We start from the raw sequence: 115,343 nt of genomic DNA on the forward strand, positions 1-115,343 counted from the left end.
TACTCTGGAATTATTGGCGTGGTTATTTATTTCTTAATTTTGTTTTTTGCCTCTTATTTTGCCATCAATAATTCCAATAATTTTCTTTGTAAAATGCTTGGCCTATTAATTGCAGGAAGATGGCTACTGTTTTTCATAGAAGAATTTACAAGCTTTGATCTGAATACACTTTTTACATGGTTGGTAATAGGTTTAGTATGTACAAGAGAATTTAGAATGATGAACGAAAGAGATATGAAATTATTTTTTAATGTTTTGTAACAAACAAAAGCAAAATGATCTTTATCGTAATACCTGTTTTTAATAGAAAAGAATATACACGTGAATGTATTTACTCTTTACTTAAACAGCGTACAACGGCCTTTAAAATTATTGTTGTTGACCATGGTTCTGTAGATGGAACATCTGAAATGATTATAAACGAATTTCCATCAGTTGTATTATTGTCAGGCGATAATAGTCTATGGTGGACAGGAGCAACTAATATTGGGGTTACTGAAGCGCTTAAACTATCAACATCAGGCAGTGATCTTGTGCTTACTCTTAATAATGATTTAGTGGTTAATCCCGATTATTTGGAGCAACTTTTGTTAGTATATGAGCAAAATAAACCCTGTTTAGTAGGTTCTACATCCGTTTATTTTGATGATAACGAAAGAATCCAGTTTGCAGGCATATCCTGGAATTCTTATTTGGCAAAGTTTAAAAGTAACCCTGTAAATAATCGTCAGTATTCATCAATTGTAAATCAAGTAAGTTACTTGCCAACGGATTTATTAACAGGAAGAGGAACATTAATACCAATTAGTGCATTTAAAGAAGTAGGGTTATATGATGAAGAAAAATTCCCTCATTATGCTGCTGACGAGGATTTCTCTTTAAGTTGCAAAAGGAAAGGGTATAAATTATTGGTTTCGGTTAGCGCATGCGTTAAAAGTCATGTTAGAGATACTGGTATTAACTTTAAACATAATAAATTAAGTTTCCGCCAGTTTTTTAAAACATTATATTCTATTAAATCAGCCAATAATCTCTCCATTAGATATAAGTGGGCAAAAAAAAACTCTCCTATTCCTTACTTTTATTTTCTTATGGATGTTTTACGGATATTTGGCTCCTATTCCAGAAGTTTATTGGATAGCAGGTTTGGTAAAAGTTATAACTAATAAAAGCAATGTTAAATGACTACTAAATTAGCACCAATTGTAATATTTACATATAAGCGGCTTGACACGTTAAAAAGTTCAATAAATTCATTGAGAAAATGCAAATTATCTTTGGATAGTGAGTTGTTTATATTTTCAGACGGGCCTAAAAATGAATCGGATATTTTTTTAATTAACGATGTTCGTGATTACGTGAAAAGTATAACGGGATTTAAAAGTGTAGAATTGTTTTTTTCTGAAAAAAATAAAGGTCTGGCTACTTCTATTATAGGTGGAGTATCAGCCATATTTGAAAAACATGATACCGTTATTGTGCTGGAGGATGATTTGGTGTTTTCACCTGGATTTCTGGTGTTTATGAATGAAGCCCTAAATAAATATGCTAATACTCAAAATGCATTTTCCGTTTCGGGTTATTCATTTAATTTAAAAAATAAAGGGCAAACTAAAGAAGATGCTTACTTTTTAAGTAGAGGATGGTCTTGGGGATGGGCAACATGGAAAGACCGGTGGTTGAGCGTAGATTGGGATGTGAAATCTTACGAAGATTTTAAAGCAAACAAAATACTGCAGAAATCTTTTAATAGGGGCGGTAGTGATCTCTCATCTATGCTACAAAAACAAATGAATAAAAAAATTGATTCATGGGCAATACGCTGGTTTTATCATCAATTTCGGGTTCAGGGACTTACCTTATATCCAGTCTACTCGCAAGTACTGAATATAGGTTTTGACGACATGGCTACGCATACAACTGGTTCAGCTTCGCGATACTTACCCAAAATGGATAAGGATTTAAAAGAGGAATTTATTTTGCCGGGAAAAGTGGAAGTTAATAAACAGTTCCAAAAATATTTTCAACGCAAAATGGGTATTGGTTCACGACTGAAATCGAAGATTGCTACTTTTTTAATTTACATTTTGAGGTACTTGAAACTTAAAAAATGATTATGGGTAGTTTATTCAGAAAAATCAGGGATATTTATTTAGTTAAAGTCAAGTGGAGAACATATTCTATTGGGAAGAATTTTCATGCTGGGAGGAATGTCTTTTTATGGGGGAAAAACGGAATAATTATTGGCGACAATTGTTACATTGGCAAATATTCTGTGATTGAAAGCAGCGTAAAAATAGGCGATGATGTATTGATGGCAAATTTTGTTGCTATTGTTGGAAGATATGATCATCATTATCAACAGATAGGATGTTCAACAAGGATGGCATCGGCAATAAGAGATAATGACTATAATTGGTTAGGAAAGGATACTTTTACCACTATTGAGAATGACGTTTGGATTGGTTTTGGAGCAATAATTTTAGGCGGTATTAACATTGGTACGGGTAGCATTATAGCTGCAGGCTCGGTAGTTACAAAAGATGTAGCCCCTTATTCAATATATGCTGGTAACCCGGCAAAAAAAATAAAAAACCGTTTTGAAAATCAGGAAGACTTGAAACGGCATATAGAAATTTATAAAAAAAATAAAATATAGAGTTATTAGTTTTTAACAGGTAGCTTAATACAGCCATAATTAATGGGTTCACAGACTAAAATAACTAATAACTATAAGGAAATAACCTGTTTAGGTTACAATATTTTTGTTGATGACCTAAGCGTAATTCCGCTTGATAAAAAAATAGTATTAAATACGATTAATCAATACTCGTATTGCATTGCTGAAAAAGATGGAGAATTTAGGGATGCCCTTGCCCAATCAGACATCTTACTCCCTGATGGCGTTGGCATTGTATTAGCCGTAAAATTATTTACAGGTATTAAAATAAAGAAAATAGCTGGGGCCACAGCACACAAACATTTATTATCAGAATTAAATAAAAAAAGTGGAAGATGTTTCTATCTGGGGTCTTCATTGAATACACTAAATAAAATAGAAGAAAGACTAGCAACAGAGCATCCAAATATAACGGCGAAATTTTACTCGCCACCATATAAACCAAAGTTTAACGAAAAGGATAACGAACTTATACTAGATATTATAAACTCTTTTAAACCAGATGTGCTGTTTGTAGGCATGACAGCACCTAAACAAGAGAAATGGGCATATGAGTTTAAAAATAAATTGGATGTTAATGTAATTTGCTCAATAGGTGCTGTATTTGATTTTTATGCCGGTACGGTAAAAAGACCGAGGAAATTCTGGATCAGGTTAGGGTTGGAGTGGTTTATTCGGTTATTAAAAGAGCCTAAAAGAATGAGCAAAAGGTATTTACGTTATGGTCCATTTTTTATTTATATGATTTTGAAAAAATATTACCAGATAAAGTCCTCATAATATACTTAAATGGCGATGCAATATTGAGACAGAAACAACACTATAGATATTTTCAGATTTATAGCAGCTTTTTTATCATATTACTGCATGTTCAATGTGGCCATGCTAATGAAAATATTGTAAGCATAGTTCGTTTGCTTGGCAGGTGGGGCGTACCATTTTTTATGACTAGTGTTACCTTTATGAAAAAAGTTTAAGACGGTCTGAATTTAGCGCGTGTAAAGACAGGAAAATGCATTAAACTGGGGCCGGAGTAGACTACATAAATGCCGTTCTGTTTTTAGAATGGCATTTATGCAGTTAGTTTATTTTTATTATTGACGAGGTAGTGTGACTAAGGTAGCACTGCCCGCAGGAATATTTATATTAAATGAGCCATGCTGAGGAAGGATCGTCTCTTCCGATTTTGCTTTCCATACCCCCAGACGGTTAATAGATGAACCACCCATGGTTATAGAATCTTTACTTGATACAGAAGGAGCCAGTAATTGTATTACCTTTCCAGTTCCATAACTTGATTTGGTAGCAATGTTGATAGTAGCACTGTTGTAAGGGTCTTTGTTAAGCAGCGTTAAAAATATTGTTTGATTTTTACCCAGCACAGCATAAGCTTTTATTGCTGTATTGGATGAGTTCGATTTAATAGGAAGCAATTGCCCCTGACTTGCAAGGTGAAAGAATAGCATACCATAGTAAAGCGGTTGAGGCTCTATAACTTTACCTTTGTTAACAGAAATAGGGGTAAAGCCTCTTCCTCCACCATGAAAATTTATCCCCTGGGCATTATTTTGTGCTACTGTGAACATAAAATCGATGCCCCATAAGGCTGAAGCAAACCTGTCCGCAACTCCGGAGCCCTCATCAGCATAATTATTACATTCAGATATTCTGTACTTCACATTTTTAATTCTTGATAAAGAATCTACAAAATGTGATTTGTTGTATGCTGTAATAACGGCATTATTACCTAACAGTTGACCTACATTATTCTTAACATTATTTTCCCCAACCGGATAATCATGATAAGTAATAAAACTAACTCTATTATAAAATTTATTAATAAATGGGGCTATAAATAAGTCCGGATGAACCGAGGCCGGTCCGCATATTGGAACGTTTGGTGGTAGTTTGTTTTTTATTATTGAAATATGCGGTGATAAATCATTATAATAATTTGCAAAATTACTTTTATACAAGCCTTCAGGTTCATTGCCAATTTCAAATGCTTTGATAACATCACTGCCTTTTCGCCACGCATAACTTACCTCATCATGAGTCCTCTCAGGAGTAGAATGAGGCAATTGTATCCCCAGGATAACTTTCCATCCAATTGGCCTGACAAAAGCAAATACAGAGTCCAAATCAGAAGTTGCTATAGAATCTGTAAGATAATAGTTGCTGCCTTTTGACATTATAGCATTACGCTCATGATTACCCCATGGAACGAAATTTCCATAATATCCATTTAATCTTAAAACACCATTTCCCAAACCGGCCATCAAGTTTTTAAATTTTACATGATTTGATCGGAAATAAACACTATCTGTTAAAGAAGTAATCTCATAACTCAAACCTAAAAAATCATTTGGTATCTGAATTCCCGGATGCAAATCATCAATTTTGATATTAATATTTAATGATTGGTTTTTATTAACCCCTTCATCATAGTGTTTTTTTACTGGTTTTTTAGAAAGATAGATGGTAAAAGAACACAATCCAATGAGTATTAATGCCAATAATGATTTTACTGTAAGTGATTTCATAAGAAATTAGATTATTAAAGTATGAACGTAACAAATAACCTGTTGTTATTGTAAACAATAATATAATGAGAGTAATAATTGCAATTAAACTGTTATATAAGTTCTAAATTCGTTATTTGTTTTTAATAATGTGTGCACATTAGAAAGAATTAATATCGAGCATTTTTTATTAAATTAATAATTAATAGAGCCATTTGATAAAAAGTAAATGGTATACATTATGATTTTTGAATAATGCTTATATTTGACATCTTACATCATTTATAAGTCAAAAAAAGCTATCTATGAAAAAAATTGCTCTTTTAACAGGAATTACAGGCCAGGACGGCGCCTATTTAACTGAATTATTATTATCAAAAGGATATGAAGTACACGGCATTAAACGCCGTAGTTCTTTATTCAACACCGACAGAATAGATCATTTATATCAGGATCCGCATGATGAGAATAAAAATTTAATTTTGCATTATGGTGATTTAAGTGACTCAACTAACCTTATAAGAATAATTCAACAAGTTCAGCCAGATGAAATTTATAATCTGGGAGCAATGTCTCACGTTAAGGTGAGTTTTGATACCCCTGAGTATACTGCCAATGCCGATGGTATTGGTACGTTAAGAATTCTGGAAGCAGTTAGACTATTAGGACTTGCTAAGAAAACAAAAATATATCAGGCTTCAACTTCTGAATTATATGGATTGGTTCAAGCTGTACCCCAATCTGAAACTACTCCATTCTATCCGCGCTCTCCTTATGCAGTGGCTAAGCTCTATGCTTATTGGATAACCGTTAACTATCGCGAAGCATATGGAATATATGCTTGCAATGGGATTTTATTTAATCACGAAAGTCCGTTACGTGGTGAAACGTTTGTAACAAGGAAAATTACCAGGGCAACCGCTAAAATAGCAATGAACTTGCAAGAGAAATTGTATCTGGGCAACCTGGATGCTCAGCGTGATTGGGGACATGCTAAAGATTATGTAGAAGCTATGTACCTGATTTTGCAACAAGAGGTAGCAGAAGATTACGTTATTGCTACTGGGGTAACTACCCGGGTTCGTGAATTTGTAAGGCTCGCTTTCGCTGAACTTGGAATTGAAGTTGGATTTAAAGGAGAGGGCATTAATGAAAAAGGATATGTAGTGAGTTGCTCTAATCCGGATTTTCAGGTAGAAATAGGAAAAGAAGTAGTGGCTGTAGATGAAAAATACTTTAGACCTACTGAAGTTGAATTACTAATTGGAGATCCTACTAAATCAAAAACAAAACTAGGCTGGGAACCAAAATATGATTTACAGGGTTTGGTAAAAGAAATGGTTGCTGCTGATGTTGATTTATTTAGAAGAGAAAAACTTTTGAAAGACTCAGGTTATGCTATTAAAAACCAGTTTGAATAATAGCTGATGGAAAAAGAATCAAAAATCTACATTGCCGGTCATCGTGGGATGGTTGGGTCTGCCATACACCGCAAACTGATAAAAGAAGGATATTCTAATTTTATTCTCCGTACTTCGGATACACTCGATTTGCGTGATCAACAACAGGTAGCTGAGTTTTTTAAACTCGAAAAGCCCGATTATGTATTTTTGGCAGCAGCTAAAGTAGGAGGTATTGTAGCTAATAATACCTACCGTGCTGAGTTTTTGTATGACAATTTGCAGATTCAAAATAATGTTATCCATAACTCCTATCTAAATGGTGTTAAAAAATTAATGTTTTTAGGGTCTAGCTGTATTTATCCTAAGATGGCTCCACAACCATTAAAAGAAGATTATTTGCTTACCGGTTTGCTTGAATCAACAAATGAGCCTTATGCCATTGCTAAAATCGCAGGTATAAAAATGTGTGATGCTTATAGGGCACAGTACGGCTGTAATTATATTTCAGTTATGCCTACTAATCTTTACGGCTATAATGACAATTATCATCCCCAAAATTCACACGTATTACCTGCGCTTATTCGCCGTTTTCATGAGGCAAAAGAACAACAGCTACCAGAAGTAGTAATCTGGGGAACCGGCTCGCCTAAGAGGGAGTTTTTATTTGCTGATGACCTGGCCGAAGCATGCTATTATTTGATGCAAAATTATAACGAAGAAGGGCTGGTTAATGTAGGTACTGGCGAAGATTTATCAATAAAAGATTTGGCTTTATTAATAAAACGAATTGTTGGCTATCATGGAGAAATTAAATTTGATACTTCCAAACCTGATGGCACTCCAAGAAAGTTAATGGATGTAACCAAAATTCATGAAAAAGGCTGGAAACATAAAATTGAATTAGAAGAAGGCATAAAATTGGCCTATAATGATTTTTTATCCAAAGAAAGCATTACTGCCAGATAAAACATTTATACATAAAAGAGAGTTGTTGAGTAAGTGATTTTACCATTTACTCAACAACTCTTTTCATTACAAGGAAATTAATAAATAAAGATATTTACATGGTATGTTTGCCATTATCAAACAAACCTCACATCTATGAATAATATTATTGTTTTTGGCGCTTCTGGTCAGTTGGGTCAATGTCTAAAAAATATTGCGTCAAAAAAAGTAATTACTAATATATATTTTCTCTCGTCAAGTGAAGCTAATATATTAGATACAGAGACTTTGAAAAAAGTTTTTGAAGCTTATAATCCCGAGTATGTTATAAATTGTGCAGCTTATACTGCTGTTGATAAAGCAGAAGATGATCAGGAAATGGCTTTGAAAATTAATAAAACAGGAGTTGAAAACTTAAGCCATGCTTGCGTAGAACATAGTTCAACACTTATTCATATATCTACTGATTTTGTTTTTAAGGGCGATAAGGCCAAACCGCTTACAGAAGTTGACGAAACAAAACCTGTAAGCGTATACGGAAAAACAAAATTGGATGGAGAAAAAGTTATTGAGTCTCTCTTAAAAAAAATCTTTATTATTCGTACAGGTTGGCTGTACTCCGAATATGGGAATAATTTTGCCAAAACCATGTTGCGCCTTGGATCCGAAAAAGACGAATTGAAAATTATCGCCGATCAGGTTGGAACCCCAACTTACGCTATTGATCTGGCATCAACTATACTACAAATAATTAAAAGTGGAAACACAGCTTACGGAATTTATCATTACAGTAATGAAGGGGTAACTTCATGGTATGATTTTGCCAAAGCCATATTTGATATAGCTGATATTGAAATAAAAGCAATTCCGGTAAAAACGGAGGAGTATCTTACTAAAGCAACACGTCCGCCTTATTCTGTATTGGATAAAAGTAAAATTAAAAAGGAATTTAACTTAGAAATTCCTTATTGGCGGGATAGTTTAATAACTTGCATCAACAAGCTAAAACAATAATATTAAGGTTACATGAAAGGAATAATTTTAGCAGGCGGATCAGGCACCAGGCTTTATCCCATAACAAAGGCCATAAGCAAGCAATTGATGCCGATTTATGATAAGCCGATGATATACTATCCGTTGTCTGTTTTAATGCTGGCTGATATCAGGGAGATTTTAATTATTACTACCCCTGAAGATAATGAAAGCTTTAAACGTCTACTAGGGGACGGTAATGAGTTAGGATGTCATTTTGAGTTTGCTATACAAGAAAAGCCTAATGGACTTGCCCAGGCATTTGTGATAGGTGAAAAGTTTATCGGGGATGATAAAGCCGCACTGATTTTGGGCGATAACATATTTTACGGAGCTGGTTTTAGTAAACTTGTTCAAAGTTTTAATAACGTTGAAGGAGCAGCCATATTTGCTTATCCGGTTGCCGACCCTGAAAGATATGGTGTCGTAGAGTTTGATGAAGATTTTAAAGCAGTATCTATTGAAGAAAAGCCGGTTCACCCAAAATCAAATTTTGCAGTACCTGGGCTTTATTTTTATGATAACAATGTTATAAAAATTGCAAAAAATTTAGAGCCATCGCCACGCGGAGAATATGAGATTACCGACGTAAATAAATATTATCTGCAACAAGGTGATTTAAATGTAGGCGTAATGGATAGAGGCACAGCATGGCTGGATACAGGTACATTTGATTCATTAAGTGACGCTTCAGAATTTGTTAGGGTAATTGAAAAACGGCAGGCTACAAAAATTGGCTGTATTGAAGAGGTTGCCTACCGTATGGGATTTATTGGCGATGAACAGTTGAAACTGTTGGTTGCAAAATATATAAAAAGCGGTTACGGAGCCTATTTGCAAACCTTACTACCTCAAAGAACTTAGGTGCTTCATTTATTTGATTGCTGATACCATTTCAGCAATCAAATCTTTATTGTCCGGTCTCATCCAGATTATTTCCTTGTCTCTTCCAAACCAGGTAATTTGCCTTTTAGCAAACCTGCGTGTGTTTTGTTTAATTAGTTCGATTGCCCTATCCAAATCAATTTGTTCATCAAAATAATTAAACAGTTCGCTATAGCCTACAGTGTTTAAAGCATTTAAATGTCTATAAGCTAAAAGAGATTTTACTTCCTCAATTAGGCCATTTTTTACCATTTCGTCAACTCTATAGTTAATTTGCTGATAAAGTTTTTCCCTTGGCAGGTTCAGGCCTAGCTTTACAACCCTAAATGGGCGTTTGTTCACATTTAATTTACGGAATGATGAAAATGGTTTGCCGGTACTTTCAAATACCTCTATGGCTCTTATTAAGCGCTGTGGGTTGTTGAGATCCACCTGTTCGTAATAAACAGGGTCAGCAATTTTTAGTCGTTGTTGCAAATCAGCTATTCCTTTTTCTTCAAACTCCAGGTTTAGTTTTTCTTTTAAGCCAGGCCGCATGTCAGGAAATTCATCAAATCCTTCACACACAGCTTTTATAAATAAGCCCGAGCCTCCTGCTAATATGACATAATTGTGTTTATCAAAAAGCTTATTTAATAGCTCAAGCGCCTGTACTTCATAGTCCCAAGCTGTGTAGTTTTCTGTAATTGATAAGTTATTAATAAAAAAATGCTTAGCGGCCGCCAGTTCCTGCTTTGAAGGTTTAGCAGTGCCAATTGACATTTCTTGATAGAATTGTCTTGAATCAGCAGACAGGATATCCGTTTTATAATGATGGGCTAATTGAATAGCAGCAGCAGTTTTACCGGAAGCAGTGGGGCCGATAATTACAATAAGGGTTTTTTCTGATAGTTCATCATTCATAATTGATTAGAAAAATCTGATTGATTATTAATGTAGAATTATGAATAACAAACTATCAGCAACAGACTCAATTAATAATCATCACCACCTGACAATTTAGCGTCATCATCAAATCCTTCATCGTCATGAAATTCACTGCCAAACTCATCATCTTCCTCATCGTCCAGTTTCTTTTCTTCTTCGTCCTCTTCTCCGGAATCTGCTATTTCAGAAAACTCTTCAGCATCGTCTTCGCCATAAGTCATTTCGTTTAAGAAATCAAATTCATCACTTTCAGCAGGAGCGATTGGGGTATTTAATATATTACCAAATTGTTTCGGTGCTTCGCCTACAGATTTTATAACTGCAGGATAAACAACGCCCGGTGTTTCATCCAATATGATTTTCATTAATTCAACATGAAAATCAAAAGGCCGGTCAAAGTTAAAGGTGTAATAAAACTTTTGATGAGGATCATCAATATAGCTCAATAGTTTTACCTTATCCATTAAGGCAATCTTTCGATCTATCCTTTTTTGGTTGGGTAAATAAGTAATTTCTTCCCCTTTCATCCATTGATCATTGCTGATATAAAATGATGAAGGATATTCCGAATTATAACCGGTTGACTGATGGATAGCTCTGTGAAGGTCCTCAAATGTTTGATTTGATTTTACATCAATTTCCCTTATAACATCATCGTAGTCTTCAAAAGTAATCCTGAACCTGTATAGCGCCATTTTTAGTATTTTTTACAAAAGTAATAATGTTGATTTAATTTACGATTTTAGATTGCGATTTGTGAATTCTTTAAGGCTTATTTAAAAATTCTGCCTTCTTAACAGTGGACTATCTAAAACTGCAAATCGTTACCCACAACTTTTAAGCCAATTTCTGTTCCTTTAATAATGGTAAAATTCAGCGCAGCTTCGCGCGAGTTAGGGATTTCGCCTTCAAGTATAGCTTCCCTTATTTGATTTTTAATAATACCTACTTCCCGGCCCTCTTTTATACCGAACAATTGCATAATATCTGTGCCGGTTACAGGTGGTTGCCAGTTGCGGATACTATCCCTCTCCTCTACATCTTTTAATTTTTGCTGAACGAGTTCAAAATTCTGACGGTATTTTTTTACTTTATATTCATTTTTTGTGGTAATGTCTGCTTTGCATAACAGCATCAGGCTTTCAATATCGTTACCTGCCTCAAATAATAAACGCCTTACAGCAGAGTCTGTAACTATTGATTGTGCCAAAACAATAGGGCGTAAGTGCAATTGTACCATTTTTTGCACAAACTTCATTTTTTCATTTAACGGTAATTTTAATTGGGCAAATATTTTAGGAACCTGACGAGCCCCCCGGTCTTCATGACCATGAAATGTCCAGCCGTGGCCTGGTTCAAAACGCTTTGTGGCAGGTTTTGCAATATCATGCAATATAGCAGCCCATCGCAGCCAAAGATCGTCTGTGGTTTCGCAAATATTGTCCAGTACCTGTAAAGTGTGGTAAAAATTGTCTTTATGGCCCTTTCCGTCAATGTACTCCACACCGTAAAGCGCAACCATTTGTGGGAATATTTTATGCAGCAAACCCGTATCAAACAAATAATTAAAACCTATTGATGGTTTTTTAGATAAAATAATTTTGTTCAATTCATCTGTTATTCTTTCTTGCGAAACAATACTTATTCTTTCTGTATTTTCTTTAATGGCTAATACAGATAACTCATCAATCCTGAAATTAAGTTGTGAGGCAAAGCGTATGGCTCTGAGCATGCGCAATGGATCATCAGAAAACGTTTCAACTGGGTTTAACGGTGTTCTTATTAGTTTTTGATCCAAATCAGCTATCCCGTTAAACGGATCTAACAATTGACCGTAAGCTTCTGGATTTAAGGAGATAGCCAGCGCATTTATAGTAAAGTCACGCCGTTTTTGATCATCTTCCAGCGTGCCATCTTCAACTATTGGTTTTCTTGAATCAAGACGGTACGATTCTTTACGAGCACCAACAAATTCAATTTCGAGGTCCTGGTATTTAAGTGACGCCGTTCCGAAGTTTTTGAAAACAGAGAGTTTAACGTTTAACTTTTTTGCAACACTTTCTGCAAATGAAATTCCGTTACCTATTACAACTATATCAATATCCTTTGACGGCCTTTGTAAAAAAACATCACGTACAAAACCCCCAATTGCATAAACAGGTATATTATGTTCAGCAGCCAGTTTTGAAATTACCGGGAATATAGAATGTTGGAGGTGTTGTTTCATTAAATTAAAAATTTATTGATCTCAGATTTGTTTTAAGAGAATGGTAGAATAACTCTTAATCTTAATCAATTTATTTCCTGATAAATTCAAATCTCCCATCGGGCGCAAGCCGCATTATGGTTGAGGGTGTTTTGATTTCCATATCATATTGATCCAGATCAACAACATAATCAACCCCATCAATTATCTCAGAATCAATTTGTGAAAAATATTGTGGAGATGGTTTACCACTTATATTAGCTGATGTTGATACCAGCGGTTTGCGCATTCTTTGTATCAATTGCTCACAAAAATGGTGTTTTACAATTCTGATTCCAATACTGCCATCATTACTGATTAGTGCAGGTGAAATGTTTTTAGCCCCGGGCATAACCAGTGTTAACGGGCTTTCAGCGTATTCAATCAAATCAAAAGCTAATGGGTTAACATTGCTAACATAGCTTTCCAGCTTATTTGCTGTATCTAATAGAATTATCATGCTTTTAGCTTCGTCCCGCTGTTTAAGGCTATAAATTTTCTTTACAGCTTCTGTATTAGTGGCATCACATCCTATACCCCAAATGGTATCAGTAGGATAAAGGATAATACCGCCATCCTGTATAACTTTAAGTGCTTTGGCAACTTCTTCTCTAAGCATTTGGCAAATATAAGCTCATTGTATCAATGATTGTTAATTCATCTATCAATTGCATACATTTTGGAATATCATACAGCGGGCAAACATTCTTAACACAAGGCTCACAATTCAATTTTCCGTAACGTATAACATTCAGGTTGTGCTTGTTGTATGGCGCTGTATTATATTCGTTGCCTGCTCCAAATAAAACAATAGTTGGTGTGCCAACACTATTAGCTAAATGCGCAGGACCTGAATCGGTAGTTAATACTGCAGCAGATGATGCCATCAATTGGCTTAAACCAACCAAATCAGTTTTGCCGGCCAGGTTTTCAATGCGATCTTTATTTTGCGCACTATCAATTATTTGTTCAACAAAAGCACTCTCTTTTGGCGAGCCAATGAATTTGAAGGTTATATCCGGAAAGGTATTTGTGAGCGAGTTTATCAAGATATGCGCTTTCTCAACGGGCATTCTTCTGGATAATGCCTCTGAATTGAAATTAACCAGCACTTGTTTTTGATTTATTGGTACAGAGTTTTCAATAAGTAGCCTTACCGATCTGTTATTGATTTTTTTACCCGAAAATTGTTCCAGCAATGATAGGTATTCATCAACCCGGTGAACATTCACTGGTTTTTTATACAAATTGGTGAAAAGTAAAAAACTACCATCTTTATTAAAGCCTATGCGCTTAACAGCTCCGCTTGCCCACCCCAATACTGTTGATGAAAGGGAAGTGGGAAGGTTGAAAAACAGGTCATACTTTTTGGCCTTAAGTGTTTTACCAAAACGAAATGCCCCGCGCAGCCCTTTATATTCCTGTTTTGAAAAAGGATAAACAGTATTTAGGCCTGAAATAAGTGCAGCAAGACCAGAGAGCTCTTTTTTTACAATAACATCAACCAAAGCATCAGGATAAGATTGTTTAACGGCATTAATAAAGGCAGTGCTCATTATTACATCACCAAGCCAGTTTGGCAACCTTATCAATATTTTCATATGTATGAAATGAAGTATTTAGTGGAGAACCGTAAATAATGAACAAAAAGAAATGAGCAGACAATTATGGAATTGTCCGCTCATTTTTATTCAATTATTATTTTTATACCGCAACGTTATTTTCCCTTAAAGCGTCATTTAAGGAAGTTTTTTTGTCGGTTGATTCTTTTCGTTTTCCTATAATTAAAGCACAAGGTACCTGGAAATCGCCTGCGGGGAATTTTTTGGTGTATGAACCAGGAATTACTACAGAGCGTGCAGGCACATGACCTTTATATTCAATCGGTGTGTCGTGCGTTACGTCAATAATTTTAGTTGAAGCTGTTAATACAACATTTGCACCTAAAACCACTTCCGATTCTAAATGTACACCTTCAACAACTATTGCCCTTGAACCTAAAAAGCAATTGTCTTCAATAATAACGGGAGAGGCTTGTACCGGTTCCAATACACCGCCAATGCCAACGCCCCCGCTTAGGTGAACATGCTTTCCGATTTGGGCGCATGAGCCTACAGTTGCCCAGGTATCAACCATAGTCCCCTCATCAACAAAGGCGCCAATATTAACGTATGATGGCATCATAATAACACCTTTCGCTAAATGCGCCCCATAGCGCGCTATGGCATGTGGTACCACACGTACACCTGTTTTTGCATAGTCAGTTTTTAGTTTCATTTTGTCATGAAAAACAAACGGGCCTACTTCAATTTCTTCCATTTGCCTGGTTGGGAAATATAAAATCACAGCTTTTTTTACCCAATCATTAGTATGCCATCTTGAACCAATTAGTTCGGCAGCACGTAAATTGCCTTTGTCTAACTTTTCAATAACAGTATCAATTGCATTGATATATTCGTTGTAACGTAACAGGTTCCTGTCTTCCCAGGCCTCTTCAATTAATTTTTTCAGGTCTTGCATCAATAAAAAACTTTTGGCAAATTAAAGGAATTTTAAGTGAATTTGCTTGTTGATTGTTTAAACGGGTTCACCTAATCTTGAATAACCGAACCAAATATCGTAATTAAATAAAACTTTGTAAGTTTGAACTTCAAATTATGCCGGAAAAGGAAAAATTAAGAATAGATAAGTACCTGTGGGCAATTCGGATATTTAAAACCCGTACATTGGCAGCTGATGCCTGTAAGGCCGGAAGGGTAAAGTTAGATAGCCAAAATATCAAACCATCCCACGAAGTAAGGGTAGGTGAAATTTACCAGGTATCAAAAGGTATAGAACGTAAAGTTTTGAAGGTAACAGGTTTGCTTGAACAAAGGGCAGATGCTAAAACTGTGATTGATTTTTACGAGGATATTACTCCTGTTGAACAAACACAGGCTTTTAAATCGATGTTTCATGCTCCTATTTTAAAACGCGACAGAGGAACAGGAAGACCAACAAAAAGGGACAGGAGAGAAATAGATGATTTGAAAGATGATTTTTTTGATAAAAAGAGTTGAAATTCCGTTTATTTCGTTATTTTTCTCAATTAATTTATAGTTGGTAATTGTACTAATAATCAAACACTTATTATTCAATAATCGTTTTATTAAATAAATGATTTCGTTATTTTTAGGAAGAAATTATACTTTTGATAGAAATGTAGTAGAAAAAATCTTAATATGAAACATTAATATTATGAAAAATAACCTCTACCGTAACTTATTCACTCAACCTTGTCTTAATCCCACTGATAAGCATCCGGTTGGTAAAAAATATAAAATGACTTTATTTGATATCTACCTGAAGAAATATTTGAATCCTTTCATTCCCAATATTCCACAAAAACAGGCATTAAACTTAACTTAATAAAAGGCATCTTATTAAGTTAAAATGAAACCTTAACTTGCAGCACAATACCATTGTTAATATTGAGGCCATTTAATGGTACCATAATTTAACGTTTTAAATGATAAACAGACATACTACTTTTTTTAAAGCTCTAAATCTTGCTACTGATTATCTTATCTTAAACATAAGTATGATTTCTACTTATTTTATAGAAGATAAATCAACTGTTTATTGGGTCAATAACAGAAGGTATTTGCCTATTGTATTGGTATTTAATTTGATATGGTTACTCTCTGCAAATATTTCGGGCTTATATGAACAAGTTTTAAACAGAGACTCTATTAAAACTTACCGAGTAGTTATAAAAACATACTTGCTTTTTGTAAGCTTTATATGTTTTACTATTCTTATTTTAATTGGGACGGAAGCTTATTTTATAACCCGTCAATATTTATTTTACTCCCTTGCACTTTTTGGATTTCTCTTGGGCTTTTGGAAACTGATTTTCCTTTTAATGCGCAAAAGTGAAAGGGCTTCGTTAATTGATGCCCGCGACATTATTATTGTTGGTGCCGGGCGTATTGGGTATGATCTTTACAATTTCTTTAAGCAAAACCCTGATGCAGGTTACGTAACACTTGGTTTTTTTGATGATAACCCTGAAAATATTAGAGAAAATAATTTGTTTTTAGGCGGTACAGATAAATGCATTGAATATGTGATGACGAATAAAGTAGATGAGATTTTTTGTACTTTACCTTTATCAGAGTCAAAAACCATTGAGAAATTAATGTTGGATGCAGATAAAAACCTGATCCGGTTTAAGTTTGTTCCTGAATATTACGATTATGCAAAAAAGCCAACTTATATACAAAGTTTTGGCCATATACCTATTATATCGGTTAGAACCGAACCTTTAGAAAACCTTTTGAACAGATCAATAAAAAGATTTTTTGACATTGTTTTTTCTCTGTTTGTAATTGTTTTTGTGTTTAGTTGGCTGTTTCCCATTTTGGCGTTAATAATTAAACTTGAATCAAGGGGGCCGGTCTTTTTTACACAAATAAGATCTGGAAGAGATAATAACCCTTTTAAATGCTATAAATTCAGAAGTATGCGGGTTAATAATGATGCTGACCAAAAGCAAGCAACCCGTAATGATCAACGTATAACTAAAACGGGCGCCTTTTTAAGACGAACCAGTTTGGATGAATTGCCACAGTTTTTTAATGTATTAGGGGGAAATATGTCTGTTGTAGGTCCCAGGCCTCATATGATAAGCCACACCAGCCAATACTCTAAATTGATTGACAGGTTTATGGTAAGACATTTTCTTAAACCAGGTATTACAGGCTGGGCACAAATAAAAGGCTTACGCGGCGAAACCAAAACAGTAGATGCCATGCTTAAGAGGGTAGAAGCAGATGTTTGGTATCTGGAAAACTGGTCGTTTTTACTTGACCTCAAAATTGTATTTCTTACTGTTAGAAACTCCTTAAAAGGAGATGAAAACGCGTTTTAAGGAGTTAGACTTACACTGCCTAATAAGGTGTTTTAAAATCAGAAGTTTCCCATATTTTAAATGCATTTATCGCTTCTTTTGGCAGTAACTGAACAAAAGGAAGTTTGCGCTTATCCATATCCAATTCTAATTCAGAGTAGATAAAGAAATCATCAAAGCCAATATTGGCTGCATCAGTTTTGGTGTTAGCATAGTAAATTTTATCAATGCGGGCCCAGTATATTGCTCCCAGGCACATTGGACATGGTTCGCAGCTGGTATAAATTTCACATCCCGATAAATTATAAGTTTCTAACTCTTTACATGCAAGTCGTATTGCAGCTATCTCAGCATGGGCTGTCGGATCATTTTCTGCCATTACTCTGTTAGCACTTCGGGCAATTACCATATTATCCTTAACAATTACTGCACCGAAAGGGCCACCATGATTGTGTTTTACATTATATTCCGATAGCTCAATAGCCATCCTCATAAAATTTTCACCTGTCTGGTTTTCCATTTTCTTTTTAAATTAAAAAACCTCAACTAATAGCTGAGGTTTTTTGTTCGTAAATAAATATAAGTTACTATTATTTTTTATCTTTTGAATAAGCATCATTAAGCCTTTTGGCTACATCAGCAGTGACATCTAAACCTGGATCTCCGTATAGTACGGTAGGGTTAGCTTTTGAATAAGTTAAAACTAATTTATAGCCTTTTTCTTTAGCATAGCTTTTTATAAAGTCAGCAATTTTATCATAAAGCTTTGTGTTTTCACTAGCCTGATCATTTTGGAACTGAGCAGTTGCATTTTGCTGATAGCCTTGTAACTCCTGTTGTTCACGTTGTAAACGTTGTTCGGTGCTTTGACGTTGATCAGCAGGCATAGTGTTGGCACCTTTTTGATATTCAGCCACTTCGCGTTGAAAAGCCTGTGTCCTTGAGCCAACATCATTTTTAGCACTATTAGCTTTGTCCTCCAAACGTTTAGACATATCTTTATAGTAATCATACTTAGCTAACAAAGTATCAGAATTAACAAATACAATGGTTTCTTTATTTGGAGTAGCCGGGTTAGCAGTGGCTTTATCATCTGTTTTAGGTTTATTGCATGCTGCTAAGCTGCCGGCAAGTAACATACCTAATGAAATTTTTGTAAAAATAGAAGCCTTAGTTTTCATTTTGCGAATAATTGATTTTTGTTGCCGACCCAATGGCTGACATGAATGTTTTATTGTTTAAATCTTAAAAAATTTTGACAAAGATAATCTTTCATGTCAAGTATCCTAATGTTTTGACTTAGGTTGTTTATATAGTGCCATTTTTATCCACAATTGCTGTAATATAGGTTAAAATTCGTATTTTTGAAGGTTATTGTTTTAACCAGATATGAGCGAAGAAAATCAAGATAAATCAAATTACTCAGCAGATAATATACAGGTTTTAGAAGGTTTAGAAGCGGTTCGTAAACGGCCGTCGATGTACATTGGTGATACAGGTTTTAAAGGCTTGCATCACCTGGTATATGAGGTTGTTGATAACTCCATAGATGAGGCTTTAGCCGGTCATTGTGACACTATAAAAGTTATAATACAAAAAGATAATTCAATTTTAGTTTCTGATAATGGTCGTGGTATTCCTACGGCTATTCACACCAAAGAAAAACGCTCTGCCCTTGAAGTGGTAATGACCGTTTTGCACGCAGGGGGGAAATTTGATAAAGATACTTATAAAGTTTCCGGTGGTTTGCATGGTGTGGGTGTAAGTTGCGTTAATGCACTTTCCACACATTTAACTGCTCTGGTTTACCGTGAAGGTAAAATTTGGACACAAGAGTATGAAAGAGGTAAGCCAATGTTTGATGTAAAAACAATTGGTGAAACTGAAAAAAGAGGTACTACTATTATTTTTAAACCCGATCCGGAGATTTTTACAATCGGCACTGAATATAAATACGAAACACTTGCTGCCCGTTTACGCGAGTTAGCATTTTTAAATAAAGGCATCCGCCTTTCATTGACAGACGAACGTGAATTAAATGAAGACGGAACACATCCATCTGAAGATTTTTATTCAGAAGGGGGGTTAAGGGAGTTTGTTAAATATCTTGATGGAACCCGCGTTTCATTAATTCCTGAGCCTATTTATATTGAGGGATTAAAACAGGGAATTCCCGTTGAACTGGCTTTACAGTACAACGATACTTACTCAGAGAACGTACACTCTTACGTTAATAATATTAACACTATTGAGGGTGGTACTCACGTAGCCGGTTTCCGCAGGGGGTTAACCCGTACATTAAAGGCTTATGCTGATAAATCGGGCTTGCTTAAAAATATGAAGATTGAAATTACGGGTGATGACTTCCGTGAAGGATTAACTGCTGTAATTTCGGTAAAAGTTGCTGAGCCTCAGTTTGAGGGCCAAACCAAAACTAAATTGGGAAACAACGAGGTAATGGGTGCGGTTGATATTGCGGTAGGTGAAATTTTAGGTAATTACCTGGAAGAAAATCCTAAAGAAGCCCGGATGATAGTGAATAAGGTAATACTTGCTGCTACCGCCCGTGCCGCTGCCCGTAAGGCTCGCGAAATGGTTCAACGTAAAAACGTAATGAGTGGTTCGGGTTTACCTGGTAAGCTTTCGGATTGTGCTAATAGTGACCCTTCATTATGCGAACTATATCTTGTGGAAGGTGACTCGGCAGGTGGTACTGCCAAACAAGGTCGTGACCGTGAGTTTCAGGCTATTTTACCTTTAAGGGGTAAAATTTTGAATGTGGAAAAAGCCATGGAGCACAAAATTTACGAGAACGAGGAAATAAAAAATATGTTCACAGGTCTTGGTGTTAGCATTGGTACACCAGAAGATGACAAGGCTCTTAATATCAGTAAATTACGTTATCACAAAATTGTGATCATGACGGATGCTGACGTGGATGGATCGCACATTACCACTTTGATACTGACCTTCTTTTTCCGTTACATGAAGGAGTTAATTGAATTTGGATATATTTATGTTGCTTCTCCTCCACTTTACCTTGTTAAGAAAGGTAAAGAACAAGAGTATTGCTGGACGGAAGAACAACGTGATGCTGCAGTACAAAAATTAAAAGGCGCAGGTAAAGAAGATAGTGTACATATTCAGCGTTATAAAGGTTTGGGTGAGATGAACGCCGAACAATTATGGGAAACAACCATGAACCCGGCAACACGTACCTTAAAACGTGCCAGCATTGAAAATGCCGCTGAGTGTGACCATACCTTTTCTATGCTAATGGGTGATGAAGTAGGCCCGCGTCGCGAGTTTATTGAGAAGAATGCAAAATATGCAAGGATAGATACCTAGAAATTATTCATTTTAATATTTTAAGGCCCTGTCAGTAATTATGACAGGGCTTTATTTTTTTAATATCAACTGTTTATCCCCGTAATTAATAACAGCTTTATATTTCATTAAAATATCTCCTCCTAATACCCCTAAAACTTCTTGATGGCCTAATTGACGATAGGCAATATTTATGGATGACAAATCAAGTACTGCAACTTCAAATTCATCAATTAATAAGTCGCCGATACATAGATCCGTAATAAGGGCAGTAGAAGAGGCCATGCTGTTTGTACCTAATCCTGTGGATAGCCTGTCGCTTATGTTAAGTATTGTATTTTCTTCTGTCAGTAAAAGCATCGTTTGATCAAAAGCTGTTTTTGAAGCGCCTGTATCTAAAACCAGCGTAAAATGTTTTCCAAAAAGGGTTACTTCAATTAAAGGATGGAAGCCATCGTCATGCAAATCAATAATATGTAAGGGGGTAGTGAAACTTTTTTTCCGGCCGGGCATTTCTGATTAAAAGTTAAGAGTGAGTAATGAAATAGTTAATGCAAAAACGGATTATTCGATAATTTCGTTATCCGAAGCTTCTTTAGCCATTTCAACAATTATATTGTCCATTCGGTGCAGCTCGGTTCTAATGTGGTCAAAAACTTCGGTATCTGATGGTTCATCTTTTAGCATTTCAAACAGTCCCTTTAAATTTGCAAGCGGGCTTCTAACCAGGTGCGATTGTTTCCAGGCCATGTTTTTTATGCTGTTAATATGGTTCTGTATTCTATTGTAGGCGCTTTTTAAGTCTTGTTCGGCATTTTTTCTTTCAGTAATGTTATATAATGACATCAGCATACCTATTATGTCTTTACTGTCATTAGTTATAGGGAATAGCCTTACGTCATACCAAAATACAGAGCCATTAATCTGGGGGTAATCAATTTCGTAAGTAATCGTTTTGCCTTTAAGAACTTCTTTTGAAAAACTATTGAACTGGGGGAATTTTTCTTTTGGAAAATAGTCAGTAAGCCTGTCACTTTTTTCCGGAAAGTGGTGATATTGTTCATTAATAAATTCTTCAGATTTATGATTAAAGGCAATAACTTTTAAATCAATATCAAACAGAGCATAAGCGGTATCAGTAGTATTTAAAATGGCCTTTAAATTGGCTTCTGATTTTTGGAGTGACTCTTCGGCTTTGAGCTTTTCAGTAACATCAATAGTCATAGATAACCTTACCGGCCGACCTTCAAAAATAATATCATAAGCTATTATATTTACATATATAATGGAGCCGTCTTTTTTAAGATGTTTTACCACCCTTAAATTATCAGAATAATTCATTTGTTGCAGATAATCTTCTAGCTGATCTTCCTGGTCTTCCTCTGGTCTTAAAGTTTTTATATTAATCTTCAAGGCTTCTTCCTTGGTATAGCCATAATGATTTGCTGCAGCGTTATTTACATCAATTACGGTTTGATCATCTTTCGCAATCATCCACATTGGCATAGGATTACTATCAAAAAGCAACTTATATTTCTGCTCAGATGATTTTAATTCTTCTTCGGCTTTTTTTCGTTCAGTAACATCAATCATTGAACCTATAATTGTTGGCTCATTTCCTATAATAGCCCTGCTTCCGTAAAATTCAACCCAATTTGAATCACCATTTTTCTTCCGGCCCATAGCCTCGTAGTGAACGCTTTCAACTTCGCCAGTCATGCGCCGCATTACATGTTCATTGGCTATAGCCCTGTAACTTTCTTGAAAAACTATCTCTATATCAATTGTATTTATCAATTCCTTAGGCGTATAATCAAAGATTTCAGCAAACCTTGGGTTTACGTAGATGAACTTGTTTTTTTGAACAATGTATACCCCTACAATTGATTTTTCTGCTATCGTTCTAAATTTCAACTCAGCTTCTCTGAGTTCTTTTTCTATCTTTTTTCGATCGGTTACATCCCGCGCAATAACCATGATACGATCGTCAACAAATATTTTTACATTTATTTCAACAGTAAATGGCTGGCCATTTTTAGTAACAAATGTTCTTTCACGGATAACAGACTGTCCTGTATTGTGCATGCTTTTGGGTAATGGATCTATTTTTAACTCATCCGGATCAACTATATCCTCTATATTTAATTTTAAAAGTTCATCGCGGCTATATCCCATCATTTTACACATGCTGTCGTTTACATCTGTAAAGTTTCCGTTAAAATCCAATACATAAATAGCATCCGAAGCTTGTTCAATAAGAGAATGATATTTTTCTTCACTTCTTTGAAAAGCGGTAGTTCGCTCTTCAATACGTTTTTCAAGTTGGGTGTTGATTAGTTTTATTTCTGCTTCAGCGTCTGACCTTTTTTTATCAATATTATTTAGCCATTCGGCCATATTCCATATAAAAAGAAGACTTATCAGCAAAAACAATATTGCGAGTATGGAGATTTCTATATCAATAGATGAAAATAAGCTGAAACTGGGTTTATGAATTATCATTAAGCCAAATAGCATAACCATAATTAGCAATAAAACATAAAAACGTTTAGCCACTCTATTGCCAACCTGTTTTCCAGTAAATAAATGGGTAATGCCTATTGAAGGATTTAAAAGTGAAGCAGCAATTGATAATATCAGGAAAAGAATGGCAGTATGAGATGCCATTGAGTTTACATAGAATATGGCATAGAATAAAGAAATGCCATATGAGTAACCAATTAAGGCGAAAGCCGAAAGAAAGGTGACTAAATTAAAAAGAAACTGCGCAATAATAATGAATGAACGTTTAGGAATGGTTAAAGCTAAAAAGCCTGTTGCCATTAAAATAAAGTTAATGGAAGTATTAACAGCCATACGGCCGGGGTGAGGATAATTAGGTGATTGTTTGGTTTTATCAAAAACAAACAATTGGTCAAGCCCACTATTAAAATGGAAAAAATCCTGAGATAAGGTTATCAGGCCGATTATAAGTGTTAAAGATGACAATATTAAAAACAGTGTTGTTTTGTTTTTTGATATGTTGTATTGGGTAAATAATAATGCAAAACCCAGTAACAAAAAGCATAAAGCCGGATTGAATTTTATGCTATTAAAATCAGGGAATATTTTTTGAAGGGCTGGAATGTTGCTTACCCAATCTGTCATTACAATTCCGGCTGCAACTATTGTAATTAAACTGATAGTTATAATAATTGTGTTTCTATGCAGGCTGTTCATTAAAAAAGCTTAGTATCAAACATTTAATAATATAAAGGGCCAAAGAAGCCTTGCACATCAATAATTACAATATAAGCTACTAAAATTAGTATTTAAATTAACTTATACGTCAAACTATTATTAAAAAGTTAACAAAAACAGATAAAGAAATTTAAGATAAATTGAATTAAATTAACAATTAGGTATTTAAATATTAAATTCTGATGCGATATAGTTAAAATTAGAAAGGGTAGCCAATGGCTAGGTTATAAACCAGGTTTTGGGATCGCCATGTTGAACTTCCGAAATCGATTTTGTCAATAACTACACGCTGTCCCAAGGGTAAGTTTGGCTCAACAATAGGAAAGCCGACATCCAGGCGTAAAATAAGTACGGTAAGGTTAAAACGTAAGCCTGCGCCGGCATCTGCTGCTATCTGACTTAAGAAATTCTTTCCAAATGCAGCTCCCGGCTGATACGGATTGCTTCTCATTAGCCATATATTCCCGGCATCAGCAAATAGCGCACCTTCTACTATACTGAATAACTTGGGGCGATATTCTATGTTTCCTTCAATTTTTATATCGCCAGATTCATCCGGTAAAAAGTTGGTTCCTTGCGTAAGTTCTTCAGGTATACTATATGAGCCAGGTCCTATTGAGTGGGCCTGGAAACCACGTAAGCTATTTGAGCCGCCTATAAAAAATTGCTGAGAATAGGGTAGAACAGTTGAGTTGCCATAGGGTATACCTACATCAACCATGAAACGCATAGCTAGCTTACTGTTAGGTGTAAGTTTATGAAAAAACCTGATTTCATTTTCCAGTTTTATGTACTGATCAAAAGGGGTTCCGAAAATTTTACCCACTTTCCCCTTCAATGTATCGGCCCCGGTAATTATCCCGTACAAATTTGCCGATAAACTTATCTTGCTGTTATAATATAAGGTGTTAGTGCGGAGCGATTCATTGGTATTTGTCCATGTATAACTATAAGAAGGGCCAAAAGTAAATTGACGATTGATAACATGTGCAAGCGCGGGATTACGCGTTTTTTCGATGCTGTCTTTATATAATTGGGTTACATTTTCTGGATCAACAAAGGTTACAGTTAATAGTTCCAGATCCTCCTGCTTATGCACATTGGGTTTCCATTGATAACCATAGGATACGTTGAATGAATTTAGCGTGTATAACTGAGTACGGTTAATCAACGTGTAACCAGTGGTTAAAACTGTTCGCGGAATATAAGCGTTATTAGAAGCAAAGTTAAAAGGCCAGATAAACCTTGGCCAAGAAATGGACGGTTGTAAACCTACCTGGTAAACATTATACCCGGAGTTATATTTACCGAACTGAACATCCGTACTACCAAATAAAGTTACTGTTAGTAATTCGGCTCCTTTAAATAAGTTTCTATTTTTAAAGCTCAAATTAATCTGCGCGCCCTCATAATTGGCAGATGTTTGGCGGCCAACCAGATCAACCTGAAGTGATTTTTTCTTTTGTTGGGTAAGGAAATAGTAAATATCAAGTTTAGCTGAATCGGGTGTTACATCCTCAAACCTGTTTTTAACAAATTTAAAGGGGCCTAATTCAATGAATCTGCTTAGTGAATTATTATGCTGTGTGCGGTTATATATATCATTCGGGTGCAACAGCACTGTGTTTTCAAAAGTATAGGGCTTGTATTCGTTTTTAGGATCTATTACATTGTACCAGCGGTATTTTATTGCAGAATCTAATTTTAATGAGGTGTCTTTTAAAGAGTAATGTGGATAAACGTAAATGTTTCTTACAGAATAAATCCAGCGAGCCTCATCTGGTGTGGCGTCTTTTACTTTTACAAACAAATCAACCTGGTGGCCAGCAACTGTACTATCATAGCGCATAATCAGGTCATCAGGTGAGAAATAGAAAAACCCCTCTTCTTTTAAACGGGCATCAATCCGGATCCTTTCATTTTTTATAATATCAAGATTATACTTATCCCCAACTTTTAATAATGACTGGGCTGATGTGCCCTTAACAGCGGTATCCAGATCATCATTATTATTTGGGAATTCAACTTTACGATAATGATATGCAGGTCCTGTTTGGGCTGTATAAACAGCTTTTGCGGTTTTCTTTTTCCCAATAGTATCGCCAGTTACCTGTGCTAAAAAGTAGCTTTCGTTTTGTAACCTGTTTTGTAAAATGCTACTGTTTTTGTCCAGATCAACTGTACTTACCAATACCGGCGGTTCGCCTAAATGAGTGTTCAAATAATGTTTTAATCCGCTTTTTTTAGTGGTTTTTGTTTTTTCATAAATATATAGTTTAACCCTTAAGCCAAGTATGCTGCCATTAGGTTTGGGGCGCAATAAAGCTTCCAATTCCGTGCTTAATTCTTTAGCTTCGCTCTTTTTTATGTTTTTATCATCAATTTTTACCGTTCCGCCAGTATATAGCTTTTGCCCAGGAGCTAAATACTTTGTGGTACTGCACGCACTTGTTAAAACAATAAAAAGAATAAATAAATACCTGATTTTGGCCATGTTTTAATTTGATGATTATTTTTTAAGGCTGATTTGCTGGCTGCGCCTGTGTTGACAGGGAGTCGGCTTTTTTATCAGTTTCCTTTTGTTCCTCTTTTTTCTTTTTTTGTTCCTGATTGTATTGTTTTTCCTCTTGCTTTTCGGCTTTCGATTTTTTGGCGAAAATTTCCTTAAACCGATTAAAATCATAAGTGAACGTAAAGCCCACACCTGTTTCCACTACTTCGCCTTCAATAACAATAAATTCATCACGACGATACGCCCTTACTATATAACGCCCATCTTTTGTTATTTTATAATTTACAGAAACATTGCCGGCAATATCCGATGTTTTTTGCCCGGGTTGATTTTGTCCTTCCAGATTAAAGTTACTGCCAACTGTTACCGTCACCCTGTCATTTAAAAACTGTTTTGATAATCCTACGTTCAAATCCGTTCGGTTTTGTTCTGTCCCGGTTGAATAATCTGCGCCCGAAGTAAGATCAAAACTTAGCTGGACACCGCCAATAAGATTGCCAGCCAGTTTGTTTAACTGGTCGGATAGCAGACTGCTCACGCTATTCCGGAGCACTCCATTTACCGTGGTGTTACCTCCCTGGCTTTGCAATGGATTATCACCTATAAAGTGCCCCAACACCAAAACACCAAGCACTTGTTTATTCATTTCATTGGTATCCTGCCTTACCTGATCGAGCCTTGCATTTACAGTTGATATTACATCAGGCCCCACTGAATAACTGCTGTCAGGCAGTACTATATCAAAACTGATTTTAGGCTTTAGCAATTGATTTTTTAAATTTAAAGCAACATTAAAAGGCAATTTCTGCTTATACTGAGTTGCATTTTGTGTGCTACCCAACTGATCACTTACCAGATCAATAGGGGGTACGTTAGCAACGTAAATAGCAGTTAAATCAACAATGGCACTGGTTGGATCGCCTGTCCAGGTTATGGTGCTGCCTTTTTTAAAGAGGAATTTACGTTTTACAGTTGCATATGATAAGTTATAAGATCCCTGCTCAACTGTGTAAGTGCCGGTAAGATTTGTTTTTCCGCTTGGATCAATTCCTCCATTTAATTGTGCTTCTCCTTTTAGCTGAACCACATCTCCGTTTCCCGGGTCAATAACAATAGTGAAATTGGCGGCCTTGTTTATTTTTATGGTAGCCGAAACGTCAAGCCCTTTAACGTCAGATTTGCGCAGAGAATCCAGCTGTTTGGCTAAAAATATGGAATCGGCATTTGTAGCATTAGGGTTAATTACCTCAACTACACCTTCCCTGTCTTCAACACCGGGATCATCCTCTGGCAATACAATAGTTAAATCTGTTTTGTCATTTACGGTAATATTGGCATCAACAACCGGTTTATTCAAATTGCCCCTTATGGTAATATGGGTATCAATGAAAAGCTTACCATAATATAACTTGTTATCAGCCTGAGTGGAGTTTATTACCCTGAAGTTTTGGGCATCAATGTTTAGTCCGAATTTGAAATCAGTAAAGGTTTTGGTGTAAACTGTTCCGCTTATTATGGCTTTATTTCCAAGGGAATCAACCATCGTAAAATCATTAAACAAAATACCATCATTATTAAAGGAGATACTTTCATTTGGCATGGTAAAGTAGGAGTTAAGCATGCTAACGTTAAACCCAACTTTATTAAAATTAACATCACCCCTGATAACTGGTGCGCTGGTTGTGCCCGAAATTTTTAGCTGTCCATTTATGCTCCCTTTTGAGTTTCTGATGCTTCCGAAACTAAAGCCTTCAATACTTTTCATATCCAGATTCACAATATCAAGGTTCATATCAAAAGTGCCCGATGGCGCAGTATAATAAAGCCCTTTTAAATTAACCTGGTTGCCCTTTCCGCTAATGCCTATATCGGCTGAAATTGCGTTTGGCGTTTCATTATTCACTTTAATGGCTATGTTTCCAAGGGTGTCCCCTTTAAAACTAAAATCATGAATATCTAAATTGGCATTAAATTGCATTGCTTTTTGCAAGTCGCTAATATGAGTTTGTCCGTTTATGGTACCTCCAACCTGCAATGAATCCTGCTGGGCAGCTTGTGTGAGTGTTTCAATTTTAAAGTTTTTAAAATCTACTGTAATGGGTGCATTCATTTGCTGCGAATCGCTATTAATGCTCAATACCTGGTTATTACTGGTAATGGAAAAATCTTTGGCTAATAGCCCTTTATTTCCAAATTCAAGCGCATTGTCTTGATTTACTACCCATTGATCGTAGTTTAATATTAGTCCGTCTTTTAAAAAGCTAAACTGGTATTCATCTGGCAAAATACTAAAGACTCCTGCCAAACGATACCTTTCCTTTTTAGCTGCATCGCGGATTTGTATTTTTACGTTGAGTTTGTCGTTTTCTGCATTGCCTGTTATACTGGTGTACAAAAGATTAAGGGATGAAGATGCTTTTATCTCATCAACTGTTAAGCTGTAGTTAAGTGCATTTTGATCGGTATTAATAGCCAGTTTAGCATTATTTATAGTATTGGTTCCATAAACCACTTTGGGGATAGAGCCATTAACAGTAAGGTCACCTGTTTGACTATTAAAGTGCCCGCTGATTAATACTGGCTCCAGTGTTTTCAATGATGGAAAAAACTGTGCAGCTACAGGCGTTTTAACCACCCTGATATCAAATGCAAATTGCTGAGGCGAATAAGTTGGTTTTGTTTTAGCTGATGTATTTGCTTTATCCTTGTTAAAGTATTTATTCAATACATCCTGAATGGCCGGGCCAATTTCGGGTAGCTTATATTTCCCTGCCATATGGGCATTAAGCATTGGCGCTTTTAACCTTAAAGTGCTGCTGTCTGCATTGGCAGTCGAAACCAGGCTAATAGTATCTGATTTTACAACCCGGTTATCAATGGATAGAAGCAAGTCAGTAGCTTGTATGTTTGCATTAAGATAATTCGGGTCGGCAGTGGGGACATTGGCAACTATTTTACCGTGAAAGCGCATTTCTTCTTTTGAGAAATTTAATTTTTGCAGGTTAATGCTATCAACTAGCAAAGTGGCACTTACCGAAGGATATTGCTTGCTCATATCAGCCTTACCATCGAGGCTGAAACTAATATTAGGGTCTTTCAGGTTTGCTTTAGCTGTATAGTTTCCATTATGGGCAGTGCCTGATAACATTAGATTTTGATAATTATAACCTTTGATATAGGCCTTGGCGATATCTCCGTTAAATTTCAGATTTGCTTTTTTAGGATCAAGGCCTGTTCCGGAGATGGAAGTTGTTAATGTAACTGTGCCTATGGTTTGAGGCTGTTTAGTAAGAGTACCGATATTTAAATCATTTACTTTTACGTAGGCTGTATAAGCAGCGTTTGATTTGCTGTTGCCGTTTTTCATGTCCGCATTCAGGTCAATTGCGCCATAGCTTGAACGGAGTTGCATGTTCGTTTTAAAGTGATACATGCCACCTTTAAAAGTGCCTTTAAGGTTTAAATTGGTAGGGATGCTAACGGATGAAGGAATCATTCCTGGTGATACCAGTTTAGCTATATCATCATTTCCGGTATTAAAGTCGTTTATAGTTACATCAAACCAGGCTTTATTTACATTGGGCAATCCCCGCATTACTGCAGATGCTTTGATATGCGTTTTGCTTAGTCCGCTTATTTCCAGGTTAGGAATGCGCAGGTCATTTACTTTTCCAACAACACGGCCGTCTATTTTAAAAACGGCATTTGGGGCGCGTTTAAAAGGATCCATAGTAGCCATAGAGGGCATCAGCAGTAATAAATCTTTTAACCCCAGGCGACTACCATCTAAGTTAGCATTTACAAATAACTGGCCCAAATTAGTACTTAATGAAGCGATAGACGGATAGCTTACCTGTAATTGTTTTTGAATAACAGATTGAGGTGTTTCAACGAGAAGATCATTTAGGTACGCATTTTTAGGGCCGTACAGAAATGAAGTATGAAATTTTTTGATTGCCAGACCGCTCTTTTCGCTAAAGGTGAATGTGTTTATTTTACCTGAGATGGTATCAGGGCTGTAGGCAATGTTTTCTGCATCAACATTTAGGTCGCGGATATTCATGTGGGCAAAATCAAGGCCTTTAGCTATAGGTTTTTGCGCATTATTATCAAACTTAATATTATCATTGCTGAAGCTTATTCTTCCTAATGAAGCCCGCCATCCTTTACCACTCTGTGGTGATGCCACTAGGGTGTCCAGCTTTTTAACTGCTTTTACCACTGTTTTTTTAACAGACTGAGGTTGGGCGAATGCTAGGGAAGCTTTAGTATCATTTAACTCAATACTTTTAATACCAACATTTTGGTTCTTCAAATCGATTTTATCTATCTGCACCAACAGCTTACCCAATCCAACCTGCGTGGTCATGTTATTGCTTTGGTAGTCAACTTTTACTTTTGATATATCAATTGTGCCTAAGTTGATAACCATGCTGATAGGTTTGGTAGCGGTATCAATAGGAACTATTTTAGTTCCTCCGGCTGTTACTGGCGATTGAATAATGCGCGCATCAATATCCGAAATGGTGATTTTTGGAATGGTAAATTTCATTTTATCCATATCAAAATCCTTGATACGGGTATCAAAATGTCCTAACAGAAATTTTATATCATTACCTGTAATGGCATCTTTATAGGAGACATTTATTTTATCGAGAATAACCTTATCAATAGAAAACTTCATGGTTGATGAAGTGTCGGTAGGTTTTACAGGCTTTTGCTGTTCCCCCGCAAAGGCTTTTATAATGTAATCAAAGTTAAAAGCACTGTCGGCCCCACGGTTAATATTAGTGGTAATGCCTTCCAAATTTATCTCATTAATCTCCACTTTATGGTTAAACAGCTCAAATAAACTGATATCAACTTTTAATTTATCGCCTGCTAAAAGGGTGTCTTTTTTCTGATCTTCAAAATAAACATCTTCTAAAACAAGCAACTTGGGTAGGCCCAATGAAATATGACCAATTTTAACTTTAGTGTGGATTTTACCCTGTATAAAAGTAACCGCTTTATCTTTTGCAAAGTTTTGGACTGCTGGTACCTGTATCAGTATTACTATTAACAGTATGAGAAATAAGACACTGGCAATTATCCAGAGAATTGTTTTAAGGGCTATACGTCCAAATCGTTCCAAGGGGATATATTTTTCAAGATAAAGATTATTTATATATATAATCAAATAACTGCCTGAAAAGTTTTTAGGATTTTAACGAAAATGCCATAAATATTTACTTATCAAATAATAAATAATAGCCTGAAAACTAGCGTTTAACAATTTGTTAGCGGCTAAATAATAAGATGCTGATTTTTTATTGCTTTTTTGTCGTATTTAATAGTGTATATCCCACTAATTCGTCCCAACGCGCGCCGGCAGGGTGATAATATACCAATAGCTGGTAATCATTTTCTGTTTGGAAAAAACTGCCCTCCAAGGCTGTATCATCCTGTTTGCCAGCTTTATCAACCCAAACATAAGTGTAATCATACACACCTTGTTTTAATAGAATACTGGCGGCAAATCTATTCTTGTCCGCATAATATACCATTTTGCTGTTATCATCCACTTTGTAATCATTAAACTGGCCAACAATATACGGGGTACCCTCGTTTGGCGACCTTTTTGTGTTCAGCGTAAAATACATATGTGCATAATCGGCATCGGTGTGCGGGTCTGTACCATCCTGGTTAAGAATATAAAAGGCGCCATTTAAATCATACGAAAAAGAATAATTGGGTTCGTTCCTGTCAGGGTCAGTTAATAAGAGGATGGTATTTGATGTATCCTCACGGGTAATGTGTAAAATACGCTCGGAGTTTAATTTTAAGGTACGGGTATCAAAATGCCTGAACTCGTTTCCGCCAGGGAAATCGTTAAGAGTAATGTCATTGTAAATGAGCTTGGTGCCCTGGATATAAGTAGGCTGATTATTTAATTGGGCTGTTTCGCTACGGGCATTCTGCATAATAATAGTACGGACATCATTCCCCGGATTTTGTACCCGCAAAGTGCCATAATCCAAAGTGAAGTTAATCTTTTGGTTTGTAAGACGGGTTGATACATCGCCTGATTGTACTATTTCAGCACTTAAAGCTATTTTAGGTCCGATTACATACATTCTGCGGGTAAGAATTGGTTTTGATGAATCATCTTCATAAACCTTTAAAATATAGTTACCTGCTATTTTAGGTGCAACGTTTTGGTTGGGTAGCTTAAGTTGATAGTGGGTGTATTTTTGTACAGTAGCTACGGAATAACTAAAATCGGTTATTTTATCGTCGGTATAGTTTTTCAGGTATTCGGCAGTTGATAGGTTAGATGAGTTCCAGTTCATATCGCAATGCTCTATTGTATAACTGAAATTTTTAGAGCCACCCTGCAAATCATCAAACGCAAGTAAAAGTTTATCGCCCGAGCCTAATGTAATTGCCGGAAACGACGATTGTTTTGCTGAATTATAAAATTCAACGCTTTTTATATTGGACTGAAATACGTTATTATCGTAAGTTGATTGGGCAAAAGTATTTGCGACAATAAGCATTAATAAAACGAATAGGGGATAGGTGTTTTTCATTGCAGTAAATTACTAAGCAATTAACGTAATTTACAACTATATTTTACTCAAAAAAAAATCTCCCGTTTAGAGGAGATTTTTTTTAATCATTATGCTTCCAGTTCCATTATTTGTTCGGCCAGGGCCTCCCATTTTAGCTGGATATGACCCAACTCCAGTTTCTTAGCATCATAATCCTTGTTCATTTCTTTCATTTTAGAAAGATCATTGTACAATTTTTCATCAGCTAATTTTGCTTCCAATTGTTTTATCGTTTTTTCAAGCTCTGCAATTTGCTCTTCCATTTTAGCCAGATCTTGGTTGAGTTTTTTTAATTGCTGATGTTTATTTTCGGATGGTTGTTTTGCCGGGGCAGTTTCTTTTTTCTCTTCCTTTTTAGGTTGAGGAGCAGGAGCCGCAGCTGTTTTTGGTTCAAGCTTGCGTTTGCTATTCCAAACATCAAACTCCGCGTAAGTACCCGGATATTGTTTGATTTTTTGATCTTCGATAAACCAGATCTTATTGGCAATATTATCAAGGAAATACCTATCGTGCGATACTACTATAAACGTTCCTTCGAACTGCTGTAAAGCCTGTATCAATATGTTTACTGATGCAATGTCAAGGTGGTTAGTGGGCTCATCCAGTACCAGGAAATTGGCATCTGCAGTTAGCGCCTTAGCTAGGGCCACACGTGATTTTTCACCTCCTGATAATACCTTTATCTTTTTAAATACATCGTCACCGGTAAACAAAAATGAACCTAAAATAGTACGTAGCTCAGTTTCTGAATGCTTTGGAGCAAAAGATTGTAACTCCTGCAAAGCAGTGTTTTCCAAATGCAGGGCTTCCAATTGGTGCTGTGCAAAAAACGTTTGCGATACGTTGTGCCCTGTTTCTGCCTTGCCAGTAAATTCTTTATCAGCTGCAGCAATAATACGCAGTAGGGTTGATTTACCTTTACCGTTAGCACCGATCAGAGCTATTTTGTCACCTTTTTCAATTACGGCTTCTGTGTCATTTAAAATATCAAGTGCAGGGTATTTTTTGGTGATGTGTTCCAACGTTACCACGTGCCTGCCTGATTGCTTGGTGAAACGGAAACTAAAGTTTACTGATGGGTTATCATCATCTACATCATCCACACGTTCCAGCTTATCCAATGCCTTGATACGCGATTGTGCCATTTTTGCTTTTGAAGCTTTGGCACGGAAACGTTCAATTAAGCGTTCTTCCTGTTTTATTTTTGATTGCTGATTTTTAAACTCACCGCGCTGAATTTCTTCACGCTGTGCTTTTTCTTCTAAATAAAAAGAGTAATTACCAGCATAAACGGTTAATTTACCCTTACGCGATTCTACCGTACGGTTAATTACTTTATCCAAAAACCACCTATCGTGCGATACGATAACGATAGCACCTTCAAAAGCTTTCAAATAATCTTCAAGCCACACAATTGATGGTAAGTCCAAGTGGTTGGTCGGCTCATCCAGCAATAAGATATCAGGTGCTTGCAAAAGAATTTTGGCCAGCATTACACGCATACGCCATCCACCCGAAAACTCACTCAATTTACGTTTGGTATCTGCTTCATTAAAACCTAAACCGGCTAAAATTTCGTGTGCCTTGTATTCAATATTGTAACCATCAAGTAGTTCAAACTCATGTTGTTTGTCACTTAGCTTATGTAAAAGGTCATCAGTATAGTCGGTCTCCAGCTTTTTAAGCAGGTTTTCAATCTCATCATGCAATTGGTTTTGGCGCTCAAAAGCCTCCATGGCCACGTGCAAAATATTTTTATCAGATGAGTAAGAAAGTAAATCCTGATTAAGGTAACCAATGGTCAGATCCTTAGCCATTGATATAGTGCCCGAGGTAGGTTTATAATCACCTACAATGATTTTTAAAAGAGTGGTTTTACCAGTACCGTTGGCGCCAATAAGACCAATTTTTTCCCCTGGTTTTATATGCCAGTTAGCTTCATCATACAGGGCCCGTGCACCAATCTCGAACGTAAGGTTATTTATAGCAATCATTTGGGCGCAAAGATACGATTTAAAGCCGAAGGCTTAAAATGGAGATTAGAGATAAGTTAATTAGAGGTTAGTTTTTTGACATCTAATCGAAAATGAAGGTTAGCGATTAGTTGATTGGAGATTACTTCTTGACTTTTAACCTAAAAACTAACCTCAAATCACTAATCTCTTACCTCTTTAGCGAACAGCCTCCATCCAGGTTTTTGCCATCAACGCTTCACCTGCAATACTGGGGTGTACCCCGTCAAGGCTCCAATAGGCAGCTGGGGCCACCTTTAAAGCCTGATCAAATGCTGACTGATAAGGTACAAAAGCAGCGTTATATTCATTGGCAATATCACGAGCTGCTTTTCTGAACAGATCAAATGTTGGATACCATTTTTCATCAACCGCTTTAACGCCTTTGGTGGCAAATGGCTCGCAGATAACTAATTTTATATTAGGTAAAGCCTGTTTGGTGCGGTCAATTAGTTTATGATAGTCGGTAATGTAAGTTTCAATAGTACCAGTGTAGCCACTGGTAAGTGTATGCCAAAAATCATTTACGCCAATGTGTATGCTCAGTACATTGGGTTTTAACGCAAGGCAATCTGCATCCCAGCGTTCAGCCAATTGGTAAACTTTGTTGCCGCTGATGCCTTTATTGTAAATCTGTAAGTTTTTATCCGGATGTTCCAACAGTAAATGCCCGGCTGCAAATATTACATAGCCGTTTCCCAAAGCACTGGTATTATTGGGTGTTGATTTGGAGTGATCGCGACCCCAGTCGGTAATAGAATCGCCCTGAAAAAGGATTACATCATCTTTATCAAGATGAACCTTTTTTATATTTTCTTTAACCAAAGCTGCTGAAACAAGTTCGGGTAATGCTAGTGCTGCAATGGTTCCCACTGCTGTGTTTTTAATAAAGTTACGACGGGTGTTTTTAGGATTCATAGTTTATATATGGTTCATAGTTGATGGATCATAGATCATGGCAGATGATGAAAGCTAATATAGATATTCTTTTATATACCCAAATTGGTTTACCAATTTGTTACAAACGGTTTTTGCTTCGCTATTAACCATGATCCATCAACTATGAACCAGTTACTAATTATGAATCAAAAAAAGTAACTTCGCGCCCATGTATTCTCTGATAAAACCTTTGCTTTTTAAGTTCGATCCGGAAGTGGTTCATTATTTTGTTACGGCTAATTTGAAGCGTTTTAACCGTTTTCCGGGTGGTGGTGCATTGAGTCGAGGCATTTGGGATGTTGAACATCCTTCACTCGAAAAAGAAGTTTTTGGTTTGAAATTTAAAAATCCTGTTGGTCTTGCTGCCGGGTTCGACAAAAATGGTGAACTGATGGGCGAAATGGCCAACCTTGGTTTCGGCTTTGTTGAAGTTGGAACGGTTACCCCCTTGCCTCAACCGGGCAACGAGAAGCCGCGTATGTTCAGGCTACCCAATGATGGCGGACTAATTAACCGCATGGGTTTTAATAATTTAGGGGTTGATGTGGTAGCTGAAAGGTTAGCCGCTTTTCGCAAAAATGCCAAAGGGAAGAACAAACAATTAATTATTGGCGGTAATATTGGTAAAAATAAGATAACTCCTAATGAGGATGCTGTAAGTGACTATATTAAATGCTTTGACCGTTTATTTGATGTGGTTGATTATTTTGTGGTGAATGTAAGTTCGCCCAACACTCCTGGGTTACGGGCCCTGCAAGAAAAAGAACCTTTAATGGCGTTGTTGAATACCTTACAGCAACGTAACTCAAAAAATGGTATCAGCAGGCCAATATTACTAAAAATAGCACCTGATTTAACCAATGAACAATTGGATGATATTGTTGAAATTGTACAGGGAACTGGTATCGCAGGTATTATTGCAACCAATACTACTATTAGCCGGGAAAATCTGGCATCACAAGATAGCCTTAAGAATGAAATGGGTGGACTAAGTGGAAAACCTCTAACACAACGTTCTACCGAAGTGATCAAATATCTTTCCGAAAAATCAAATGGTACTTTTCCTATTATTGGAGTAGGGGGGATTCATTCGGCAGAAGATGCTTTTGAGAAATTAAATGCAGGCGCGTCACTTGTACAACTTTATACCGGATTTATTTATGAAGGACCTGGATTGATTAAAAGAATTAATAAGAGGATATTGTCTGGTCTGTAATTTTTCCAGGTTTTAAGATAACATACTTTTCTATAATCTTAAAATCCGGAAATTATCACATAAAAAAATCCCACCGGTTTATCCGGCAGGATTTATATATCATTAAAAGCGAATTTAATTTCCTTTGAGGGAATTATTTTGCTGCAACTGCTTTTGCTAAAGCTGCGTTGTTTTTTGCTATCTGGCTGTTTTTAGGTTCAGCAGAACGGCTTCCTGGCTCAAGGTTGGTAGCCAGTTTCAAAAATTGTACTTCCAACCTGGAAGTAGTTTTGTTTTTCCTATCTTTTCTTTTTAAACGAGTAACGCCCATGGTGTTATTATTTTAATGTTTTTAATCTTGAGGTCGGGAGCGGATTCGAACCGCTGTAAAAGGTTTTGCAGACCTCTGCCTAGCCACTCGGCCACCCGACCCTTTTTCAAGGCTGCAAAAATAGTAAATATTTATTGTTGAACAATACTATTTGTACGATTTTCTATTTATTTCTGAACAAAATAATGCAGTTGCTATACCAACGTTCAGTGATTCGGCTTTTCCAGTGCGCGGAATAGTTATTGCTTTGTTAATTAACTGCTCAACATCAGGTCTTAAACCATTGCCTTCATTACCCATAACTATTAACCCTTCGTTGCCAAAATTGGTAGTATAAATATTTTCACCATTTAGCATGGCACCAAAAACAGGCAATCCAATTTGTGGCAATGTGGCGGTTAAATTTGTATAATGCACATTTATACGTGAAAGAGAACCCATGCTAGCTTGTACCACCTTGGGATTATAAACATCAACTGTATCAACCGAACAAATAATATTATTTATGCCAAACCAGTCAGCCGTACGGATAATAGTGCCCATATTGCCCGGATCTTGTATTCCATCTAATACCAATGTGAACTTTTGTTTAAGTTGTGTGTTAGTGAGGGCGGGCCATGCCGGTATTTTCACAAGTGCAATAATATCCTGAGGAGTTTTTAAACTGCTGATTTTTTGAATATCTGTAACAGAAATTTCACATAAGTTTATTTTTCGGGATAATTTCAGCATTTTTGGGTCGAATGACGCTGTATAATAAATAGCCTCAATGTGGTAAGAAGAATTAATAAATTCAATAACTGATTTATAGCCTTCAACCAAAAAAAGGCCATACTCTGCGCGCTCTTTTTTATGTTGTAAGGACTTTAGTAAACTGATTTGAGATTTTGAAAGCATATATAAAACCTAATGGTTACCGCCTTACAATATTAAGTATTCTTCTGCTCATTATGGTTTCGGGCTGTAGTTTAACGCGAAGGCTTAACGCTAACCAGGCTCTGGTGCGTAAAATAACCATTAAAGGAGTTTCTAATGAAGATTTTGCTACAGCTGCAGTTACTTATGTTGATAAGGGACAGCAGCCCAATAATGTTATTAATCTTCAGTTTTATTATATGTTCAGCAAAAACGGCAAAAGAGATATAGGCGAGCCCCCAGCTATTTTGGATAGTGGCCTTGTTGAGTTTTCACGCGTGCAAATAGAGCAATTTTTGCAAAATAAAGGTTATTTAAAAGCCAAAGTATCAGACTCCATCTACATAAAAAAGAAAAAAGCTGAGCTTATATTTACTGCAGTTGAAGGCCCTTTATTCAGAATTCGTAAAATTGATGACTCTATTTATGATAAAAACGTAAAAAATCTTTATATGGTTAATCGTCCGCGGTTTTCACATGTTCAGCCCGGAGGGCGTTTTGATACTGATAGCCTGGCTTATGATCGGGATGAGTTTTACACCATTATGAAAAGAAATGGGTATTATGATTTTTATCGTCAATATATTAATTATACCTACGATTCTACTTTTATGAGTAGTGTGGTTGATTTAAAGATGACCATTGATAATCCTATCGGAAAATCGACTCACCCCGTTTATACCATTAATAATACACTGATAACTATCGCTAACAGCTCTGGCCGAACAGTCGGTAAGGCAGATACCATTCAGGTAGACTCTCAATTCAGATTTGTTGATTTTTCGCACAAATTTAAACCAGGCCCGGTTATTACTTATATTTTTCAGCGTAAAGGTCAGTTGTATGATGTTGATAAGCAGACACTTACAACATCAAGGCTATCGGAGCTGAATGTTTTTAGAAATGTACCCAATCCAACCTATATCAAGTTGCCAGATAGTACCCATCGTTTGGATTCTAAAATAGATATTGTTCCTTTAAAACGGATGTCCGATCGGGTAGAGGGGGAGTTCCTTTTTAATGCTGGCCAATTTGGATACAATCTTGGTAATACTTTTACAGATCGTAACGTATTTAAAAGTGCTGCCATTTTACAAATAAAAGCTAATTGGAGCGTGTTGTTTGATAATAGTAACAATAAGACTAATCCGGGTGGAATTGAAAACCAGGATCTGAGGTTAGGAGCCAGCCTTATTTACCCGCTCATCATTTCGCCCTTTGATTTTGCATTGCCAGGCAAATATGGCGTTCCCCACACCACTTTTTCAAGCAACTACCAATTGTTTTATGAAAAGGGATTAGTGCAGCGCACAAGTATAACCAATTCTATTACTTATGATTTTGCAGAAACTGCCCGTAAACTGCATACGATAACACCTATAGATATTGAATTTTCACGTGGAGTTATAGACCCGGTTGCTGAGCAGGAATTATTATCAAAAAACTTATATGCTTACAGTTATCTTATAGGAAGAACCATTTTTACATCAGGAAGTCAATATACTTTTCAATATAATGCCATTGAACTTAATTCATATTCAAATTTTGTATACTTCCGTGGAAATGTAGATGTAGGTGGTAATACTTTAGCCTTATTAAGCAAAATTTTTAATACGCCACGGGATACTTCTGGATCACGGACGCTTGGAGGCAGGGCTTTTGCCCAGTATGCAAAAACGGAAATCGATTTACGGATATATCATAGTTTTGGAGGTGAAAGACAATTGATATTCAGGTTAAATCCGGGTATTGGTGTCCCTTATGGTAACAGTAATACCAGTAACTGGATATTTGAAAAGGAATTTTATACTGGCGGAGCTAATGATATGCGTGGATGGTTGCCGCGTACTCTTGGGCCCGGGCAATTTAATAGAGCTACATTTTATGGAACCGGATCGGGGGCTGATTCAATCAGGACAAGATTGAAATACCTTGACCAGTTTGGGGAAATTAAAATAGTATCAAACCTCGAATACAGGTATAAATTAGCAGATGATTTTTTTGGATCAAAGTTAAAAGGAGCAGTCTTTGTTGATGCCGGGAATGTGTGGCGTTTAAATAAACAACCCAATGACCCTAATGTTGAATTCAGGGTCGATAATATTTGGCAATCATCAGCAATGGATATAGGCACCGGATTACGGTTTGACCTTGGTTTTTTTGTATTTAGACTGGATGCTGCACTTAAGTTCAAAGATCCGCAATTTAATGGCAGTGCTCAGTGGGTGCTTATTGATCACTTTAATGAGCTATTCCATTCCGGATCATTTAAGGCAAACTATGCGGCCACCAATAGTGGAGATACCTATAACTTTTTACAATTGAATTTTGGTATAGGAATGCCATTTTAAGAGATTGATTAACCAGGAAAAGAAAATTTAAGCTGGATGATTTAAGTTCAAAAGTGATTATAATATAAATAGCAGAACTAATTTTCAAAAATGCGCGTTAAACCTATCTTTACCTGATTGAAATTTATCACATAAAGCCCCTAGTATAAAATGAAGTTATCGCCCGTAAAACAATTAGTTTATAGCATAATTCTGGTTTTTTCAATTGGGTGTGTTATTACAGCATGTACTAAAAAAACAATACCTCCTAATACTACTTATACAAAGTCAAAAGGTGATAGTACTACAACTAGCTTAGATAGTTTGCCAACATTTTATAGCCCTGCCGCTGTGGCAGTTGATGCCGCAGGCAATGTTTATGTTGCTGATTATGGGAATGACATGATCCGTAAAATAACTCCTGGCGGCAAAGTGAGTACACTGGCAGGCAGCGGAGTTCAGGGAAGCGTAAATGGTACGGGTGAGGCTGCATCTTTTAACCGACCCAGCGGAGTTGCTGTTGACGCAAACGGAAATGTATATGTAGCCGATGCCGGAAATAGCTTGATAAGGGAAGTTAGTGCAGCAGGTGTTGTAACAACTGTTGCCGGTGGCGATACAACCGGTGCAGCTAACGGACCGGGTGCAAGTGCTACCTTTAACTATCCTACTGGCGTTGCGTTAGATGCTGCAGGTAATTTATATGTGGCTGATGCCGGTAATAATTTGATAAGGTTAATATCAAATGGAACGGTTAGCATTTTTGCAGGCAGCCTTACAGATACTACATTAAATTTTAATAACCCTACCGGAGTAGCTGTTGATTTGAATAACAATGTTTATGTAGCGGGCTATCTTAATAATGATATATTAAAGATAAATCAAGCCGGTTTAATAGCAACATTTGCCGGTTCAGGTTCACCCGGATCTACAAATGGACAGGGAACCAACGCATCATTTTATTATCCAAGTAGTGTAGCTACCGATGCAGCAGGCAATGTTTACGTAGCCGATGAAGTTAATAATCTGATCAGAAAAATTACACCTAATGGTACAGTAACAACCCTTGCAGGCAACGGAACTGCCGGTGCCGCTGACAGTACAGGAACTGCTGCTTCCTTTAATGGCCCCGCAGGAATTGCAGTAGATGCCACAGGTAATGTTTATGTTGCCGACGCAAATAATAATTTAATACGCAAAATAACCGCAGCAGGAGTCGTAACCACACTGGCCGGCAGTGGTTTGGAAGGCTACCAAAATGGGCAGGCTGCTGTACGTCGAATCAAAACCATTAAAGTTACCATCCGTAAGTTGAACATGTTTGTTAAACCTAAAGGGCATTCATAACCATACCGAACCGCTTAAACAGTAGGTGTGCAATGCAAAGAAAGTTAATTAATCAATCAAACATTGGCGTTTACAGCAGCTTTATCCCGTTTTTTAAGAATATAAATTCTTAGGGAACAAATTGCGACAAAAACCAATAGGGTAGCTTCAATAATTAGGTGGATGAGCGGAATTCCTTCTGATCGGTTAGACAACCAAATACCAACTTCGGGTAGTATTGAACCAAACAGAGGAAAGCAAAGAAACATTCTTAATATTATTAATTTTTCCATAATTGATAACATTTAGTATGACAATACTAATTTATGGATTAAATCATTACGAAGGAGAAATAAAAAGAAACTAAATTAACTTTTGCAATAATTTTAATTTATGATTAAATATCTTTTAATTTTTTAATATTTAGTCAAAGTTCTACCTATGTGTTTTATGAAATATGTATCCGAAATTTCATAAAGTGTTAATTTACAGTAGTTATTGTTAAAATACATCGTCCGACAACCAGGTGTCTCGTTGCCGGATGAGGTGTAATTTAGTACGGGTTGGGTTGATTTTGCTAAAAAATATTCTTCAAACCATCAATAATGCTTTCAAAAAATGTTGGGATACTTAAACCATGATGATAATTGAAGAATACGAAAATGGCAAAAATAATAACAGCAAAAATGATAAAACGCTTAAACATATACGCCAATAAAATCAAGGCACATGGAATGGCTAGGAGAAGTATCCAACTGATATGAAGAGGGGTTAATTTATCATCATGTTTATAAACGTAATACAAAATGCCATGTGTGCCACTATCATTCTGATGTTTAGCATATATAAAGGTTGAGCGTTCAATTTTATGCCTGTAAAAGGCTGTCCCTTTATCAAAATTCAATTCTTCCTGAAATCCATTCATGGTAAAGCTAAATACGCCATTTACATTCTCGCGAATATTGCCGAGTGTATCGGTGGCCACAATGGCAACTTCATCTTTAGCAAAAGGGTTTTCTTTTACTACAAAATGGTTAATTGCCATTGTTATAGTATCAGCAAAGACAAACGCTGTTGAAATAAAGGTTAAACAAAAAACAAGAAATATTTTTTTCATAGTGAAGGATGCTTTTATCTTCTGGTAAAAATAATTATTTTATCATGACGCCCTGATGATGTGAAACGTTTTATTGAATGAATGGTTTAGCTTATTGATTTATTTGTAGTAGTTTAATATAAGGTGTTTATGAAATAAATATAGGCTTGTTTAAACTAATGTTATTTTATTTATCTAAAGTATACAAACAATTTGTAGAATTGGGCGTAAACATAATTAACCAAATAGAAGCCAGATTCTGCCGGATTGAAGTATTATTTTATGAATGAATTAAGCATTGTTCTTGGCGCTGATCGTCCGGACCTGATAAAAGAAGAAACCCTGCCCTTATTGTTTTCCAGATCGGCAGAGCAATTTACATATAAAACCGCTCTTATTTTCCACGACCAAAGTTTAACTTATACAGAGTTAGATAAATGGAGTGATGCCATTGCTTTGTATTTAAACCAAAAGGGCATAGGTCGTAATGCCAGTGTTGGTGTTTGGTGGCAACGTGGGTTAGAATTACATGCCATCATTTTAGGTATCGCCAAGTCTGGTGCAGCTTATGTGCCAGTGGATAGAGAAATACCCGCAGAACGTGTAGAAGTTATTTTGCAGGAAGTAGGTGCAGCCGGTTGCTTTAGTATGCAGCAATTAAATGTGAATTGCCCAATGCTTACAGCGCCTCTGGCTCCCGCGCCGGGAGATGATTTTAAGGCAGAGATCCAACGTTTAAAAGTTGGCCCATCGCCTGATGATTGTGCCTATGTTTTATATACATCGGGAAGTACAGGGAAGCCCAAGGGTATTCCGATAAGTCATAAACAGATTTGCCATTTGGTACGATCTGAACAAACAATTTTGCAGATTAAAGAGACCGACAAAGTTTACCAGGGCTTCTCCGTTTCGTTTGATATGTGGTGTGAAGAAACCTGGATCAGCTATTTTGTGGGGGCTACTTTGTGGGTGGCTGATAATACTACCTCCAAAGCTATTGATGAGTTATCAGACACTTTAAAAAAAGAAAACATAACCATTTTACACGCCGTGCCGAGTTTGTTGGCAGTAATGGAAGATAGTTTGCCATCACTACGCCTGGTAAATGCCGGGGGCGAGGCATGTACACCGCAAGTGCTTGCTAAATGGGCCAAAGAAGGGATTCTGTTTTTTAATAGCTATGGCCCTACCGAAACTACGGTTACAGCAACTATGGCTCCATTAAAATCAGGCGATCCTATTATAATCGGGCAACCCTTGCCTAATTATAACCTGGCCGTTGTGGATGAGTCGATGAATCTGGTGCCTGTAGGTGAAGCAGGGGAGTTGGTAATAACTGGTCCCGGAGTATCATCTGGATATGTGAAGTTACCACAACTTACCAAAGAGAAATTTATAACAAAGCCTGTCTCACTTAACCAGTTGCCGGGTAATACCGTTTATCGTACAGGTGATATTGCTGTTGTTAATAAAGATGGGAGCGTTGATATGCATGGTCGCCTTGATGACCAGATTAAACTTCGCGGCTACCGTATTGAGCTAGGGGAAATTGAATCAAAATTAAATGCTATTGCAGGGGTGCGTTCTGCAGCAGTAGCTGTAAAAAAAGATACCACAGGACAAGAGCATCTGGTTGGTTATGTAGTTACTGAAGGGCTTGCTTGTATTGAGGAGAATGTTTTCAGGGCTGAACTTTCAAAAGGATTACCTTCTTACATGATTCCAAGTACTATAATGGTATTGCCTGAGATGCCGCGTATGCCAAGTGGTAAAATCAACCGTAAAGCACTCCCAATCCCGGATTCCTTAATGTTTGACGTGAATTCGGCTGCTGAAACATTAGACCTTAATGCTCCAATGGCCGACAGGATAATGGCCGTTTTGCACAAAACATTTCCTAACAGGGCAATTGACCCTTCAATGGACTTTTTTACTGACCTAGGTGGACACTCATTATTAGCTGCAGGGTTTGTTTCACAATTAAGGCGTGATGCTGGTTTACCCAATGCCTCATTGAAAGACGTATACATTAATCGCCCGTTGAGTAACTTAATTGAGGTTTGGAGTACCCGGGCAGAAGCTAAAGCAAAGCCCAAGCGTATTTTTAACAAAATCCCAGTTTTAAGGCATATAGCTTGCTGGGCCGCTCAAACTGTTGCATTGCTTGTTATATACGGGTTGTTTGCCTTCCAGATCTTTATTCCGTACCTGGGGTATTATTATGTTGATCAGGAAACCAGCAATGTGCTTTACTCCATCATTACCTCATTGGCTCTGTTTTCATTAATACCGCCCATATTTACCATTTTGTGCATTAGTACCAAATGGCTGGTTATAGGAAAAATGAAAGAAGGGGATTATCCTTTATGGGGTACTTACTATTTCAGGTGGTGGTTTGTTAAAACTATGCAACGCCTGTTGCCTGCACAGTTTTTAAATGGAACACCGCTTTACCCGGCTTATTTACGTTTACTGGGGATGAAAATTGCATCCGACGCACAAATCAGCGATTTTACTTTTGGTGCCGAAGACTTGATAACCATAGGCGGCGATGTAAGTATCAGCTCTAAAACAAGCTTAAACAATGCTTTTGTTGAAGATGGCATGCTAAAGCTTAGAACGATTACATTGGGTGATCACGCTTATATTGGTAGTAGCTCTATTATTGCCGGCGATGCTAATATGGCGGAGTGGAGTGAGTTACAGGATTTGAGTTTTTTACAAGCTGGTAAAACCATTGGTGCAGGAGAAGTATGGCAGGGAAGCCCGGCACAATTAAAAGAAAAGAAGAATATTGAAGATTTACCGCAGCCGCTCACGGTATCAACTTATACCCGGCGAAAATATAAAATGATCTTTATTTTATCGATCATGGTTTTCCCTTTCATTATTCTGCTACCCTTATTGCCTACTATTATCACCATAAATAAACTGGATAATGCTGCTGGCGATTATGACTTTACTTATATGATAAGCGCACCTTTACTGGCTTTAGTATATATTATACTTTTTGCAACAGAGACAGTGATTTTAACACGTTTACTTCAACTAAATATAAAGCCAGGCAAATACCCCATTTATAGTATGTTTTATGTACGTAAATGGTTTGCTGATCAGTTAATGTCATTAAGTCTAATTGTATTGCATCCTATTTACGCTACAGTATATGTGGCAAGTTTCTTTAGGGCCTTGGGGGCCAAAATTGGGAAGGATACTGAAATTTCAACAGCAAGTAGCGTTACGCATCCGTTATTGCAAATTGGGGATGGTGCTTTTGTAGCCGATGCAGTTACCCTCGGTGAGGCAGATGTTCGTGCCCAGCAACTGATCCTTGATAATACTACTATCGAAAACAATAGCTTTGTGGGTAACAGCGCCCTTATACCACAAGGATATCATTTAAATAGCAATATGCTTATCGGTGTGTTGTCAACCCCGCCAGATCAGGCGCAGATGGCGGCTAACAGCGCTCGTGATTGGTTTGGCTCACCGGCTATTCCCTTACCCCGCAGGCAGGAAAGTAACCCATTCCCTCCTGAGTTAACTATTCATCCTAATTTTAGCAGGAAGCTGGCCCGAAGCATTGTAGAGTTTATCAGGATCATCCTTCCGGAAAGTGCTATCATTTGCTGTTCCATCCTTTTCATTGCTTATGGGCACGATCTGGTGGTGGATGAGCCGCTGTGGAAGATCATCCTTTACTTCCCGTTCTATTACCTGTTTTATATGGGGATACCGGCATTTTTACTTACTGTATTTTTAAAATGGGCCTTTATTGGTAAATACAAGCCCAAGCAGCGCCCCATGTGGAGCTGGAATGTTTGGCGGAGTGAAGCCATTACATCTACCTACGAAGCATTATCCATCCCTTTTTTACTGGAATACCTACAAGGAACCCCGTGGTTACCCATTTTTATGCGACTGCTGGGGGTGAAAATAGGGAAAAGAGTGTTTCTGAATACTACCGATATCACCGAATTTGACATGGTAACTATTTGTGACGATGCTGCTCTTAATGCCGACTGCGGCCCGCAAACGCACCTGTTTGAAGACCGTGTAATGAAAGTTGGCTCAGTAAAAATAGGAGCGAGGGCCAGTATTGGAGCGGGTACCATTATTTTGTATGATAGCGAGCTTGGCGACGATACCAATATTGAAGCATTATCATTGGTAATGAAAGGTGAACGCCTTTCGCCCGGAACAGATTGGACAGGAAGCCCGGTTAAACCCGCCTGATTTAGATATTTATATTAGTGTGCCACTGTGCCACTCGGTACACGTGGCACACCTGGTACATTTCGGGAAATAGATGTTAAAGTTACCTATTGAAAAAAATAATCATCTGATATATAGATAATTTATTTATTTTTTTTAATTAATTATATAAAATCTATAGAATTAATAGATTTTATTCTTATGTTTGTATCAACAAATCGTTCTTTATTTCACTTATCCAGAAAGACTGAGGGAAAAGGCCCTGTGAAGTCTTAGCAACCTGTCCTGAGTAGAATAAAACTACTCTCGTAAAAGGTGCTAACTCCTGCTCTGCATTGCAGAGAAAGATAGGTTACCCAACCCTCCGGTCCCGATGAATAAGTGATTAAATAGTTTTTTATAAAGTCGCGTGACCGAGAGGATAGGTGGGAGTCTGCAAAACCCTTTACGGCAGTTCGAATCTGCCCGCGGCGTCAAATATTTCATCTGATCTCCATAAAACAATAACTCTGTTGGTTATAAATATGATAGGCCCCTTAATTGGGGCTGTTCATAATAAAAAGGTTCAAATCCGCTCTCTTCCAGTTCACAGCTTACTATCATTGAGGTAAAAATAACATTGCCAAAAATATTGGCTATTGCAGTATCCGCAGCATCCCTGCCTGATGCTATTTTAATCAGCCCGTTAAGCGGCACTAACCTGGTGGCATCAAATAAAACCCAATCCGTCCCGATATAGGCTTCAAAACAGGCGTGGAAATCAGCTGGTTTTAAATGATAGGCGTATCCGGTAAAATACCTTGCCGGTATGGTTAAGGCCCGGCATAAAGCAATGCCCAAATGGGCAAAATCACGGCATACACCAGCCTGTTCGGTAACGGTATCAAACGCCGAAGTTTGCGAATTGGTTGATCCGCTTAAGTATTGTACATTTTTATGGATCCAGTCGGTTAAGGTAATAACCTTTTCAAAAGGGTTTTCAATATGCCCAAACAGATTGTTCGCCAGCCGGTATAATTTATCAGATTGGCAATACCGGCTAGGATATAAATAAGGCAAAACGGAACTTTCCATTTTGGCTATTGGGATCTCTTCAATATCAGTAAAATCCTTTATCTCGCAAAAATTGTCAATAACTGCCTTATACGTTACTTTGATGGTACCCGCCTCCTCAATTTCAAAACGCATTAAGCGGTTTTCATTTTGGGTTGATATTAATTCCTCAACCTTTATATACGGTTCAATGTCAAATATTTCACTGATAACCGTTTGATGTGGGGTTCTTAACGCATGAATATTAAGTATGATAGTGCCCGGCGAACGGGCAATATATTCCATTTCAGTAAATACATTAAATTTCATGCGTTGCTTTATCTATTGATTATAAATGATGTAATAGCTTTATGGCTATTAATGTTTAAAGGAATTAAAACTTTTATAATCCTTACAACGGTTACTTAATTAGTTCAAGCTAATCTAACTGTTTAAAGGCATCATCCATCCAGTCTTCTGATATGTGTTCCAGTGCGGCTCTTAGCTCCTCGTCCCATTGGGTGGAGATATATTCCAGATCTTTTTTCTCGTATCGCTTTTCAATAATATGAAAACTATCTTTACGATATAAGGCTACGTCAATTGGAAAATCAACATTATTTGAACTTACCCTGGTAGAGTCAAAAGAAAGGAAGCCAGTTTTAAGCGATAATTTTAAACTCGAGTCTTCATCCAGTATCCGGTTCAATATTGCTTTTCCATGTCCAGAATTACCAATAATTACATAAGGCGCACCTTGGCCAAGTTCAACCCAGTTCCCTTCCGGGTACAGTAAAAATAACTTATGTTCTTCATCATCCTTTAACTGCCCACCGATGATGGTATTCAAATCAAACTTAAAGCCGGCCTTCTCTAGTGATGCCTTGTCTTCCTGAGCAACTCTTTTTATTTGTTCGCCAAAAGCATTTACTGCTTTATAAAGCTTGTTAAACTCCTTGGTTTCCATCAATTCATTAAAATACACCAATGCTTTATCCCTTACAGAACGCAGCCCGCTGGTCATAATAAAAAGTGAAAAGTTGTCTTTCTGCTCTATAGTAATCTTCTTTTTAACGGTGGTATCAGTGCCCGTAGTTATGCGGGTATCTGCAATTGCCAGTAAGCCTTCTTTAACCTTTATCCCTAAGCAATAAGTCATTTTATAACGATGGATTGTTTATAATTTTAACGCAGCCAAAATACCTAAATTAAGCAGAAATAGAAACCATTGATTAACTGAATCCGCTATCGGATGTAATTTACTATAGTTCCAACAACTTCTTTGGTATAAATATTCCAGTTACTAAGTACAATTGCGTCTGGTATAAATTCCCCAAAAGAAAATCCCCCGTTACCCTTTAAATAATTGCAAGGGTATGGAACTACTGCTATGCCAGCTCTTTTAAAGATCCCCAATGAGCGCCTCATGTGAAATGCGGACGTAACCAAAATATAGGGCTGTTGTAAGTGACGATTGTTAAGCAGTACTTTGCTGAATGCAGCATTTTCTATAGTATTGCGGCTTTTATTTTCTGTTATGATGCCGCTGTCAGGTACATTCATTAACAGCAGTTGCTTTTTTACCCAATCACTTTCCCTGAAAGTTCCCGGTAGTAAACTCCCGTTTCCGCCCGAAATAAGGATATGCGATGCTTTGCGGGTGGTAATCAATTTTAAACCTTCAATAAATCTGTCAGAAGCAGAATTAAACTGACCTTGCCCGTTAGAATTTTCCCCGGCAAATCCGCCTAAAACAATAACACAACTGTATTGCCCTGTACTTTTTAAGGGAACAGGCTGAATATCCCATACACTTACAAACTGATCAAATAAAAAAGGATTGGTGAAAATAATGAGTAGTAGGACCGAAGCAAGTATTAAGCGGCGTTTAAGTTTTGGTTTTTTTATGATTAGTCCGGCTATTAAACAGGCCAGGATCCACGTAAGTGGTAAAATGAAAATTAACAACAGTTTTGAAAATATAAAAAACATAGGCAATTATTTCTGCTAAAAATACCTATTTCATTAACACTAAAAATACTTAAAGTAAATTCATTCGCCAATCGTCTTCTTTAATGAAGGGCAATTAAAGAATGACGCAAAAAACAAAAAATATAATAAAAGCAGTTGGCGACTATGGTAAAGGACTTTTTAACTTTATACGTGGAAAGGTTACGACCGAAGCTGATGCCGAAGATATTTTGCAGGATGTTTGGGTTCAACTAAGCAATATAACCGATACCGATGATATTGACCATTTAAAGGGTTGGTTATTTAGGGTGGCCCGTAACAAGATAATTGACCGAAACCGGAAAAATACCGAGCAATTAATTGATGACCTGGTTGATTATGATAACGAAGAGGATGATTTTAATTTTGCGGATATTTTATTAACAGATGAAAATGATCCCGAATCGCTATATTTAAAGGAATTGTTTTGGGATGAATTATTTGCAGCGCTGGATGAATTGCCCCAAAAGCAGCGTGAAGTTTTTGTTTGGAACGAACTGGAAGATAAAACCTTACAGCAAATTGCTGATGAAACCGGCGAAAACCTGAAAACTATTATATCGCGAAAAGGTTATGCCGTAAAATATTTACGTAGTCGTTTGCAACAATTATACAATGAATTTTTAGATTATTAATACTTTTAAGGCATATTTAATATACCCGGCTGCATGAAGCGAAAGTTTTTATATCTGATTTTTTGTATAGCCGTATTTTTGCTGCTTAGTATTGCTGTAATGTTTTTGTGGAATGCCATTTTACCACAGGTTACCCAATTAAATAAAATCAATTATGGGCAGGCCCTAGGGTTAATGATTTTATGCCGGGTATTATTTGGGAGATTTAATTTCGGCGATAAAGGCAGAAACCCAAAACACTTGTTAAAGGAGAAGCTGATGGGTATGAATGAAAATGATCGTACCACTTTTAAAGAAGAATGGCGCAAACGCTGCGAGCGGCGGTAAATGAACTCCACACCATACAATCATCTTCCTCCAAAAAGTAAAAAACTTTAGAGTAATTTCCTAAACTATCCGTCTTCACTAATAGCAGGGCATTAAAGCCCGCATTAAAAGAAAGATAAAATGTTTAGAGATCATAATTCAGCAAGGGGTGCACAAGGTTGCGGCCATGCACACGGAAAACACGGTCATTTCAGAAGCGAACACTTTCGCAGACCAAAATATAACCTGCCATTAAACATAGCAGATAACGAAACCAATTTTGAAGTTTATGTTTATGCACTTGGCTATGCTAAGGAAAATATAAAAATTTCAGTTCAGGATGATATCCTATATATCAGCGGTACTCGTACTGTTGATGAAGATAATTTGCCAAATTTCAGTAAACAAGAATATCCTGTAAAGTCATTCGAAAGGATGCTTAATTTAAACGGGCAGGTTAATGTAGATGCGATTACCGCCAGGCAGGAAGATGGGGTATTGATTATCACTTTGCCTAAAAATGCCGAAGCGCAAAAACCTTCACAGCAAATTCCGGTAAACTAATTAAAAGTTTCAAATCAATAAAACAGACCTTCTTGAACCCAAGAGGGCCTGTTTGTTTTAGGTAGATCAAAAGTAAATTGGATGTATTTTGACTTATGTACTGCATTAGTCAAATAGTAGATTTTGACAATTGCGTGAAATTTGAATGAGGGGATTTTGTTTACTTAGTATTGTGTAACTGAAATGTTGCAATGCTTATTTAATCCCTCATCATTTCTTTATGGATAAAAAAATACTATTCATAACCGGTTCAATGAATCAAACCATTCAAATGCACCTCATTTCACAACAGTTGAAAGAGTTTGATTGTTGGTTCAGTCAGCTGTTTACCGATTCGCCCTTCATAAATAAATTAATAAAACATACTCCTTTACTAAATAATACCATTCTGGCTGGTCAGTTTAAAATCAATTCAGAAAAGTATCTGGAGTCTCACGGTTTGCAAATTGATTATCAGGCCAAAAAAAATAAATACGACCTGGTAGTTTATTGCAGCGATTTGCACATCCCCAAAAGAATGCAGCAGGTAAAAACAATTTGGGTGCAGGAGGGGATGACCGATAAATACACCCTGTTAAGTACCATAGTCAGATCTTTAAAATTACCGCCTATTTTAAGTGGCGGAACATCATTAAACGGATCATCAAATATTTGTGATGTGTATTGTGCCGGTTCCGACGGATATAAAAAACAGTTTATAAAATTAGGCACCGATGCCAATAAAATAAAAATAACCGGTATTCCTAACTACGATAACATTAAGCAGTTTTTAAAGAATGATTTCCCCTACAAAGATTATGTGATGGTAGCTACAACAGATATGCGCGAAACATTCAGATATGAAAACAGGCCCGCGTTTATCAAAAAAGCTGTAAAATTAGCAGCCGGAAGGAAGCTACTGTTTAAATTGCATCCCAACGAAAAATTTGAGCGAGCCGAAGCAGAGATTAAAAAGTATGCACCAGCAGGCACGTTAATTTATCGTACAGGTAATACCAATCATATGATTGCTAATTGCAGCGAGTTGATTACTCAATACTCAACCGTTGTGTATGTTGGCCTGGCACTCGGTAAAAAAGTGCATTCCTATTTTGATATTAATGATTTAAAAAGGTTGGCACCATTACAAAACAATGGTAAATCGGCACTTAGAATTGCAAATATTTGTCGTGATTTGATGGGGGTTTATGCAAAAGAAGGGTACATGCACAATTACATGGAACTTGAAAAAAGAGCCTAAGCAACGCTTAGGCTCTTGGAAAATTAGTCGTTAAAACCGGTATCCCGTAATTTAATATAATCGTCGAGGGTGTGAAGGTTCATGCCCTTGCTTTGGGCTTTCTTTATAAACGAAGCATTTACACCATGATCTCTTAATTCCTGTGCCTGATCAAGGCTAATATCCTTAAATCCTAATTCGTTAATACTTTTTATAAATTCGGGATTAACACCATGATCGCGTAGTTCCTGAGCTTTTTCAAGGCTGATATCTTTATAGCCAATATTTTGCATGTCGGCAATAAACTCCGGGTTTACGCCGTGGTCCCTGAGCTCTTGCGCTCTGTCCAGTGATACTTTTTCGTAGCCCATTTTCTGGATGCTGGTTATAAATTCAACATTTACACCATGATCGCGTAGCTCCAGCGCTTTATCAAGTGGAATGTTTTTATATCCCGCATGGTGAAAACTGTTTACAAACCGGGCATCAACTCCATGTTCCCTTAGTTCAACAATTTTATCAATGGACTGATGGCTGTAACCTTCCGTTTTAAAGAGATTAAAATAATCTTCCAGCACTTTATGAGTTAGGTTTTGCTGGGCCAGATCTGCTAATTGTCCATTTGAAATAGAAGGGTAACCGTTTGCTTTCAGGTAGTCGAAATAACCTTTACTGATATCCGTAAAGAAAATGTTCAGCATTAACTCATTATCCAAACCTTTATAGCCCTTTTGGGCCAGGTATGATTTAAATGCAGGGTTTTCATTAAATTGATAGGTTCCATGTCCCCAATGATCCTGGAAAACGCCCTTGAAGTTTAATTTGCCCGATTCCCTGGTCAGGCTAAATTCACCAACTTTATCCGCTGGAAGCGTACCGAGTTCTACTGTAGTAAAATCCCTGCCATCGCTCCAATGCTCACCAAAAAATTGAATGTTCACTTCTCCATCTTTTACAACGGCATCCCATGTGCCGGGTAAATGGCCATCAAAATCCCCATTATAGTTATGATGGCTAACTTTAGGTTTGGGATGAGGCTGCGGTTGTTGTGAAACGGCCTCTTTATGAAATACCGTTAACAGCAGCATTGCTGATAAACCGGTTGTGATAATTTTTTTCATCGTTTTTAAAGATTAGATCATTAATTAAAGGCTGTTTTTAAACGTACATATTTCTCTACATCGGTTGAGTTAAAGCCTTTTCCTCTCATTTCGGTGATATAGGCAGGGGTAACACCGGTGGCTTTTAATGATGATAATTGATTGACGGAGATATCCGTAAAACCAAGGTCTTTGAAGCCCTTTACAAAATCGGGCGTAATATCCAATGCTTTTAAGGTGTTGAGTGAATTTACCGGGATGTTTTTATAACCAATGGCTTCAAAGCTTTTAATATATTCGTCATTTATGCCAAGCGCTTTTAATGAACTCAAGTTATTTACCGACAGGTTTTTGTAACCCAAAGACTCAAATCCTTTAATATAGTCCTCGGTAATACCTAATGATTTTAAAGTTGATAGGTTATTTACGGTCAGATTTTTGTAACCAATGGCTTCAAACCCTTTAATATAATCTCCGGTGATACCCAATGCTTTTAAAGATGATAAATTATTTACCGACAGGTTTTTATATCCCAAAGCCTCAAAACTTTTAATGTATGCAGGCGTAATATCTAATGATTTTAAAGTAGTAAGGCTATTAACGGTTAAGTTAGTATAGCCAATTTCTTTAAAACTCTTAATATAAGCCGCTGTAATATTGAGTGCTTTCAGGGTAGTTAATTCATGATAAGGGATGTTGCTATAACCTACAGCAGCCAACGAATGCACATAGCTGGAGTCGATATTCATGGCCTTATAACTTGAAATTTCATTTGCTGACGGCATAACTTCTTCTCCTGTATTTGCCCCGGTTTTCATTTTGGTTTTACGCAGACCGTTAATGTAGGCACCGGTAATATTTTGTGCTTTAAAACTCACCAATTGATTAAAGCTGATGTCTTTATAACCAGCCTTACGGATCTCGCTTACATATTCGCTGGTAATGCCTAAAGCTTTGCCCGAAACAAGCTCATTGGGGCTAAGATCATTATAGCCATTGGCCTTCCACATGTTAATGTATGCTTCATCAACCCTAAGGGCCGACATCGAAATCAGGTTATGTTTTGAAAGATCCTTGTACCCGCTTTTTTGAAGCATCGACACATAATCCTTTTTGATGTCAAGTGTAAAGAATGCAAACGAATCGCCATCCTCAACTTCGGTTATTCCCAGGCTGTTTAAAAACGAATTGAAACTTTTATCAGCAGTAAATTTATAATGACCATAGCCTTCATCCCCTTCAAATTTACCGGTGAATACTACGGTACCAGCTTCACGTTTTAAGGTAAACTCACCTTTCTGATCTTTTGGCAAAGCCGAAAATTCACTCATAGGGAAAGTTGAACTGCTCGACCAGTTACGGTCATCGTCATCGCTTTTAAATTCTATATGTACTTTATCACCTTTAATGGTGGCAAACCATGCGCCTTCGGTACGGTCATTAGTTGCTTTATCTGTATCTTTTTTAGCTTTTATGCTACTTTTAGCTATCGCTTTAGCCGTCATGCTATAAGCAGCAGGATCATTCAGTACGCAGGCCAGTACACCCAGCATAGGCACCAGGAAAAAGTATTTCCACATAATATGGATGTTTGATTTTTTTGCGTTCATCATAACAATTCTCTTTTTTAATAGTGATTGATTATAGTTGGTTGTTATCCCAAGGGAAAGGTGCGGTGCCGATACCTTTAAAAGGCTCATCTGGTAGCTTTCACGCTCTACCTCTTTGTGCTCCAATACAGAGCTGTCGGTTAAAAATTCAAGGTTGTTTTCAAGCTCGGTGCGGTAAAGCCATGCAAATGGATTAAACCATTGCACTACCAAAACCAGCTCGGCAACTAAAATATCAAAGCTATGACCTTGTTGGATATGGATCTTTTCGTGTAGTAAAATTTGGCTGTAGGTATCCCAATCGTACTTTTCAGGGTTAATAAAAATATTATTACCGAAAGAGCAGGGAGCTTTATCCCCACTAAGTTCAACAATACGAAATTTGCCATCCCGTATGGCCGGTTTGGTATAAGCCTGATAAAGCAGCACCACAATTTGCATTAAAAGGTTTAGCCCAAAAGCGGCTACCCCGATCCAGTATAAATAAAACAACCATTTGATAGCTCTTTGCATAAACGGCACATCCGGGCTGGTTGATGTTTGTTTTACAATTGATGGGGGAGTATCTTTTATATCGGTAAAAACGCTTGGTTTTACAGCAATATCCTGCACGGCAACTTCATTTTTGGGTGCAGCTACTACAGGCGGTTGAACAGCTGAGGGCTCAGTTTTTACAATGGTTGGTTTAGCAGTTTCTCGTAGTGCCCACTGTTGTGGAATAGGGATAAGCGGCAAGGCAAATGATAATGCCAAACAAAAAACCAAAACTATGCGGTTTAAACGGTAAAAGGTTTCCCTTTGCAGCAACAGCTTATAAAACAAAAGGCAAACTGATATCAGTAAGGCTACATGTAAAAGGTAGGGTATCATTTTTTCTGCGATTTAATAAGGTTTATTATTTCATTTAATTCTTCTTCTGATATCTTTTGTTCTTTGGCAAAAAACATCAGCATGTTTGGGTATGAATTATTAAAGTACTGACTAACTATATCTGTCATGGCGTGGTTTTGATACTGCTCTTTTGATATGACAGGATAATAGCGGAAAACGTTACCAATGGTTTCATGTTCAAGGAAACGTTTATCTTCCAATATTTTCACCATGGTAGCAATCGTATTATAATGTGGCTTAGGATCGGGCATCTCATTTATAATTTCTTTTATAAAGGCATGCCCCAATTGCCACACCGCCTGCATAATTTGTTCTTCTCTTTTGGCCAGTTTTTGCATAACGTTTAGAATTTTTTTATAAAGTTGATACTAATTTATTAGTAATGCAACTAATAGATTAGTATTTCTACTAATTAATTAGTATTTAAGTTATAATTCATTGATAATCAATTAGAAAAAATATTTAACGATAGGATGGGAGCTGTTTTGAACTTTTAGGAACGATGAAACTGTACGCAAACGGACAATAACTATAACATATCCGAACGGAGGTTTAAAATTAAATTTTATGTAAAATATTGACAATCAATATTTTATTAAAACGGCATAATATTAGCTAATAGTAGTTTCTAATTGCCTGCATCATGATTAAAAACTACTTACTAATAGCATTCAGGAACCTGTCAAAAAATAAGGCTTTCTCCTTTATAAACATTACAGGACTGGCCATCGGGATGGCTGCCGGCTTACTGATTATACAATATGTATCGTTTGAACTGAGTTTTGATAACTTCCATACAAAAAAAGACAGGATATATCGTGTTAGTCAGGATAGATTTAATAATGGTAAACTGAGTACGCAATGGGCCGGGGGAGCTTTTGCTCCGGGTAATGCCTTTAAAAACAATTTTCCCGAAGTAGAGGACTTTGTTAAAGTAGTTGGCAACGGTTCATTATTGGCTGTTTATAAAGATCAGCGGCTTACTCTGGAAAAGACCTATTTCGCAGGGAAATCCTTTTTCAATATTTTTAGTTACCCATTAATCAGCGGCGACCCTAAAACTGCTTTGCAGGATGTTAATAGTGCAGTAATCACTGAAACCGTGGCCAAAAAACTCTTTGGTACAGTTGATGCAGTGGGTAAAACCTTTATCTGGGATGTTAATCCTTTAAAAGTAACCGGGGTAATGAAAGATTTTCCTGCAAACACTCATTTTAAAGCAGACTTATTATTATCGTACAGTACGTTAATGAAGTTTGTAGGTCCCAAAAATGATCTGGATAATGCCTGGGAAAACGATGGCTGTTTAACCTATCTGTTGCTTAAACCCGGTGTTGATCCTAAAGCATTGGAAGCCAAATTTGTACCTTTTGTAAATAAAATATATGCGCAGTATAAAGGATCGGGTGAAGGAGCAAAGTATTATTTGCAGCCATTACAAAGCATCCATCTTTACTCACACTTAATGCTGGAGGCTGAGCCAAATGGTGATGGTAAGTCTGTTTACCTATTAGCTGCTATAGCCATATTTGTAATTATAATAGCCTGGATAAATTATATTAACCTGGCTACAGCCAAAGGCATTACAAGGGCCAAGGAAGTAGGCGTCCGCAAAACACTAGGTTCGGCAAAAGGTCAGTTGCTGAGTCAGTTTATGCTGGAAGCTATGCTATTAAATGGCATGGCAATAGTACTTTCCATCATCATGATTATTCTATTCCTGCCCATTTTTTCAGCTATATCAGGTCAGTATATCACGCTTACTTTATTATTAAAGCCTATTTTTTGGATAGCGGTAATCTGCTTGTTTTTATTGGGCTCATTCTTTTCAGGTTTTTACCCGGCCGTTGTGCTTTCAAATTTTAAACCGGTAGAGGTAATGAAAGGAAAGCTTTCCGCTTCGCCAAAAGGCATATTACTGCGTAAAGGGATGGTGGTGTTTCAATTTGCAGCATCAATTTTTTTGCTCATTTTTTCACTTACCGTATACAGGCAGGTGAGTTACATGCAGCGGCAAAAACTAGGCATTAACATTGATCAAACGCTGATTATAAAACAACCGCTGGCGCATGTAGATTCTTTTTATCGTAGCATGAGTGCCTTTAAGAATGAAAGCCTCAGAGATCCTTCTATTAAAAGTGTAACGGTTTCTACCTCAATTCCTGGCGATCCTGTTGGATGGAATGCAGGGGGGATTAAACTGACAGGTACCGATCAATCGCAGGGCAAACAATACCGTATTATTGGCGGCGACTATGATTATTTGAAAGCTTACAATGCCAAATTGATAACAGGCCGACTATTTTCAAAAGATTTTACTACTGATCCTCACGCTGTAGTTTTTAATGTAAAAGCTACCCAGGAAATGGGTTTTGAAAAACCTGAACAAGCTATTGGAAAACAAATAGACTTTTGGGGGCAGGTTTATACCATTGTAGGTGTAGTTGATAATTATCATCAGCAATCATTACATGATGCTTTTGATGCCGTTATTTTCCGCTGCATACCCGATGTAAGGGGGCAGGTATCAGTAAAAATAAACACCGGTAACCTGCCGCAAACTATAGCCGCCTTAAAAAGGAACTGGAACGCTTTTTTCCCTGGTGATGAATTTAATTATTTCTTCCTCGATCAGCACTTTAACGAGCAATATCATGCCGATAAGCAATTTGGACAAGTATTTGCAGCATTTACGGGCATTGGCATTTTTGTAGCATGTTTGGGATTATTCGGGTTAGTATCGTTTACTATTGTTCAGCGTACCAAAGAAATAGGGATTCGTAAGGTTTTAGGAGCTTCTGTAAATAGTATTTTGCAATTATTATATAAAGATTTTGCACAGTTGGTATTAATCTCCTTTATTATTTCGGCACCGTTAGGCTGGTATTCCATTCATCAATGGCTCCAAACTTATGCCTTCCGCATAGAAATAAGCTGGACACTATTTGTAATCCCCTTTATAGCAGTTGCTATAATTGCCATGGCTACAGTTTCCTATTTAAGTGTTAAAGCAGCTTTAATGAACCCGGTTAAGAGTATAAAAACTGAATGATTTTTGAAATATTGCCATGCTGTTGTCATATATAAACAGATTAGATTTATATTAGGTTGATTTGTAACAGAATGATTACTTTCGTCGCCAAACAAAAACCGGGTGTTAAATAGATGTTAATCTTTTATGTTAGCGCTTAGGTTTCTAAGCAGGCGCACAATGAAGTTTTTCTACAAAATAAGTTTATACATTATTACGGTATTTTTTGCATTGCCGGTTTTTGCGCAGGTAAGTAATCAGGTTCCTGTTACTATTTTTCCGGTAGTACCTAATATGCCCCCGGTGATTGATACTACTTCTAAATATGTTAATGGTATAAAACAGCAGGATATTTCAGATGTTATAGCCCGTGCATTTCATAAAAGCCGTGTGGCAAAGCTTGATTCCATTACCTCGAAGCCGACCATTTCCTTTGTTCCGGCAATCGGTTATACACTTGTATCAAAACTTGCACTTGTTGTATCCGGAAATGCTGCTTTCAGAACGGGGCCTAATGCCCGAGTATCAACTATTGTGCTAAGCTCGTCTATTACTCAAAGAAGACAGTTTACTTTGCCGGTACAAACCAGTATTTGGAGTAAAGACAATAAATATAATTTTGTTGGCGATTATCGTTTTTTCCGTTACCCTCAAAGTACATTTGGGTTAGGCAGCGGCTCAAACATAAAGGATGAAGATCCGATGGATTATTCTTATGTTCAGTTTTATGAAACTGTTTTAAGACATATTACAGGAGACATTTATGCAGGTGCCGGATATATTATTGATGACCATTGGAACGTGACTGATAAGGGCAATATGGATGGTACTGTATCTGATTATTCCACTTATGGTAAAATGGCACATTCCATTTCATCAGGGTTTACTTTGAATGCGCTTTTGGATACACGTGATAATGCGATAAATCCGTTTAAGGGGGCATTTATGACTTTGCAGTATCGTGATAATTTAACCGCTTTAGGTAGTACAACCGGCTGGCAATCATTAATAGTAGACGTACGTAAATATTTTAGGTTTCCGGCCGGCTCAGACAATGTACTGGCCTTGTGGAGTTATGACTGGCTTACCTTAACTGGCAGGCCTCCGTATATTGATCTTCCCAGTACACAATGGGATGAAAGCTCTGCTACAGGCCGCGGATACATTCAGGGTAGATTCAGAGGGGCGCAGATGGTATACGTTGAAAGTGAATACCGCTACAAAATTACCGAAGATGGTTTAATTGGAGGCACATTTTTCATAAATGGCCAATCATTATCAGCGGCTCCCGGTACTAAACTACAAGCCATGCAACCTGGCTACGGTCCGGGTTTGCGTATTAAACTCAATAAAGTATCAAATACAAACATTAGTATTGATTATGGTTTTGGTCGCCAGGGATCAAACGGATTATTTATTGATGTTGGCGAGATATTTTAGCTTTCTATAAAAAACTCATCCTCCATAATTGAAAGTGGTTCAAATACCAAAGGATGAGTTATTCAGCAAACAACAAAAGTTCTTGCTTAGTTAAAAGTAAATCCTATTTGTAAATTCAATCCAATTGAGGCGCTTTCGCTGTCACCAAATCTTGCTGGTAGGGATAAAGCCACAAAGTAATTTACATCTTTTGTGCGGGCGTAAACCTGGTTAAATACAGGGGTAAAGCCATAGCGCCCTTGTGTTTCAAATGCAAGCCGGGTAATAATGGTAAATCCATGATCAAAGCGAAACATTGTTCCTGGATCAAACAGTAAATTGCTGTTTTTGCTGGTACCACCCGATACCTTAACGGTAGGGGTAAACTCATAACTAAAACCAAATTTGTCGCTATATAAAACGTTTATACCCACCGGGAAGCCGATGCTGCTTGTTGAATGCGAAAAGTTATAAGTTGTAGAGCCATTGTAGGTAGCAAGCGGTAAAATGAAACTGAGGTAGCCCACAACTCTCGGATAGCTTGGTTTAACAATTGGCGCCGGTGCCAGCAATGCCTGTGTTTTTGCCGAATCGGTAGTTGCGGTTTGCGTTTTTTGTGCACTTGCATTTTGTACAGCTAATAGTACGGTGATAAGGGCGATTGCTATACCCTGAAGTAAGTACGCATTTTTCAATTTGAAAGATAAATGTTTTTTCATGTTTGTTTTTTGTTCGGTTTGATGCACGCTTTGCGGCATGCGTAAAAAATGTATTGATTATGTGAATATGAAAGGTTTTGTTTTTGTGTACTTTCAAAAATAATGGATATATATTGAAAAATATAACGCTATATATAATTACCGTGCCTAATTAAATAATCAGTATTGCCATATAGTCGTAAACAGGTATAGTTCCTTACAGAATTTCAAAAAAAATCTGCAAATTGTATGTACATACGATTTGCAGATTAAGGAGTGGAGCGTTTGTTGTATGAATTAATGGTCTGATATTACCACTTTTGAGGTCGCCTGGTTTGCTTTTTTCTTCTTAATGGTCATCAGCACCAATGGAATACAACAAGCGTTCATAATAGCCAGCAGTAAAAATGCATTCATATAGCTCATTAAAAAAGTTTGTCTTACTACTGTTGATTCCAATGCGCCTGTTGCCTGTTGCAGTGCTCTTAAATAGTTAGCGCCGTGTGCCATAAAGTTTCTGATAAATGCTTGCATCCTAAAGCTAGTGGCACTATCGCTGGTGGTGACATGGGAGATCAATGCTACCCGATTAGCTGCTGCACGATGAGCAATATAGGTGTTGATCAAAGCAATACCGAATGATCCGCCCATTTGGCGCATCATGTTATTTAATGCAGCGCCTTGTGGTATATCCGAAGGTTTAAGCTCTGATACAGCCAATGCTGTTAATGGAACAATGAGTAGCGCTGCACCCACACCGCGGAATATTAAGGGAATAAAAAAGTATGCACTCCCTGTGTCAAGATTTGATCCTGACATTAAAAAACCGAAAATAGCCGAAAATAGAAACCCTAAAATGATCAAATACTGCGGACGAAGACCGCTTTGCAGCATTTTGCCCAGAAATGGGGATATCATTGCAGCCATTAAAGTTCCCGGTAGCAGCATGGTGCCCGTTTGGAAAGCAGAGTAGCCGATGATACGCTGTGCATACAGCGGAAAAACAAATACAGCACTAAATAATCCGAACCCGAGCACAAAAGTCATTATAGCTGAAATAGACAGGGTAGTGCTTTTTAATACACGTAAATTAATAACGGGGAACTCTGTTTGCAGCTCCCACCAAACCAGTATAGTTAAACACAGTGTAGCAATAATGGTTAATACAATAATATAGGTAGCCGAAAACCAATCATCCGTTTCGCCGCGTTCCAGTATCACCTGTAAGCAGCCAACACCTACCGCTAGTAAGAAAATACCCAGCCAGTCAATTCGTCGGTTATCTTGCGATCTTTTAGTAGGTTTTAGGTAGATGTATGATAATATAGCGGCCATGGCACCAATTGGAATGTTTACATAAAATATCCATTGCCAGCTCAAATTATCAACAATATACCCTCCTAAAACCGGGCCAATTGATGGTCCGATAATAATTCCAAGACTAAAAATACCACTGGCTGTTCCGCGTTCTTTTACAGGGAAGGTTTCAAATAGGATAGATTGGGAAGTAGATAATAATGCACCCCCGCCAATTCCCTGGAAAAACCGGAAAGCCACCAGTTCCCACAAACTATGTGAAAACCCGCACATTGCCGAAGCAAGGGTAAATAAAAGTATAGAACCAATATAATATTGCTTCCTGCCAATTTTCTCGGCTAAAAAGCTGGTCATGGGTATAATGATTACATTGGCTATGGCATAAGAGGTAATTACCCAGGCAGTATCTTCCAGCGAAGCGCCTAAATTACCACTCATTGTATTAATGGAAACGTTAACTATGGTAGTATCAATCAATTCAATAATGGTTGAAGTGATAATAGTGATTACGATGATCCATTTTCTGAACCCAGTTTCCATAATAAAAAAGGATATTAATTGTTATTAACCTATAATGATTGTAACTTCGTGACAAAGCTACTGCAATAATTGTAGTTTTGTTGCGCAGATTGTCATGTAATTACAATTTTATCATCAGATGGAAGAGAAAAGTTTAAGTACAGCAGATGTAAACATTTTAATGGATGTAGATTTTTTGGTATCCGTTATTGTTGCTATTGGAGAGGTAGCTAATATTACGGGAGTGCCCCAAAGAAAAATCCGTTATTGGGATGAGAAGGGGATAATTGAGCCTGTAGATAAAACTTCCACCTACAGGCAATATGATTATTTGAATATAAAAAAGATAGTATTGATCCAGGAACTTTTGGATGAGGGCTACACGCTTGATGTTTCGGCAAAAAAAGTTAATGAACGTTGTATAAAGGTTGCCGAAGTGTTTGAACGGTTGAAAGCCAGTAAGTCATAATTTAAACTTCTGAATAAAAACCATAATTGCAAGATAGTCCGCCCTGTATGCCTGCTTAACGCAGCATTTATTTGTTATAAAAGGTTTATATTTTCTTTTCTTTGCTTTTAATGCAAGTAGTTGTTTTTCAATTTTTTATTATAAAATAGGCCCTGCATTTTTTTATATTTTAATTTGAGGATTAGTATTTGCGCCACTTATCACCTCTCTTTGATATATTGATTATATCAGGAAAAGCATGAATATTAAGTTTAGATGTATTGCCCTTATCCTTTTTTTTAGCGTATTAACAAGCCTGGCACAGGAAAACCCGGGAGCCGCTATTCCATGGACTACTTATGAAGCCGAACATATGGCAACAAATGGTACTATTATGGGGCCTGCATACAAACCTTACCTGGTTGAAACAGAATCATCAGGGCAACAGTGCGTAAAACTTAACACAAAGGGGCAATATGTTGAGTTTAATGCCATTTCAAGTGCAAATAGCATGGTGATCAGGTACAGTCTGCCTGATAGTAAAGATGGTAAAGGGCTAAGCTCCACTATTGGGATTTATAAGAATGGAAACCTGATACAGCAGGTTACGGTCTCTTCGCACTATACTTGGCTATATGGTAAATATCCTTTTACCAATGATCCCTCCGCCGGGGTACCAAGACATTTTTATGATGAGATAAGGGTAAAAGATTTAAAAATTGGAAAAGGAGACCATATCAGGATACAACGCGATGACCGCACCGTTGACGCTGCTGGATACTGTATAATTGACCTGGTTGATTTGGAAAATATTGCAACTCCGGTAAAAATGCCAGATAATGCATTATCCATTACAGATAAAAGCTTCCGCGAGAATGACACTACTGATGATTATACAAATGCTTTCAGAAATTGTATAAATAAAGCTGTTGAGACTGGAAAAACGGTATGGATTCCAGTCGGGACATATAAAATTACCGATAATATTACTCTACCTCCAAACATCATAGTACAGGGCGCCGGGATGTGGTACACAGAACTTGTCGGCGATGCTGAGCTGTACAAAAACGCAAACAAACGGGTAAGATTAATTGGAAATGGAAGCAATATCCATTTATCGGATTTTGCTATCACAGGAAAACTTAATTACAGGAGCGACCAGGAGGATAACGATGGTATCACAGGTTCTTTTGGTACAAATTCAACTATCTCTAATATCTGGATAGAGCACACTAAAGTAGGGATGTGGATTGAAAACTCTCAAAACCTGAAAATTACAGGGTGCCGCATGCGAAATACCATTGCCGATGGTATCAACTTTTGCGTGGGCATGAGCCAATCTATCATAGAAAACTGTACCGCGCGTGGAACGGGCGATGATTGCTTTGCCATTTGGCCCACGGTGTTTCATAAACAAATGTTTTCACCAGGGCATAATCTTATAATTCATTGTACAGCTCAGTTGCCTTTTCTGGCAAATGGAATAGCTGTTTATGGTGGTGATAGCAACCAGGTAAAAGATTGTGTATGTACTGATATATCCCAGGGATCGGCTATTCTGATCAGTACCACCTTCCCGACAGAAAATAAGGATAAAACAGTTAATAATAACTTTAGCGGTACTACGGTAATAGATAGTTGTTACATAAAAACCAGCGGTGGTTTCGATCATGAATGGGATTGGCGGGCCGCAGTGGAATTATGTGTTGATAAACGCAATATTTCAGGAGTCTCCATCAGTAACCTCATTATTGAAAATAGCTTATCAAATGCCATCAGCGTAATTGCCAAAAATGAACCGGATAAAGTTGGTGAATTATCCAATACAACTATAAAAAGTGTAACTGTTAAGAGCTATGGAATTGGCGTAAATGGAAAACATGGTTTGTTTATTTCTGCTGATGCACATGGAAGCTTAACCGTTATTCAATCAAAGGTTGATGGGATTAAAAATGAATCAGGAAATTTCACAATAGTTCAGTAGACAATAAAAAAGGAATACTAATATTAAGTATGTGTTAATCTAATTCACTTTTATAAGCTGATATCCGGCTTTAATTGATTACCTTACCGTAATTATGGGCGCAAAAAAATATTATGAATTTATTAATTCTCAAACCGGGAACATCATCGCCCACCTGTCTTTATCTTTAGCGTTAAATAAGGAAGAACAAAAAGAAAAGCTAGAAAAGAGAAAAGCCCTTTTAGCAACCTCACACAAATTAAACCTTGATCTGATCTATTGGCAGGATAAGGATCATCCGATAAGATAGCAGGGCTGCTTACCTGCCAGGTTTATAATCGGTTAAACAAACAAATTCGAATAGTTTCACGTTTGTTATTTAAAATAATGTGCAAGCGTATTAATTAATGAGTACTATTGCACCACTTGCCTTTAAAAATTCATTTTCTATTAATCTACAGGTGCCGGAGGCACCATTATGGATACCCGGAATTTAGCCGATCAGTTAATTATTGCCAACCAGGATAAGGTGAAGCTTGCCAGCGAGTTGAGTATTGCAAATGCTGAACTCGATTTCCAGAATAAGGAAAAAGGGAAGCGTGCTGCAGAACTCCTTCTTGCCAATATTGAACTGGATTTTCAAAACAACCAGAAGTTAGAGCTCGCCCGCGAATTAGTGATCGCTAATAAAGAACTGGATTTTCAAAACGAAGAAAAGGCAAAGCGAGCCGCCGAACTCATTATTGCAAATAAAGAACTGCTTTTTCAAAATTCAGAAAAAGAAAAACGTGCAGCTGAGTTGGTAATCGCTTATACTCAGCTTGACTTGCAAAATAGGGAGCGGGAAAAACGTGCTGCTGAATTAATTTTAGCAAATACCGAGCTCATCTTTCAGAATAAGGAAAAGGAGAAACGAGCGGCCGAGTTAGCTGTGGCAAATACCGAACTGCTTTTTCAAAATGAAGAAAAGGAAAAGCGGGCCGCTGAACTCATTATAGCTAATACCGAGCTGGTATTCCAGAATCTGGAAAAGGAGAAGCGGGCAAATGAACTTATTATTGCTAATAAAGAACTCGTTTTTCAAAATCATGAAAAAGGTAAACGCGCTGCCGAGCTGATTATCGCCAATATAGAACTTGACTTTCAGGATGAGGAGAAAGAAAAACGTGCAGCAGAACTCATTGTAGCACTTAAAGAACTTGATTTTCAGGACGAAGAAAAGAGTAAGCGGGCTGCAGAATTGCTCATAGCCAATCGCGAAGTATTGATCCAAAAACAGGAGAAAGTAAGAAGGGCGGCAGCTGAAGCAAAAAAAGATGAGTTTTTTAATATGGTAAGCCACGAGTTCAAAACACCTTTAACCAATATTAAGGCTATTAACCAACTCCTGCAACAAAGAACAGACTGCACGGATAAAATTTATCCCTTTATAGTTAATGCTAACCATAATATCAAACGGCTTGAGAAACTTATTGAAGATCTGTTAGATGTTACCAAAATTAATTCAGGGCAAATTGATTTAAACATTGCTGCATTTTACTTTTCTGACGCACTAACCAATAGCATTGTTAATGTACAGTTAACCGCTCATCAGCATGAAATTTTGCTGGAAAGTTCCGTTGAACAGTTATATAGCGGCGACCAATTCCGAATTGAACAGGTGTTGATTAATTTGCTTAATAATGCCATTAAATATTCACCAAATGCCACACAGGTTCTAGTAAAAGCAAAAATTGATGTGGGTAATATAGTTGTAAGCGTCGTAGATTTCGGAATTGGAATAGCTAAGGAAGATATCAATCAATTATTCCAGCGTTTTTACCGGGTAAGCAAAACGGCTATGAATTTCCAGGGTGTGGGTCTTGGTTTATATATTGCTTCAGAAATTATCAAGAAGCATAACGGTAGTTTCAGCATTGAAAGCGAACCTGGAAAGGGAAGCAGTTTTCATTTCAGCCTGCCCCTAAATCAAACCGGTTAATAAACTTAAATAAGTTCTTCAAAAGTTGTTAAAAAATTGGGAATATTTCATTTTCCCCTGCTGCTCCCAGCATGACATTAATTAGCCAAAGGATATTGCAGGTAAATCAATAACAGGTTAAGAAAAAGAAATGGTAACTCAATTATGGCTGATTTAATTTCCTTAAAGGATAGTTGAAGGTATATAATAATAAGGATGGAAACTGCCATTATTATATTCCCCGATTTATAAAGTTGTGGGTGCAGGATAAAAATAGCCCCGGCCATAGTAAACGCACCAAATAGCATTTGCCAAAATGGATTTAGGTTTGCTTTTTCAAAGATAGCTACGGACTCAGGCTTTCCGCCTACCAGCGCAACTCCTTGTTTAAAACCCATAAAAATCACAAAAAACATAATAAGGCATGTGATGATTTTAATAAGCATAATTTTATATATTAAAGGTCAATAGCAAGGTTTGAACTTTGCTATTGACCCTGACTTTAATTTGATTAGTTAGTGGCTCCACCATTTACCAACAAGTGTTGTCCGTTAACAAAAGATGAAAGATCGCTGGCAAAAAACTCAGCAACGTTAGCTACGTCAACCACTTCAGCCAGGCGACCCATCGGACAGCTATCCAGCAATTGTTTCCTTAAGCGGGGGTAGGAATCTGCTTCAGCAAATATACCTGAATGATCTACAGCAAAGGGGATGATAGAATTTACGGTAACGCCACGATGGCCTATCTCTTTTGAAAGAATATCTACCAGGTAGCGTGGAGTAGTTTTACTGCCGCCATAAACCGCCATACCTGGTACAGGAAATGAGGTAGTTGACGATGCGATATAAATAATACGACCCCCATCTTCTATTTGTTTTGCGGCTTGCTGCAGGGTAAAATAGGTGCCTTTGGTGTTAATGGAGAATAAGCGGTCAAACTGTTCTTCAGTAAAATCAGTAACAGGGGTTTCCACCATTTCGATACCAGCATTAGCTACTACTATATCAATTTTTCCAAAAGCTTTTTTTGCTTCTGCGAATAATTTTTCTATTTCAGCTACCTTGCTTACATCAGCCTGAACGGCTATTACTTTTGCGCCCATGGCTGTAATGTTGCTTACCACTCCATCAGCTGATGCTTTATCACGAGAGTAATTGATCACAATATTTGCACCTAAAGCTGCGTAGCGCTCTGCGATAGCTTTACCTAATCCTCTTGCTGAGCCGGTTATAATGGCTACTTTATTATTTAATGAGTTCATGATTAAAAATTTTAAATGTTTTATTAATGTTGATTGAATTGTTTATGATGAAAGTGATTATTTGAACTATGCCATTGCGCCGTTTAAACCTATAGTTTGGCCGCTTATCCATTTGGCGTCATCACTTGCCAAAAAGGCTACTACTTTTGCAATATCTTCAGGTTCGCCTATGCGGTTAAAGGCATTCAAGCTCGCCAGGCGGTCAATCACCTCTTGCTGTTTTCCCTTGGTGAATAATTCGGTATTGGTTGGGCCGGGTAAGACAGCATTTACATTGATTCCCCTTGCCCCGACTTCTTTTGCAAATACACGTGTCAGCTGTTCAACGGCACCTTTGGTGGCAACATAGGTACTGTAAGTGGGCATTATTACCCTTGTAGTAGTTGAAGAGAAATTAATGATACTGCCACCGTTGGCTAATTTGGTTGCGGCTTCTCGCAAGGTATTAAAGGTGCCTCGAACATTAATGTCGAACTGGCGCGTAAAGTCTTCGTCTGTAGTGTCCTTTAATAATTTGGTGATCATCACACCTGCATTGTTTACTAATACATCAATCCGCCCGTAGTGTGCAATTGCTGCATCAAACATTGCAGCTACTTCATCAGCTTTACCTACATCAGCTTGTAAAGCGATCGCCTCACCTCCATTAGCTTTGATGCTGTTTACTGTTTCTCTGGCCGCTTCTTTACCACCTGCATAATTTACAATTACTTTTGCGCCGGCCTGGGCCAATTGGTGTGCAACTGCGGCTCCTATACCTCTTGATGCGCCTGTTACTAAGATTACTTTTTCATTTAGTGTTTTCATGATTCCTTTGCTTTTGTTTGTCTTGATTGACAATACAAAGGTCATGTTTGAAGTGTGGAGGGAATTGCAAGGCTTAAAGCAAGACTTGCAATATCCTAAGATGCTGATGGCTTATCATTCTTTCTGAACTGCACGGGAGAAATATGAGTATGCTTTTTAAAGTAATTGCTAAAATGCGCCAGCTCCGCAAAGCCTAAGCGGTAGGCAACCTCTTTGATGGAAATTGATGAATTTTGTAACAGTGACTTTGCCTCCGCAATTGTTTTTTCAGCTATCCATGTACCTACCGGTTTGCCAGTTTTAGTTTTGATAACTGTACTTAAATAATTAGGATGGAGGTTTTGTGCATCGGCATATTCTTGTATCCTGAAGGCTCGTTCCGCTTTACCTTCGCTAAGGTCGCGATAATGTTTTTCCAGGAGGCGCTTAAAGTTTTTAACGATCAGCGAGCTCCGGTTTCCCTCATAGATAGGATTGTAATCCAGCCAAAAGCAGGCCTTAATTTTTAATAACAAGACCACAAACAAGTTTGCTATGATCCCGGTACGATAGGGTGAGTTGTTAATGTATTCTGTGTGTATTTGAAGATATAACCTTTCGAACTCACTAAATAACGCCTCATTTATAAGGCGGCCTGGAAATATTTCGGCCAGTAAAAAAGGAAATTCTTCGAAAATATCGGCATGCACATTTTCTTTAAGAAAAGATTCACTCAAAGTAATCAGGTATACCTCCTCAACAACAGTCCACTCGTATGAACGGTAATGACCCGGGTTAGTAAAATAAACTGTGTAAGGTTGGAGCGATACCTTTTGTTCGTCAACCGTATATTCACCAAAACCATTTTTAATAAATACAAATACGAAGAAATTGAGCCGGTGGCCAGGCGATTTAAATGGGAGGCTTTGATGTATAACATCTTTAAGATTGAATATAGTAAAGTCAGTATTTGCATCTATCAGATCTACCGGTAATCCCATATGGTTGTATTGATCCCGCAGATTATTGAATACTTTATTATCTTTTTCCATAAGTGGTGTTCAAATCTTAGTTTTGGTTACCGGGGTATTTCATCCTCCCAAGTTAAAAAAACCTTTTAAGATATTAAACCGTTGGTCATTGACAACATGTTCCTGAGGAAGACCTTTCTCTGCTTGTAATTTGATCACGGTAAATATCTCCGTCTGTAATGGAGTTGAATCACTTTGGCCATGGATATACTAAGACATCGAGACCCGGCAGGCATGGCGCTGCAAAGTATGGAGCCTGCTTTTTTTCTTTAAAAAATACGCATAAGAACCGTACATGATTTCAGATGTTGCACGGTTTATTTTTACGATTTGAGTCCTGATCCCACTACCCAGAGAAAAAGAAAGCTGTGCTGGTAGGGAAAAATAAGCAAACTATAGAAATGGATATGAGATTTCTGCTTTCCAATATTTGTCTTTTGTAACATATTCAAGTCAAAGCTCGTCTTATGGTTATGATTCAATTGAAATACGTTTATTTTGCAAGGAGAGATGCAGGAACGGAACTGGCTAGAATTGTTTCATTGTTCGGCTCTGGCTTTACTATACCATTGTCATTAGGAATCCAATTACAATACCAAACTCAATATGTTTACCCGCGGTTTTCATTTGGAACTGGAGCTGGCGTAGTTCACTGGTTTTATTTATATAGTCCCGAAGGCAGCCTGAAGATCAAAAATTCTGATGTAAAGGCCAGATTGTACAAATTATTCGGGGAGATGCAGTTCAATGGCAGCTTTAGCAGATTGGCAATTGAAGGTTTAATTCTGCGATCATTTGACTAGGATTAATGCAAACCCAAATGGATGGTGCGCTTAAAAGAGATCCCTTATGATGAGAAAAACATGTTAGTGGATTATTTATCAAAAGAATTAGGGCTGTATCCGGTGCATATTTCCAGAATGTTTGCCAAATACTTTGAATGTATGCTGGAGGAATATTTGAGAAAGTTAAGGTGGGGTGTTCAACGAAACTGATGCCGGAAACGGAATTATCACTAACGGCGATCATTTTAAGCAGTTAACAAAGTGTTTGCGACATATTGACCAACTATAAAATTATAAAAAATAAAAGCCAGGAGATGAAATAATAATCAGGAAGATCTATTTGAAATATTATAAAAATAGCCTGGCGTGGAAAAACGAACTAATTTTTTACCTAATGAGAATAAAATACGTTACAATTCCTTCAGGGAATATCGCTGAAGAAGAAACCTTTTTTGTGAATTTTTTAGGGTTTAAGCATACAGGTGAACTGGAATTATGGCCAAACGTACGTTGCAAGTTGTTAAGTAATAACGATAGCGACATACATATAGCGATCATACCAGACAGATGTAGCTTGAACCAAAAGGCTGTCATCATTCTTAACACAGAAAATTGTCTCAAACAATATCATGAAATCACTAAAAACGGGGTTGTTTTTAATCATAAACCTTACTACGTTTCAGCAGGAATGATAGCAGAATTTACTGACAAGGAAGGAAATCAATTTATTTTACTGGAAGAGAGATCATACACAGAAGACTAGAAAGCATGGAAAATGTGTTAAAATTAAGTAACGAAAATTGTATTTGTTCAAGTAAACTGACGTATAAAAACATAACCGAGGTAAACAATAACTTTACTTTACATGTCAATTTTAACGGGAATGAAAACTTCGTTTTAAATAAGAAGAAATTGCGTTTGTCCCCTCACACTTTCCTGGCAATTAACCCAGGAACGCTTTATTCCGATATCATTGACTCTGGTAGCCCTGTTCAAAAACTTTCAATCAGTTTTGGCAAAGGATTTATGGATGATTTTAAAACATCCTTTCTTAAAAAGGATAGCTCTTTTCCGGACAATTATGGGAATTCCCTGCCTTCACATAATTTAACTTTCAATGAAACTATTTTTCCGCTGCTTGGGGATCTAAAATATAATATAGAGCATTTAATAGTTTTGATAAGGTCAAACTGTAAAGATGAATTATTATTAAATGAATTCCTCTATCATATTTTACTAAATTATTATACGCTTCTACAAAAAGATATGCTTTTTGTAGAAGAAAGCCTTAAAGATCTTCAATTTGTAACCCGAAATGAAATCTACAGGCGGCTAAGCCTGGCCAAAGAATATTTATATTCAAATTTTGATCAAAAAATCAGTATACATGAATTGTCAAAATATTCATGTATGTCGGCAACGCATCTGATCCGCTCATTCAGGCAGGCATATCATACAACCCCCCACCAGTTTCTGATAAACATAAGGCTAAAACATGCCGAATTTTTGCTTAAAAACACGTCTTATCCAATCAATAAAATTGTAAATACTGTTGGGCTTGATTCTCCAAGTACATTTATTAAGTTGTTCAAAATACGCCATAAAATCACCCCGCTGAAATATAGGAACTCGCATTATGGGATTAATTAAAGTGCTGATATTGGTTTTTTTCGAATATTTTACTTCTAAGCAAGTAGCTAAGTTTGCTCATATTAACTGCTTTGTTAAAAACGATCAGTTAATAGTTGTTTAAAGGATTGCCGCGCGAGGTGGGCAATCCTTTTCTGTTTATAAACTGCAAGCAATGAAGTGCACCCCAAAAGTTGGAAAAAGTTAGATTATTAACTATTAATGTAATGAGCTCGGGATTTATTTTCGGACGCTTTTTCCGCAATGATTTTTCAAGGAAATATAATTGGGTTAAGAAAGCTGTTCCAAATTCTATTCCATTAATATTCCCTACTATCAGGATTTCATATTTCTTCTTAATTTCTGTTTTTACTTCGCGGCAATCAGGTTGTCAACTCAACCTCTCGGTATTTATCTTTGCAGCTTCGAAAATCTCCTTTAAATAGCTGTTCATGAAGTATTGAATGAATCACAATTCTCCATAATATTAAGTACGTAAAAAAAGGAAATGTCCAATCAAGTCCATTTCCTTAAGTGCTCCCGACGAGATTCGAACTCATATCGATGGTACCGGAAACCATAATTCTATCCATTGAACTACGGAAGCAATGCGGCGCAAATATAACAGTTTATGTAAGAAGTGTTATACACTATTTTTTACCTGATGTATTCATATTAGACGTCTTTCGGCGGGTTATCGCTGTTATTTATTGTCCGTTTTTCTTAAGTTATCCATTTTACAAATGCCAAGTGGACTTAATGTATTTACTATTATAACCAAAAGCTAACGTATTGTATCAATATATTAGCTTTTGGTTCGCTATTTTACATGATCATAATGGTAAATGTCATTTCTTATCTGGATAAAACTTCTGCCAATTTCTTTTGTAGTTCATCGCCATGCAAATTCTCAGCAATTATTTTACCATTGGGATCAATCAGGAAATTCTGAGGGATTGTCGTGACACCATATTGCTTAGCAACCTGGTTATTCCAAAAATTTAAATCAGACACCTGTGTCCAATTTAACCCATCAGTTTTAATTGCAGCCAACCAGGCATCTTTTTTACCGGGACGATCTAGAGAAACACTCAGCACTGTAAAATTTTTGTCGTGATACTGTTGATAGGCTTTAAGCACATTTGGGTTTTCTGCCCGGCATGGAGCACACCATGAAGCCCAAAAATCTAACAAAACATACTTTCCGCGAAAATCAGCAAGACTAACCGGTTTGTCATTTACATCATTTTGTGTAAAAGCAGGAGCTATAGATCCAACTGCTGTTGTACGTGCTGCTTCAATAGCTTTCGCGAATTCTTTGCCGGCCACAGTATTTTTAATATTAGCCGATAAGCTATTATATAGCGGTTCAATTATCGCAATGTCAAAATGTGATCCGGCAATTTCATGTAAAGCTCCCAAACTGAATTCGGAATTTGGGTTTAGTTTTATATACTGTAATTGCAGCTCTTTTTTATTTTCGGCTGCTTGTTTAAGCCGACTGCTAATGTCGCCCATAAATTGGGCATCATTTTTCTGATCAGTAGTAGCCGCAGCATTTTCGTTTGCAATTAAAGCCATTTCTTTTACCGGCCCGGCGATGAAGGCTTTATATTTTAAATATTCAGTATTTATCCTGGACCCGGTTATAATCGATTTTTTTATAGAGTCTGTTGAGTTTATATCAATTTCTCCGCTGTCAAGAAAAAAGGTCAGATTATCCGGATCATTGCCTAAATGTTTCAATCCGGTGCCATTATGATCCATCCATAATTGCGCCTTGAGCGGATAGGGTATTGTTCCGTTAAATATAAATAGGCCCTTATTAAGGATAGCTGAATCTGTTATTAATTTGCCGGGAATGTTGTAACTAAGATATAGTTTGGTTGCAGATGGTATGGCATCAAGTTTAACTTTTAATGTAAATGCGCTGTTTTGTGCTAAACCGATTATTGGCAGCATTACCAAAATCATTAAGATTATTCTTTTCATTATATATTAATTAAGAAATTTAAAGATTAAGGTTTGATAACCTTGTTAAGTTCTTCAATAAGATTATTATTCCGAAGATTTTTAGCTATTATAATACCATTGGGGTCAATCAGGAAACTCTGAGGTATAGCTGTAATGCCATAAGCTACTGCAACAGCATTGTTAAACCCCTTAAGGTCGCAAACCTGTAGCCACGGAAATTCATTGTCTTTTATTGCTTTAATCCAGTTTGGTTTTTTATCATCCAATGATACACTTACAATTACGAAATTTTTGTCCTTAAATAATTGATACGCTTTCTTTAAGAATGGGTATTCCATACGGCATGGGCCGCACCAGCTTGCCCAAAAATCAACCAATATATATTTGCCTTTTAAAGATGCCAACGAAACCGGCTTGCCGTCCGGGTCGTTTTCAGTGAAATCAAGAGCGGGTTGCCCTATGGCTAATTTTCTTGTGAGAGATAGGAGTTCAGCATATTTTTTTCCCTCATCCGTATTTTTAAGATCAGGGCTTAAAATGTTATATAAACCCTCAAATTTATCGGGGTCTGTAATAACGTAAGATTTTTCTCCAACAAGATCGAGGGAAACGTAAGAATTATTATTGTCTACCATAAAATCCATTACAACTTCCTCCATCTTTAGCATATATAAATTAAATTTAGCCTGCAACGCTGGTTTTTTGTCTTTTGCAACAGTCATTCTTTTCCAGGTATACAGATCTATAGAATCCTGCAAAGGGGCTGACTTTGACGTTAGTTGCATGTATTCATCCTGAGTAGCCCCCCCGTGTATTATTGCTGTTTTTAAGCTATCGCCCGATATAGCCGTTGCTCCACTACTTAAGTAAAATTTACGTATATCTGCATGATAACCTTTGCTCCTATCAACAGGTAAAATAATCATAACAACCTTAGTTGGCCTTGAAATTGTTCCGCTAAAATCAAATTTTCCATCTTTTGTTGTAACAGAATCATCTATATTCTCCCTATTTACCCGATATTCAAGATGAATCATTACCGGCTGTGTTATTCCTGAAATGTTGCCAGATACAGTATATTTTTGCTGCGCGTGTGCTATTATAAAGGCAAACAAAAAAGAAAAAAGCAGTACTATTTTTTTTAGCTGACGCTGATGTTTCATTTTCTTAAGATTAATTGCATTATGTGTGTTAATTAATATCTGAAAACCGCAGTTTAATAACCTGGATTTTGAGTTAGATTAGGATTGTTAGTGATCTCGACAGAGGGAATTGGAAATAACTCAGCGGTTGAATTCCAGGTTGGCTTTAATGCCCCAATAACCGCGTTAGCACGGCCAGTGCGTTTGAGGTCAAGCCAGCGATGGCCCCATTCATTATTTAACTCGATCCTCCGTTCCTGCTCAATGGCCAATAATATCGAAGCCTGGTCTCCGGCTGTTGTATTTGGTAAGCCCGCCCTGTTCCTTATTACTGACAAGTCGGCCTGGGCTCCGCTTATATTGCTTTGCTCCGCACGGGCTTCAGCTCTGATCAGGTACATTTCTGCCAGCCTGAAAATTGTATAATATTCAGCATTAGCCCCTGTAGTAACACTTTTGTATTTATAGGGGTAATAATAAGTTGTGCCGTTATAAACAAGACTTGCGGTCCAGGCGGCCATACGCTTGTCACCGGTTTCAAATGCGTTAACCAATCCTGTAGTGAGCACATAAGTTGGTATCCTGGTTACAGCATTTGGAAGAACTGTTCCGGCATATGCCGTATAACCGGTAGCATCATTATAGAATTGCCAAATAGCTTCAGTATTACCTGGAGTAAATACTTTAGTTAGATCAGTTGACAAACTGAATAACGTTGTGTTTGCAATTATTGCATCGCTTTGCGTTTCTGCAGCAGACCAGTTCTTGTTATATAATTCAATTCTGGCCAGCAGGGCGGTAACAATCCACTTGTTGGCTCTGGTTCTTGCATTGCCGGATATGGAATAGTCAGCAGGTAATATGCTTTGTGCACTTTTTAAATCTGCAATTAACTGAGTATAAATGGTTGCAACAGGCGTTCGGGCCATAACGGCGTTAGTAGCCACATTTGTAGTTAAAACAAGAGGAACATCACCGTAAAGATTGGCTAAATAAAAATAGCAGAATGAACGTATAAATTCGGCTTCGGCTATGGCCTGATTTTTAAACTGCACTGAAATGCTGGAGGATTGGGTAACACCTTCAATAAGACTATTTGCTACGTAAATGGTGCTATAGGAATTACTCCATATATCGCCGACGTTTGTGTCGGTAACCGGGATGGCATTGTTTATAAATTGATCATAACTACTGCCTACGTAATTTAGTTCATCAGCGCTAAAGCCGGAAAGCGTACTGATGCTGGAGCGATAACTTTGCGTAGTGCTGAGCACACTTAGTTTTCCGTACATCCCGGAAATGACAGCCTGAACAGATGCTGAATCCGTATACACTTCTGAGCCAAGTTGCGCAGTTGTAGAAGGTTTGATATCGATGAGTTTTTTACAGCTAGTCAGCGAACTTAATGTAAGAATAATGGCGATCACCGGTAGTATATAAACTAAAACCGGTTTAAGGTTTGCACCGTGATTGGTGCTAATTGTTTTATATAGTCTGGAATTTTTCATGTCGTTTAATTAAAAAGTGGTTTTAATGCCTGCTACTATCATTCGTAAAGGCGGCAGATTGGCACCCAGGGTTTCCGGATCAAGCCCCTTATATTTTGTAAATGTTAATAGGTTCTCTCCGTGCAGGTAAAGCTGTAATGATGATAATTTTAGCCGGCTTGACCAGGATGGAGGCGCATTAAAAGCCAGTGAAACGTTCTTTAAGCGTATATAGGAAGCATCTTGTATAGCAGCATCAGAATTGGTGTAATAGAACCATGCTTTTCCTGCAGCTGAAGAAGAAGTTGTTGAGTATTTTACAGGCAGATCCAATAAAGATTGTGGGATATTATACTGACGGCCAGGGTAAACACCCAGGCTAAGATCGCCACGCTGGGCATCTCTTTCTACGCCTTGAAACGTAAAATCCAACTGAAATCTTTTATAACTGAAAGTATTAGTAATCCCTCCATATAGCTTTGGATCATAACTGCCGTCAACAACATAATCACCTTTACCATTAGCATTTATTCCAGTAGTAATTACACCATCATGATTCAAATCCTGTACAGTTGCAATGCCATTTTGAAAACCGGTAAAATGATATACAAGTATAGGATTGAGTGATTGGCCAATTACAAAAGTATTGGCAAATGTAGATGAGGATAGATTTGGAAAAGCAATTAACTTATTATTAGGCAGCGTAAGGTTGAATGAAGTGCTCCATGAAAATTTACTGCCTTTTGTAAAGTTTACTGTTGTCAACTCCAATTCAAGTCCCTTATTTTGAACTGTTGCAGGGAGGTTGGCATAATAAGAACCAAACCCTACCTGGGATGGTAAAGCTGTTGTTCCAAGCAGATTACTTGAACGGTTTCGGTAAAAATCAGCAGAGAAATATATCCGGTCCTGTAGAAATCCTAACTCCAACTCGGCATCTAATTTTTTAGTCACCTCCCATTGTAAATAAGGATTTGCAATTCTAGAAGGAGTTAAACCGTTAACAGCCCCATAAGCTGCTTGAGAGTAGTATGTGGCTTCGTAACTATAATCGGTGATTTTATCATTTCCTACAGTACCATAACTGGTCTTTATTTTACCGAAGCTTAACCATGGTAAATTATCTTTAGCGAAGCTTTCATTTGAGAATATCCAGGCACCGGCAATACTGCCGAATGTTCCGAATTGCCGATCGGCCCCAAACCGCGAAGAACCATCTCTACGCAGATTGCCGCTGATTAAATATTTATTATCCCATTCATAAGCTAAACGGCCAAAACCTGAGTCGTATTTATAATCAGTATCACCGGATGACTTAACAAATACGGTTAAGGCACTCAAACTTTTGGCCAGTTCGATATTTGCAAAGCTTCCAACTACAAAGTAAGGCTGGATAGTTTGCGTTTCCTGCCAGGTTCCGCCTATCAATGCGGTAAGTTTTCCTTTGCCCCAGGTGTGTGTATAATTAAGCTGCGGCTCAATGATGATAGTTTCGATATAATTATCGTTGAGCGTGCTGGTTTGAACAGCATTGGTTAAAGGATTGTTGGCCGATGCCGGGCTAATTGACGATCCTTCGGCATTAATACGGTTATAACCCATGTTGGCTGCCAAATCTAAACCGGGCAATATCAGATAATGAAAATTGGTATTGGCAATAAGATTATCCGTTTTGAGGTTGTTTATTACATTGAAACCGGCTAGGGGATTGGTATAACCGGTGCCAAAATATAAACTACCATTAGAGTTATATAATGGATAATTGGGGGGCAAACTATAATTAGCAGATGACACACTATAGTTAGGTAAGGTATTACTATCCACATTATAATTTACAGAAGCACTTACACCAAACTTTCCGTCATGGCTTTTATGTTGTAAGCTTAAATTAAATTGGCCGGCTTCGTCAGCATTTTTTGAATAGAAAACGCTTGATTCGCGCCTGTAGTTACCACCCAGTAAAAATTGAGTATAAGTGTCGCCACCTGAAACCGACATGGATGCTTTGGTTTGGTAAGAAGTTTGGCCGATAAGCAATTTACCGAAATCAGTGTTCCCTGTTTGATTCCATACCGTCAGGTCAGGCGCATTTGTAGTTGTTGGCGTAATATTGTCATTGGCAAAGGCCTGTTTACGTATACTTAAATATTGTGCTGTTGACGCCATATTGACATTATGATCAACATCACCAAAACCACTAGATATATCTACATTAACCCTGGTATTGCCAGGCTTGCCTTTTTTAGTAGTGATCAGGACAACACCATTGGCGCCTCTTGAACCGTAAATGGCAGTGGCATCAGCATCTTTTAAAACGGAAATGCTTTCTATATCATCAGGATTGATGGTATTCAACGGGCTTAATCCGGTTGTTCCCCCAGACGAATAGCCACCTACAGACTGTTCCACAGGTCCGCTGCCAAACGGAATGCCATCAACCACATATAGCGGGGAACTTGCATATAGCGGGCCTCCTGAAGTTAAGCTATTCTGCCCCCTGATAGAGACAGTCATATTTGCTCCTGCATAACCGGCATTCTGGGTGATGAACATACCCGGAACTCTTCCTTCCAGTGCAAGTATCGGGTTTGAAACAGGTTGTTGTTCAATCTCTGTTGCAGATACAGTAGAAATGTTTCCTGTACTCAATCTTTTTGTTGTTTCTCCGTAACCAATAACCTGTACAGCATCCAATTGATTCGTTGCCACAACCATCCAAATGTTCCCGATATCTGCGGCGGCCGGCAATTCCCGTTTTACGTAGCCTAAGTAAGTAATAACAATCACCGCATGTTCATCAACCCCTTTAATTTCAAATCTTCCTGTTGCGTCGGTAATCGCGGTTTTGTTGATATTCTTAACTGTAACTGTTGCACCGGCAATTGGTTGCCCCTGTTCATTAAGAATATGACCTGTTACATCGATGGCGCTAAATATGGATTTGATTTTGTCGAAGAGGTTGGGTTCTTCAACCTTGGGCTGCAATACTATATTCTTATCAATAATTTGAAAAGTAACCGGAATGTTCTTAAAACACTGGGCCAGGGCTTCATTGATTGTCGCATTGTATAGGTCAACACTCACCGAACCAAGTTTTATTTTTGCCTCGTCATAAATAAAAACATAGCCTGTTTGCTTTTCAATTGCTTTAATTACCTTTTCAACCGGTACATTCTTTTCGCTGAGGTTGATTTGACTAAATCCCTTAGCGCTTACCTGTACAAGGGCTATAATCAACAGGAGCGTCGTTAATTTCATAACCAGGAGAATCTTTTTGATTATCGGCCACCCGTCAAGAGGGGATACGGCCATGTTAATAGCGTAAAATTTCATTACATTTGTTAATGTTTGGGTTAATAAGTAGTACTCAATGTCGCAATTGTTTATTCTCCCTGCAGGCTCCGCCTGTAGGAGAAAGGGTTAACTCAGATACATACCGTGGTTGTGTGCCAACACTTCCGCGGTTTTTTCTTTTATAACCATTCTTGGGTGCTTATTTTCTTTTTTGTAAAGGGTTAACCATAGTTTAAATTTTAGTGAGCAATTTAAATGATAATTTTATCTTCTATAAATCAGGTGGTTATGATTATTTTTTTTCCGGAAATACGGTAATGGATATCCAGGTAAGCTAATATTTTCAGTGCCTGGGAAGCACTTACATTTCGGTGTACCTTACCGGTAATCATTGTAGCTGGTATTGCTCCTTCATAGGTAACATCTACATTATACCATCTCGCAAATTGCCGCATTACGGTATTAATATCGGCTTTCTTATAAGCAAAATAGCCATCTTTCCATGCTGTTACATCTTCAATGTCAGCACCTTTAATGCTTATTTTATTGTTTTTTGTTAAGAGTAAAGATTGTTGCCCGGGTACTAATGTTACATTTTGAAAACCTGTTGACACTTTTACACTACCTTCTAATAAGGTCGTATTAATTGATGGCTCGTCGTTGTAGGCATTAATATTAAAATGGGTTCCTATGTCCTGAATGGTTTCCCCCTTTGCAATTACCTTAAATGGCTGTGCCGCGTTATGTACCACCTCAAAATAAGCCTCACCTGTAACTTTCACTATTCGTTCTTTACCAGTAAAGCTGGTTGGGAAAGTGATTGAAGATTCCGCATTGAGCCAAATCTTAGTGCCATCTGCCAACACTAATGGATATGGAGATTGCTCACCACTTGCGGTGGAAAGTGTATTGTATTGAATCTTTGTATCCAAATTACTTTTGTCTGCAAAAACGGTGTAAGAAATAGCATTACCTGAATTAACCTGTACAAGCGCATTACCCTGCTGCGCCAGTTTGCCACTTAATCCTTTTGATAGAATGATTTTTTGTCCATTGGATAAGGTTAAAGTAGCCCTATTGCTTCCTGGGGCAATATCCTGATGTTGATTTTGGGCTATTTGTTGGGTTAGATGTTTGTGAAAAAGGAAATAGCTACCGATAGAAAGGAATAATAAAATTGAAGCTGCCGCAGCTATGCGGGGCCATAGCTTTATTTGGTGTGGATTTTTACCCTTCGCTAATAAATGCAGCCACATTTCTTCCTTAACGGCTTGCAAATCATCACCTGTAAAATCTGTTTGCCGTTCAGTTTCAAAATTTAATACCCAACTCAACAGCCAATTGATTTCTTCTTCGGTTGCTTTACCTGCCCGGTATTTATTCAATAACTCTTCTGCGTCTTTGTTTTGCATAATTCGAGAAGGATAATGTTATCCTAATTCATGCCTAAGACGATCAAGAAAGCTTCAGGGGTGAGAAAAAAAAGGAAAATAATTGAAAAATATAACGATTGGTTAAAAATAAATCAAAAAAAACAGAAAACTAATCATGCCAAGTTTAATACGAAGAATTTTTAGTGCATTTTTGACCTGGCTTTTTACAGTTTCTTCTGAAATGCCCAAATGACCTGCAATTTCTTTGTGACTAAGCTGTTTTTTTCTACTCAATTCAAAAACCTCTCGCATTTTAGGAGGCAATGCGGCGATTTCCTGTTCAATAATTAATGATAACTGTTTTTCTCTTATCAAGTGATCGGTATTGCCTTTACTTTCGTCGAGAAAGTGCTGTAAAAAGCCGGTATATTTAGTTACAGTTTTCTGATGGGCAAATAGATCAAGTATTTTATGATGAATGCATGTATAAAGATAGCCTGCTAAATTGGTTGCCAATACAAACTCTTCCCGCGTGGCCCAAATCTTAACAAAAACCTCCTGCACTACATCTTTTGCTTCTTCGCGATTCTGCAATTTTTTAAAAGCATGAAGGAACAAAAGGCTGTTGTAACGGTTAAAGATTTCGGTGTATGCAGCTTTGTCGCCTTCCCGGAGTAGAGTAGTCAATTTTTGATCGGAAAAACTGTTATATGCTGACATTCAAGATAACCCCAAACGAATTTACGTTAAATTAATCTGAATTTAAAATGCGATGATAGAATGTTGTTTTGAAGATATGATAACGACGCTTCGCCATCAGCAAATAAAACGGGATATATACCCTTATCGAAGTAGTAAATCAAGATAAAGTTGAAGGAGCAATGAAAGCCATGCGCTGCAAATACAGGTAATTAACTCTTATTGTTATGCCCCGATTTATAAAATAACTGCAATTGAACGAACATACTTTAATGATTAAAAGTTCAGCTATTCTTTTTAATCTTATTTCTGCCTTGCATTGCGCATCCTGATTAATGAAAAGCCAAGTGTTGATTTACTAACCGCATCAGCTAAAGCTGTAAGATCAGGGGTAAACCTCAGTTCAATATTTCGTTGCAATAATTCACCAATCAAATCATTCACAACTTTTACCTTAATCGGTTCAACAGGCTTGTGGGAAATATAATAACCTGCACATTCATCTAGTAATATGAACGGATCTGGTAAAAACGCATAACAGTAAAGGGTTGTATTTATAATTCTCTCATACCATCCTGATTCAGCAACTACAACAAAATATGCAGAAGAGTGCTTAAAATAATTATCCCTGTCAGCCTTTGTTGTTTGCGCTGATGCATAATAGGTTACCCTCGGGCAATCACGCGGAAGCAGGTAATTATGCATCAGTTTTTCCGAAATAGCAAAAACTACATCGCTTGTTATTGAATCAAATTTTGAAGGTGATGGCCTTGGCTCAAATATTTTAATGCCCGGTTCTTCGCTGATATGAAATAAATGATTGCTCATTTTAGTCTTTTTACAAAACCATATGATTTGAGTTCATAACCGATATGTTGGTAAAACGCATGGGCTGTTTTTCTTTCATCGCGCATGCCGCTGGTTAATACGATCATATAGGCATCAATTTCAGTCGCCCATTTTTCAGCTTCCATCATCAACACTTTTCCAACACCCATGTTCCTGAAGTCTTTACCGGTTACCAATGCCAGCACACGAATATATTTGGCATTATGTTCGTAACCATAGTTTTCGGTCATGCCAATCATTCCGACAATTTGCCCGTCATCCGTAACTGCCAATAAAGTCCTGAATTCTTTTAGCCTTAATATGTTTTCTAAACGCACCTTTATTTCATCAGCAGGGGCGGGGTAACCCAGGTCATAAATTAAGGGTATCATTGCCGGAATATCGCCTTCTCCGGCAGGTCTTGTTTGTATCATTTGCAAATGCTGAACTTAATAACAATGGGGCTTAGGCCCCATTGTATTCATTATAAAATTATGTAAAATTTAGTTCTCTAAAAACTCCGCTTTTAAGCGAGCTATCTTTTCATCATCCAGGCCTACCTGTTTTTTTAGGAAATTGTTAACCGAACCATACTGTTTAACAATGGCAGCAAAGGTTGCATCCAGATATTCTTTTTTGGCCAGCATCATTTCAGTAGCTACATCTTTATCAATATGCATATAACCGGACATTCCCTTAATTGCTTTTTCATTTTCGTCTTTGCGGTAGTAATTAGTAGCGGTATAGTCCTCAACTATAGTGTTGTAAGGTACACCTAAACTATAAAGAAGTAATGCGGCTGCAATACCTGTGCGGTCTTTTCCAGCAGTGCAATGAAATACAAGGCTTTGGTCGGTAGGTAAAGCTAATAGTTTGCCGAAAAATGGTTTATACCTGTCAGCAAGATAGGTGGTTTTGCCATAAAAGTCTGCTATAAAAAGTGAGTCAGCACCTTTTTTACCTTTTACCTGCATTAAGCCTTTCATCATAGTGCTTAAACTATCACTGCCAGCAGGGCACAAAACATAATCCATATTGGAATTTAATTTATCAGGGGCCTGTGTTGATTCCTGGTGCCCGCGCAAATCCACATCAAATGTGATGTTTAATTTCTTTAATTCTTCCAGATCAGATGGAGTTAACTTACTGATATCGGCACTGCGGTATACTTTACCCCATTTCACGGTATGACCATCGGTAGTTTTATAACCACCCACGTCTCTGAAATTGGCAGCGCCCTGTAAAACAACATGCCTTTTTGTACTGTCGGTAATCTGGGCAAATGCATTGCAGGTAATTAAAATAGCTGCAACTATTAAAAAGTGTTTTTTCATAATGCTTTAAATTGAAAAAAGCAGGGAACCCTGGCTAAAGATCCCCTGCTTAAATTAAAAATTTATTTTTCCTTATTTTGTAAGCCAGGTATCTTTAGTAGGATCATCAGTAGTGCTTCCAAATTGAGATTGAAGTGCTGCCTGATAATTTGCTGTATTACTTGCTGATTCTGATGAAGGGTATTCCCATCTGCGTGGAATCAGGTTATTTGGTGTGCCAATACCGGCACCACCCTGTCCAAATGTAGGTACGCCTGTACGACGGAAATTGTAAAATGCTTCCCATCCAGAGTTGTTAAACATAGAAACATATTTCTGGGTTAATATCTGTGTAAGACCGGTAGCATTGTCGCCTGCATACGCAACATTAGCCAAAAACTGTGTAATATTTACTGTTGCAGTTCCCCAGGTACCACCTTGTACAATCAGACTAGGGTTAAGAGCAGTATTAGTAGAAGTGACAGGAAAGCTAATGGTTAATACTTCGCCATTGGTTAAACCATAATTAGCTAAAGAGGCATTAATACCATTGGTATACCATGTTGCTGAATTTCCGGTTATCCAACCTCTGTTTATTGCTTCAGCGATATTAAAGCACATTTCTGAGTAACCAATAAATACAAATGGCTCAGCACTTGCACCTGTTGATGAAACATAATAGCGATTGTAGTTAGCAAAAGAATACAAACCGTTATTTGAATTGTTTAATAAGGTAGGTTGTGTTTGGTTGATGTCAGAACCCACATATGCGGTAAAGTCACTAACGGCTTTGCCTCCAGCAACTGATGCCGGTGCCGGTGTAGCAACAACAAAGGTACGTGGATCTTGCGTAGCAGTAGTGATGTTTAAATAAGTGCTGCCAATGTTTGAGAAGTTGTTGTAAGGGTTATAACCTAATGAAAAAGTAGGATAACGGTTGGTTGCATTAAATTTGTAAACCAGGTTATCGCTATTTGATGTCATAATAGGATATTGAGTTGGGTTACCCATTATAGTAACAAATTGCTGTGGTATCTGTAAATCAGCATTATCAACAGCACGTTTGCTTAAGCTGATTAATACTCTTAAACGGTAAGTATTAATTATTTTTTGCCATTGCAGATAGGTTAATCCAAATATATCACCACTTGAGTCCAAAACAGTGTTTGCAAGGGTTGGGGTTTTTGTTATAAGGTTGCCCAATAAAGTATTGGCATTATCAAGCATAGAAAGAGCACTTGCATAAACATCGTGCTGGGTATCATATTTTGGAGTAAGGTTTGTTGCGTTACCTGCCTGTGAAAAAGGGATATCACCAACTCTTTGTGCTAACCATATACCTGAATAAGCTTTAAAAAACAGGCTTAACGCATAATATTTGTTAGTTTGATTGCTTAACTGTAAGGTGGACTGCTGCTGTAATTTTATGGCATATTTAAAAATGTCATAGCTATCCGTTGTACTGCCATAGTTGTAGTTGTTTGTACCCCTATAGTATGAGTAGTTAGCAATATCGAATTGTGAACCTACTGATGAGGTACCCCAAGGTAATTCAGATGTGCGAATTAAATTAGAGGTAAGCGTGTTAAGTAGCAGAGAAACCGGTACAAGTGAGTTATTGCTGGCTACGTTAGGGTTATCTATAAGATCCCCTTTCTGGCAACCGGTTATAGATACCATGCCTATTGTTAACAATAGTACAAATGGGATGAATGATTTAATTTTCATATATTTTCTTTAAATCGATTAAACAATTAGAATGTTAAGTGAATATTTACACCGTAACGACGGGCTGTAGGGCTTTCAAGGTCACTACCCGCATTTGTACCTACTATTGTACCCGTAGAAGCGTTATATCCTGATGCATATTCGTCAAGATCAACATCCTTGCGTGCAGCGAAGTACAATAAGTTTCTGCCTACTAATGAGAAGGTTACTTTTCTGATAAACGTACCTTTCAACACACTGGAAGGTAAAGAGTAACCAATTGTTGCTTCTCTTAATTTAGCATATGAACGGCTTATCATGTAATACTCATCAAAGTTGCCACCAATGCCACTTGAAATATAGCTCTGAACCAACACTTTAGTTGAGTTTGGTGCAAATGTTAACTGGCTTAAGTTGGTTATTACACCGCCCGGACCATATTGTGGAGTACCGCTTACAATAGTAACACCAGGGCCAACGTATTCAGGAGTTGCAGCTTTAGTGCCTTCAGCAGTACTGTTCCATTCTGCTAAACGTGCTGCACCGTATGCGCCGGTTGCGGTTTCAATTGCTGTACCACCGTTCATTGACTGATAGTAAGTTCTGTCGTACATTTTACCACCTATTCTGCCATCAAACTGGAAGCTTAAGGACCAGTTATGATAAGTGAAATGGTTAGTTACACCGAAAGAGAAATCAGGGTCAGCATAGCCTAATAAACCATAGTTGCCATTGTTTGCCTGGCTTGGTGCAGATAAAGGAACACCACCGTTATTGATGATATCACCCTGAGCATCTCTTACGAATTTAGTACCATAAATACCATCAAGTCTGTCGCCAATTTTGTATTCGTGGCCATTTTGATATAATTCAGTTTGATTGCCGTAGATTGATTTTAACGTTTCTCTGTAAGTTGAGTAGTTAACATTCACATCCCAGTTAATTCCATTAGGATTTTTCAGAATAGAACCCATCAATTCAATTTCAAAGCCTTTTTTAAGTGTAGTTACACCATTTACCAGTTGGTTACTGTAAGTGGTTGATGATGCTACCGGTAACTGATAAATGTTAGGACCATTTGTAGTTGTAAAGTATGTAGCATTTAATCCTAATCTGTTACCTAAAAATTTAGCGTCAAAACCAACTTCTGTTGATTTAACCGTAAAAGGTTTTAAAGCATTATTAGCTATAGTATTTGACAAAGACGCTGCTGAGGTACCATTATAAATAGAAGTAACCGCTACCGGAGATTCATTTATATAACTTGGACCGTTATAAGGTGTGTAAAGCTCACTTCCGTAGCCAATCAATCCGCTAACTGGTTTTGAATTCCATGGTAATCCGTTAGCAGTTGTTTGAAAAGCATTGTATGAAGTACCAATAGTTGGTGAGGTTAAACCACCTTTAACATCAGCAAATGAACCACGTACTTTTAAGAAAGATATAAATTCAGGTAATTTAACATAATCAGATACTACACTGCTTACTGATACAGAAGGGTAGAAGAAAGTGTTATTTCCTGATGGTAAAGTTGATAAATTATCAACACGACCGGTGGTATTGATGTTGAAGTAGTTTTTATAACCCAAATCAGCTGAGTAATAAGCACTATTAACCTGCATTTTTGAATTGAAATTGTACAGGTAAGGTTTGTTCAACGAGTTTTGAAGATCGTAAACGCCCGGTACAGCTAAATCCTGGGTAGTTTCCCAATCTGAATTATAAGTAAATGAACGCTCATTTGCTCCTAATAATCCACCTACGTTCCAGTTACCAAATTTATGGTTATAGTTTAAACCTACATCTGTGTTGTTTTCTAACAGGTTACGGTCATCCTGTCTGTAATCACCATACCATCCAAAAGAATACCATGGAAGGTATTGATTAAGGTTGGCGCCTGCAGGTACATCTTCGGTATTTTTTTCATTGTAAGTATCAAGCGCTGTGCGCAGATAAAGGTTCAGATCGCTGTTGAACTTGTAAGTTAATTTTAATGATCCGTAAATAGTTGATTTGGTTCTTCCTTTTAACCATTCGTCAGCAACAAAATAAGGATTGTTTTCACGTCCATATTCAGCAGCATATTGCTGAAGTCCCGGAACACCTTGCGGGCCCTGGTAAATATTTTTCATTGATCTTACATCATAATCAGCAGATCCATAAACCTTAAACATGTAAACATAGCTTTCAGGGCTGTAATCCACGTCAGGGATGTTTGGTGAATATTGCTCGTTCAGGTTCAAATCAGCGTCAACACGTAGTTTTGGTGAAATGTCATATCCTGCAGCTAATTTAAAATTGTCAATATTTAATTCAGTGTTAGGAAAATCGCCTTTTTGGTAGGTGTGGCCATATGATACATGAATATCATAGTTTGAGCCACTTGCTGCTACTGATAATGTATTGGTGTTAACTAAACCGGTTTGTACAAAATTATCAAAGTTATTTGCTCCGCGGGCTACCCATGGGGTTGCCTGTCTTATACCTGTAGTTGGGTTATAAGGACTATCATATTGTTGGGTTTGGAATACACCATCAAAACGCGGCCCCCATTCTGGTAAACGTTGGGTATTATCATATAATACGTTACCATAAGTGTACTGATAATTTGTTCCGCGGCCATATTGAGTTTGGCTCTGAGGAAGAACAATAAAGCCTTTCTCTGCCTCTGTTGTGCTATTAAAATCAACTTGCCAGCCTTTTTTATCTTTGCTGCCTTTCTTAGTTGTAATAATAATAGCACCGTTAATACCACGGAAACCATAAAGTGCCGCAGCATTAGGGCCTTTTAAAACGGTATAGGTATCAATGTCATCAGCATTAAAATCGTAGGTGTCTGATTCAACAGGCTCACCATCTACAACGTACAAAATGTCTGTGCTGCCGCGTAAAACAACGGTTGGTGCACCATAAAATTCAGAGCTTGATCCGATTTGCAAACCGGCAACTTTTCCGGTTAATGAGTTTAAGGGATTTGCATCACGTGCTGTTGTTAAATCATCGCCATTAATCTGTGATTGAGAATAACCCAGTTTCTGAAATTCCTTTTTAACACCCAGTGCTGTAACCACTACTTCAGTTAATGCCTTGGTGTCAGGCTTCATGGTAATCGATGCACTTAGCTCTGTTACTACCAATTCCTGTTCAACAAATCCAATTGATTTAAAAATCAATGTCTGGCCTTTATCAACAGAGATAGTGAAACGTCCGTTTACACCTGTTACAGTACCTTTGGTACTTCCTTTAACAATAACCGTTACACCAGGCAAGGGTTGATTGTTGTCGTCCAATACAATACCCCGTACCGGCAAGTTTTGGGCAAACATTTTGCCGCAGGCCAAAAACACTATCAAAAGTGTTAAAAGCAACCGTGAAAATTTTAGTAAATTTTGTTTCATAAACGATTTTGATTTATCGCATAAAACTATTTTACTACTGTTACCCTATTATTTTTGATTTAACAACAAAAAGTTAATAAATACTAAACAAATCAATAAAAAGTCAACTATTGTTAATTGGAGATATTGGTAATATCATTTAAATGTTAAGTGGTTGAATTGTTGCATATTAAGTAAATTCAATATTATTACATTAGAGAATTTAAGGCAAGAAAATATGCTAAAATACTTACCTTATTTTTTTAATATTAGTAAGTATTTTATCCAATCATAAGCTATTTAAGAGCGTATTTTACCTTTCTTTGAAAGGCATACTTTTTTACCGGGATTGTCTATTTTAAAAATTTGGTAAGTCAAAAAAAATGAATAAAAGAGGTCTTTTCATTTAAATGAAAAGACCTCTTTTATCATAATCCTTATTTAAACATTAAACCTGAAGTGCATAATATCACCATCCTGAACAACATAGGTTTTACCCTCAACGCTCATTTTTCCGTTTTCTTTAATAACAGTTTCTGATCCGTTGAATTTCACAAAGTCTTCATACTTTATAACCTCTGCACGGATAAAGCCTTTCTCAAAATCGGTATGGATTACGCCGGCAGCTTGTGGTGCAGTAAAACCCTGGGTAATGGTCCATGCACGTACTTCTTGTACACCCGCAGTGAAGTAGGTTGCCAGGTTAAGCAGTTTATAAGCCGCTTTGATTAGTTTGTTTACACCTGATTCTGCCAAACCCAAATCATCCAGAAAAAGCTGGCGCTCCTCATAAGTTTCCAACTGTGCAATTTCTGACTCTATTTGTGCCGATATGATCAATACTTCAGCATTTTCTTCTTTTACCGCAGCTTTTACTTTTTCAACATAAGCATTACCGGTGTTAACAGCGCTTTCGTCTACATTGCAAACATACATTACCGGTTTAGCGGTTAACAACCATATATCGGCAATGTATTCTTTATCTTCTTCAGCAACAGGAGCTGTGCGGGCTGATTTACCTGAAAGTAAGTGGTTTTTATAAATAGTGAGTACGTCAAAGGTTTTTTTAGCCTCTTTATCACCGCCCGTTTTAGCCATTTTTTCAACCTTCTGAATTTTTTTCTCTATCGAGTCAAGGTCTTTCAGCTGTAGTTCTGTATCAATAATCTCTTTATCACGGATCGGATCAACCGAACCATCAACGTGAATTACATTGTCGTTATCAAAACAACGTAATACATGGATAATGGCATTGGTTGCACGAATGTTTGCCAAAAACTGGTTTCCTAAACCTTCGCCCTTGCTGGCACCTTTTACAAGACCTGCTATATCAACAATTTCAATAACATTAGGAACCACGTTTTTAGGGTTTACTATTTCTGTAAGCTTGGTAAGACGTTCATCTGGCACGGTAATAACGCCCACATTTGGCTCAATTGTACAAAAAGGAAAGTTAGCCGCCTGCGCTTTAGCATTTGATAAGCAATTAAAAAGTGTTGATTTTCCCACATTTGGCAAACCCACAATACCACATTGTAAACCCATTTTTTTATTAGTTGATTAAGTTGATTGAGTGAATGGTTGACTGAGTTAAAAACGTATGATCAATAAAAGCTTAATCACGCTGATCAACCCCATTAGCCACTCCCTTAAAAAGCGCAAAGATAACAGAAAAATATTGCCTTATTATTTGAAAAAATAAACGACTTTTGCCGCCATCAAACCAAACAAACATTTTTATTAACATGTAAACAAGAGGACTTTTTTATGGAAGAAATGGTTGAACAAATTGAATTATTGCTGGAAAATAATGATGAAAACAAACTCCGGGAATATCTTAACAACCTTAATATATCTGATGTTGAAGAACTGATAGGTGAACTTCCTGATTATGGTCCTCATTTTATTGAAACACTCTCGCTAAACAGAGCTGTAAATGTTTTTAGAATACTTGATTTTCCTACGCAGGAGCGCATCCTTAAAAAACTTTCGGGCCCTAAGGTAATTGAGATCATTAATGAGCTTCCTCCTGATGACCGTACCTCACTTTTTAGCGATTTGCATGGAAAAACTGTTCAGAAATTAATTCAGCACCTATCTGCTGCCGATCGTAAACAGGCGCTGCAACTACTTGGTTACGAAGAAGATAGCGTTGGTAGGTTAATGACCCCTGATTATATCGCCGTTAAAAAAAGCTGGGATGTTCAAAAAGTTTTGGATCATATTCGCCAATACGGTAAGGACTCTGAAACCATTGATGTAATTTATGTTTTAGGTGATAAGGGCGTTTTATTAGATGATATCCGCATCCGTGAGATCCTGTTGGTTGAGCCATCAACTAAGGTAAGTCAATTAATGGATGGCCGGCTGATAGCTTTAAAGGCAACAGACCCGCAACAGGAGGCCATAAATATTTTCAGAATGAATAACCGTACAGCCTTACCGGTTACTGATGACGCTAATGTTTTATTAGGCATAGTTACGGTTGATGATATCCTTTGGATAGCTAACGAGGAATATACAGAGGATATCCAGAAAATTGGTGGTACTGAAGCCCTAGATGAGCCTTACCTGGATATTAGCCTTTTTAAATTGGTAAAGAAAAGAGTAGGCTGGTTAATTATCCTGTTTTTAAGTGAAATGCTTACCACTACCGCTATGCAGTCATACGGAGGTGAATTGGCTTCATTAACCATGCTGGCATTTTTTGTCCCTTTAATTATTTCAAGTGGCGGTAATAGCGGTTCTCAGGCCTCTACTTTAATTATACAGGCAATGGCATTAGGAGAGGTTAAACTGATTGACTGGTGGCGTGTAATGCGACGGGAAATAATATCAGGCTTAATGCTGGGCACCATATTGGGGGTTATAGGTTTCTCGCGTGTAGCTGTCTGGACAACCTTTAGCGATATTTATGGTGAACACTGGTTATTAATGGCATTTACTGTTGGTTTTTCATTAATAGGAGTGGTGCTTTGGGGATCGCTGGCGGGCTCAATGCTTCCGTTGGCGTTAAAAAAACTGGGCTTTGATCCGGCAACTTCGTCTGCACCTTTTGTTGCCACTTTGGTTGATGTTACCGGGCTGGTAATTTACTTTAATATAGCGATGTTGATTTTTGGGCATATCTTACAGCATCCTGCGCCAATTCATAAGTAAACGCGGCAGTAGTAATAATGCCCTCGCTAAAATACTTATAAAAACAAAAAACCTGCCCAAAAGAGCAGGTTTTGATTTATTATTTAGTTTAGTTTAGTTTAAATTTCGAATGAGAAATCTTCGTCTGCAGTTTTAGCGATTTCAGATGATTCATTGTATTCATAGCGTTTTTCAACAACTTCCTGATTAGCTTTGATGTAATCAACAGTATCTTTTAGTCCTTCGGCAAATTTTTCAAAATCTTCTTTATATAAAAAGATTTTGTGTTTAATAAAAACCCCGTCTTCTAAACGTTTTTTGCTCTCTGTAATGGTAACATAGTAGTCGTTAGACCTAGTTGCTTTTACGTCGAAAAAATAAGTTCTTTTTCCGGCCCTTACTTTCTTTGAATAAACCTCTTCACGCTCTCTATTGTCAAAATCTCCCATAATATATTTTATTGTAACTAGTTTTGGTTTGCATAAATATAAATAATTTTTCAAACTACAACTATATAATTGAATATTATTAAACTTTTTATGCTTTTATTGTGGTGAAAATTAAATTTTTAGACATTTTCTTCCTCTTCAAGCAATTGTTTTTCGTACAATTCAAAATACGTTCCTTTCAATTGCATTAAATAAGAATGATTGCCTTGTTCAATAATTTCACCTTTATCCATTACCAATATTTTATCCGCATTTTTTATGGTTGATATTCTGTGGGCTATTATTAAGCTAGTTTTACCCTGCATATTGCGGCCCAAATGGTTTAATATTTCCTCTTCGGTACGTGTATCAACCGCGGATAAACAATCGTCAAAGATGAGTATCTGAGGCTGTTTAACAATAGCCCTGGCAATTGATACACGTTGTTTTTGTCCGCCCGATAAAGTAATGCCACGTTCACCGATCAGGGTTTCAAAGCCCTTTTCCAGTTCCATAATATTGTTGTATACGGCAGCATCCTTTGCTGCTTGTTCAATTGTAGGCATATCCAATACATCGGCACTAAAGGCAATATTATTTGCAATGGTGTCTGAAAACAGGAAAACTTCCTGCGGGACAAAGCCTATTTGTGACCTGTAACCCTCCAGATTAAGCTGTTTAATTAATTTACTGTCTATTAAAACATTTCCAGCTGTAGCATCATACATCCGCATAATTAAATTAGCGATAGTTGATTTCCCTGATCCTGTGCGACCTATAATAGCCACCATTTCGCCCGGTTTGGCTATAAAAGATACATTTTTTAATGCCTGTATGCCTGTATCGGGATATATAAAAGATACATCGTTAAATTCTATTTGGCCTGCTATGTTTTGTTTTTCAGTTTTAGGCGAAATAATTTCAGGCTCCTGGTCCAAAAACTCATTGATACGTTTTTGAGAAGCCGCAGCACGCTGAATTAGTGATGTTACCCATCCCAATGAAATAACCGGAAAGGTAAGCTGATTGAGGTAAACAATAAACTCAGCAATATTTCCCGATGTAATATTTCCCTTCATTACCTCAACACCACCAATATACATGGTAATAATATTGCTTAAGCCAACAAGTAAAAGCATTAAGGGATAAAATAATGCTTGTGCCTTTGCCAAAGCCATAGAATGCACCTTGTAGTTTTCGCTCTCAGAAGCAAAATTACTTCTTACATAATTCTCACGTACATATGATTTTATTACGCGGATCCCTGAAAAGTTTTCCTGTACAAAACTTGATAAGGAAGATAACCGTTCCTGTATTTTTTCGCTGCGATAATTAATAATATTATTTACATAGTATATAATAACAGCTAAAATAGGCAGAGGTAGAACTGAAAATATTGCCAGCCTTACATTAACCGTAAGCATGGCATAAATTACCATTATAAAAAGCACTACGGTGTTAATAGTGTACATTATACCCGGCCCAAGATACATACGCACACGGCTAACATCCTCGGTTACCCGGTTCATTAAATCGCCGGTATTATGGCGGCGATAAAAGGCGAGCGATAGCAACTGGTAATGGTTGTAAATTTCATTTTTAAGATCATATTCAATGTGGCGCGACATCAGGATAATGGTTTGCCGCATAAAAAATAAAAACAGGCCGCGCAACAGTGCTAATATTAGTACCAGGATGCCAAACAGGAACAGACTTGAGCCAAATATGTCATAAATAACCTGCTGCCTGTTAAAGTCTGCAAAAAGCTGGTAAGTGCTGATGTTTTCGGTAACAAGATCGAACGCAACGCGGATAACCTGTGCGGGTAATACACCAAAAATATTGGATATAATTACAAATAGAATTCCTGGAATAAGCCTCCACCGGTATTTGTAAAAGAATTTATTAAGATAAGCGAGATCTCTCATGTATTGATTATCCGAAGTCGGAAGGTCAGTAAAGTCTGAAAGTTCAAAAGTAGACTAATGAAATTGAATTTTCAAGCTATTGAATAGAGGGTAGTATTGTAAGTTTTAAAGATTACTGTTTATTAACAATTTCAATATGTTTTATTCCTGGAAGTTTTCATACTTCTATAAGTTATCCAATTCAATATTAAGCCAATTAAAACAATTCCCTTTGCTTCAACCAAAAAAACACCTACTTTTGTCCGGTCGCAAAAAATAAATTTTATCATTTCTGATGCTAACACAAAACCCTGACGATTCTATATTTAATCAGCTTGAGGCCTTTGGGCACAAGAAAGTTGTTTTTTGTAGTGATCCGGACACTGGTTTGAAAGCTATTATTGCAGTACATGATACTACATTGGGTCCGGCTTTGGGCGGTACCCGTATGTGGGCATACAAAAATGAGGTTGATGCTTTACAGGATGTATTGCGTTTGTCAAAAAGCATGACTTACAAATCGGCCATTGCTGGGCTAAACCTGGGTGGTGGTAAGGCAGTCATTATTGGCGACTCGCGAAAAGATAAAACTGAAGCATTGCTGCGCAAATTTGGTCGTTTTATAAAAAACTTAAATGGTGAATTTATTACGGCTGTTGATGTAGGTACCAATCCTAGGGATATGGAATACATCAGGATGGAAACGCAGCATGTAATGGGTGTTCCGGAAAGCATTGGTGGTAGCGGAGACCCTACACCCATAGCAGCTCTTGGGGTTTTTATGGGAATAAAGGCTTGTGTAAAAGAGTTATACGGGAATGATAACATTACCGGAAAAACAATAATAGTACAAGGTATTGGTCACGTAGGTGAAAACCTGGTAAAGTTGCTTAGAGATGAAAATGCCAAAGTATACATCAGTGATATTAATGAAGAATTGTTGGGACAGATAGCCAAAAAATACGGTGCACAAGCAGTATCAAACAATAGTATTTTTGATATAGATGCTGATATTTATGCACCATGTGCTTTAGGGGCTACGGTAAATACCCAAACTATAAGCAAGCTAAAATGCGGCATAATTGCAGGTTCGGCAAACAATCAGTTGCAAGACGAAACCGTGCACGGGCAGATGCTTCTTGAAAAAGGTATATTGTTTGCACCAGATTATGTAATTAATGCAGGCGGAATTATTAATTGTTACTCTGAACTAATGGGTTTTAGCAAAAAACGCACCATGCAGTTAACCGAAAATATTTATGAGGCAACGCGGAATGTTTTAAAACTTTCAAAGGCCGAAAATATTTCAACTGTTGTTGCCGCAAACAAAATTGCTGAAAAACGTATTGCAGATATTAAAAAAGTGAAATCAACCTACTAAATAATAAATATAGATCTGTTTGCCAATGGGGCTTCAGACTTAAAAATCGTTCTTACAAATGTTAAATCGCAGACACCTAAGGGTAAAAGTTTTACAGTCGTTATACGCTTATCACCAATCAAACAGCGGCGACATCAGGCAGCATGAAAAGAATTTGCTGCAAAGTATTGACAAGGTATACGAAATGTATATCTGGATGCTCTCGTTAATTTCAGAAGTTGCAGATTATGCCGCAAACGATGCTGAAGAAAGGGCCAACAAGCACCTGCCTACCGAAGAAGATAAGAATGCTAGTGTAAAAATACTAAGCAACAGGTTTATCTTATCACTCCAAAGAAACAAGGAATTTTTATCCGGCTTAAAAAAGTACAAAGTTGCCTGGGATTTTGAACCTGAACTAATCAAATCATTATTTATTATCCTTAAAAACTCTGACGACTATAAAGAGTACCTGAAAAAAACAGATGATACTATTCAGACAGATAAGGATATTATAAAATTCATCTTCAAAAAGGTAATCTTAAAATCGTCAATAGCTGAGCAGGTTTTTGAAGATATGTTTATTTACTGGCCGGTTGATAAAGATGTATTGCAAGCTTTGATTGCCAAAACATTTAAAAACTTCTCTTACGATGAGTTCGAGCTTAATAAGCTGGCAGAAGTTACTGCAAACTGGGAAGAAGACAGGGAGTTTATTGTGAATCTTTTTGAACAAAGCATCAGGTTCAATAATGATTACCAGGAAATGATAGGTAAAAAGACCCAGAATTGGGAACCGGATCGTATTGCCATGATGGATACTTTACTGATGAAAATGGCAATTGTTGAGTTTATCAATTTTACCTCTATCCCGGTTAAGGTTACTATAAATGAATACTTGGAGATTTCTAAGGAATTTAGTACGCCAAAAAGTAATTCGTTTATAAACGGTATCTTAGATAAGATTTTATTTGAATTAAAGGCAGAAAATAAGATAAAGAAAACAGGCAGGGGATTAATTGAATAATTTCAATTAGCATTCATGATATTTTAATTACTATTGAGCTCAAATTAACACAATGAAAAAACTATTCTTAAGCTTAATGGCTGCAGGTGTGTTATTGGTTGCCTGCAATCAGTCAAATCAAAGTGGCGCTGCGGCTAATAACACTACAACGGCCAATGCAGCTGAAGCACCGGTAATGAAGTTTGATAAAGAGATGCATGATTTTGGTAAAATAAGTCCGGGCGATAAGGTTACTTATGATTTTAAATTCACCAACACCGGTAAATCACCCTTAATTATTACGGATGCAATTGCCACTTGTGGTTGTACAAAGCCCGAATGGCCGCGTACGCCAATAAAACCCGGAGAAAGCGGCGCTATAAATGTTACGTTTAACAGTGCAGGTAAAATGGGTTTACAGGATAAAATGATAACTATTACCGCTAATACCAATCCGGCGCAAAGCAGGGTTCATTTAATTGGCGAAATAGTGCCAAAAACTACAAAATAATATAAATTTAAAATGATAGCAACTATTTTATTACAAGCTGCAGGCGGCTTCGGCATTCAGCAAATGTTACCACTTGGTCTTATTGCCATAGTGTTTTATTTCTTTATGATCAGGCCACAGGTAAAAAAACAAAAAGATCAAAAAAAATATGTTACTGAGCTTAAAAAAGGCGATAAAGTAGTAACTACTGCCGGTATTCATGGCAGGATTGTTGATCTTAATGAAACTACTTTTTTGGTTGAAGTTGATAACGGTAAAATTCGTTTTGATAAATCAGCTATATCACTTGAAGCTTCAAAAGCATTAAATGCACCACCGGTAGCTACAAAAGCTTAGTTTTTTAGGGCGAAGGCGAAAGGTAAAAGGAGAAAGGTTAGTAATCCAGGCCTTTTACCTTTCAGCTTTCGCCTTTTACCTTTTTACTATGCCAATAATTAAATTATCTGCAACAGAAAGGAGAAGGGTATCAGCGTTTTTTACATGCCTGATACTTGCAGTTTGTGCGTGGATATTTAGTGTATTGTCCAATACTTATAACTACACCGTTAAGGAAGCCCTTAATTTTAAAAATACTCCTCAACGGAGGGCTTTTCATTCCTTACAATCAGATACTGTAAATGTTACCGTTACCGGAAGTGGCTGGGAAATGTTATTTTCCAGGATGAACAACAAGGTAAAAGTATTTACCGTCGACTTAAACTCGCTCGAAAACAAAAGCTATATTGTATTAAGCACTCAGTTGGATCAAATCAACAACAAAAGAGAAATTGGGCAACAGATAACCGGCTTTATACCTGACACGCTGTATTTTGATTTTTCTAACCGGAAAGTAAAACGGGTACCCGTAAAACTGATTACATCTATCCGTTATAATAAGCAGTTTTCACAATCAGATAATATAACTATTAAACCGGGGTATGTAATTGTAAATGGTCCCGCAAGTGTAATTGATAAACTTACCGAATGGCCATCAGATACTTTAAAAGCCGACAGTGTTAACGAAACGCTTAATACAGATTTAGGATTGCAACCTGTAAAGGAGGGTAATTTGAGTATTTATCCCAAAACGGTACGGGTAAATGTTCCTGTTGATGAGTTTACCGAAAAAACTTTACTGATACCGGTTAAGTTGATCAACAATTACAATTATGATGATGTAAAGATATTTCCTCAAAAAGTAAAGATTACCTTTATGGTATCGTTAAGCAGGTATGCCGAAACGGATGAGGATTTTTTTGAAGCAACAGCTAACCTTGATCTGTGGCGAAACCAGGGTTATAAGGTATTACCAGTGGTAGTTTCAAAAATTCCGTGGTTTTGTAAACTGGTAAAGGTAGAGCCTCAAAATATTGATTTTATAGTAAGAAAATAATGCTCAAAATAGGCATAACCGGTAATATAGGAAGTGGTAAAACCACTGTAAGCAAAATTTTCGAGGTATTAGGCATACCTGTTTTTTACGCTGATGATGCCGCCAAAAATGCCATGGTTAATGATGTCATTCTTATCAATGAAATAAAAATAGCTTTTGGGGATACATCTTATTTTGAAGATGGTACCTTAAACCGCAAATATATTGCTGGCATTGTTTTTAATGATAATGCAAAACTTGCTAAATTGAACTCGTTGGTACACCCCGCTACCTTCAGGGCTTTTGATACGTGGGTCAAACAGCATAAGCATGTACCTTATGTTTTAAAAGAAGCAGCCTTGCTTTTTGAAAGTGATTCATACAAAATGTGCGATTATACCATAATGGTACAGGCACCGCTTGAAATACGTATTCAACGTGTTATGAAGCGGGATGGACTGACCAGGGAAGAAGTAGAAAGCCGTAATGCACATCAGTTTTCTGAAGAAAAAAAATCCCAGCTTGCTGATCATATCATTAAAAATGATGATAGCCAATTGGTGATACCCCAGGTTTTAAATTTAGATGCTCACTTCGGATCATTAAGTTATTAGAGGAATTTAATAATTATTCTTCTAGCTGGCAATAATTCCATGATTAATAACGCAACGAAATAATGATAATTGAAGATTTTGTTTCCTTTGATGGCAACGGACTTTACTGTAAATACGGCGACTTTTACATCGATCCAAAACAACCAGTAAGCAATGCCATTATTTCGCATGCTCATGCCGATCATGCAATAAGCGGTAATAATACTGTGTATTTAACAGAAGCCACAAAAGCATTTATGCTGCTCCGTTATGGAAAAAACTCAGCCAAGGTTTTTAATGTAATTGCTTACAATGCCCCATTTACAGTAGGTAAGGTTAAAATAACCCTGATACCGGCGGGACACATGCTGGGTTCAGCGCAAATTTTAATGGAATATGAGGGAATAAGGTATTTGTACACCGGCGATTATAAGTTGCAGCCTGATGCCACTTGTGAGCCTATTGAATGGGTAACTACCGATGTGCTGATAACCGAAAGCACTTTTGCCGATCCTGCAATTTTACATCCCGATCCCACCGAGGAAATTAAAAAGATTAATGAAATAAAAACCAATATATTATTGGGCGCCTATGGTTTAGGTAAAAGTCAGCGGTTAATTAATTTGATCAATACTTATGCGCCTCAAAAAAAGTTGTTAATTCATCACCGCATAATGTCCATTAATGCCATTTACGAGAAAATGGGCCATGCACCAGGTAAGTGTCAGATCTATAGCCGTAAGCTGATGAAAAATCAGGATGAGTTTGTTTATATTGTACCTCCGTTTACTTTTGATAGCTATTTAAGGGCTACCGGTGTTACCCGTTTATTTGCTTCCGGATGGAAAAACTTGCAGGTGAATAGCCGGGACACACTTTTCATTTCAGACCATGTGGATTGGAACGATATTTTACAGACCATAAAAATTACACAACCGAAACAGATCTGGACCCTGCATGGTAATGGTCTGCATTTGAAAAAGCATTTTGGTGATAATATATTTGTAAAAATACTTAACTAATGCTGCAGGAGAATGTTGATTATTATATAAATGAAGACGGAAACTTCGTTTTTACAAAGGAATATCATTTAAAACGCGGATATTGTTGTAAAAATAAGTGCCTTCATTGTCCCTGGGATTATGGAAAACCCAAAGAGGATAAGGATGTTAAAAAATAAATAAGGATATTTGCAGCAAGGGCTAATAACAATGCGGATAGACGAAGAAATACAAAGCAGCAAATTTGAAGATAATTACCATAAGGCAGTTATAAATGTAACTTATACTTATGGGTGGTTAAATAATGTATTCCGTTGTAAGTTTGAAAAAAATAATCTTACTCAGCAGCAGTTTAATGTGTTAAGAATATTAAGAGGGCAATACCCTAAGCCGGCTACAATTAATTTATTAAAAGAACGTATGCTGGATAAAATGTCGGATGCATCACGTATTGTTGATCGTTTGGTCCAAAAAGGGCTGGTATCACGTTGCACCAATACTAAAGACCGCCGTGCAGTTGATATTCGGATAAGTGATGAAGGTCTTGGTGTCCTTGAAAAAATGGATATCGAATTTAGAACAAAAGATGTTTTAAAAAACAACCTCACTGAAGAAGAAGCCGGACAACTGAGTGACTTGCTTGATAAACTACGGGGTTGATTTTAGTTTCCTAATAACTTTTTACTAAACCATCAGGTTGTAGCTTTTTAAATATAAACGCAAAAAGCCATCCTACCAACGCTCCATAAATAGCACCGCAGGTAACATCAATAGGATAATGTACACCAACATATACCTGAGCAAAGCTAATAGTTCCTGCCCACAGTATAGCCCATAGCCATATCCAGCGCCACCGCTTATAAAACAGCAATATCATAAAAAACGCCATTGCAAAATGGTCTGTTGCATGGGTTGAAGGGAAACTGTAACCAGTTCCGCAGCTTACGCGGTTAATGTCTGTTAAGGCTGTTATAGGGTCACGGCATGGGCGCAGTCGCTTTACCTGTGGTTTGATGACACTTGCGCTTGTGAAATCAGCAAAACCTGCTGAAAGGGCTAAAAGGACAATGATATAGATGGCCTGTTTTTTAAATTTCCAAACACAAAATCCAATAATGAACAGGTAAAGAGGAATCCAGAATTTAGGATTTCGCAAGTAGGGCATTACCAAATCAAAAAAAGGATTGGTAAGTGTATGGTTAACAAAATAAAATAAATGCCGGTCGAGTTGTAAAAGTTGGTCAGGCATCAGTTTTTTATGAATAAATATTAAACAGACGGTGTTAAAACCGACTTCAAATATAGCCAATAAAATGAGTGAGCAAAACAATGCGATTTATATGAGGCTTCGGTTAAATATTTTTATTTTTGCGCTATAAATTTTTGCACCTTGACATTAATAAAATCGATTTCGGGCATTAGGGGCACCATTGGTGGTGCTGTGGGTGATGGATTAACCCCGTTGGATATTGTGAAATTTACTTCGGCTTATGGCACATGGGCTGTAAATAAATCAGGTATCAAAAAAATAGTGTTGGGCCGTGATGCCCGCATTTCCGGAACAATGGTAAACAACCTGGTTATTGGAACCTTGCAGGGATTGGGTATTGATGTGATAGATCTTGGTTTATCAACTACGCCAACTGTTGAAGTGGCTGTACCTGCTGAAAAAGCTGCCGGAGGTATAATACTTACTGCCAGTCATAACCCAAAGCAATGGAATGCATTGAAATTACTAAATGCTGATGGCGAATTTATAAGTGATGCAGATGGCAAAGAAGTGCTTGAAATTGCTGAAAACAGCAGCTTTAAATATGCTGAAGTAAATGACCTGGGCAAGGTTTATAACGATAATAACTACTTACAGGAACACATTGATAAAATACTGGCGCTGCCGTTAGTTGATGGTGATGCTATTACCAAAGCAGGCTTTAAAGTGGTTATTGATTGTGTTAATTCAACAGGCGGAATCTTTGTCCCGGCTTTGTTAAGAAGTTTGGGGGTTAAAGTAATTCATGAGCTATATTGTGAACCTGATGGTAATTTTCCTCATAATCCTGAGCCATTGCCAGAAAATCTTACAACACTTTCAAAAGAAGTGGTACTAAAAAGAGCCGACCTGGGTATAGCAGTTGACCCTGATGTTGACAGGCTGTGCTTTGTTTGTGAAGATGGCAACATGTTTGGTGAAGAATATACATTGGTTGCCGTTGCTGATTATGTACTGAAAAATAAAAAAGGAAATACGGTATCCAATCTTTCGTCAACACGCGCATTACGTGATGTTACTGAAAAAGCCGGAGGCGAGTATCATGCTGCTGCTGTAGGAGAGGTGAATGTTGTAAACAAAATGAAAGAGGTTAACGCAGTAATCGGCGGCGAAGGCAATGGCGGTGTAATATACCCCGAATTGCATTATGGGCGTGATGCCTTAGTGGGGATTGCTTTGTTTTTAACGCATCTGGCTAAATTTGGCAAGCCTGTTTCTATATTAAAAAGCTCATACCCAGGTTATTTTATCTCCAAAAATAAAATAACACTAACGCCAGAAATGGATATTGACGCGCTTTTACTAAAGGTTGAAGAAAAATATAAAAAACAGCCGCATACCACAATTGATGGCTTGAAAATAGAATTTGACAAAGAATGGGTACATTTGCGCAAGTCAAATACTGAACCTATTATTCGTATTTACTCAGAAGGCAATTCAGAAACAATTGCCAACAATTTGGCAAATAAAATAATTGCCGATATAAAAGAGATTTTACAGTTAAAGGATTGATTTTAGCCTGAAGAACTAAAGTGCTAAAAGTTAGAACGACAGAATCTGTTTACACTATAATTTCACATTAAAATATTCAATGTATAACACAAACGGATTTTTGGTTCTTCCAAACCTTCGTACTCAACAAATAATTAAAGATGCGTGTTTATTTAGATAATGCTGCTACTACTCCTCTGGATCCGGAGGTAATGAAGGAGATGTACAAAGTAATGGAAACCACTTATGGTAACCCTTCATCCATCCACGCTCATGGCCGGGAAGCTCGTACGGTGATTGAAAAATCAAGAAAAACAATAGCAAACCTATTAGGAACATCACCAGCGGAGATCTTTTTCACATCAAGCGGTACCGAAGCGGATAATACCGCTATAAAATGTGGAATTATTGATCATAATATTAAACACGCTATAACCAGTCGTATTGAGCACCATGCAGTACTGCATACCTTTGAGGCACTTGAAAAAGCAGGTGTTATTAAACTAAGTTTTGTTAATGTGGATGCCAAAGGGAATATTGATTATGATCACCTGGAGACCTTGCTAAAAGAAAACGAGCGCAGTTTTGTGTCAATTATGCATGCTAATAATGAAATTGGTACGCTATCAGACATGGAACGCATTGGCGATCTATGTGAAGCGTATAATGCTATTTACCATTGTGATACGGTACAAACTATGGGGCATTACAAACACGATTTGAGTAAGCTAAAAGCGCATTTCCTGGTTTGTTCGGCTCATAAGCTGCATGGCCCTAAAGGGGTGGGTTTTTTGCATATCAATCACCGCATAAAAATTAAGCCTTTTATTTATGGTGGAGCACAGGAACGTAACATGCGTGGTGGTACCGAAAATATTTATGGTATTGTTGGTCTTGCCAAAGCTTTAGAGATAGCTTATGCCGAAATGGATCAGCATCAGCAGCACATTCAAGGCTTAAAAAGCTATATGAAAGCACAGCTGATTGAAAGCATCTCTGGTATCAGCTTTAATGGCGAAACTGATGAAGACAAAAGTTTGTATACCGTATTAAATGTTCAGTTCCCAGAAATGGAAATGGCCGATATGCTTTTATTCAGTTTAGATATTGCAGGTATTTCAGCCTCTGGGGGCAGTGCATGTAGTTCTGGTTCTGATATCGGTTCGCATGTGCTTACTGCAATAGGAGCAAGTACAACCCGTCCGTCGGTAAGATTTTCATTTTCAAAATATACGACTAAAGAGGAAATTGATTTTACCGTAACTAAAGTACGTGAGCTTTGCCTGGTTAATGCCTGATTTTTTTAGTTTGAAGGTTAGTTAAACGAGCGCCGACACTATTTATATATTTAAGCCACTTAAACGGTGGCTTTTTTATTTTAAATAGATTTTTGATTGCCAATTGTCGCAGATGCGACACATAACTGTAGCTTTTTGCATAATTAATAATTTAAGAAATCATTTTCCTGTTGGGGAAATTAAGTGGCATGGATATTGGTTTATTTAATTATAAATTAATAATAAACCTATGAAGTCTAATAATCAAAAGCCCGAAAAAAGGCAGGAACGTCCGGAACATAATCGTCCGGATGAAATTCCTGAGAAGAGAGAGTCGGAACAGGAAGGCTCAGGTTATCATCACCAGCAAGAGCAGGAACAACAGCAGGAGGGGAATGATGCTTATTATAGTGAGCGAATTGATGTTACTCCCCCTGATCAACACGAGTTCCCTTCAGTTGGTAATGTGGAAACCGATTTCAAACCGAGTAATCATGGACGCACCACAGGCAGAATGGTGGGACAGGAGCCCGGTACTGAAAGTTTATAATTATAATTTAGCTCTTCAAATAAGAGTATCACGTAACAGGGTTATCGGGTACTGATAGCCTTTGTTATTTAAAATGTATAAATAATGGGAACAACCAATAAGCCTCTTGATAAAAAGATTCAGGAGGATAAAAATGATGCCACGAAGCCTTTTTCAAATGTAGAAAATGATAGCGCTGTTGAGATAAACAGGGCAGGCGATGCAGATTCCAGGAAATATATGGGCAGGAAGAATGAAAAGCATAGCGGCCCCAACTGGGATAAAATAAGTAAGGACGCAGATGGAGATACCGGGCAAAATGCCGGGGTTTTTAAATAAATCTTCATAACAAGTAAGGCTATCCAAAAGATAGCCTTACTTGTTATATATAATCTTTTCGAGATTGATTAGTTGTCCATCATTTTTAAAAATGATGACAATTGTTCCTTCATCTGCCTGCGATCAACTATAAAATCAAGGAAACCGTGTTCCTGAACAAATTCAGCCGTTTGGAATCCTTTGGGAAGATCTTTCTTAATGGTCTCTTTAATAACCCTTGGTCCGGCAAAACCTATTAATGAACCGGGTTCAGCAATATTAATATCGCCCAACATAGCATATGATGCTGTTACACCCCCAGTTGTTGGATCAGTTAATAAAGATATATAAGGAATTTTAGCCTGTGACAATAAAGCTAATTTAGCTGATGTTTTAGCCATTTGCATTAATGAAAATGCAGCTTCCATCATACGTGCACCACCTGATTTGGAGATCATCAGAAATGGAACTTTGTGTTCAATGCTGTAATCAATAGAACGGGCAATTTTTTCGCCAACTACTGATCCCATTGATCCTCCAATAAAGTTGAAATCCATACAGGCAATAACAAGTGGCTGACCACCCATTTTACCAAAGCCCGAGCGGATAGCATCTTTCAACCCTGTTTTAGCCTGGGTTTCTTTCAGCCTCTCGGTGTATTTTTTTGAATCTTCAAAATGAAGCGGATCGCCCGATCTTAAATCAGCAAATAGCTCTGTAAATTCGTTATTGTCAAAAAGTATAGAGAAATATTCTTTTGAACCTATCCGCAGATGATAACCGCAATAATGACAAACATATTGATTTTCAACCTGCTCAGAATAATGAAGGGGTTTTTTACATTCAGGACATTTATTCCAGATGCCATCGGGCGCTTCCTTCTTTTCCTCAGTGGTCGTAATTATCCCTTTAGTTTCCCGTTTAAACCATGCCATATCTATATCTAGCTCTTTCAATTGACTACAAAGAAACGAAAAATTATTTTAGATACGAGATTTTAGATTTAGATATAAGGCAACAAAGTGTTTTGGATAAACGAATGAAAAAAAATATTTTTTATTCATTGTAATATTTGAAATTTGAGAAAGGTTTTGATGACTGTTTTTAACATAAATGCAATTTGAAAGCTTTTATCAAAAGAAATGTAAAATATTAACTGCATTATGCTTTTTATGGCTTATAAATCAGATAATTTATGAGCAAAACCGGGAAATTTTATAACTTCGAGCCCCAATTAAAGGTCAAATGGATTTAAAAAATTATAGAGGCGTTCTGCACGGCGATCAGGTGCAGGAGCTATTTGAAGCCGCTAAAAAGCATCAGTTTGCTTTGCCGGCCGTAAACGTAACAGGCACTAATACTATTAATGCTGTTATGGAAACTGCAAAAGCGGTAAACTCACCGGTTATCATTCAATTATCAAACGGTGGTGCACAATTTTATGCAGGTAAATCATTAGATAACTCTAAACTACAGGCGTGTATTTTAGGTGCTGTTTCTGCTGCAAAACACGTTCATTTGCTGGCAGAGCATTATGGTATTTCTGTTATATTACATACAGACCATGCTGCCTTAAAATTTTTGCCATGGATTGACGGTTTATTGGAGCATGGCGAAAAATTCTTTGCTGAAACGGGCAAACCACTCTTCTCATCACACATGCTTGATCTTTCTGAAGAGCCATTGCATGAGAATATCGAGATATCAGCTAAATACTTAACCCGTATGGCTAAAATGGGTATGACACTGGAGATTGAATTAGGTGTAACCGGTGGTGAAGAAGACGGCGTTGACAACTCTGATGTTGACAGCTCACGCTTATATACTCAACCAGAAGATGTAGCTTATTCATACGAAGAGCTTTCAAAAGTAAGTCACCGTTTTACTGTTGCTGCTGCTTTTGGTAACGTACATGGTGTTTACAAACCAGGTAACGTAAAATTGCAACCGGTTATATTACATAACTCACAAGAATATTTAAAGAAACAGTTTAGTCTTACTGCTGAAAAACCTATCAACTTTGTATTCCACGGTGGATCAGGTTCAACTCAGGCAGAAATAAGAGAAGCGATTTCTTATGGTGCTATCAAAATGAATATCGATACTGATATGCAATGGGCATTTTGGGAAGGTATTAAAGATTACTATCAGTCAAAAGAAGGATATCTTCAAAGCCAGATTGGTAACCCTGAGGGTGAAGATTCTCCAAACAAAAAATATTATGACCCGCGCGTTTGGTTACGTAAAGGTGAAGAGCAATTTGTTAAGAGATTAAAAGAAGCATTCGCTGATTTAAATTGTCTTGACGTATACAACAAGTTATAATCAGTTTATAATGTTGATTAATCAACATTCAATAAACCGGTAATCAAAGGCGCTAATGTGATAAACATTGGCGCTTTTTTAGTTGTGTGTTGATGAAATATTCAGTCATGGCTAAGAAAAAAAATATTGAACAATTTGCTAATTAGGCAACTTACACCACCGGTAATACCGTTATCACCTTTTTAATGGTTTTCTTAATTCAGAAATCGCAGAACAAAGATTCGAAAGCTATACACCTGAAACTGAGCGAGATTATTGCCTCCCACCAGGGAACCAGTAACCGGATGGTAAATATTGAAGATTTGACAGAATTAGAATTGGATCAATTGCGTAAATTTTACGTGCAATTATCTAAATTAGCAGCCAAAGAAGATGCCTGACCTGTACGCATTCAATTGATATTGCCGAAAAAATAATGAAATTAAGATGGTCAACTTCCGACAAAGAAATTCATACAAAAATGCCCGAAAAGATACAAGTAAACAAAACCACGGATAGTAATGAGCTAGAAAAAGTTTTCGCGATACGCCGAGAAGTTTTTGTTGTTGAACAAAACTGCCCGCCCGAACTGGAATGGGAGTTTGAAGATGAATCTAATCACTTTTTAGCTACTGTTGATGGAGAACCCGCTGGGGCCTGCCGTTGGCGCAAAACTGACAAAGGGTTTAAGCTGGAGCGCTTTGCCGTATTGAAGAAATTCCGCGGGATGGGAATAGGGCAGGAATTGGTAAAATCGGTATTGGAAGATTTACCTGCTGATGCCGATTATGTTTACATGCACGCACAGATTCAGGCTGTTCCTTTATATGAGAAGTTTAACTTCGAAAAAACTGGTCCTGAGTTTGAGGAAGCAGGCATCAGGCATTATAAAATGATCAGGAAGTAGTATTTAAACAAAAATTTTGCTTGAATAATCCATCGCCTCCTTTAATTTGCCGAAATTAAGCGTTATGGGCTCATTTTGTGATTGTAGGTAAGCAATAACCTTTTCGGTAGCAATATTGCCTGTGAGCACATCTGCGGCCATTGGGCAGCCCCCGTAGCCCTTCAACGCAGTATCAAACCAGCGGCACCCAATTTTATAAGCAGCTTCAATTTTTTCTTGCCAGTTATCTGGTGTAGAATGTAAATGAAGACCAAATGGATTATTCTTAAACTCGTAAAGTTTTTCCATTACCTCGGTTATTTGTTTGGGAGTAGCCGCGCCAACGGTATCGGCTACGTAAATATCCTTAATGCCGGTTGCAATAAGTTTGTCAGTCCAGTTTAACAAAATATCAATATTCCATTCATCGCCATAAGGATTTCCAAAACCCATTGATAAATAAATCCTTAATGTTTTATGCTTTTGCTCACACAATTCATAAATATCCTTAACCGTATTAAAGGCTTTGGCGATATCTGAGTTTGCATTTCTTAGCTGAAAGGTTTCGGAGATGGAAAAAGGAAAACCCAGATAAGTTATTTCCTCATGTTGCACAGCTTCTTCGGCACCTCGATAGTTTGCAATAATGGCTAATAGTTTTGATTTAGAAAGACTCAGATCCAGCTTTTTTAAAACTGCAACTGTATCCTGCATCTGAGGTATAGCTTTGGCTGATACAAAACTTCCAAAATCAATAGTATCAAAACCAACTTGTAACAATAAATTAATATATGCTGCTTTAAATTCAGTAGGAATAAATTGATGAATCCCCTGCATGGCATCACGCGGGCATTCGGTTAATTTTATAGGTGATGGTATCATGGTAGAATCAAATGCGGTATAAATCTACTTAAATTGTCAGTAATTAGTCCATTTGATTCTCTTATGCCAATACCGGCAGGTTGCTGGCCAATAACCCAGCTACCAATAACAGGAAAGTTGCCGTTAAAATCAGGTAGTTTCTTTAATTCCTGAAAAATAAAACCTTCTTCACCATATTCTCCTTCTGAGCTGGCTACCAGCTTTTCATTTTCCACGATAGTAATGTTTGCGCCCTCGCGGGACAAGAGTGGTTTTTTTACATAGTTTTTTAGATTGCTTCTGGTAAAGTAGGCGGGGAGTAAATTTTTATGATACGGAAACAGTTGCCATAAAATAGGCAAAATTGCTTTATTGCTTAGTATCATTTTCCATGATGGTTCAATCCATATTGCTTTTAACTTGTCAATAATCAGGTTTTGCCCAAAAGATTCATTAACCATCCATTCGTATGGGTATAACTTGAAAATGTTTTTTATGGGTTTGTTATTTAAATCGACAAAAAAATGATTGTTATTATCCCAACCAATATCTTCAATATAAATAAATTCTGTTGTTATACCCGCCTGCATAGCGCAGTCCTGCAAATACGCCGTGGTGGTAAAGTCTTCTAATATCCCTTTAACACAAGTAAAATAAAGGGAGTCATCATATAAATAATCTATCAGATATTTCCAGTATGCTATTAACTTTTCGTGAAGAGAGTTAAACTGATCTTTTGGTTCGTCAAAGTCTTTTAACCAAAACCATTGAACAATGGAAGCCTCAAACAACGATGTCGGGGTATCAGCATTAAACTCCAATAATTTGGGTTCGCCATGTCCATCATAACAAAGATCAAATCGTCCATAAATGGCCGGGGCATCATTGTCCCATGAATCAATAATATGCGGTACTATAAACTTTGGAATCTTAAACTGATCAAAAAGGTTATGATCAATTACATACTGTACAGCCTGCAGGCACATATCCCATAACTCTGCCGTTATCGTTTCCAGCTTTGTAATCTCCTCCATTGAAAAAGTATAGTAAGCCGATTCATCCCAATAAGCAACATCGCTGGTATGAAACCCAAACCCTAACGCTTCAACAGCTTGCTGCCAGTTATTGCGTGGTTTTGTAAAAATCCTTTCCATAATCAGGATGATGTGGAAACATGAAACCCTCCCGATTCACCAAATCCACCGCGCGTTATACTCGGTTCGCTTGTATGTACTTCGGAACTTGAATATCCCTGGCGCACATATCCAAACGAATAATAGGTGCCGATTGGCCTAAATGCATAGTATCCCTGATAGCCAGGGCTTGTAGAAGTGTAATTTTCCAAAGTGTCAGTACGCAGGTATAGCCTTGTTTGCTGAGGATGACTGTTACAGCCCAATAATCCGGTTACAAGGGCCAATGATATAGCTTTTGACTTTTTCATAATAACGGATTATTTTACAGTAACATAAAATTCATAGTCTTTTTTCACTGTCAAATCAGCAGTGTTGCCATTATCGTCCTCACCTTCTGTAGTAGTGGTTTCTAAAGCAGGTATGGTATCTCTTTTATCAAACTCTTTGATTTTAACACCTTTGTTCCAAACTATATAATGAGTGGTAAGCAGGTCCTTTGTAACATCAAGATGAGTGGTGCTTAAAGATATTTCAATGCCTCCATTTCTATTAACAGTACTTACTTTATCACTGTGATCGTCGCAAGCCGTTAGCAACATAATAATAAAAGCAGCTGGTAGTAAAAAGAATTTCATTTGTAATAGGTTTAATTGTAAGATGCTAAAATACCTGGTTTGTTACATTTTTTGCAGATACACACGCCAATAAACCAAACTTTATAGTAGCAGGTTATCAACAATCATTACGAAGATGAACTGTGTGTATGACCCGATGAACCCCAACCTCCACGGCTCACCGAGCTGTGTGGTATAAAAGAAGAGCCGGAGTGATGTTGCACTGTATCATCAGCAAAATAATATCCATTTCTTCGGATGGTAGAGTTGGAGAAGTTTTTTCTGGTATTGATATTTAAGGGATGACCAAATGATGCATAACCATTTCCAGTTAAGCAGGTTAGTAATACCAGCTTTACAATTTTTGTTTTTTTCATTTTTTAATAGGGGTATTAAATAGTCAATTAACGCTTCTGTAGCCAGTTATATTATGCATCGCTTTTTGCCAAATGGTTGTCTTCTTCGGAAGCAACAGCCTCATTGTTAAACCTTCTGATAATTAAACGTGCACCTCCATTATAGGTTAGATAACTCATTGTCCAGTTAATAAAAACAACTATTTTATTTCTGAAGCCTAAAAGTGAAATAAGGTGTACAAACATCCAGATGATCCAGGCAAAAAATCCCTGGAATTTTAGTTTACCCAAATCTGCAACTGCCTTATTACGACCTACTGTGGCCAATGAGCCTTTATCAAAATATTTAAACGGAACAGTTGGTTCGCTATTTATTAGCTGTAGAATAGTTTTTGCAGTGTGCTCACCCATTTGTATAGCTACCTGGGCAACACCGGGATGTCCTTTAGGGGTTTCATCGGTAATCATAGCAGCCACATCACCTATCGCAAAAATATTTGCAGAGCCATCAATACGGCAAATACTATCTGTTTTTATTCGATTCCCTCTTTGAATAATATCTTTGGAGATCCCTTCAGGCACAACACCCATTACCCCGGCAGACCATATTACATTTTTGGTACGGATGGTTACGCCATTTTCAAATTTAATTTCGTTACCATCGTAATTTTCGACTTTAACGTTAAGCATTATTTCTACACCCATGCTGGTCAAAAAATCATGAGCTCCTTTTGAAGCATCCTCAGACATGGAGCCTAATACCCTTGGCATAAAATCAACAAGGATTACCCGCATGTGTTCTTTACTTAATTCTGGGTAATCATCAGTTAAAATATGATTCCGTAATTCGGCAAGGGCGCCTGATAATTCAACACCTGTAGGGCCGGCTCCAACCAATACAAAATTCAGGTACGGTTCCCTTTCTTCCTTACCAGTCAGTAGCACCGCTTCTTCAATATTTTGTAGTATTAATGACCGCAGATTTAAGGCCTCCGGAATTGATTTCATTGGCATGGAAAAATGCTCAATGTCCTTATTACCGAAGAAATTGGTGGTTGATCCTGTGGCTAATACCAAATAATCATAGGTCATTTCGCCAATAGTAGTATCTATAGTATTTTTATCTGGATCTACCTTTAGTAATTCAGCAATTCTGAACCGGAAGTTTTTTTGCCTTGAAAAGTTTTTTCTTAATGAAAAAGCAATAGAATCAGCTTCCAGACTGCCAGTAGCAACCTGGTACAACAAGGGTTGAAAGGTATGATAGTTATGTTTATCAATCATTAATACCTCAACAGGTTTGTCGGCAAGTTTACGGGCAACCTGTAAACCGCCAAAGCCTCCGCCAACTATAAGTACACGTGGAAATTTTGTGTTATCTGTAGTATTCATTTTGCTTTTTTTATAAGATATATTTTTACTGACGTTTAAATTTAATCCATACAATAGTAAACAAAAAAGGCCCCAAATGTTCTTTGGGGCCTTTACATAAAATTATAATGTTTTTTATTTCAGATCTTTTTTCCCAAAGTCGATGATTACCGGTGTAGCTACGCAGATCGATGAGTATGTACCGAAACATACACCAATCAATAATGCGAATGAGAAGCCTCGGATAACATCGCCACCGAAAATAAACAGAACCAATAATATCAGTAATACAGTTAACGCTGTAATAATGGTACGGCTTAATGTATTGTTGATTGCGTCGTTAATTACTGTTTTAGGATCATCAGTTTTTGCATGGTGCAGGTGAAGGAACTCACGGATACGGTCAAATACAACCACTGTATCGTTAATTGAGTAACCAATAACGGTTAATATCGCTGCTATAAATGATTGATCAATATCTAACGAGAATGGCAGAACATCCTTAAATATAGAGAAGAATGATAATACCATTAAAGCATCGTGAGCAGTTGCAACCATCGCACCTAAACTGAACTGCCATTTACGGAAACGGATCAGAATGTAGGCCGAGATAATAATGATCGCAAAAATTACCGTTAATGCGGCTGACTTTTTAAGGCCGTT

At 37.3% G+C, this 115,343-nt stretch carries 101 protein-coding genes, 3 tRNA genes and 1 riboswitch (2 of these 105 only partly in view); of the genes, 48 read left to right on the forward strand and 56 right to left on the reverse strand.

The window, feature by feature from the left end; genetic code table 11:
- The 5 genes in view from JN11_RS01665 to JN11_RS01685 are tightly spaced (at most 42 nt apart) and all read left to right on the forward strand, a layout consistent with a single transcriptional unit that may run on beyond the window.
- On the forward strand, positions 1–261 hold the 3' end of the coding sequence (locus JN11_RS01665; protein ID WP_144908986.1) for a hypothetical protein. It extends 969 nt beyond the left edge of the window; 261 of the gene's 1,230 nt are visible here — the last part of the coding sequence; its start codon lies beyond the left edge, outside the window; the stop codon is at positions 259–261.
- A gap of 14 nt (positions 262–275) precedes the next feature.
- Complete coding sequence (locus tag JN11_RS01670; RefSeq protein ID WP_144908988.1) at positions 276–1,166, forward strand: glycosyltransferase family 2 protein; 891 nt, start codon at positions 276–278, stop codon at positions 1,164–1,166.
- Between the two features lie 15 nt (positions 1,167–1,181).
- Complete coding sequence (locus JN11_RS01675) at positions 1,182–2,114, forward strand: glycosyltransferase (protein ID WP_144908990.1); 933 nt, start codon at positions 1,182–1,184, stop codon at positions 2,112–2,114.
- Between the two features lie 2 nt (positions 2,115–2,116).
- On the forward strand, positions 2,117–2,659 hold the full coding sequence (locus JN11_RS01680) for an acyltransferase (RefSeq protein WP_246138922.1): 543 nt from the start codon (positions 2,117–2,119) through the stop codon (positions 2,657–2,659).
- A 42-nt stretch (positions 2,660–2,701) separates the two neighbouring features.
- A complete protein-coding gene (locus tag JN11_RS01685) occupies positions 2,702–3,460 on the forward strand; it encodes a WecB/TagA/CpsF family glycosyltransferase (RefSeq protein ID WP_144908994.1) in 759 nt (252 codons plus the stop codon).
- Between the two features lie 314 nt (positions 3,461–3,774).
- On the opposite strand, the gene JN11_RS01690 is transcribed toward JN11_RS01685, so the two are convergent.
- Complete coding sequence (locus JN11_RS01690; RefSeq protein WP_144908996.1) at positions 3,775–5,223, reverse strand: glycosyl hydrolase family 79 C-terminal domain-containing protein; 1,449 nt, start codon at positions 5,221–5,223, stop codon at positions 3,775–3,777.
- 284 nt (positions 5,224–5,507) lie between these two features.
- Here JN11_RS01690 and gmd point away from each other — a divergent pair, with 284 nt between their 5' ends.
- The 4 genes from gmd (at position 5,508) to rfbA (ending at position 9,446) form a co-directional block, all read left to right on the forward strand.
- Positions 5,508–6,623, forward strand: coding sequence for a GDP-mannose 4,6-dehydratase (gene gmd / locus JN11_RS01695; RefSeq protein ID WP_144908998.1), 1,116 nt, complete (start codon positions 5,508–5,510; stop codon positions 6,621–6,623).
- A 6-nt stretch (positions 6,624–6,629) separates the two neighbouring features.
- Positions 6,630–7,571 (forward strand): GDP-L-fucose synthase, encoded by a 942-nt coding sequence (fcl, locus tag JN11_RS01700; RefSeq protein WP_144909000.1) that lies wholly within the window; start codon positions 6,630–6,632, stop codon positions 7,569–7,571.
- A gap of 135 nt (positions 7,572–7,706) precedes the next feature.
- Entirely contained in the window at positions 7,707–8,564 is an 858-nt protein-coding gene (rfbD, locus tag JN11_RS01705; RefSeq protein ID WP_144909002.1) for a dTDP-4-dehydrorhamnose reductase, read from the forward strand.
- A 12-nt stretch (positions 8,565–8,576) separates the two neighbouring features.
- Positions 8,577–9,446, forward strand: coding sequence for a glucose-1-phosphate thymidylyltransferase RfbA (gene rfbA, locus JN11_RS01710; protein ID WP_144909004.1), 870 nt, complete (start codon positions 8,577–8,579; stop codon positions 9,444–9,446).
- Positions 9,447–9,455: 9 nt separating this feature from the next.
- Here the strand turns inward: rfbA and miaA are convergent, their stop codons facing one another.
- From miaA to JN11_RS01740, 6 genes are all read right to left on the reverse strand, one after another.
- Positions 9,456–10,370 carry a tRNA (adenosine(37)-N6)-dimethylallyltransferase MiaA gene (miaA, locus tag JN11_RS01715; protein WP_144909006.1) on the reverse strand — a complete coding sequence of 305 codons (915 nt, stop codon included), beginning with the start codon at positions 10,368–10,370 and terminating at the stop codon, positions 9,456–9,458.
- Positions 10,371–10,441: 71 nt separating this feature from the next.
- Positions 10,442–11,089: an IS1096 element passenger TnpR family protein gene (locus JN11_RS01720; protein ID WP_144909008.1), complete on the reverse strand. Its 648-nt coding sequence runs from the start codon at positions 11,087–11,089 to the stop codon at positions 10,442–10,444.
- 113 nt (positions 11,090–11,202) lie between these two features.
- Complete coding sequence (locus tag JN11_RS01725) at positions 11,203–12,621, reverse strand: CCA tRNA nucleotidyltransferase (RefSeq protein WP_144909010.1); 1,419 nt, start codon at positions 12,619–12,621, stop codon at positions 11,203–11,205.
- A 70-nt stretch (positions 12,622–12,691) separates the two neighbouring features.
- Positions 12,692–13,258 carry an L-threonylcarbamoyladenylate synthase gene (locus JN11_RS01730; RefSeq protein ID WP_211360614.1) on the reverse strand — a complete coding sequence of 189 codons (567 nt, stop codon included), beginning with the start codon at positions 13,256–13,258 and terminating at the stop codon, positions 12,692–12,694.
- Entirely contained in the window at positions 13,251–14,240 is a 990-nt protein-coding gene (locus JN11_RS01735) for a glycosyltransferase family 9 protein (RefSeq protein ID WP_144909014.1), read from the reverse strand. The genes JN11_RS01730 and JN11_RS01735 overlap by 8 nt, the downstream gene beginning before the upstream one ends.
- A 103-nt stretch (positions 14,241–14,343) precedes the next feature.
- Positions 14,344–15,159 (reverse strand): 2,3,4,5-tetrahydropyridine-2,6-dicarboxylate N-succinyltransferase, encoded by an 816-nt coding sequence (locus JN11_RS01740; RefSeq protein WP_144909016.1) that lies wholly within the window; start codon positions 15,157–15,159, stop codon positions 14,344–14,346.
- 137 nt (positions 15,160–15,296) lie between these two features.
- On the opposite strand from JN11_RS01740, the gene JN11_RS01745 reads away from it, so the two are divergent.
- From JN11_RS01745 to JN11_RS01750, 3 genes are all read left to right on the forward strand, one after another.
- Complete coding sequence (locus JN11_RS01745) at positions 15,297–15,698, forward strand: RNA-binding S4 domain-containing protein (RefSeq protein ID WP_144909018.1); 402 nt, start codon at positions 15,297–15,299, stop codon at positions 15,696–15,698.
- 178 nt (positions 15,699–15,876) lie between these two features.
- The gene (locus JN11_RS24315; protein WP_170227672.1) at positions 15,877–16,047 is read left to right on the forward strand and encodes a hypothetical protein; all 171 of its coding nucleotides are present in this window, start codon (positions 15,877–15,879) and stop codon (positions 16,045–16,047) included.
- A 100-nt stretch (positions 16,048–16,147) separates the two neighbouring features.
- Positions 16,148–17,551, forward strand: coding sequence for an undecaprenyl-phosphate glucose phosphotransferase (locus JN11_RS01750; protein ID WP_144909020.1), 1,404 nt, complete (start codon positions 16,148–16,150; stop codon positions 17,549–17,551).
- 19 nt (positions 17,552–17,570) lie between these two features.
- On the opposite strand, the gene JN11_RS01755 is transcribed toward JN11_RS01750, so the two are convergent.
- Together JN11_RS01755 and JN11_RS01760 are read right to left on the reverse strand one after the other, a co-directional pair.
- On the reverse strand, positions 17,571–18,050 hold the full coding sequence (locus JN11_RS01755) for a nucleoside deaminase (protein ID WP_144909022.1): 480 nt from the start codon (positions 18,048–18,050) through the stop codon (positions 17,571–17,573).
- Between the two features lie 70 nt (positions 18,051–18,120).
- On the reverse strand, positions 18,121–18,711 hold the full coding sequence (locus tag JN11_RS01760; protein WP_144909024.1) for an OmpH family outer membrane protein: 591 nt from the start codon (positions 18,709–18,711) through the stop codon (positions 18,121–18,123).
- A 208-nt stretch (positions 18,712–18,919) separates the two neighbouring features.
- Here JN11_RS01760 and gyrB point away from each other — a divergent pair, with 208 nt between their 5' ends.
- Complete coding sequence (gyrB, locus tag JN11_RS01765) at positions 18,920–20,878, forward strand: DNA topoisomerase (ATP-hydrolyzing) subunit B (RefSeq protein WP_144909026.1); 1,959 nt, start codon at positions 18,920–18,922, stop codon at positions 20,876–20,878.
- A 51-nt stretch (positions 20,879–20,929) separates the two neighbouring features.
- Here the strand turns inward: gyrB and JN11_RS01770 are convergent, their stop codons facing one another.
- The 7 genes from JN11_RS01770 to JN11_RS01800 form a co-directional block, all read right to left on the reverse strand.
- Positions 20,930–21,370, reverse strand: a complete 441-nt coding sequence (locus tag JN11_RS01770; protein ID WP_144909028.1) for an aspartyl protease family protein — start codon at positions 21,368–21,370, stop codon at positions 20,930–20,932.
- Between the two features lie 51 nt (positions 21,371–21,421).
- Positions 21,422–24,076 carry a PAS domain S-box protein gene (locus tag JN11_RS01775; protein ID WP_144909030.1) on the reverse strand — a complete coding sequence of 885 codons (2,655 nt, stop codon included), beginning with the start codon at positions 24,074–24,076 and terminating at the stop codon, positions 21,422–21,424.
- A 220-nt stretch (positions 24,077–24,296) separates the two neighbouring features.
- Positions 24,297–26,591: a translocation and assembly module lipoprotein TamL gene (tamL, locus tag JN11_RS01780; RefSeq protein WP_144909032.1), complete on the reverse strand. Its 2,295-nt coding sequence runs from the start codon at positions 26,589–26,591 to the stop codon at positions 24,297–24,299.
- 22 nt (positions 26,592–26,613) lie between these two features.
- The gene (locus JN11_RS01785) at positions 26,614–31,743 is read right to left on the reverse strand and encodes a translocation/assembly module TamB domain-containing protein (protein ID WP_144909034.1); all 5,130 of its coding nucleotides are present in this window, start codon (positions 31,741–31,743) and stop codon (positions 26,614–26,616) included.
- 175 nt (positions 31,744–31,918) lie between these two features.
- Positions 31,919–33,181 (reverse strand): type IX secretion system plug protein, encoded by a 1,263-nt coding sequence (locus tag JN11_RS01790; RefSeq protein ID WP_246138924.1) that lies wholly within the window; start codon positions 33,179–33,181, stop codon positions 31,919–31,921.
- Positions 33,182–33,270: 89 nt separating this feature from the next.
- Positions 33,271–35,196 carry an ABC-F family ATP-binding cassette domain-containing protein gene (locus tag JN11_RS01795; RefSeq protein WP_144909036.1) on the reverse strand — a complete coding sequence of 642 codons (1,926 nt, stop codon included), beginning with the start codon at positions 35,194–35,196 and terminating at the stop codon, positions 33,271–33,273.
- 177 nt (positions 35,197–35,373) lie between these two features.
- A complete protein-coding gene (locus JN11_RS01800) occupies positions 35,374–36,132 on the reverse strand; it encodes an SGNH/GDSL hydrolase family protein (RefSeq protein ID WP_144909038.1) in 759 nt (252 codons plus the stop codon).
- Positions 36,133–36,322: 190 nt separating this feature from the next.
- Between JN11_RS01800 and JN11_RS01805 the strand changes: the two genes are divergently transcribed.
- Positions 36,323–37,369: a quinone-dependent dihydroorotate dehydrogenase gene (locus JN11_RS01805; RefSeq protein WP_144909040.1), complete on the forward strand. Its 1,047-nt coding sequence runs from the start codon at positions 36,323–36,325 to the stop codon at positions 37,367–37,369.
- Between the two features lie 133 nt (positions 37,370–37,502).
- On the opposite strand, the gene JN11_RS01810 is transcribed toward JN11_RS01805, so the two are convergent.
- The 3 genes from JN11_RS01810 to JN11_RS01820 all read right to left on the reverse strand — a co-directional run bounded on the left by JN11_RS01810 (position 37,503) and on the right by JN11_RS01820 (position 38,576).
- On the reverse strand, positions 37,503–37,679 hold the full coding sequence (locus JN11_RS01810) for a spore protein (RefSeq protein ID WP_144909042.1): 177 nt from the start codon (positions 37,677–37,679) through the stop codon (positions 37,503–37,505).
- A 30-nt stretch (positions 37,680–37,709) separates the two neighbouring features.
- A tRNA-Cys gene (locus JN11_RS01815) sits at positions 37,710–37,780 on the reverse strand.
- 46 nt (positions 37,781–37,826) lie between these two features.
- On the reverse strand, positions 37,827–38,576 hold the full coding sequence (locus JN11_RS01820; RefSeq protein ID WP_144909044.1) for a TrmH family RNA methyltransferase: 750 nt from the start codon (positions 38,574–38,576) through the stop codon (positions 37,827–37,829).
- Between JN11_RS01820 and tamL (JN11_RS01825) the strand changes: the two genes are divergently transcribed.
- Positions 38,567–40,945, forward strand: coding sequence for a translocation and assembly module lipoprotein TamL (tamL, locus tag JN11_RS01825; protein ID WP_144909046.1), 2,379 nt, complete (start codon positions 38,567–38,569; stop codon positions 40,943–40,945). The genes JN11_RS01820 and tamL (JN11_RS01825) overlap by 10 nt on opposite strands.
- Before the next feature lie 150 nt (positions 40,946–41,095).
- Complete coding sequence (locus tag JN11_RS01830; RefSeq protein ID WP_144909048.1) at positions 41,096–42,271, forward strand: NHL repeat-containing protein; 1,176 nt, start codon at positions 41,096–41,098, stop codon at positions 42,269–42,271.
- Positions 42,272–42,827: 556 nt separating this feature from the next.
- On the opposite strand, the gene JN11_RS01835 is transcribed toward JN11_RS01830, so the two are convergent.
- The gene (locus tag JN11_RS01835) at positions 42,828–43,367 is read right to left on the reverse strand and encodes a hypothetical protein (protein ID WP_144909049.1); all 540 of its coding nucleotides are present in this window, start codon (positions 43,365–43,367) and stop codon (positions 42,828–42,830) included.
- A gap of 261 nt (positions 43,368–43,628) precedes the next feature.
- On the opposite strand from JN11_RS01835, the gene JN11_RS01840 reads away from it, so the two are divergent.
- On the forward strand, positions 43,629–47,582 hold the full coding sequence (locus JN11_RS01840) for a Pls/PosA family non-ribosomal peptide synthetase (RefSeq protein WP_144909051.1): 3,954 nt from the start codon (positions 43,629–43,631) through the stop codon (positions 47,580–47,582).
- Between the two features lie 210 nt (positions 47,583–47,792).
- Positions 47,793–47,915: riboswitch (SAM riboswitch) on the forward strand.
- A gap of 49 nt (positions 47,916–47,964) precedes the next feature.
- Positions 47,965–48,035: transfer RNA gene (locus JN11_RS24320), tRNA-Cys, on the forward strand.
- 42 nt (positions 48,036–48,077) lie between these two features.
- Here the strand turns inward: JN11_RS24320 and JN11_RS01845 are convergent.
- From JN11_RS01845 to JN11_RS01855, 3 genes are all read right to left on the reverse strand, one after another.
- Positions 48,078–48,923 carry a transglutaminase-like domain-containing protein gene (locus JN11_RS01845; protein WP_144909053.1) on the reverse strand — a complete coding sequence of 282 codons (846 nt, stop codon included), beginning with the start codon at positions 48,921–48,923 and terminating at the stop codon, positions 48,078–48,080.
- 109 nt (positions 48,924–49,032) lie between these two features.
- Positions 49,033–49,752 (reverse strand): peptidase, encoded by a 720-nt coding sequence (locus JN11_RS01850; RefSeq protein WP_144909054.1) that lies wholly within the window; start codon positions 49,750–49,752, stop codon positions 49,033–49,035.
- 86 nt (positions 49,753–49,838) lie between these two features.
- Complete coding sequence (locus JN11_RS01855; RefSeq protein ID WP_144909056.1) at positions 49,839–50,585, reverse strand: YdcF family protein; 747 nt, start codon at positions 50,583–50,585, stop codon at positions 49,839–49,841.
- 101 nt (positions 50,586–50,686) lie between these two features.
- Between JN11_RS01855 and JN11_RS01860 the strand changes: the two genes are divergently transcribed.
- The 4 genes from JN11_RS01860 to JN11_RS01875 all read left to right on the forward strand — a co-directional run bounded on the left by JN11_RS01860 (position 50,687) and on the right by JN11_RS01875 (position 53,348).
- The gene (locus tag JN11_RS01860) at positions 50,687–51,238 is read left to right on the forward strand and encodes an RNA polymerase sigma factor (RefSeq protein ID WP_144909058.1); all 552 of its coding nucleotides are present in this window, start codon (positions 50,687–50,689) and stop codon (positions 51,236–51,238) included.
- A gap of 33 nt (positions 51,239–51,271) precedes the next feature.
- Positions 51,272–51,565, forward strand: coding sequence for a hypothetical protein (locus JN11_RS01865; protein WP_144909060.1), 294 nt, complete (start codon positions 51,272–51,274; stop codon positions 51,563–51,565).
- A gap of 120 nt (positions 51,566–51,685) precedes the next feature.
- The gene (locus JN11_RS01870) at positions 51,686–52,108 is read left to right on the forward strand and encodes an Hsp20/alpha crystallin family protein (protein ID WP_144909063.1); all 423 of its coding nucleotides are present in this window, start codon (positions 51,686–51,688) and stop codon (positions 52,106–52,108) included.
- A gap of 220 nt (positions 52,109–52,328) precedes the next feature.
- Entirely contained in the window at positions 52,329–53,348 is a 1,020-nt protein-coding gene (locus JN11_RS01875; RefSeq protein ID WP_144909065.1) for a UDP-N-acetyl glucosamine 2-epimerase, read from the forward strand.
- 23 nt (positions 53,349–53,371) lie between these two features.
- Here the strand turns inward: JN11_RS01875 and JN11_RS01880 are convergent, their stop codons facing one another.
- Genes JN11_RS01880 through JN11_RS01890 form a run of 3 tightly spaced genes read right to left on the reverse strand, consistent with a single transcriptional unit; the run spans position 53,372 to position 57,266 of the window.
- Complete coding sequence (locus JN11_RS01880; RefSeq protein WP_144909067.1) at positions 53,372–54,448, reverse strand: hypothetical protein; 1,077 nt, start codon at positions 54,446–54,448, stop codon at positions 53,372–53,374.
- 20 nt (positions 54,449–54,468) lie between these two features.
- The gene (locus JN11_RS01885; protein WP_144909069.1) at positions 54,469–56,907 is read right to left on the reverse strand and encodes a M56 family metallopeptidase; all 2,439 of its coding nucleotides are present in this window, start codon (positions 56,905–56,907) and stop codon (positions 54,469–54,471) included.
- The gene (locus JN11_RS01890; RefSeq protein ID WP_144909071.1) at positions 56,904–57,266 is read right to left on the reverse strand and encodes a BlaI/MecI/CopY family transcriptional regulator; all 363 of its coding nucleotides are present in this window, start codon (positions 57,264–57,266) and stop codon (positions 56,904–56,906) included. Before JN11_RS01890 ends, JN11_RS01885 begins: the two co-directional genes overlap by 4 nt.
- A gap of 305 nt (positions 57,267–57,571) precedes the next feature.
- Between JN11_RS01890 and JN11_RS01895 the strand changes: the two genes are divergently transcribed.
- The gene (locus tag JN11_RS01895) at positions 57,572–59,980 is read left to right on the forward strand and encodes an ABC transporter permease (protein ID WP_144909073.1); all 2,409 of its coding nucleotides are present in this window, start codon (positions 57,572–57,574) and stop codon (positions 59,978–59,980) included.
- A 159-nt stretch (positions 59,981–60,139) separates the two neighbouring features.
- Positions 60,140–61,399: a BamA/TamA family outer membrane protein gene (locus JN11_RS01900; protein WP_144909075.1), complete on the forward strand. Its 1,260-nt coding sequence runs from the start codon at positions 60,140–60,142 to the stop codon at positions 61,397–61,399.
- A gap of 86 nt (positions 61,400–61,485) precedes the next feature.
- On the opposite strand, the gene JN11_RS01905 is transcribed toward JN11_RS01900, so the two are convergent.
- Both JN11_RS01905 and JN11_RS01910 read right to left on the reverse strand, forming a co-directional pair.
- The gene (locus tag JN11_RS01905; protein ID WP_144909076.1) at positions 61,486–62,097 is read right to left on the reverse strand and encodes a hypothetical protein; all 612 of its coding nucleotides are present in this window, start codon (positions 62,095–62,097) and stop codon (positions 61,486–61,488) included.
- Between the two features lie 276 nt (positions 62,098–62,373).
- Positions 62,374–63,933 carry a DHA2 family efflux MFS transporter permease subunit gene (locus JN11_RS01910; protein ID WP_211360615.1) on the reverse strand — a complete coding sequence of 520 codons (1,560 nt, stop codon included), beginning with the start codon at positions 63,931–63,933 and terminating at the stop codon, positions 62,374–62,376.
- 118 nt (positions 63,934–64,051) lie between these two features.
- Between JN11_RS01910 and JN11_RS01915 the strand changes: the two genes are divergently transcribed.
- The 4 genes from JN11_RS01915 (at position 64,052) to JN11_RS01930 (ending at position 68,304) form a co-directional block, all read left to right on the forward strand.
- Positions 64,052–64,381 carry a MerR family transcriptional regulator gene (locus tag JN11_RS01915; protein WP_144909080.1) on the forward strand — a complete coding sequence of 110 codons (330 nt, stop codon included), beginning with the start codon at positions 64,052–64,054 and terminating at the stop codon, positions 64,379–64,381.
- Positions 64,382–64,619: 238 nt separating this feature from the next.
- On the forward strand, positions 64,620–66,344 hold the full coding sequence (locus JN11_RS01920; protein ID WP_144909082.1) for a glycosyl hydrolase family 28-related protein: 1,725 nt from the start codon (positions 64,620–64,622) through the stop codon (positions 66,342–66,344).
- 94 nt (positions 66,345–66,438) lie between these two features.
- A complete protein-coding gene (locus JN11_RS01925; protein ID WP_144909084.1) occupies positions 66,439–66,633 on the forward strand; it encodes a hypothetical protein in 195 nt (64 codons plus the stop codon).
- A 168-nt stretch (positions 66,634–66,801) separates the two neighbouring features.
- On the forward strand, positions 66,802–68,304 hold the full coding sequence (locus JN11_RS01930) for an ATP-binding protein (RefSeq protein ID WP_144909086.1): 1,503 nt from the start codon (positions 66,802–66,804) through the stop codon (positions 68,302–68,304).
- A 77-nt stretch (positions 68,305–68,381) separates the two neighbouring features.
- On the opposite strand, the gene JN11_RS01935 is transcribed toward JN11_RS01930, so the two are convergent.
- The 4 genes from JN11_RS01935 to JN11_RS01950 form a co-directional block, all read right to left on the reverse strand.
- Positions 68,382–68,729: a hypothetical protein gene (locus JN11_RS01935; RefSeq protein ID WP_144909088.1), complete on the reverse strand. Its 348-nt coding sequence runs from the start codon at positions 68,727–68,729 to the stop codon at positions 68,382–68,384.
- Positions 68,730–68,794: 65 nt separating this feature from the next.
- Positions 68,795–69,547: an SDR family oxidoreductase gene (locus JN11_RS01940; RefSeq protein ID WP_144909090.1), complete on the reverse strand. Its 753-nt coding sequence runs from the start codon at positions 69,545–69,547 to the stop codon at positions 68,795–68,797.
- A 66-nt stretch (positions 69,548–69,613) separates the two neighbouring features.
- Positions 69,614–70,354: an SDR family oxidoreductase gene (locus JN11_RS01945; RefSeq protein ID WP_144909092.1), complete on the reverse strand. Its 741-nt coding sequence runs from the start codon at positions 70,352–70,354 to the stop codon at positions 69,614–69,616.
- A 95-nt stretch (positions 70,355–70,449) separates the two neighbouring features.
- The gene (locus JN11_RS01950; protein WP_144909095.1) at positions 70,450–71,385 is read right to left on the reverse strand and encodes a helix-turn-helix domain-containing protein; all 936 of its coding nucleotides are present in this window, start codon (positions 71,383–71,385) and stop codon (positions 70,450–70,452) included.
- Positions 71,386–71,837: 452 nt separating this feature from the next.
- Here JN11_RS01950 and JN11_RS01955 point away from each other — a divergent pair, with 452 nt between their 5' ends.
- From JN11_RS01955 to JN11_RS01965, 3 genes are all read left to right on the forward strand, one after another.
- Complete coding sequence (locus JN11_RS01955; protein ID WP_144909097.1) at positions 71,838–72,167, forward strand: hypothetical protein; 330 nt, start codon at positions 71,838–71,840, stop codon at positions 72,165–72,167.
- A gap of 376 nt (positions 72,168–72,543) precedes the next feature.
- Positions 72,544–72,912 carry a VOC family protein gene (locus JN11_RS01960; RefSeq protein ID WP_144909099.1) on the forward strand — a complete coding sequence of 123 codons (369 nt, stop codon included), beginning with the start codon at positions 72,544–72,546 and terminating at the stop codon, positions 72,910–72,912.
- A gap of 5 nt (positions 72,913–72,917) precedes the next feature.
- Positions 72,918–73,799 (forward strand): helix-turn-helix transcriptional regulator, encoded by an 882-nt coding sequence (locus tag JN11_RS01965; protein WP_144909101.1) that lies wholly within the window; start codon positions 72,918–72,920, stop codon positions 73,797–73,799.
- 514 nt (positions 73,800–74,313) lie between these two features.
- Here the strand turns inward: JN11_RS01965 and JN11_RS01970 are convergent.
- From JN11_RS01970 to ychF, 13 genes are all read right to left on the reverse strand, one after another.
- A tRNA-Arg gene (locus JN11_RS01970) sits at positions 74,314–74,385 on the reverse strand.
- A 248-nt stretch (positions 74,386–74,633) separates the two neighbouring features.
- Complete coding sequence (locus JN11_RS01975; protein WP_144909104.1) at positions 74,634–75,770, reverse strand: TlpA disulfide reductase family protein; 1,137 nt, start codon at positions 75,768–75,770, stop codon at positions 74,634–74,636.
- A gap of 26 nt (positions 75,771–75,796) precedes the next feature.
- Entirely contained in the window at positions 75,797–76,915 is a 1,119-nt protein-coding gene (locus JN11_RS01980) for a TlpA disulfide reductase family protein (RefSeq protein WP_144909106.1), read from the reverse strand.
- Positions 76,916–76,968: 53 nt separating this feature from the next.
- Entirely contained in the window at positions 76,969–78,402 is a 1,434-nt protein-coding gene (locus JN11_RS01985; protein WP_144909108.1) for a RagB/SusD family nutrient uptake outer membrane protein, read from the reverse strand.
- Positions 78,403–78,411: 9 nt separating this feature from the next.
- Complete coding sequence (locus JN11_RS01990; RefSeq protein ID WP_246138925.1) at positions 78,412–81,714, reverse strand: SusC/RagA family TonB-linked outer membrane protein; 3,303 nt, start codon at positions 81,712–81,714, stop codon at positions 78,412–78,414.
- Between the two features lie 239 nt (positions 81,715–81,953).
- The gene (locus JN11_RS01995) at positions 81,954–83,087 is read right to left on the reverse strand and encodes a FecR family protein (RefSeq protein WP_144909110.1); all 1,134 of its coding nucleotides are present in this window, start codon (positions 83,085–83,087) and stop codon (positions 81,954–81,956) included.
- Between the two features lie 102 nt (positions 83,088–83,189).
- Entirely contained in the window at positions 83,190–83,735 is a 546-nt protein-coding gene (locus JN11_RS02000; RefSeq protein WP_317131262.1) for an RNA polymerase sigma factor, read from the reverse strand.
- Between the two features lie 315 nt (positions 83,736–84,050).
- Positions 84,051–84,575, reverse strand: coding sequence for a DUF6886 family protein (locus JN11_RS02005; RefSeq protein WP_144909114.1), 525 nt, complete (start codon positions 84,573–84,575; stop codon positions 84,051–84,053).
- A complete protein-coding gene (locus JN11_RS02010) occupies positions 84,572–85,009 on the reverse strand; it encodes a GNAT family N-acetyltransferase (RefSeq protein WP_144909116.1) in 438 nt (145 codons plus the stop codon). Before JN11_RS02010 ends, JN11_RS02005 begins: the two co-directional genes overlap by 4 nt.
- A 69-nt stretch (positions 85,010–85,078) precedes the next feature.
- Positions 85,079–85,909, reverse strand: a complete 831-nt coding sequence (locus JN11_RS02015) for a tyrosine-protein phosphatase (RefSeq protein ID WP_144909118.1) — start codon at positions 85,907–85,909, stop codon at positions 85,079–85,081.
- A gap of 72 nt (positions 85,910–85,981) precedes the next feature.
- The gene (locus JN11_RS02020) at positions 85,982–87,616 is read right to left on the reverse strand and encodes a SusD/RagB family nutrient-binding outer membrane lipoprotein (protein ID WP_144909120.1); all 1,635 of its coding nucleotides are present in this window, start codon (positions 87,614–87,616) and stop codon (positions 85,982–85,984) included.
- A gap of 26 nt (positions 87,617–87,642) precedes the next feature.
- Positions 87,643–90,993: a SusC/RagA family TonB-linked outer membrane protein gene (locus JN11_RS02025; protein ID WP_144909122.1), complete on the reverse strand. Its 3,351-nt coding sequence runs from the start codon at positions 90,991–90,993 to the stop codon at positions 87,643–87,645.
- A gap of 420 nt (positions 90,994–91,413) precedes the next feature.
- Positions 91,414–92,517: a redox-regulated ATPase YchF gene (gene ychF / locus JN11_RS02030; protein ID WP_144909124.1), complete on the reverse strand. Its 1,104-nt coding sequence runs from the start codon at positions 92,515–92,517 to the stop codon at positions 91,414–91,416.
- A gap of 222 nt (positions 92,518–92,739) precedes the next feature.
- Between ychF and mgtE the strand changes: the two genes are divergently transcribed.
- On the forward strand, positions 92,740–94,131 hold the full coding sequence (gene mgtE, locus JN11_RS02035; protein WP_144909126.1) for a magnesium transporter: 1,392 nt from the start codon (positions 92,740–92,742) through the stop codon (positions 94,129–94,131).
- A 98-nt stretch (positions 94,132–94,229) separates the two neighbouring features.
- Here mgtE and JN11_RS02040 read toward each other — a convergent pair whose 3' ends face one another.
- Both JN11_RS02040 and JN11_RS02045 read right to left on the reverse strand, forming a co-directional pair.
- On the reverse strand, positions 94,230–94,559 hold the full coding sequence (locus tag JN11_RS02040) for a DUF3276 family protein (RefSeq protein WP_144909128.1): 330 nt from the start codon (positions 94,557–94,559) through the stop codon (positions 94,230–94,232).
- Between the two features lie 119 nt (positions 94,560–94,678).
- Entirely contained in the window at positions 94,679–96,466 is a 1,788-nt protein-coding gene (locus JN11_RS02045; RefSeq protein ID WP_144909130.1) for an ABC transporter ATP-binding protein, read from the reverse strand.
- A gap of 274 nt (positions 96,467–96,740) precedes the next feature.
- Here JN11_RS02045 and JN11_RS02050 point away from each other — a divergent pair, with 274 nt between their 5' ends.
- From JN11_RS02050 to JN11_RS02085, 9 genes are all read left to right on the forward strand, one after another.
- The gene (locus tag JN11_RS02050; RefSeq protein WP_144909132.1) at positions 96,741–97,826 is read left to right on the forward strand and encodes a Glu/Leu/Phe/Val family dehydrogenase; all 1,086 of its coding nucleotides are present in this window, start codon (positions 96,741–96,743) and stop codon (positions 97,824–97,826) included.
- 58 nt (positions 97,827–97,884) lie between these two features.
- Positions 97,885–98,832, forward strand: coding sequence for a transcription antitermination factor NusB (nusB, locus tag JN11_RS02055; protein ID WP_144909134.1), 948 nt, complete (start codon positions 97,885–97,887; stop codon positions 98,830–98,832).
- 52 nt (positions 98,833–98,884) lie between these two features.
- Entirely contained in the window at positions 98,885–99,322 is a 438-nt protein-coding gene (locus tag JN11_RS02060) for a DUF1573 domain-containing protein (protein WP_144909135.1), read from the forward strand.
- 12 nt (positions 99,323–99,334) lie between these two features.
- On the forward strand, positions 99,335–99,658 hold the full coding sequence (gene yajC / locus JN11_RS02065; protein ID WP_144909137.1) for a preprotein translocase subunit YajC: 324 nt from the start codon (positions 99,335–99,337) through the stop codon (positions 99,656–99,658).
- 88 nt (positions 99,659–99,746) lie between these two features.
- Positions 99,747–100,694 carry a YbbR-like domain-containing protein gene (locus tag JN11_RS02070; RefSeq protein ID WP_144909139.1) on the forward strand — a complete coding sequence of 316 codons (948 nt, stop codon included), beginning with the start codon at positions 99,747–99,749 and terminating at the stop codon, positions 100,692–100,694.
- The gene (coaE, locus tag JN11_RS02075) at positions 100,694–101,287 is read left to right on the forward strand and encodes a dephospho-CoA kinase (protein ID WP_144909141.1); all 594 of its coding nucleotides are present in this window, start codon (positions 100,694–100,696) and stop codon (positions 101,285–101,287) included. Before JN11_RS02070 ends, coaE begins: the two co-directional genes overlap by 1 nt.
- A 62-nt stretch (positions 101,288–101,349) precedes the next feature.
- Positions 101,350–102,288: an MBL fold metallo-hydrolase gene (locus JN11_RS02080; RefSeq protein WP_144909142.1), complete on the forward strand. Its 939-nt coding sequence runs from the start codon at positions 101,350–101,352 to the stop codon at positions 102,286–102,288.
- Positions 102,288–102,446 carry a DUF5522 domain-containing protein gene (locus JN11_RS24325; protein WP_170227673.1) on the forward strand — a complete coding sequence of 53 codons (159 nt, stop codon included), beginning with the start codon at positions 102,288–102,290 and terminating at the stop codon, positions 102,444–102,446. Before JN11_RS02080 ends, JN11_RS24325 begins: the two co-directional genes overlap by 1 nt.
- A gap of 31 nt (positions 102,447–102,477) precedes the next feature.
- Positions 102,478–102,927 (forward strand): MarR family winged helix-turn-helix transcriptional regulator, encoded by a 450-nt coding sequence (locus JN11_RS02085; RefSeq protein WP_144909144.1) that lies wholly within the window; start codon positions 102,478–102,480, stop codon positions 102,925–102,927.
- Positions 102,928–102,937: 10 nt separating this feature from the next.
- Here the strand turns inward: JN11_RS02085 and JN11_RS02090 are convergent, their stop codons facing one another.
- Complete coding sequence (locus JN11_RS02090; RefSeq protein ID WP_144909146.1) at positions 102,938–103,516, reverse strand: phosphatase PAP2 family protein; 579 nt, start codon at positions 103,514–103,516, stop codon at positions 102,938–102,940.
- Positions 103,517–103,657: 141 nt separating this feature from the next.
- On the opposite strand from JN11_RS02090, the gene glmM reads away from it, so the two are divergent.
- From glmM to JN11_RS02110, 4 genes are all read left to right on the forward strand, one after another.
- Positions 103,658–105,049, forward strand: coding sequence for a phosphoglucosamine mutase (glmM, locus tag JN11_RS02095; RefSeq protein ID WP_144909148.1), 1,392 nt, complete (start codon positions 103,658–103,660; stop codon positions 105,047–105,049).
- Between the two features lie 140 nt (positions 105,050–105,189).
- Positions 105,190–106,326: a cysteine desulfurase family protein gene (locus JN11_RS02100; protein ID WP_144909151.1), complete on the forward strand. Its 1,137-nt coding sequence runs from the start codon at positions 105,190–105,192 to the stop codon at positions 106,324–106,326.
- Between the two features lie 229 nt (positions 106,327–106,555).
- Positions 106,556–106,855, forward strand: a complete 300-nt coding sequence (locus JN11_RS02105) for a hypothetical protein (protein WP_144909152.1) — start codon at positions 106,556–106,558, stop codon at positions 106,853–106,855.
- 84 nt (positions 106,856–106,939) lie between these two features.
- Positions 106,940–107,173, forward strand: a complete 234-nt coding sequence (locus JN11_RS02110) for a hypothetical protein (protein ID WP_144909154.1) — start codon at positions 106,940–106,942, stop codon at positions 107,171–107,173.
- 68 nt (positions 107,174–107,241) lie between these two features.
- Here JN11_RS02110 and accD read toward each other — a convergent pair whose 3' ends face one another.
- Positions 107,242–108,087, reverse strand: a complete 846-nt coding sequence (gene accD, locus JN11_RS02115; RefSeq protein ID WP_144909645.1) for an acetyl-CoA carboxylase, carboxyltransferase subunit beta — start codon at positions 108,085–108,087, stop codon at positions 107,242–107,244.
- 310 nt (positions 108,088–108,397) lie between these two features.
- Here accD and fbaA point away from each other — a divergent pair, with 310 nt between their 5' ends.
- The 3 genes from fbaA (at position 108,398) to JN11_RS02130 (ending at position 110,363) form a co-directional block, all read left to right on the forward strand.
- Positions 108,398–109,477 carry a class II fructose-bisphosphate aldolase gene (gene fbaA / locus JN11_RS02120; protein WP_144909156.1) on the forward strand — a complete coding sequence of 360 codons (1,080 nt, stop codon included), beginning with the start codon at positions 108,398–108,400 and terminating at the stop codon, positions 109,475–109,477.
- A gap of 185 nt (positions 109,478–109,662) precedes the next feature.
- Complete coding sequence (locus JN11_RS02125) at positions 109,663–109,857, forward strand: low affinity iron permease family protein (protein WP_144909158.1); 195 nt, start codon at positions 109,663–109,665, stop codon at positions 109,855–109,857.
- A 35-nt stretch (positions 109,858–109,892) separates the two neighbouring features.
- The gene (locus tag JN11_RS02130) at positions 109,893–110,363 is read left to right on the forward strand and encodes a GNAT family N-acetyltransferase (protein WP_246138926.1); all 471 of its coding nucleotides are present in this window, start codon (positions 109,893–109,895) and stop codon (positions 110,361–110,363) included.
- Between the two features lie 3 nt (positions 110,364–110,366).
- On the opposite strand, the gene JN11_RS02135 is transcribed toward JN11_RS02130, so the two are convergent.
- The 7 genes from JN11_RS02135 to secDF all read right to left on the reverse strand — a co-directional run.
- Complete coding sequence (locus tag JN11_RS02135) at positions 110,367–111,224, reverse strand: beta/alpha barrel domain-containing protein (RefSeq protein WP_144909159.1); 858 nt, start codon at positions 111,222–111,224, stop codon at positions 110,367–110,369.
- The gene (locus JN11_RS02140) at positions 111,221–112,357 is read right to left on the reverse strand and encodes a glutathionylspermidine synthase family protein (protein ID WP_144909161.1); all 1,137 of its coding nucleotides are present in this window, start codon (positions 112,355–112,357) and stop codon (positions 111,221–111,223) included. The genes JN11_RS02135 and JN11_RS02140 overlap by 4 nt, the downstream gene beginning before the upstream one ends.
- Positions 112,358–112,359: 2 nt before the next feature.
- Entirely contained in the window at positions 112,360–112,647 is a 288-nt protein-coding gene (locus JN11_RS02145) for a hypothetical protein (protein WP_144909163.1), read from the reverse strand.
- 9 nt (positions 112,648–112,656) lie between these two features.
- Positions 112,657–112,974 (reverse strand): hypothetical protein, encoded by a 318-nt coding sequence (locus JN11_RS02150; protein WP_144909165.1) that lies wholly within the window; start codon positions 112,972–112,974, stop codon positions 112,657–112,659.
- Between the two features lie 107 nt (positions 112,975–113,081).
- A complete protein-coding gene (locus tag JN11_RS02155) occupies positions 113,082–113,330 on the reverse strand; it encodes a hypothetical protein (RefSeq protein ID WP_144909166.1) in 249 nt (82 codons plus the stop codon).
- A 51-nt stretch (positions 113,331–113,381) separates the two neighbouring features.
- The gene (locus JN11_RS02160; RefSeq protein ID WP_144909168.1) at positions 113,382–114,701 is read right to left on the reverse strand and encodes an NAD(P)/FAD-dependent oxidoreductase; all 1,320 of its coding nucleotides are present in this window, start codon (positions 114,699–114,701) and stop codon (positions 113,382–113,384) included.
- 114 nt (positions 114,702–114,815) lie between these two features.
- Positions 114,816–115,343 carry the final stretch of a protein translocase subunit SecDF gene (gene secDF / locus JN11_RS02165; protein ID WP_144909170.1) on the reverse strand. Its footprint extends 2,454 nt past the window's final position, so only the last 528 of its 2,982 coding nucleotides appear in the window; its start codon lies beyond the right edge, outside the window; its stop codon occupies positions 114,816–114,818.

This window comes from Mucilaginibacter frigoritolerans (assembly GCF_007830615.1).
GTDB lineage: Bacteria > Bacteroidota > Bacteroidia > Sphingobacteriales > Sphingobacteriaceae > Mucilaginibacter > Mucilaginibacter frigoritolerans.

Excerpts from the sequence above, each read along its gene's own strand:
- JN11_RS01670 (WP_144908988.1), top strand. The coding sequence starts at position 276 with ATGATCTTTATCGTAATACCTGTTTTTAATAGAAAAGAATATACACGT.
- JN11_RS01675 (WP_144908990.1), top strand. The coding sequence starts at position 1,182 with ATGACTACTAAATTAGCACCAATTGTAATATTTACATATAAGCGGCTT.
- JN11_RS01680 (WP_246138922.1), top strand. The coding sequence starts at position 2,117 with ATGGGTAGTTTATTCAGAAAAATCAGGGATATTTATTTAGTTAAAGTC.
- JN11_RS01685 (WP_144908994.1), top strand. The coding sequence starts at position 2,702 with ATGGGTTCACAGACTAAAATAACTAATAACTATAAGGAAATAACCTGT.
- JN11_RS01690 (WP_144908996.1), bottom strand. The coding sequence starts at position 5,223 with ATGAAATCACTTACAGTAAAATCATTATTGGCATTAATACTCATTGGA.
- gmd (WP_144908998.1), top strand. The coding sequence starts at position 5,508 with ATGAAAAAAATTGCTCTTTTAACAGGAATTACAGGCCAGGACGGCGCC.
- fcl (WP_144909000.1), top strand. The coding sequence starts at position 6,630 with ATGGAAAAAGAATCAAAAATCTACATTGCCGGTCATCGTGGGATGGTT.
- rfbD (WP_144909002.1), top strand. The coding sequence starts at position 7,707 with ATGAATAATATTATTGTTTTTGGCGCTTCTGGTCAGTTGGGTCAATGT.
- rfbA (WP_144909004.1), top strand. The coding sequence starts at position 8,577 with ATGAAAGGAATAATTTTAGCAGGCGGATCAGGCACCAGGCTTTATCCC.
- miaA (WP_144909006.1), bottom strand. The coding sequence starts at position 10,370 with ATGAATGATGAACTATCAGAAAAAACCCTTATTGTAATTATCGGCCCC.
- JN11_RS01720 (WP_144909008.1), bottom strand. The coding sequence starts at position 11,089 with ATGGCGCTATACAGGTTCAGGATTACTTTTGAAGACTACGATGATGTT.
- JN11_RS01725 (WP_144909010.1), bottom strand. The coding sequence starts at position 12,621 with ATGAAACAACACCTCCAACATTCTATATTCCCGGTAATTTCAAAACTG.
- JN11_RS01730 (WP_211360614.1), bottom strand. The coding sequence starts at position 13,258 with ATGCTTAGAGAAGAAGTTGCCAAAGCACTTAAAGTTATACAGGATGGC.
- JN11_RS01735 (WP_144909014.1), bottom strand. The coding sequence starts at position 14,240 with ATGAAAATATTGATAAGGTTGCCAAACTGGCTTGGTGATGTAATAATG.
- JN11_RS01740 (WP_144909016.1), bottom strand. The coding sequence starts at position 15,159 with ATGCAAGACCTGAAAAAATTAATTGAAGAGGCCTGGGAAGACAGGAAC.
- JN11_RS01745 (WP_144909018.1), top strand. The coding sequence starts at position 15,297 with ATGCCGGAAAAGGAAAAATTAAGAATAGATAAGTACCTGTGGGCAATT.
- JN11_RS24315 (WP_170227672.1), top strand. The coding sequence starts at position 15,877 with ATGAAAAATAACCTCTACCGTAACTTATTCACTCAACCTTGTCTTAAT.
- JN11_RS01750 (WP_144909020.1), top strand. The coding sequence starts at position 16,148 with ATGATAAACAGACATACTACTTTTTTTAAAGCTCTAAATCTTGCTACT.
- JN11_RS01755 (WP_144909022.1), bottom strand. The coding sequence starts at position 18,050 with ATGGAAAACCAGACAGGTGAAAATTTTATGAGGATGGCTATTGAGCTA.
- JN11_RS01760 (WP_144909024.1), bottom strand. The coding sequence starts at position 18,711 with ATGAAAACTAAGGCTTCTATTTTTACAAAAATTTCATTAGGTATGTTA.
- gyrB (WP_144909026.1), top strand. The coding sequence starts at position 18,920 with ATGAGCGAAGAAAATCAAGATAAATCAAATTACTCAGCAGATAATATA.
- JN11_RS01770 (WP_144909028.1), bottom strand. The coding sequence starts at position 21,370 with ATGCCCGGCCGGAAAAAAAGTTTCACTACCCCCTTACATATTATTGAT.
- JN11_RS01775 (WP_144909030.1), bottom strand. The coding sequence starts at position 24,076 with ATGAACAGCCTGCATAGAAACACAATTATTATAACTATCAGTTTAATT.
- tamL (WP_144909032.1), bottom strand. The coding sequence starts at position 26,591 with ATGGCCAAAATCAGGTATTTATTTATTCTTTTTATTGTTTTAACAAGT.
- JN11_RS01790 (WP_246138924.1), bottom strand. The coding sequence starts at position 33,181 with ATGAAAAACACCTATCCCCTATTCGTTTTATTAATGCTTATTGTCGCA.
- JN11_RS01795 (WP_144909036.1), bottom strand. The coding sequence starts at position 35,196 with ATGATTGCTATAAATAACCTTACGTTCGAGATTGGTGCACGGGCCCTG.
- JN11_RS01800 (WP_144909038.1), bottom strand. The coding sequence starts at position 36,132 with ATGAATCCTAAAAACACCCGTCGTAACTTTATTAAAAACACAGCAGTG.
- JN11_RS01805 (WP_144909040.1), top strand. The coding sequence starts at position 36,323 with ATGTATTCTCTGATAAAACCTTTGCTTTTTAAGTTCGATCCGGAAGTG.
- JN11_RS01810 (WP_144909042.1), bottom strand. The coding sequence starts at position 37,679 with ATGGGCGTTACTCGTTTAAAAAGAAAAGATAGGAAAAACAAAACTACT.
- JN11_RS01820 (WP_144909044.1), bottom strand. The coding sequence starts at position 38,576 with ATGCTTTCAAAATCTCAAATCAGTTTACTAAAGTCCTTACAACATAAA.
- JN11_RS01830 (WP_144909048.1), top strand. The coding sequence starts at position 41,096 with ATGAAGTTATCGCCCGTAAAACAATTAGTTTATAGCATAATTCTGGTT.
- JN11_RS01835 (WP_144909049.1), bottom strand. The coding sequence starts at position 43,367 with ATGAAAAAAATATTTCTTGTTTTTTGTTTAACCTTTATTTCAACAGCG.
- JN11_RS01840 (WP_144909051.1), top strand. The coding sequence starts at position 43,629 with ATGAATGAATTAAGCATTGTTCTTGGCGCTGATCGTCCGGACCTGATA.
- JN11_RS01845 (WP_144909053.1), bottom strand. The coding sequence starts at position 48,923 with ATGAAATTTAATGTATTTACTGAAATGGAATATATTGCCCGTTCGCCG.
- JN11_RS01850 (WP_144909054.1), bottom strand. The coding sequence starts at position 49,752 with ATGACTTATTGCTTAGGGATAAAGGTTAAAGAAGGCTTACTGGCAATT.
- JN11_RS01855 (WP_144909056.1), bottom strand. The coding sequence starts at position 50,585 with ATGTTTTTTATATTTTCAAAACTGTTGTTAATTTTCATTTTACCACTT.
- JN11_RS01860 (WP_144909058.1), top strand. The coding sequence starts at position 50,687 with ATGACGCAAAAAACAAAAAATATAATAAAAGCAGTTGGCGACTATGGT.
- JN11_RS01865 (WP_144909060.1), top strand. The coding sequence starts at position 51,272 with ATGAAGCGAAAGTTTTTATATCTGATTTTTTGTATAGCCGTATTTTTG.
- JN11_RS01870 (WP_144909063.1), top strand. The coding sequence starts at position 51,686 with ATGTTTAGAGATCATAATTCAGCAAGGGGTGCACAAGGTTGCGGCCAT.
- JN11_RS01875 (WP_144909065.1), top strand. The coding sequence starts at position 52,329 with ATGGATAAAAAAATACTATTCATAACCGGTTCAATGAATCAAACCATT.
- JN11_RS01880 (WP_144909067.1), bottom strand. The coding sequence starts at position 54,448 with ATGAAAAAAATTATCACAACCGGTTTATCAGCAATGCTGCTGTTAACG.
- JN11_RS01885 (WP_144909069.1), bottom strand. The coding sequence starts at position 56,907 with ATGATACCCTACCTTTTACATGTAGCCTTACTGATATCAGTTTGCCTT.
- JN11_RS01890 (WP_144909071.1), bottom strand. The coding sequence starts at position 57,266 with ATGCAAAAACTGGCCAAAAGAGAAGAACAAATTATGCAGGCGGTGTGG.
- JN11_RS01895 (WP_144909073.1), top strand. The coding sequence starts at position 57,572 with ATGATTAAAAACTACTTACTAATAGCATTCAGGAACCTGTCAAAAAAT.
- JN11_RS01900 (WP_144909075.1), top strand. The coding sequence starts at position 60,140 with ATGAAGTTTTTCTACAAAATAAGTTTATACATTATTACGGTATTTTTT.
- JN11_RS01905 (WP_144909076.1), bottom strand. The coding sequence starts at position 62,097 with ATGAAAAAACATTTATCTTTCAAATTGAAAAATGCGTACTTACTTCAG.
- JN11_RS01910 (WP_211360615.1), bottom strand. The coding sequence starts at position 63,933 with ATGGAAACTGGGTTCAGAAAATGGATCATCGTAATCACTATTATCACT.
- JN11_RS01915 (WP_144909080.1), top strand. The coding sequence starts at position 64,052 with ATGGAAGAGAAAAGTTTAAGTACAGCAGATGTAAACATTTTAATGGAT.
- JN11_RS01920 (WP_144909082.1), top strand. The coding sequence starts at position 64,620 with ATGAATATTAAGTTTAGATGTATTGCCCTTATCCTTTTTTTTAGCGTA.
- JN11_RS01925 (WP_144909084.1), top strand. The coding sequence starts at position 66,439 with ATGGGCGCAAAAAAATATTATGAATTTATTAATTCTCAAACCGGGAAC.
- JN11_RS01930 (WP_144909086.1), top strand. The coding sequence starts at position 66,802 with ATGGATACCCGGAATTTAGCCGATCAGTTAATTATTGCCAACCAGGAT.
- JN11_RS01935 (WP_144909088.1), bottom strand. The coding sequence starts at position 68,729 with ATGCTTATTAAAATCATCACATGCCTTATTATGTTTTTTGTGATTTTT.
- JN11_RS01940 (WP_144909090.1), bottom strand. The coding sequence starts at position 69,547 with ATGAACTCATTAAATAATAAAGTAGCCATTATAACCGGCTCAGCAAGA.
- JN11_RS01945 (WP_144909092.1), bottom strand. The coding sequence starts at position 70,354 with ATGAAAACACTAAATGAAAAAGTAATCTTAGTAACAGGCGCATCAAGA.
- JN11_RS01950 (WP_144909095.1), bottom strand. The coding sequence starts at position 71,385 with ATGGAAAAAGATAATAAAGTATTCAATAATCTGCGGGATCAATACAAC.
- JN11_RS01955 (WP_144909097.1), top strand. The coding sequence starts at position 71,838 with ATGATTCAATTGAAATACGTTTATTTTGCAAGGAGAGATGCAGGAACG.
- JN11_RS01960 (WP_144909099.1), top strand. The coding sequence starts at position 72,544 with ATGAGAATAAAATACGTTACAATTCCTTCAGGGAATATCGCTGAAGAA.
- JN11_RS01965 (WP_144909101.1), top strand. The coding sequence starts at position 72,918 with ATGGAAAATGTGTTAAAATTAAGTAACGAAAATTGTATTTGTTCAAGT.
- JN11_RS01975 (WP_144909104.1), bottom strand. The coding sequence starts at position 75,770 with ATGAAAAGAATAATCTTAATGATTTTGGTAATGCTGCCAATAATCGGT.
- JN11_RS01980 (WP_144909106.1), bottom strand. The coding sequence starts at position 76,915 with ATGAAACATCAGCGTCAGCTAAAAAAAATAGTACTGCTTTTTTCTTTT.
- JN11_RS01985 (WP_144909108.1), bottom strand. The coding sequence starts at position 78,402 with ATGAAAAATTCCAGACTATATAAAACAATTAGCACCAATCACGGTGCA.
- JN11_RS01990 (WP_246138925.1), bottom strand. The coding sequence starts at position 81,714 with ATGAAATTTTACGCTATTAACATGGCCGTATCCCCTCTTGACGGGTGG.
- JN11_RS01995 (WP_144909110.1), bottom strand. The coding sequence starts at position 83,087 with ATGCAAAACAAAGACGCAGAAGAGTTATTGAATAAATACCGGGCAGGT.
- JN11_RS02005 (WP_144909114.1), bottom strand. The coding sequence starts at position 84,575 with ATGAGCAATCATTTATTTCATATCAGCGAAGAACCGGGCATTAAAATA.
- JN11_RS02010 (WP_144909116.1), bottom strand. The coding sequence starts at position 85,009 with ATGATACAAACAAGACCTGCCGGAGAAGGCGATATTCCGGCAATGATA.
- JN11_RS02015 (WP_144909118.1), bottom strand. The coding sequence starts at position 85,909 with ATGAAAAAACACTTTTTAATAGTTGCAGCTATTTTAATTACCTGCAAT.
- JN11_RS02020 (WP_144909120.1), bottom strand. The coding sequence starts at position 87,616 with ATGAAAATTAAATCATTCATCCCATTTGTACTATTGTTAACAATAGGC.
- JN11_RS02025 (WP_144909122.1), bottom strand. The coding sequence starts at position 90,993 with ATGAAACAAAATTTACTAAAATTTTCACGGTTGCTTTTAACACTTTTG.
- ychF (WP_144909124.1), bottom strand. The coding sequence starts at position 92,517 with ATGGGTTTACAATGTGGTATTGTGGGTTTGCCAAATGTGGGAAAATCA.
- mgtE (WP_144909126.1), top strand. The coding sequence starts at position 92,740 with ATGGAAGAAATGGTTGAACAAATTGAATTATTGCTGGAAAATAATGAT.
- JN11_RS02040 (WP_144909128.1), bottom strand. The coding sequence starts at position 94,559 with ATGGGAGATTTTGACAATAGAGAGCGTGAAGAGGTTTATTCAAAGAAA.
- JN11_RS02045 (WP_144909130.1), bottom strand. The coding sequence starts at position 96,466 with ATGAGAGATCTCGCTTATCTTAATAAATTCTTTTACAAATACCGGTGG.
- JN11_RS02050 (WP_144909132.1), top strand. The coding sequence starts at position 96,741 with ATGCTAACACAAAACCCTGACGATTCTATATTTAATCAGCTTGAGGCC.
- nusB (WP_144909134.1), top strand. The coding sequence starts at position 97,885 with ATGTTAAATCGCAGACACCTAAGGGTAAAAGTTTTACAGTCGTTATAC.
- JN11_RS02060 (WP_144909135.1), top strand. The coding sequence starts at position 98,885 with ATGAAAAAACTATTCTTAAGCTTAATGGCTGCAGGTGTGTTATTGGTT.
- yajC (WP_144909137.1), top strand. The coding sequence starts at position 99,335 with ATGATAGCAACTATTTTATTACAAGCTGCAGGCGGCTTCGGCATTCAG.
- JN11_RS02070 (WP_144909139.1), top strand. The coding sequence starts at position 99,747 with ATGCCAATAATTAAATTATCTGCAACAGAAAGGAGAAGGGTATCAGCG.
- coaE (WP_144909141.1), top strand. The coding sequence starts at position 100,694 with ATGCTCAAAATAGGCATAACCGGTAATATAGGAAGTGGTAAAACCACT.
- JN11_RS02080 (WP_144909142.1), top strand. The coding sequence starts at position 101,350 with ATGATAATTGAAGATTTTGTTTCCTTTGATGGCAACGGACTTTACTGT.
- JN11_RS24325 (WP_170227673.1), top strand. The coding sequence starts at position 102,288 with ATGCTGCAGGAGAATGTTGATTATTATATAAATGAAGACGGAAACTTC.
- JN11_RS02085 (WP_144909144.1), top strand. The coding sequence starts at position 102,478 with ATGCGGATAGACGAAGAAATACAAAGCAGCAAATTTGAAGATAATTAC.
- JN11_RS02090 (WP_144909146.1), bottom strand. The coding sequence starts at position 103,516 with ATGCCTGACCAACTTTTACAACTCGACCGGCATTTATTTTATTTTGTT.
- JN11_RS02100 (WP_144909151.1), top strand. The coding sequence starts at position 105,190 with ATGCGTGTTTATTTAGATAATGCTGCTACTACTCCTCTGGATCCGGAG.
- JN11_RS02105 (WP_144909152.1), top strand. The coding sequence starts at position 106,556 with ATGAAGTCTAATAATCAAAAGCCCGAAAAAAGGCAGGAACGTCCGGAA.
- JN11_RS02110 (WP_144909154.1), top strand. The coding sequence starts at position 106,940 with ATGGGAACAACCAATAAGCCTCTTGATAAAAAGATTCAGGAGGATAAA.
- accD (WP_144909645.1), bottom strand. The coding sequence starts at position 108,087 with ATGGCATGGTTTAAACGGGAAACTAAAGGGATAATTACGACCACTGAG.
- fbaA (WP_144909156.1), top strand. The coding sequence starts at position 108,398 with ATGGATTTAAAAAATTATAGAGGCGTTCTGCACGGCGATCAGGTGCAG.
- JN11_RS02125 (WP_144909158.1), top strand. The coding sequence starts at position 109,663 with ATGGTTTTCTTAATTCAGAAATCGCAGAACAAAGATTCGAAAGCTATA.
- JN11_RS02130 (WP_246138926.1), top strand. The coding sequence starts at position 109,893 with ATGAAATTAAGATGGTCAACTTCCGACAAAGAAATTCATACAAAAATG.
- JN11_RS02135 (WP_144909159.1), bottom strand. The coding sequence starts at position 111,224 with ATGATACCATCACCTATAAAATTAACCGAATGCCCGCGTGATGCCATG.
- JN11_RS02140 (WP_144909161.1), bottom strand. The coding sequence starts at position 112,357 with ATGGAAAGGATTTTTACAAAACCACGCAATAACTGGCAGCAAGCTGTT.
- JN11_RS02145 (WP_144909163.1), bottom strand. The coding sequence starts at position 112,647 with ATGAAAAAGTCAAAAGCTATATCATTGGCCCTTGTAACCGGATTATTG.
- JN11_RS02150 (WP_144909165.1), bottom strand. The coding sequence starts at position 112,974 with ATGAAATTCTTTTTACTACCAGCTGCTTTTATTATTATGTTGCTAACG.
- JN11_RS02155 (WP_144909166.1), bottom strand. The coding sequence starts at position 113,330 with ATGAAAAAAACAAAAATTGTAAAGCTGGTATTACTAACCTGCTTAACT.
- JN11_RS02160 (WP_144909168.1), bottom strand. The coding sequence starts at position 114,701 with ATGAATACTACAGATAACACAAAATTTCCACGTGTACTTATAGTTGGC.